General features: G+C 38.5%; 82 protein-coding genes and 1 tRNA gene (1 of these 83 running past the window's edge). 40 read left to right on the top strand and 43 right to left on the bottom strand.

Annotated elements, in window-relative coordinates:
- Positions 1-210: 210 nt before the first annotated feature.
- The 5 genes from Q0983_RS20530 to dnaK all read right to left on the bottom strand — a co-directional run bounded on the left by Q0983_RS20530 (position 211) and on the right by dnaK (position 11407).
- Entirely contained in the window at positions 211-723 is a 513-nt protein-coding gene (locus tag Q0983_RS20530) for a hypothetical protein (RefSeq protein ID WP_299557142.1), read from the bottom strand.
- On the bottom strand, positions 720-1007 hold the full coding sequence (locus Q0983_RS20535) for a hypothetical protein (RefSeq protein ID WP_299557143.1): 288 nt from the start codon (positions 1005-1007) through the stop codon (positions 720-722). The genes Q0983_RS20530 and Q0983_RS20535 overlap by 4 nt, the downstream gene beginning before the upstream one ends.
- A gap of 10 nt (positions 1008-1017) precedes the next feature.
- Positions 1018-5427, bottom strand: a complete 4410-nt coding sequence (locus Q0983_RS20540; protein ID WP_299557144.1) for a DUF6443 domain-containing protein — start codon at positions 5425-5427, stop codon at positions 1018-1020.
- A gap of 15 nt (positions 5428-5442) precedes the next feature.
- The gene (locus tag Q0983_RS20545) at positions 5443-8838 is read right to left on the bottom strand and encodes an RHS repeat domain-containing protein (protein ID WP_299557145.1); all 3396 of its coding nucleotides are present in this window, start codon (positions 8836-8838) and stop codon (positions 5443-5445) included.
- Positions 8839-9445: 607 nt separating this feature from the next.
- Positions 9446-11407: a molecular chaperone DnaK gene (gene dnaK / locus Q0983_RS20550; RefSeq protein WP_299557490.1), complete on the bottom strand. Its 1962-nt coding sequence runs from the start codon at positions 11405-11407 to the stop codon at positions 9446-9448.
- Positions 11408-12151: 744 nt separating this feature from the next.
- Here dnaK and Q0983_RS20555 point away from each other — a divergent pair.
- From Q0983_RS20555 to Q0983_RS20575, 5 genes are all read left to right on the top strand, one after another.
- A complete protein-coding gene (locus Q0983_RS20555; protein WP_299557147.1) occupies positions 12152-13573 on the top strand; it encodes an L-serine ammonia-lyase in 1422 nt (473 codons plus the stop codon).
- Between the two features lie 252 nt (positions 13574-13825).
- Positions 13826-14392: a Crp/Fnr family transcriptional regulator gene (locus Q0983_RS20560; RefSeq protein ID WP_299557149.1), complete on the top strand. Its 567-nt coding sequence runs from the start codon at positions 13826-13828 to the stop codon at positions 14390-14392.
- Between the two features lie 292 nt (positions 14393-14684).
- Positions 14685-14999 carry a multidrug efflux SMR transporter gene (locus tag Q0983_RS20565; RefSeq protein WP_299557155.1) on the top strand — a complete coding sequence of 105 codons (315 nt, stop codon included), beginning with the start codon at positions 14685-14687 and terminating at the stop codon, positions 14997-14999.
- Positions 15000-15022: 23 nt separating this feature from the next.
- Positions 15023-15898 carry an NAD(P)H-binding protein gene (locus Q0983_RS20570; RefSeq protein ID WP_299557156.1) on the top strand — a complete coding sequence of 292 codons (876 nt, stop codon included), beginning with the start codon at positions 15023-15025 and terminating at the stop codon, positions 15896-15898.
- A 184-nt stretch (positions 15899-16082) separates the two neighbouring features.
- On the top strand, positions 16083-16472 hold the full coding sequence (locus Q0983_RS20575) for a DUF4345 domain-containing protein (RefSeq protein WP_299557157.1): 390 nt from the start codon (positions 16083-16085) through the stop codon (positions 16470-16472).
- Here the strand turns inward: Q0983_RS20575 and Q0983_RS20580 are convergent.
- The gene (locus tag Q0983_RS20580) at positions 16469-16930 is read right to left on the bottom strand and encodes a nuclear transport factor 2 family protein (protein WP_299557158.1); all 462 of its coding nucleotides are present in this window, start codon (positions 16928-16930) and stop codon (positions 16469-16471) included. The two genes, Q0983_RS20575 and Q0983_RS20580, sit on opposite strands and share 4 nt — an antisense overlap.
- Before the next feature lie 113 nt (positions 16931-17043).
- Here Q0983_RS20580 and panB point away from each other — a divergent pair, with 113 nt between their 5' ends.
- The 3 genes from panB (at position 17044) to Q0983_RS20595 (ending at position 20313) form a co-directional block, all read left to right on the top strand.
- A complete protein-coding gene (gene panB / locus Q0983_RS20585; protein WP_299557159.1) occupies positions 17044-17862 on the top strand; it encodes a 3-methyl-2-oxobutanoate hydroxymethyltransferase in 819 nt (272 codons plus the stop codon).
- Between the two features lie 81 nt (positions 17863-17943).
- Entirely contained in the window at positions 17944-18642 is a 699-nt protein-coding gene (locus tag Q0983_RS20590; protein ID WP_299557160.1) for an RluA family pseudouridine synthase, read from the top strand.
- A gap of 246 nt (positions 18643-18888) precedes the next feature.
- Positions 18889-20313: an aldehyde dehydrogenase gene (locus tag Q0983_RS20595; RefSeq protein ID WP_366141039.1), complete on the top strand. Its 1425-nt coding sequence runs from the start codon at positions 18889-18891 to the stop codon at positions 20311-20313.
- A 431-nt stretch (positions 20314-20744) separates the two neighbouring features.
- Here Q0983_RS20595 and Q0983_RS20600 read toward each other — a convergent pair whose 3' ends face one another.
- The 5 genes from Q0983_RS20600 to Q0983_RS20620 all read right to left on the bottom strand — a co-directional run bounded on the left by Q0983_RS20600 (position 20745) and on the right by Q0983_RS20620 (position 23926).
- Complete coding sequence (locus Q0983_RS20600) at positions 20745-21545, bottom strand: histidine kinase (protein WP_299557161.1); 801 nt, start codon at positions 21543-21545, stop codon at positions 20745-20747.
- Positions 21521-22222, bottom strand: coding sequence for a hypothetical protein (locus tag Q0983_RS20605; RefSeq protein ID WP_299557163.1), 702 nt, complete (start codon positions 22220-22222; stop codon positions 21521-21523). The genes Q0983_RS20600 and Q0983_RS20605 overlap by 25 nt, the downstream gene beginning before the upstream one ends.
- A gap of 5 nt (positions 22223-22227) precedes the next feature.
- On the bottom strand, positions 22228-22755 hold the full coding sequence (locus tag Q0983_RS20610; RefSeq protein ID WP_299557165.1) for a hypothetical protein: 528 nt from the start codon (positions 22753-22755) through the stop codon (positions 22228-22230).
- 83 nt (positions 22756-22838) lie between these two features.
- Positions 22839-23465, bottom strand: a complete 627-nt coding sequence (locus Q0983_RS20615) for a CPBP family intramembrane glutamic endopeptidase (RefSeq protein WP_299557167.1) — start codon at positions 23463-23465, stop codon at positions 22839-22841.
- Positions 23466-23467: 2 nt separating this feature from the next.
- Positions 23468-23926, bottom strand: coding sequence for an Lrp/AsnC family transcriptional regulator (locus Q0983_RS20620; RefSeq protein ID WP_299557169.1), 459 nt, complete (start codon positions 23924-23926; stop codon positions 23468-23470).
- A gap of 156 nt (positions 23927-24082) precedes the next feature.
- Between Q0983_RS20620 and Q0983_RS20625 the strand changes: the two genes are divergently transcribed.
- Positions 24083-25309: an aminotransferase class I/II-fold pyridoxal phosphate-dependent enzyme gene (locus tag Q0983_RS20625; protein WP_299557171.1), complete on the top strand. Its 1227-nt coding sequence runs from the start codon at positions 24083-24085 to the stop codon at positions 25307-25309.
- A 245-nt stretch (positions 25310-25554) separates the two neighbouring features.
- Here Q0983_RS20625 and Q0983_RS20630 read toward each other — a convergent pair whose 3' ends face one another.
- The gene (locus Q0983_RS20630; RefSeq protein ID WP_299557173.1) at positions 25555-26577 is read right to left on the bottom strand and encodes a metal-dependent hydrolase; all 1023 of its coding nucleotides are present in this window, start codon (positions 26575-26577) and stop codon (positions 25555-25557) included.
- A 97-nt stretch (positions 26578-26674) separates the two neighbouring features.
- On the opposite strand from Q0983_RS20630, the gene nhaC reads away from it, so the two are divergent.
- The 15 genes from nhaC (at position 26675) to Q0983_RS20705 (ending at position 40925) form a co-directional block, all read left to right on the top strand.
- Positions 26675-28162, top strand: a complete 1488-nt coding sequence (gene nhaC / locus Q0983_RS20635; protein ID WP_299557175.1) for a Na+/H+ antiporter NhaC — start codon at positions 26675-26677, stop codon at positions 28160-28162.
- A gap of 145 nt (positions 28163-28307) precedes the next feature.
- Complete coding sequence (locus tag Q0983_RS20640) at positions 28308-28952, top strand: peroxiredoxin (protein WP_299557177.1); 645 nt, start codon at positions 28308-28310, stop codon at positions 28950-28952.
- A gap of 95 nt (positions 28953-29047) precedes the next feature.
- Positions 29048-29356, top strand: coding sequence for a thioredoxin family protein (locus Q0983_RS20645; protein WP_299557179.1), 309 nt, complete (start codon positions 29048-29050; stop codon positions 29354-29356).
- 126 nt (positions 29357-29482) lie between these two features.
- Entirely contained in the window at positions 29483-29740 is a 258-nt protein-coding gene (locus Q0983_RS20650; protein WP_299557181.1) for a hypothetical protein, read from the top strand.
- A gap of 384 nt (positions 29741-30124) precedes the next feature.
- Positions 30125-31093, top strand: coding sequence for a hypothetical protein (locus Q0983_RS20655; RefSeq protein ID WP_299557183.1), 969 nt, complete (start codon positions 30125-30127; stop codon positions 31091-31093).
- A 138-nt stretch (positions 31094-31231) separates the two neighbouring features.
- Positions 31232-31933: a hypothetical protein gene (locus Q0983_RS20660; protein ID WP_299557185.1), complete on the top strand. Its 702-nt coding sequence runs from the start codon at positions 31232-31234 to the stop codon at positions 31931-31933.
- A gap of 73 nt (positions 31934-32006) precedes the next feature.
- Positions 32007-32414 carry a hypothetical protein gene (locus Q0983_RS20665; protein WP_299557187.1) on the top strand — a complete coding sequence of 136 codons (408 nt, stop codon included), beginning with the start codon at positions 32007-32009 and terminating at the stop codon, positions 32412-32414.
- A 5-nt stretch (positions 32415-32419) separates the two neighbouring features.
- Positions 32420-32998, top strand: a complete 579-nt coding sequence (locus Q0983_RS20670; protein WP_299557189.1) for a hypothetical protein — start codon at positions 32420-32422, stop codon at positions 32996-32998.
- A gap of 183 nt (positions 32999-33181) precedes the next feature.
- Complete coding sequence (locus tag Q0983_RS20675; protein WP_299557191.1) at positions 33182-33847, top strand: hypothetical protein; 666 nt, start codon at positions 33182-33184, stop codon at positions 33845-33847.
- A gap of 421 nt (positions 33848-34268) precedes the next feature.
- On the top strand, positions 34269-36221 hold the full coding sequence (locus Q0983_RS20680; RefSeq protein ID WP_299557193.1) for a hypothetical protein: 1953 nt from the start codon (positions 34269-34271) through the stop codon (positions 36219-36221).
- Positions 36222-36392: 171 nt separating this feature from the next.
- A complete protein-coding gene (locus Q0983_RS20685) occupies positions 36393-38219 on the top strand; it encodes a pyruvate kinase (RefSeq protein ID WP_299557195.1) in 1827 nt (608 codons plus the stop codon).
- A gap of 221 nt (positions 38220-38440) precedes the next feature.
- Positions 38441-38797: a hypothetical protein gene (locus Q0983_RS20690; RefSeq protein WP_299557197.1), complete on the top strand. Its 357-nt coding sequence runs from the start codon at positions 38441-38443 to the stop codon at positions 38795-38797.
- 610 nt (positions 38798-39407) lie between these two features.
- Positions 39408-39851 carry a hypothetical protein gene (locus Q0983_RS20695; protein ID WP_299557199.1) on the top strand — a complete coding sequence of 148 codons (444 nt, stop codon included), beginning with the start codon at positions 39408-39410 and terminating at the stop codon, positions 39849-39851.
- Positions 39852-40272: 421 nt separating this feature from the next.
- Positions 40273-40566, top strand: coding sequence for a type II toxin-antitoxin system HigB family toxin (locus Q0983_RS20700; protein ID WP_299557201.1), 294 nt, complete (start codon positions 40273-40275; stop codon positions 40564-40566).
- Positions 40567-40568: 2 nt separating this feature from the next.
- Positions 40569-40925: a helix-turn-helix domain-containing protein gene (locus Q0983_RS20705; protein WP_299557203.1), complete on the top strand. Its 357-nt coding sequence runs from the start codon at positions 40569-40571 to the stop codon at positions 40923-40925.
- Between the two features lie 136 nt (positions 40926-41061).
- Here Q0983_RS20705 and Q0983_RS20710 read toward each other — a convergent pair whose 3' ends face one another.
- The gene (locus Q0983_RS20710; RefSeq protein ID WP_299557204.1) at positions 41062-41421 is read right to left on the bottom strand and encodes a hypothetical protein; all 360 of its coding nucleotides are present in this window, start codon (positions 41419-41421) and stop codon (positions 41062-41064) included.
- A gap of 345 nt (positions 41422-41766) precedes the next feature.
- Here Q0983_RS20710 and Q0983_RS20715 point away from each other — a divergent pair, with 345 nt between their 5' ends.
- From Q0983_RS20715 to Q0983_RS20740, 6 genes are all read left to right on the top strand, one after another.
- The gene (locus Q0983_RS20715; RefSeq protein ID WP_299557206.1) at positions 41767-42285 is read left to right on the top strand and encodes a hypothetical protein; all 519 of its coding nucleotides are present in this window, start codon (positions 41767-41769) and stop codon (positions 42283-42285) included.
- A 139-nt stretch (positions 42286-42424) separates the two neighbouring features.
- Positions 42425-42904, top strand: a complete 480-nt coding sequence (locus Q0983_RS20720) for a hypothetical protein (protein ID WP_299557208.1) — start codon at positions 42425-42427, stop codon at positions 42902-42904.
- A 2-nt stretch (positions 42905-42906) separates the two neighbouring features.
- Positions 42907-43284 (top strand): DUF2200 domain-containing protein, encoded by a 378-nt coding sequence (locus Q0983_RS20725; RefSeq protein WP_299557210.1) that lies wholly within the window; start codon positions 42907-42909, stop codon positions 43282-43284.
- Between the two features lie 87 nt (positions 43285-43371).
- Complete coding sequence (locus tag Q0983_RS20730; protein ID WP_299557212.1) at positions 43372-43965, top strand: hypothetical protein; 594 nt, start codon at positions 43372-43374, stop codon at positions 43963-43965.
- A 107-nt stretch (positions 43966-44072) separates the two neighbouring features.
- Positions 44073-44618, top strand: a complete 546-nt coding sequence (locus Q0983_RS20735; protein ID WP_299557214.1) for a hypothetical protein — start codon at positions 44073-44075, stop codon at positions 44616-44618.
- A complete protein-coding gene (locus tag Q0983_RS20740; RefSeq protein WP_299557216.1) occupies positions 44611-45387 on the top strand; it encodes a tetratricopeptide repeat protein in 777 nt (258 codons plus the stop codon). Before Q0983_RS20735 ends, Q0983_RS20740 begins: the two co-directional genes overlap by 8 nt.
- Before the next feature lie 242 nt (positions 45388-45629).
- Here the strand turns inward: Q0983_RS20740 and Q0983_RS20745 are convergent, their stop codons facing one another.
- The gene (locus tag Q0983_RS20745; protein WP_299557218.1) at positions 45630-46076 is read right to left on the bottom strand and encodes an ankyrin repeat domain-containing protein; all 447 of its coding nucleotides are present in this window, start codon (positions 46074-46076) and stop codon (positions 45630-45632) included.
- Between the two features lie 399 nt (positions 46077-46475).
- Entirely contained in the window at positions 46476-48668 is a 2193-nt protein-coding gene (katG, locus tag Q0983_RS20750) for a catalase/peroxidase HPI (protein ID WP_299557220.1), read from the bottom strand.
- Positions 48669-49224: 556 nt separating this feature from the next.
- On the opposite strand from katG, the gene tpx reads away from it, so the two are divergent.
- The 6 genes from tpx (at position 49225) to ribB (ending at position 56437) form a co-directional block, all read left to right on the top strand.
- Positions 49225-49725 carry a thiol peroxidase gene (gene tpx, locus Q0983_RS20755; RefSeq protein ID WP_299557222.1) on the top strand — a complete coding sequence of 167 codons (501 nt, stop codon included), beginning with the start codon at positions 49225-49227 and terminating at the stop codon, positions 49723-49725.
- Between the two features lie 6 nt (positions 49726-49731).
- Positions 49732-50100, top strand: a complete 369-nt coding sequence (locus Q0983_RS20760; protein ID WP_299557224.1) for a diacylglycerol kinase family protein — start codon at positions 49732-49734, stop codon at positions 50098-50100.
- A gap of 144 nt (positions 50101-50244) precedes the next feature.
- Positions 50245-52614 (top strand): DNA translocase FtsK, encoded by a 2370-nt coding sequence (locus Q0983_RS20765; RefSeq protein ID WP_299557226.1) that lies wholly within the window; start codon positions 50245-50247, stop codon positions 52612-52614.
- Positions 52615-52619: 5 nt separating this feature from the next.
- Positions 52620-53267: an outer membrane lipoprotein carrier protein LolA gene (locus Q0983_RS20770; protein ID WP_299557228.1), complete on the top strand. Its 648-nt coding sequence runs from the start codon at positions 52620-52622 to the stop codon at positions 53265-53267.
- A gap of 9 nt (positions 53268-53276) precedes the next feature.
- Positions 53277-55256 (top strand): LptF/LptG family permease, encoded by a 1980-nt coding sequence (locus Q0983_RS20775; RefSeq protein ID WP_299557230.1) that lies wholly within the window; start codon positions 53277-53279, stop codon positions 55254-55256.
- Positions 55257-55288: 32 nt separating this feature from the next.
- Entirely contained in the window at positions 55289-56437 is a 1149-nt protein-coding gene (gene ribB / locus Q0983_RS20780) for a 3,4-dihydroxy-2-butanone-4-phosphate synthase (protein ID WP_299557233.1), read from the top strand.
- Between the two features lie 61 nt (positions 56438-56498).
- On the opposite strand, the gene Q0983_RS20785 is transcribed toward ribB, so the two are convergent.
- The 3 genes from Q0983_RS20785 to Q0983_RS20795 form a co-directional block, all read right to left on the bottom strand.
- Complete coding sequence (locus tag Q0983_RS20785; protein WP_299557235.1) at positions 56499-57599, bottom strand: T9SS type A sorting domain-containing protein; 1101 nt, start codon at positions 57597-57599, stop codon at positions 56499-56501.
- A 291-nt stretch (positions 57600-57890) separates the two neighbouring features.
- On the bottom strand, positions 57891-59090 hold the full coding sequence (locus Q0983_RS20790) for a DegT/DnrJ/EryC1/StrS family aminotransferase (protein WP_299557236.1): 1200 nt from the start codon (positions 59088-59090) through the stop codon (positions 57891-57893).
- Between the two features lie 187 nt (positions 59091-59277).
- Positions 59278-59907 (bottom strand): NAD(P)H-dependent oxidoreductase, encoded by a 630-nt coding sequence (locus Q0983_RS20795; protein ID WP_299557238.1) that lies wholly within the window; start codon positions 59905-59907, stop codon positions 59278-59280.
- A gap of 159 nt (positions 59908-60066) precedes the next feature.
- On the opposite strand from Q0983_RS20795, the gene Q0983_RS20800 reads away from it, so the two are divergent.
- A tRNA-Ser gene (locus tag Q0983_RS20800) sits at positions 60067-60151 on the top strand.
- A gap of 279 nt (positions 60152-60430) precedes the next feature.
- Here the strand turns inward: Q0983_RS20800 and Q0983_RS20805 are convergent.
- Together Q0983_RS20805 and Q0983_RS20810 are read right to left on the bottom strand one after the other, a co-directional pair.
- Entirely contained in the window at positions 60431-70042 is a 9612-nt protein-coding gene (locus Q0983_RS20805) for a BspA family leucine-rich repeat surface protein (protein WP_299557240.1), read from the bottom strand.
- A 48-nt stretch (positions 70043-70090) separates the two neighbouring features.
- Complete coding sequence (locus Q0983_RS20810; RefSeq protein WP_299557242.1) at positions 70091-70357, bottom strand: hypothetical protein; 267 nt, start codon at positions 70355-70357, stop codon at positions 70091-70093.
- A 121-nt stretch (positions 70358-70478) separates the two neighbouring features.
- Here Q0983_RS20810 and Q0983_RS20815 point away from each other — a divergent pair, with 121 nt between their 5' ends.
- From Q0983_RS20815 to Q0983_RS20825, 3 genes are all read left to right on the top strand, one after another.
- Positions 70479-72524 carry a tetratricopeptide repeat protein gene (locus Q0983_RS20815; RefSeq protein WP_299557244.1) on the top strand — a complete coding sequence of 682 codons (2046 nt, stop codon included), beginning with the start codon at positions 70479-70481 and terminating at the stop codon, positions 72522-72524.
- Positions 72521-73186, top strand: coding sequence for a response regulator transcription factor (locus Q0983_RS20820; protein ID WP_299557246.1), 666 nt, complete (start codon positions 72521-72523; stop codon positions 73184-73186). Before Q0983_RS20815 ends, Q0983_RS20820 begins: the two co-directional genes overlap by 4 nt.
- Positions 73187-73643: 457 nt before the next feature.
- Positions 73644-74432 (top strand): hypothetical protein, encoded by a 789-nt coding sequence (locus Q0983_RS20825; RefSeq protein ID WP_299557248.1) that lies wholly within the window; start codon positions 73644-73646, stop codon positions 74430-74432.
- 21 nt (positions 74433-74453) lie between these two features.
- Here the strand turns inward: Q0983_RS20825 and Q0983_RS20830 are convergent, their stop codons facing one another.
- The 23 genes from Q0983_RS20830 to Q0983_RS20940 form a co-directional block, all read right to left on the bottom strand.
- The gene (locus tag Q0983_RS20830; RefSeq protein WP_299557250.1) at positions 74454-75326 is read right to left on the bottom strand and encodes a hypothetical protein; all 873 of its coding nucleotides are present in this window, start codon (positions 75324-75326) and stop codon (positions 74454-74456) included.
- Positions 75319-76398 (bottom strand): hypothetical protein, encoded by a 1080-nt coding sequence (locus Q0983_RS20835; RefSeq protein ID WP_299557252.1) that lies wholly within the window; start codon positions 76396-76398, stop codon positions 75319-75321. The genes Q0983_RS20830 and Q0983_RS20835 overlap by 8 nt, the downstream gene beginning before the upstream one ends.
- Positions 76399-76525: 127 nt before the next feature.
- Entirely contained in the window at positions 76526-77485 is a 960-nt protein-coding gene (locus Q0983_RS20840) for a ThuA domain-containing protein (protein WP_299557254.1), read from the bottom strand.
- Positions 77486-77713: 228 nt separating this feature from the next.
- Complete coding sequence (locus tag Q0983_RS20845) at positions 77714-80302, bottom strand: alpha/beta hydrolase-fold protein (protein WP_299557255.1); 2589 nt, start codon at positions 80300-80302, stop codon at positions 77714-77716.
- A gap of 98 nt (positions 80303-80400) precedes the next feature.
- Positions 80401-81744 (bottom strand): L-fucose:H+ symporter permease, encoded by a 1344-nt coding sequence (gene fucP / locus Q0983_RS20850; RefSeq protein WP_299557257.1) that lies wholly within the window; start codon positions 81742-81744, stop codon positions 80401-80403.
- A gap of 239 nt (positions 81745-81983) precedes the next feature.
- A complete protein-coding gene (locus Q0983_RS20855; protein ID WP_299557259.1) occupies positions 81984-85295 on the bottom strand; it encodes a VCBS repeat-containing protein in 3312 nt (1103 codons plus the stop codon).
- Positions 85296-85382: 87 nt separating this feature from the next.
- Complete coding sequence (locus tag Q0983_RS20860; RefSeq protein WP_299557261.1) at positions 85383-86873, bottom strand: SusD/RagB family nutrient-binding outer membrane lipoprotein; 1491 nt, start codon at positions 86871-86873, stop codon at positions 85383-85385.
- A gap of 11 nt (positions 86874-86884) precedes the next feature.
- A complete protein-coding gene (locus tag Q0983_RS20865; protein ID WP_299557263.1) occupies positions 86885-89998 on the bottom strand; it encodes a SusC/RagA family TonB-linked outer membrane protein in 3114 nt (1037 codons plus the stop codon).
- 276 nt (positions 89999-90274) lie between these two features.
- Positions 90275-92044: an arylsulfatase gene (locus Q0983_RS20870; protein ID WP_299557265.1), complete on the bottom strand. Its 1770-nt coding sequence runs from the start codon at positions 92042-92044 to the stop codon at positions 90275-90277.
- Between the two features lie 63 nt (positions 92045-92107).
- On the bottom strand, positions 92108-93973 hold the full coding sequence (locus tag Q0983_RS20875) for a sulfatase-like hydrolase/transferase (protein ID WP_299557267.1): 1866 nt from the start codon (positions 93971-93973) through the stop codon (positions 92108-92110).
- 49 nt (positions 93974-94022) lie between these two features.
- The gene (locus Q0983_RS20880) at positions 94023-96179 is read right to left on the bottom strand and encodes a TIM-barrel domain-containing protein (RefSeq protein WP_299557269.1); all 2157 of its coding nucleotides are present in this window, start codon (positions 96177-96179) and stop codon (positions 94023-94025) included.
- Positions 96180-96231: 52 nt separating this feature from the next.
- The gene (locus Q0983_RS20885) at positions 96232-98487 is read right to left on the bottom strand and encodes a GH92 family glycosyl hydrolase (RefSeq protein WP_299557271.1); all 2256 of its coding nucleotides are present in this window, start codon (positions 98485-98487) and stop codon (positions 96232-96234) included.
- Positions 98488-98593: 106 nt separating this feature from the next.
- Positions 98594-100783 carry a GH92 family glycosyl hydrolase gene (locus Q0983_RS20890; RefSeq protein ID WP_299557496.1) on the bottom strand — a complete coding sequence of 730 codons (2190 nt, stop codon included), beginning with the start codon at positions 100781-100783 and terminating at the stop codon, positions 98594-98596.
- A 70-nt stretch (positions 100784-100853) separates the two neighbouring features.
- Entirely contained in the window at positions 100854-102344 is a 1491-nt protein-coding gene (locus Q0983_RS20895) for an alpha-L-fucosidase (protein WP_299557273.1), read from the bottom strand.
- A gap of 2 nt (positions 102345-102346) precedes the next feature.
- Positions 102347-103522, bottom strand: a complete 1176-nt coding sequence (locus Q0983_RS20900; RefSeq protein ID WP_299557275.1) for a DUF5009 domain-containing protein — start codon at positions 103520-103522, stop codon at positions 102347-102349.
- 28 nt (positions 103523-103550) lie between these two features.
- Positions 103551-104600: a Gfo/Idh/MocA family oxidoreductase gene (locus Q0983_RS20905; protein ID WP_299557277.1), complete on the bottom strand. Its 1050-nt coding sequence runs from the start codon at positions 104598-104600 to the stop codon at positions 103551-103553.
- A gap of 85 nt (positions 104601-104685) precedes the next feature.
- Entirely contained in the window at positions 104686-107037 is a 2352-nt protein-coding gene (locus tag Q0983_RS20910) for a GH92 family glycosyl hydrolase (RefSeq protein ID WP_299557279.1), read from the bottom strand.
- A 138-nt stretch (positions 107038-107175) separates the two neighbouring features.
- The gene (locus Q0983_RS20915; RefSeq protein ID WP_299557281.1) at positions 107176-108198 is read right to left on the bottom strand and encodes a N(4)-(beta-N-acetylglucosaminyl)-L-asparaginase; all 1023 of its coding nucleotides are present in this window, start codon (positions 108196-108198) and stop codon (positions 107176-107178) included.
- Between the two features lie 11 nt (positions 108199-108209).
- The gene (locus tag Q0983_RS20920) at positions 108210-110447 is read right to left on the bottom strand and encodes a GH92 family glycosyl hydrolase (RefSeq protein ID WP_299557283.1); all 2238 of its coding nucleotides are present in this window, start codon (positions 110445-110447) and stop codon (positions 108210-108212) included.
- An 8-nt stretch (positions 110448-110455) separates the two neighbouring features.
- Complete coding sequence (locus Q0983_RS20925) at positions 110456-111565, bottom strand: hypothetical protein (protein WP_299557285.1); 1110 nt, start codon at positions 111563-111565, stop codon at positions 110456-110458.
- A gap of 10 nt (positions 111566-111575) precedes the next feature.
- Complete coding sequence (locus Q0983_RS20930; protein ID WP_299557287.1) at positions 111576-112646, bottom strand: carbohydrate-binding family 9-like protein; 1071 nt, start codon at positions 112644-112646, stop codon at positions 111576-111578.
- Positions 112647-112656: 10 nt separating this feature from the next.
- Positions 112657-113613, bottom strand: a complete 957-nt coding sequence (locus Q0983_RS20935) for a glycoside hydrolase family 130 protein (protein ID WP_299557289.1) — start codon at positions 113611-113613, stop codon at positions 112657-112659.
- A gap of 47 nt (positions 113614-113660) precedes the next feature.
- Positions 113661-115343: the 3' portion of a sodium:solute symporter family protein gene (locus Q0983_RS20940; protein WP_299557291.1), read on the bottom strand. It continues 195 nt past the right edge of the window; the window shows 1683 of its 1878 coding nt (coding positions 196-1878); the start codon falls outside the window, past its right edge; its stop codon occupies positions 113661-113663.

Raw genomic sequence — 115343 nt, forward strand, 5'->3', positions numbered from 1 at the left:
TTACAATTCATGACCACAAATATAACCAAGCACCAATTTGACCTACGTAGGGATAAGAAAACTTTATTTAATAGGTTTTAATAGATGTTTCATCTTTCATGGAACTATAATGAGCCCCTTAATCGAGGCTCATTTTCTATTTAAATTCCTGATAATCAATAACAAAATGATACTTTCTTTCAAAAGCGCCATTTTGACCCATTACCAATTTTAACTATCCCAATTATCTTTTAAAAATCTGGTATTAGTACATATTGAGTCTATTTCCTTTTTAAAATTCATAAAAAACTTATCTGGAACCATAATAAGTACTCTATACAAAACATCGTTTATACTTGTCAAGTATACAATACCCGTGATTTCTTTATCTAATGATAATTTTAATTTAAAAACCTCTTTATTTTTAAGGAGCAGTTTATCAATATTAAGTATTTCTGATTTCCCTATATCTTTTAAATATTCATTTATATTTTTTTCAGAAATCGTTTTTGCATTATAGTTTAATTTATTAGACATTAAATAAACTAGATATTTTATCTTTTCTTTTTTAGTATCAATTATCTTATAAACATCTGTGTTGGATAAATCCTCTTTATCAGATTTAAATTTTTCATATGTTAATGGTTCAGGGATTTCAATACTATAAAAATCAGTTTGCAAAACACTCTGAGATATAAGGTTTAATGGAAAAATTATAATATATGTATACAATAAGAATTTCATAAAAAAAGTTTTTTAAACATATTTAAGAAAAAATTGCCGATAACAAAATACAACCAAGTAAAAAAGCTTAAAATAAATGCAACAAAAGGAATAAACAACATAATTATAATAAATCCTTTTATACCATAAACTTTTTCATCATTAAAGTTGACAGGCACTAATTCAAATAATGATAGAACTCCTATTAATAAAGCAAAAGGTGCGTATGCAAATAAGAAGTTTATAAACAACAACTTAAATAAACCTTTTGGTTTCTTACTATACTTTTCTAATATTTTCTTCATTTTAATATACTTAAAAATCCCAAGTAACTAGGTCACTAACATATTCACTAAAATAATTTAGCCCTCCTTCAACAGTTTTGGCTAAACCTTTGCCTAAATTATATAAATTTACACTTCCTGAAACTTTAGCAGGCCCTATTTTCCCTGTTGCACCAAATTCTAACACATCTTCCGGTTTTAAATTAAATGAGTCTCCTACTCCCAAGTTTACATCACCATCAAATCCTCCATTTTCTATTGAACCATCTATATTTAAATCTGTATCGGCAGATACATTGATATCAGCAACATTAAAGCTTCCCCATATATTTGCAGCAGCATCACTATCTTTAGGGCCAACCTTAATACTTCCTCTTATATCTACTACTCGTAATTTTCCGTTTACAGTTGTTTTGTCAGCACCAGGCACAACTTCTCCTGTGACCGAGATAATATTTGCTTCTCCTTTGATATCTGTACCAAAAGCCTTAATACCTCCTCCAACACCAATCTTTCCTTTTACACTTGCTTTTAATTCAAATGCGTTAGCTAAAAGGTCCATTCCTTCAGAAAGTAAATTGGCTGTTTCTTCAGATGGTGTAAAATCTCCATTACTATAAAGCTCTTGTAGTGGGGTTTCATAGTCATCTTCATCACCAGGGGGGTCATTATCATTACAACATCCAGAAGGAGACATCCCATCGTAATCAATCCAGTAGATTGGGTTGTCAAAAGCATAAGCATAAGGAGAATACCTCCTCATTTTTTCCGCTAATGGGTCAATGTTCATCCACCTGCCAAGATACGGGTCGTAGTTACGTGCCGTGACATCGTACCAGTTCAGGTCCAGTTCATCCTGGTACTCCTTGCCACCGAACTTTCTCTTAAGTGCAATGTTGGTACTTGTAACGTTGGTGTTGTATCCTTTGTGTTTCCCGCCAAAAGGATAGTAGTTATTCTCTTCCAGTATTTCTATTTTAGAATTAACTACTAATACATTGTCCAAATAAAAATAAGTAGAAGTACCGTTATCACCGGCTAACCCTTTTTCTACTTTTATCCTGATCTTAGAACCGGTAGTAACATCATAAGAACCACTAATAAACCCATTGGCATCTGATTCAATAACAGTAGTTTTAAGCTTTACATAGCTATTATCATGCTCATAAATAACCAATACCAGTTTTTCTGTAGTGGCTTTATCCAATAACAGTTGATAATTGATCTTATCTCCAACAGTTACATCATAATATTTCTCTACACCATTCCATTGGTTGGAAGCTGTTACTTTTAACTTTTGGTTCTCATTAACTAAAGTTGCCGATTGCCCCTGCCAACCACCTGTTCCGGAGTCAAAAGTATCATTGTCTAATGTAACAGAATTATTATCCTTATAACTCAACCGTATATTCCCTAAATGGTCTTTATATTGGTATACATACTCATACCCGCTGGAAGTATCAACATAACCCTCAGCGTGGTTAAAGAATTTCAAAGAACTGCCAGTACCTGTATCTTCATAAACATAGTTACCAGCATACTCGGTAGTTGTACCGGTACTAACTATTTTTTTAAGTTTAATACCATTGGCATCGTAAATATAGTGAATTGTTGCACCGGTTGCAAGATCATAAACAAATGATGGTAAATTTAAATGATTATGCATTACATAGATATTCTTATTGTAATCAAACTCCATATTACCATTAGCGTCATAGGTATAATCATCGGCACTATCGGTGGCAGCATTCACTGCATCATCCTTAAACCCGTATTGGTCCAGTGTGGCGGCATCAGCTACCTTTAACAGTTTGTTACTATTAGCCTGGTAGGAATAGGTTAAATTATCCATTTCACCATAGCTGGTAACCGTACTACCACTCATAGCCCTTACACCCTGTCTTACTAAACTGGTAATGTTGCCATTTTTATCATAAGCCACAGCACTCAGGTTATAATTACTTGAAATGTTGGTCCCACTGGTAATTCTGTTAAGGGCATCATAACTATATTTATACCATTTTAAACCGTTATCGGTATTGGCTGTTTTCCATTCGGTCTCGGAGATATTGCCATTGTACAGGGCCGTACCACTATGGTCCGTGGTGTTGTAGTTTATCTTAAAGCCAAACAGATCACTGCCCAGGTTAGATACGTCGTTTATCTGCTTTAACCAGCCTCTTACATTATAGGCATAGTTTACGGTTTGCAAGCCCTTGCTGTTATCTACTATGTTCAGGTCTTTGATTTTATCGGATGTATTGTGAATGGAGACATCCCCTAAAAGTATTCCTGAGGATGCTACGGCAGAAGTGTAAAACACCTCGCCGTTCTGTTTGTAATACACGGTTGACCCTATACGCTCTACCCTAAAGATATCACCGGCCTGGTAAGTGCCAAACTGCCCTTTGCTGGTACCGGATTCATAAACATAGATGTAGCCGTTCTCATAGTTATAAAGCGCATAATCAATGGTATTGTAACTAGCACTGGAATTATCTGAAGAAAGGCCAACCATCAACCGGCCTATCTGGGGCATCTCGTATTCCACATAACCGTCACCGGTAAAGCTTCCTTTGGTAGCCAGCCCACTGTTCCAGGTGTTGACCCCGGTTTTTGTGATCTCGTCACCTGAGACCACTATACCGGCGCTGATGTCTTTATACCCGGCTTCGGTACCATTACCCGTAAACTTGGATTCCAATTGTCCCAGCGCATCATAATTATTATGTACCACCCTTTCGGAAACCACACCGTCCACATTATTTGTCTGGGAGATCAGCCTGCCCATAGGGTCATAAGTAAAGTAGTCTATAGTTGTTATAGTACTTTGACCGGCTTTGGTATGTGTAGTAGTGGTTTTTTCTATGTTACCTGTAAAGTCAAATTCATTCTTTATTTTATTCGTAGTACTTAAGTGCTCATTAAAACTATACACATAAATAGGGTTGGATTCATCATCATAATAATTTACGGTAGTTATGATATCATCAATATATGTAGGTGCAAAACCTCCCATGTTTAAAACCTTTGTTTTAGTTCCTGTTAGCAATCCTTTTGCGTTGGTTATAGGTGTAATGCCTCCAGAGCTTTCAGGAGTACCGGAGCCTATATCAAAATCATAATCATCATAATAATTAATGATATGTATTTTTATCCGATTGCCATGACCCCCGTTAGGATAGCCTTCAAAATCGTAATAAATTGAAATTCCTTCTAAAGTTGTATTGGGAGATGATACCCTGGTCACATGATTAATATTGGTATTATTAGCGGCATCTTGAAAAGAAGTTCTAGCTGTACCAATCCCAACAGTGTAATGAGGTAAAATACCTGTATAAGCCACACGCCCCAAAGCATCATATTTAGTACAAAACCACCCTACTTCTATTAGGTGAGTAATATAGTCCTGGGTCATTATAGGCCTGTCCAGGTTATCATATACAATATATTCCCAGCCCTTTCCGGGTATTTTCTTTTCCACCAAACGGTTTCTGTCATCGTATACATATTGATAGCACAGTTCAGAGAGTTCCGTAGCATCCGGTAGGGCCGTACTTGGTTCAGCCTTTGGCGGCAATACATAGCTAAGGTTACCAAATTTGTCATAAACATAATAGGTGTCATGTGTGGCATTGGCTTCTCCCGGGTCTAAAGTGTCCCCGTCCATATTGATATCACTGGCCCCATACGTACGCTTTAAGACCACACGGCCCTGTTTGTCCTTAAACTCCTCGGTGGTATGGTTGGTACCACTGGTCCAGTTCTCGTCTTTGGTAATGCTTTTATAAAGGGCATTGGCTGCGTAGTAGCCATTATTATTAGCAGGGCTTGTATCTAAAACCAGGGTAGGGATATAGGTAATGACATTATTCTCTACATCCCTGGTTAAGCTAACCTCATAATATCGTACTTCGGTTCCCGTATTGGTCTGGTAATCGAATGCGATCTCGTTGCCGTTGCCCAATTTCCAATCCTTCCCCGGCGCGGCCTGTTTCATGACCCGGTTCAAGGGAGAGGCTTCAAATTCCTTCTGTGAAAAGGCATTAATGTCATTGAGTGCTACACCCGGGAAATCGGCCTCGTACTTAGGCGCATCATAATAAGTATTTGTGGCATTTAGGGCATCTATTCTATAACTGCCCCCGGTTGTTGTGGCACTATAAGGTAAATACTCCTTATCCTGCCTGCCGTAGGCATCATAACCTATATGGGTAATAATATCTTCATTACTACCACCGGCTCTTAAACTAACATTTTGCATTGGCCTGCCTAGTCCGTCAAAATAGGTAACGGTTTCTATTTTTTGATCGTTGGTTACGCTACCGGTGGTTGTTTCCGTCCTATAGATCGTGTTCTTAACGTAATTCTCGGTTGCGGTCTGTCCAAACATTAAAGATATGGAACAAATAGCTATAAGGGTTATTAGTATTTTTTTCATGATGATATCTTTAATTTATGGTTTGTAATTATACGCGCTCTCACTTACAATGTGACCATCCGGATCTATGACCTTTATGAGCCTGTTGAATTCATCATATTCATAACAAGTGATATAGCCCCTGGGGTCTGTAACACTTGTAACCCCAACTAACGGATTGTAAGTATAGGTAGTTACCAAAGCATCAGGCAGAGAGTTTCTTAAAGCATTTAAGTCTGTTCGAAGATTTTTTTCATCACAATTGCCGGCGTCCAGACAGGTATCATCATCCAAATCAGATTTTGATTGTAAATTAGATACCTGGCCAGATACCTGGGCATAGGTAGCATTTTCGATTTTGGCAATAGGGTACTGTTCATTATAGCCCCAAATGTAGACTATAGTGGTCCCATCGGTCTTTTTTAACTCTTTTATATGACCGTTATCGTAATAGCTCACAAATTGCACCCTATCCTTCAGGGTATTATCTTCTAAGGCCGTTTGAATATATTCGGGCAATAAGATATCCGTATCGGACGGAAGGCCTAAGTCTGAATCCCAATCCTTGTAATTGGTACGTTGTCTGTTTAAAAGTTCATTGGCATCTGCAATCTCATCCTGGTTGGCATCTTCATAGGTTTCTGTTTGTACGACCTCTGCCTTATGATGTAATGATTTAAGCTTATCAATAGCACCTTTTTCCGCGGTGGTTAAATCATCGGCACCTAAGGCGCTGACGGTATCCACATCATCAGGGTAATAGTTTTTTGTAATTATTGGTTTGGAATTGCTGGTAATTGTTTTAGAACTATTAAGCTGATAATGATTTGTATAATCATAAAAGTATTGTGTTTCTGAAATAACAGGCTGTGCATTATAATACGATGTTTCTTTTGAGGAATATAAATGTTGGGTGCCTCCTGTAAGGTTATAAACTTTATAATCGTTGTGATCCCAGGATGTAGGGTCTAAAAGATCTTCACCTCTGGTAAAAATTATTAGGGGCCTGTGAAATTTTAAATTATTTTTTAAATAGTGCAAGGCTCCAATTTGAGGGGGTAAAGGTGGATCGGTAAGATTGAAAACCCCCAGAACATTAGCATATTTATAAATATTCTCGGTTTTACTTATAAGCTCATAGCCGCTTGGGGTTTTTTTATAACTTTTAGATGTTAGGAGCTTACCGCGCATCCACTCATTATCCATAGGTATGGTATATGGAAATTCATAAAACGTGCCGTAATCGGGTATTGCCGTAAATGTATATTCTGTTTTCCCTCCTTCTCCTGAGGTATTACCATCAATATATTCGGTAACATGACCATAGCCTACATGATTCCCTTGTTCATAGGTTAGTGGGCTTCCCGGGCGTGAACCATAGGGGTCTATGACCCATGGCCCGCCAGTACCTAAGGGTTCCTGTACAAAGTAAAAACTAGGTAGCGAATAAAGCAACCCACTTGTGGCGCCCAAATCATCCAAATATTCATAGGAACGTTCTATAGTACCATTGTCATTACTGTTTAAAATAGCCTTTTTTATGCGATTCCCTCCACTATAAACAGCTACAGATTCGTCTAAAGATTCCCTCCATGACAGGTTAACGGCAAAACTATTTACAAAATCGTTAGGATCATCAATGCCTCCTTTTTGCTTCACTACAATTTTATAATCTCCGGGGGGAGGTGCTATTATCTTTGTATCTCCCATAAAGATTAACGTAGAGTAACTGGCACTCACGCCTTGTATAGTAACACTATACCTACAACTGGTTAACTGCTCTGTGGCGCTGCAGGTACCAAAATCTCCCATGAATTGAACAACGGCCCGCATGTAGCCGGCTATTGTATTATCAATAGTAAAAGGTAATTCATAGGTTCTGTTACCCACATAATGTGCCGGGCCCTTGATCATACCTGCACTTTTTGAAGTGGTAGGGTTTATGCCTTTATAGTATAAATCTTTAAAATAACTGGGAACTGTTGCCTTATTCGCTTCAAATTCAAATTCCCTGACACCTCCTGTTGGTAAGTTAATCTTATTTAATAAACCTGTCTGTGCCTTTAAAGTATCTACACGACGGTCTACAATATTGCCATTTTCATGGTCAAAAAATGTCAAAAAATCGCCGTTAGCAGCTCCATTGTAATAGCCCCATGTATCCTGGCTATTGGAAAACCTGTGTGGCAAACTTGCCTTGTTAATATATTCAAAACTGTAAAATGGCTCGGTACCACCGCCTGATCCAATTTTTTCTATATTATCCAGAAACAATCTTTTTGTAGCTTTAGGATCATCGGATAATATAAACGGATTTACATTAGTAGGGCTTAGGTCATTACTGTAACTATAGTTAAAACGATATTTGGAAATCAAAAGATTGTTTAGGTCTCTTACCTCTATTTCTTTAAGGCTATATCCATTATCGATATCTTCACGTTCTACGGTATCCTTTGTGAAGACAATTTTACCTTTATTAAAAGTGATCTCTTTTATTTTGTATTCCTTAGATCTAATATCGGAAAAGAAGGATGTTGTAATATCTTCCGTAGGATCCATAGGGTTGCTGGTAAGTTCCCTTTTGTCATATGACCGCCTGTAAAAATCTGTAGTTTCCAGTTCATAGCTAAAGGTCACACTGTTTCCGTTGGGGCTTTCTATGGCCAACAATTGCCAGCTATTATATGTAGAGGGCACTACCGGGCTACCTAAATCCTGCAAGCCATTATCAACATTATAGGCATATGATCGTGTGGTTTCGTCTTTATTGGCAATGACTAAACCTCCATTATATTGGCCAAAATGAAATTTAAAACCTTCTGCATTTGTAATCACCCATGATAATATTCTTTGATAGTTAATGGGGTTATCATATAGGGGTTCTATCTTTAAATCTTCAAATTCCTGAACAACTGGCTGTTTTGTTTTCTGATCAAAAATAAATTTCCCTGAATATCCGGGAAAACTAAACATAAACTGGTCCGGAACTAAATCGGCAATACGGTTTATATCATCCTGATAAACGCTAATTCTAGTAGATTCATTGGTTTCAAAAGTATCATAATAATTTTGAGTTAAATAGCCTTTGGAGTCACCTCCCAATAAATCATCATTTTTCCCTCTGGCTTGTCTCGAGATCACCCCTCCATAATTTAAGGTCCATCCTATCCCGACTCTGGAGGCAATTTCTTCCACTTTTATACCTCTGGCATGGTAGGAAAGACCGATAGGTATTTTTAATCCATCCAGATCTATAGTATAAAAGGGTACATTGATAGTAGGTAAGCCTGAATAATGCGATACAGGGATTTCAATAAATTTTGAAAGCGATGTAGCCTCAGGGCTTGGTGGAACTATTTCAGGTAATTCTTGCCCCCATAGTGTTTGCAGGGCAAAAACCATAAAAACGAGCGGTAACAAACGTGATTTCATAATATAGCTTTTACAGAATTTTTAACTGTGTAAAGCTATCACTTAGCAATGAATTACCGTGAGGGATTTCCATTAGAAAAAGTAAGGGAAAAAATAGGTAGTACGAAATTTTTACTTACAAAAACTAAGGACTTTCCCTCACGATTATTGATTTTATTTTAATATATTAAGCCGGTTTATAAATAAACCAATAAGGACACCGGTTATAGAGGCTATCCGTTTAGGGTAGTCTCTTTTTATTTTGACAAAACCAATATATGTAGTATTTGTCCCTTATAAGGGTTCATAATGCCTTTTATATTCCTTCCTATAGGTTCGCTAGTGCTCGTTTGTAATGAGTACCACAATGTCTTATCAATTTAACTAAGCCTTACGAACAAAAGCTACCCTATTTTAAAGTGGTTTTTGTTTATAAATAGCACCCGATACGGTCGGGCACTGGCGGGATATTTGAATCCCATATGAGAACAAAAAAAAAGCGCAACTAAATTTAGTTGCGCTTTTTATACTTCTAGCTTCTGTCTTCGAACTTTAGATCCTTCGACTTCGCTCAGGATAAGTGATTCACACAATAAATACTGAAATTAGTTCAGTATTGGTTCTCTACTTACTTTACTTCTTCAAAGTCCACGTCTTCAACGTCGCTTCCTTCACTCGCATCACCTGCCGCACCGGCATCCGGTCCCGGTTGGGCACCACCGGCTTGTTGTGCTTCGGCTTGTGCTTTGTACATTTCCTCGCTGGCTACTTTCCACGCTTCGTTGATTTTCTCTAAAGCAGGCTCAATAACAGCTATATCTTTCGTTTCATAAGCTTTTTTCAATTCATCTAAAGCATCCTGAATCGGTTGTTTCTTGTCATCAGATAACTTATCACCAAATTCCTCTAATTGTTTTTCGGTCTGGAAGATCATAGAATCCGCTTCGTTCAATTTCTTAGCTTCCTCAGCAGCTTTAGCATCCGCTTCCGCATTGGCTTCCGCATCTGCTTTCATTTTTTCAATTTCCTCCTCTGTTAATCCTGAAGAAGCTTCAATTCTAATATCCTGGGATTTTCCGGTAGCTTTATCTTCAGCAGATACTTTAATGATACCATTGGCATCAATATCAAAGGTTACTTCAATTTGAGGCGTTCCACGTCTTGCCGGAGGAATACCGTCTAAGTGGAAACGTCCAATGGTTTTATTATCTGCAGCCATGGGTCTTTCACCCTGTAATACATGAATTTCCACTGAAGGCTGATTATCAGCCGCTGTAGAGAATATCTGCGATTTCTTAGAAGGAATGGTAGTATTCGCTTCAATTAACTTGGTGAATACGTTACCCATAGTTTCAATTCCTAATGATAACGGCGTTACGTCAAGTAACAGGACATCTTTTACATCTCCTGTTAATACACCACCCTGGATACCGGCACCTAAGGATACTACTTCATCCGGATTCACACCTTTACTCGGCGCTTTTCCAAAGAATTTTTCAACAGCTTCCTGTACGGCCGGGATACGTGTGGAACCTCCTACTAAAATCACTTCATCAATATCACTTTTGCTTAAGCCGGCAGCTTTTAAAGCAGCCGCACAAGGTTCAATGGTACGTTTTACCAAATCGTCAATTAACTGCTCAAATTTAGAACGTGTTAATGTACGAACTAAGTGTTTTGGACCACTGGCCGTAGCCGTGATATAAGGTAAATTGATCTCTGTTTGTGTAGAAGATGACAACTCGATCTTAGCTTTTTCAGCAGCTTCTTTTAAACGTTGAAGCGACATTGGATCTTCTCTAAGATCCATACCTTCTTCAGACTTAAACTCGTCTGCTAACCAGTTAATGATCTTTTCATCTACGTCGTCACCACCTAAGTGTGTATCACCATCGGTAGATAATACTTCAAATACACCATCACCTAATTCCAGGATAGATACATCATGTGTACCACCACCAAAATCAAATACCACTATTTTTTGGTCTTGTCCTTTTTTATCTAAACCATAAGCCAATGCCGCAGCCGTAGGCTCATTAATAATACGCTCTACTTTTAAACCTGCAATTTCACCGGCTTCTTTAGTAGCCTGACGTTGCGAATCGTTAAAGTAAGCAGGCACTGTAATTACAGCTCTGCTAACATCCTGTCCCAAGTAATCCTCGGCAGTTTTCTTCATTTTTTGAAGGATCATGGCCGATAATTCCTGTGGTGTGTATAATCTACCGTCAATGTCAACTCTGGGGGTGTCATTATCACCCTTTACTACTTTATATGGTACACGTTCTGCTTCGTTCTTAGACTCAGAATATTTATTCCCCATAAAACGTTTAATAGAATAAACGGTTTTAGTAGGATTTGTTACCGCTTGTCTTTTTGCAGGATCACCAACTTTAATCTCACCGCCTTCAACAAATGCGATCACCGAAGGCGTGGTACGCTTTCCTTCAGCATTTGGGATTACAACAGGATCGTTACCCTCCATCACTGAAACGCAAGAGTTGGTTGTTCCTAAATCTATTCCAATAATTTTACTCATAATATGTTTTCTTAATTGTGTTGAATGTTCTTTTTTAAACTCGGTTTGTATTAGTCAATCTTTATGCCAATACAAAAATGCTGACACAGTGTCATATTCCAGTCTCAGTACACAGTAGCAGTAGACAGTATCTCATGAATTCGATAAGAATTGATATACTTCCTGTCACTTCAAGTGTCACGCTAAAGGCGTGATGTACTTCGATACTTCGACTAAGCTCAACAAAACTATTGAGAAGTTGGGCGTTCCCCAACATTTCGACTCCGCTCAATGACTACGGGTCGGGCTTGGAGTTTATCCTGAGCGCAGCCGAAGGGCTATATCTTTTTTGGGTGTCATTGCGAAGGTAATTTCTAATTACCTGTGGCAATCTCCTAACTGGAGAGAGATTACTTCGTCCTGCCTCCTCGTAATGACGCACTTTTGTTATTTCAAAAAAGGATACCACTGCAATCCCTAACGCACCGGTTCGCAGCACTAATCCTATCACCCTATTTATTCACTAAAACCTTGTGTCTTTGTGCCTTTGCGAGGGAATTCAGTAGGCAGTCGCAGTATTCAGTAGGCAGTCAGGATTCCTCATTTTGTAATTTGAAATCAAGACGGAGGACCAATGACCGAAGACGGAAGTCCGGATTTGTTTTTTGGAATTTGAGATTTAAGATACTCTAGTGTCTTTGCACCTTCATGAGAAATAAAAGTCAAACTCGAAACTTCAAACTATAAACTTTGAATTTTGGACTTTGAACTCAAAGAAGAACCATCTATATTTGCGAAACTATAACGTTTTCGTAAATGGAATGTATCTCGGTTTTCGACATGCTTAAAATTGGCATCGGCCCTTCAAGTTCACATACCCTTGGGCCATGGCGCGCAGCTGAATGTTTTATAAAAGAATTAAAAGATTCCAATGATTTTAACAACGTTCAAAAGGTCACTGTGGGCCTCTATGGCTCCCTGTCTTTAACCGGTAAAGGGCATGCTACAGATTATGCCATTATTTTAGGGCTGTCAGGGGCTGATCCGGAAACAATTCCTGTAGAAACCATTTCAAAGAAGATTGAAGCTGTAAAATCAACCGGCACATTGTATTTTAATAATGAAAAGGCTGTTGATTTTGACTTCGAAACCGCAATCACATTCCATAAGAACTTCCTGCCCTTTCATGCCAACGGGTTAACCTTTACGGCGTTTACCCAATCTGATAAGATAACTTCCACCTTTTATTCTATTGGCGGCGGATTTGTTATAAAAGAAGACTCAGATAATGCTCAAAAGAATTTTGAAATAAAATGCACCTTCCCCTATCCTATTGAAAAAGGCACTGAACTTTTACAATATTGTCAAACTTTGGATAAATCCATTTCAGAAGTGGTTTTGGAAAATGAAAAATCTATCCGTTCTGAAACGGACATTGATACCGAATTAAAACGTATCTGGGATGTCATGCTGGAATGCATGTACACAGGTTGTCATACCGAAGGCACACTCCCAGGCGGGTTAAATGTAAGACGACGTGCTTTTGACATGCATCAAAAACTAAAAGGTACTTCGCCTTATTCTAATCCTGTGGAATGGATCTACGCCATTAGAGATACCGAAGTTAAATTCAGGCAGATCATTAAATGGGTCAGCTGTTTTGCCTTAGCCGTTAATGAAGTGAATGCCTCCTTAGGACGTGTAGTTACTGCACCTACTAATGGTAGTGCCGGGGTTATTCCAGCTGTACTTATGTACTACCTGGTGATTGAAAACCACGATGGTAACTTTGAAGACATCAAACAATTTTTACTGGTAGCCGGAGAAATAGGCAGCATCTTTAAAAAAGGAGCTACAATAAGTGCTGCTATGGGTGGTTGTCAGGCAGAAATCGGCGTATCATCCGCTATGGCGGCAGGCGCCCTATGTGAACTTTTGGGAGGCACACCGGAGCAAGTATTGATCGCCGCAGAAATTGCTATGGAACACCATTTAGGTTTAACCTGTGATCCTATTGGGGGTTTGGTACAGGTCCCCTGTATAGAACGCAATGCCATGGGTGCCATAAAAGCTATTAATGCAGCTGAATTAGCTTTAGACACCGATCCTGAAAACACCCAGGTACCCTTAGACAAGGTAGTGGCCACCATGTGGGAAACCGCTAAAGACATGAACACCAAATACAAAGAAACCAGCGAAGGGGGCTTAGCGGTGGGCGTTAACCTGACGGATTGCTAAATTTAAAATTATTCCTAAATGAAATTTTTCGATTCGAATGGTCTTCTGTCATTCCTGTGAAAACAGGAATCCATAAAATAGTTCTCGATACAATCTTCTGTGGAAAATCACTCGAACTGACCCTAGTTTTCTATTTATTCATTATTTGACTTTGCACGAAAAATTAGCGAACTTCGTCTAACGTTGGATATAAACAATCTATATTCATAAGATCATTATGCAACATTTCAATTATCGAATAATTAAAACTTCATGAACGCTTTTAAGACCTTGTTTAAAACCAAATATGCATTAAGCGAGCCGGCCTTTAATATACTTCATTCAGAGATGACTGAAGTAAACAGGAAGAAGGGTGATTTTTTAATTAAAGAAGGAGAAGCCCATGATTTTGTATACTTTATAAAAGAAGGCGCTTTAAGAAGTTATTACATTAACAAGGACGGAAAGGATGTAACACTTTGGTTTGGTTTTGAGTGCGATATAGCAGCTTCTTTGAGCAATTTCATAGAATCAAAACCATCCCTTGAGAATTTGGTGTTTTTAGAAGATTCAACACTCTTAAAAATTAAACGGTCGACACTTTTGAATCTTTTCAATTCAAACTTAGAGCTATCCATTTTTGGTAGAAAGCTTGCGGAAATAGCGCTTTTAGAGATGGAACAACAGATTTTGTCCATTCATTTTACAGATGCGAAAAGCAGGTATTTAACACTAATTGAAAAATTTCCACATATCTTACAAAGGGTCAACCTGGGGCATATAGCGTCTTATTTGGGTATCACACAAGTAACTTTAAGCCGTATCAGGGCTAATAATTGATGTGAGTTTGATTTAAATTTCAACAGAAGAACTATTGACTATAAAATTGAAAACAACGATTTGTCATATCGACAGAGCTCTTTTGAGAGCGACGAGATATCTCATCATGATGAGATTCCTCCTCGTACCTCGTTCGGAATGACATAGCTACTATTAAAAAAACCCACATAAACAATTAACTGTCAATACATAACATATCGAACTCGCACTAATTAATTTTTTAACATAGGTAAAAAGAAAGCTTCCTATACCTCTATAATTTTGCCATGAAAAACAAAAATGAGGATGCATTATGAAATGGCTTTACCTAATACTGGCAGGTTTATTCGAAATCGGGTTTACCACCTCAATGAAATTTTCAGAGGGTTTTACTAAATGGCAGGGAATCGTAGGGTTCTTCATATTCGGAGGATTAAGTTTCTGGCTACTTTTAAAATCCATGCAAAGTATTGAAATGGGTACTGCTTATGCAGTGTGGGCCGGTATTGGCGCTAGCGGAACTGTACTAATGGGAGCTATATTATTTAATGACTCTATAAGCTGGACAAAACTCCTGTTTTTATTCCTCATCATTGTCGGTATAATCGGCATCAAATTAAGTGCATAAGTAAACAATTAAAATATATAAAAATGAAAAGCATAACAATCATTGGAGCAACCGGCCAACTAGGGTTGCCAGTTACAAAAGAACTTAATAAAAAAGGCGTAAAAGTTAAAGCTGTAGTAAGGGATGTCGATAATGCCAAGACACTTTTGCCAGAGGGAGTAGAAATTGTCTATGGTGATGTGGCTGATAAAAATAGCTTAAAAGAAGCATTAATTGATACAGATACTATTTATTTAAGCTTGAACACTACAAATTGGGATGAAGAAGCACCTTTTCACACGGAAAGAGAAGGTATCATTAATATCATTGAGGTAAGTAGAGAACTAGGCGTCAACCATATTATTCAAATATTAGGTATTGATTCATCAAATCCTGAATTTGCTGTAAAGGGGCTGGAGTACAAAACAAACCGAATTAGGAAGCCTGCCATGGACTACATGAAAGCATCAGGTATCAATTACACCTATCTGCATTGCTCATTCTTTTTAGATTCCTTCCCTGTATTTATACAAGGAAATGAGTTTAGCATCATTGGAAACCACCAATATCCAATGTACTACACAAATACCATTGATTTAGCGGAAAACATCTACAATACCATTGGTAATAGTGATACCTACAACAAATCTTTTACTATTCAAGGGAAAGAAGGCATGAGCTTTCCGGATGCTGCCAGAATATTCTTAAGCGAATTCAACGCAGAGGTTCAGGTAAAAGAATATCCAATAGAAATAATTCATCAATTAGGACTACCAAGTGTTGAAGAAGAGCAGTTTATGGAACAACTGCTAACCTATGTAGAACAGTTAAAAGAAGAACAAATATCAGAAAGCACCTGGAAGGTATTAGGCGAACCACAATTGTCAATAAAACAGTTTGCAAAAACTTTGGTCTCTTAAATAAAATAAATGATGGTCAGCAATTATAGATAATAGATGGATTTGTCACTCTGAACTAGTTTCAGAGTCTCTTCTTTATATCTGTTTTATAGTTTATTGAGATGCTGAAACAAGTTCAGCATGACAAGAATTTTATTTTTATGTCACTTTACGAATATTCAATAAAATAATTAAAACTTAGCATATGAACAATAATAAAATAGTAACAGCATTTTTGATTTTAGCAGGCCTCACAGGACTTTTTGTCGGTGGCGGCTTGCTCTTTTTCCCTGCTCAATTGCAGGCAGACAACGGGATTATACTTTCCTGCGCAAGTCATTTTAGTGAAGCAAGAGCGCCTGGAGCAGCTATTCTTTCTGCGTCTGTTTTTATCTTTTTTTCAGTATTTCGAACAAATTGGAGAAAAAGTGCTATTGGACTGGCTGCACTGTTTTTTCTTTCGTATGGAACAGGACGATTACTAAGTCTGATCTTAGATGGAAAACCGGCAGATGGATTATTCTATGCCATGATAGGAGAATTAATTATAGGTATTATAGCACTTATATTTCTTAAAAAAGTAAAAAACAGTTAATTTACTTTACAAGAGGCCCGCCTCCTGGTATCAATCATATAAATAATTTCCCAGGCATCACCATTTTTAAATAGCTGAAACGAGTTTACACCACAATGGTGAAATTCATCATTATACCAGAACTCATAAGGCGTCCAGACGTTAGCCATGTTACCATCAATCTGAATGTTATACGATAACAGGCGTTCTTCCCATTTTTGATCTACAGTCCTGGTAGCGATAGCCTTTAAAACGTTTCCGGGCGAATCATCTACCAATATATCTTTTCCTTCCTTATTTCTGAAAGCGGTTTGCATGATGACCTTATCACTCATAACAGATCGCATCAGCACCGTATCGCCTTTATGAAAGCCTTCAAAGAACGTATCAATAGTGGCTTTAGCCTTTTGTTCTTCCTCACTTTGACCAAATACTGCCGACGTGATCAACACAATTAAATAGAAAATGACTCGCTGCATAACTTTTAGTTTTAAACTAAAATAGGCCAACATACCCAAAAAGGGTTATCAATAAACAAAAGTTTAACTTTTTATTTTATTACTTTTACATGCTATTTCTAAACTAATAAGAGATGTCTACAGCCAAAAAAGAATATAAGCGCGTAACCGTTAAATCATTGGTGGATATGAAAGCCTCCGATGAAAAAATATCCATGCTAACCGCCTATGATTATACCATGGCAAAAATTGTGGATGGTGCCGGTGTAGATGTGATTTTAGTTGGGGATTCGGCCAGTAATGTGATGGCCGGCCATGAAACCACTTTACCTATCACATTAGATCAGATGATCTATCATGCTTCGTCTGTTATCAGGGCCATTGACAGGGCTTTGGTTGTGGTGGACCTCCCGTTTGGAAGTTACCAAAGTGATCCGAAAGAAGCGCTTCGATCGGCTATCAGGATCATGAAAGAAAGTGGTGCCCACTCCGTAAAGCTTGAAGGCGGGAAGGAAGTGAAAGACTCTATCAAACGGATTTTAAATGCCGGGATTCCGGTGATGGGGCACTTAGGGTTAACTCCGCAATCCATATACAAATTCGGAACCTATACGGTTCGTGCCAGGGAAGAGGAAGAAGCAGAGCGCTTAATTCAGGATGCTAAAATGTTAGAGCGCATTGGTTGTTTTGCCATTGTACTTGAAAAAATTCCTGCGGCTTTAGCTAAAGAAGTAGCCGACAGCGTCAAGATCCCGATCATTGGGATTGGTGCAGGTCCGCATGTTGACGGACAAGTATTGGTATTACATGATATGCTGGGCATGACCCATGAATTCAATCCGCGTTTTTTACGCAGGTACCTCAATTTATATGAAGACATGACCAATGCCATGAGACAATATGTTACCGATGTAAAAAGTGCTGATTTCCCTAATGAAAGCGAACAATACTAAATAGTTGACAGTCGTAGTCACAGTTAACGGTGGCTGAGGTTCTCGAAGCCGAAGTGCCCTCATAGTTACCTTTTATAAGTTTTGACTAAAAAAATATTATCAAATAAAAACAACCTTCAAATCTTACATGAGGATAATCATCTCATCATTGTTAACAAACGGGCCGGAGATATAGTACAGGGAGACAAAACCGGTGACAAACCGCTTAGCGATATTGTAAAAGCCTATATCAAAGACAAATACAACAAGCCCGGCAATGTATTTTTAGGCACCGTTCACAGGCTTGACAGGCCAACAACCGGTATTGTAGTATTTGCCAAAACAAGTAAGGCCCTGACCCGATTGAACAAATTATTTCTTACCAAAGCCATTCAAAAAACCTATTGGGCCGTTGTTAAAAATGCCCCTCCAAAGCAAGAAGATACCCTCATTCACTGGCTTAAAAAGAATCCTAAGAACAACAAGTCTTATGCCCATTTAAAGGAAGTTCAGGGCAGTAAAAAGGCCGTACTTCACTATAAAACCCTAAAAAAACTGGATCATTATGTTTTACTGGAAATCAATCTGGAGACGGGTAGGCACCATCAGATCCGATCGCAATTATCCGTTATAGGTTGCGTGATTAAAGGCGATCTAAAATACGGTGCGGACCGGAGCAATAAAGATGCCGGTATTCACCTGCATGCCAGGCAAATTCAGTTTGTACATCCGGTTTCCAAAGAGCAGATTAACGTTATGGCTCCTCCACCGAAAGACCCGGTTTGGGACGCTTGTATATAGTCCATAAGTTTGATATTTTTAATGGCTCCTCCCTTTTTTTAAAGGGAGGTGAATCCTGATAATAATCGGGATTCGGAGGGTTAAACAAATCTTGGCTTTCTTCCAGTTTCTTTTTGGAAACTGAAATTCATTCTCCTCTTAAACTTAAGAGGAGAGCCAAAAACAGAAATACTATTACGGTGTTTTTAAAATTTATATTAATCATTAGACCGTTTAAAAGACTCTGGTCAAAGTACCAAAGTGACAGTGAAGTACAATCGGGAACTATTTAATATATTTATAAAAAAAACTTTGAACAGCATTCCGGACATACTTTCAGCCCAGCGCACCTTTTTCAAATCTCAAAAAACCAAAGCCATTGCTTACAGGCTGCAATTATTAAAGGCTTTAAAGGCAGAAATTATTTCCAGGGAACAGGCTATTTACGATGCTTTAAAAAAGGACTTCAGAAAACCGGAATTTGAAAGTTATTTAAGTGAGTTCGGGTTGGTGCTTTCAGAGTTGAACCTGGTCATTAAGAACCTTAAAAAATGGGCAAAGCCGAAGCGCGTTAAAGCTTCCATACTTACCTATCCTTCCAAAGATTATATTTATAAAGAACCTTATGGCAATGTATTGATCATTGGCCCCTGGAATTACCCGTTCCTGCTAACCATTGAACCTGTGATCATGGCCATTGCCGCCGGAAACACCGTCGTCCTAAAACCTAGCGAACTAACAGAAAACACCTCGAAACTGGTTTCTGAAATAATAAACACGGTATTCCCAAAAGAGGTGGCGACTTCTGTTCAGGGTGCTGTTGATGTGGCTACGGAATTACTGGCCCAAAAATGGGATTATATCTTTTTTACAGGTAGTGTTCCCGTAGGTAAAATTGTGGCTAAAGCCGCCGCCAAGCATTTAACACCGGTAACTTTGGAGCTTGGGGGTAAATCGCCCTGTATCATTGATGATACGGTTGATCTGAAATTAGCAGCCCGACGCATCGTTTGGGGTAAATTTCTCAACGGCGGACAAACCTGTATTGCTGCAGACTACCTTATAGTCAAAGACACTATAAAAGCCCCCCTTTTGGACATGCTGAAAAAGGAAATTACCCGGGCTTACGGTAACGATCCTAAGGCATCTGTTGATTTCCCTAGGATCATTAATAAACGAAACACGGAACGTTTGGCAAAAGCCCTTGAAGGTGCGGACATTATATTTGGAGGGGACATAGATATGGAAGATCGTTACATAGCCCCTACTTTAGTCAATGAACCGGCTTTGGATAGCGCCTTGATGTCTGATGAGATTTTTGGTCCCATACTGCCTATTCTCAGTTATGATACGGAAGAAGCTATTGAAAATATCATCCGGAACTTTGAAAAGCCTCTGGCGTTTTACGTGTTCTCAAACAATACCTCCTTTGTTGAAAACACCATCAAGAAGTTTGAATTTGGAGGTGGTGTGGTCAACGACCTATTGATCCATTTCGGGAATCACCGTTTACCTTTTGGAGGCGTTGGTGCCAGTGGCATGGGTGCCTATCACGGCAAATTGGGGTTTGACACTTTTTCGCATGACAAAGCCATTGTAAAGCGTGGCAACTGGACCGATCCGCCGGTGCGCTATGCGCCTTATAAGGATAAGCTGAGCCTTATGAAGAAGATGTTTAAATGGTTTGGGTAAACTGTCATTCTGAACGGCATACCATGGCGTGAAGAATCTATTGTAAATTATATCTATGAGATACTTCGCTTTGCTCAGTATGACAACAAATAACACTAAGTATTTTATGTAAGCGGGTAATGTATCACCATTTCAACTTCCGTCCTCCGTCTTCGGTCATCGGTCTTGAATCCTCTCGCTAAGACGCAAAGGCACCAAGGCATCTCAAATACCAAATTTCAAATTTCAAGTCGTGGTGTTGTGACTGCCCACTGAACACTGCGACTGCCTACTGAATTCCCTCGCAAAGACGCCAAGCCATCTCAAAACCCAAATCCCAAAAAACAAATTCCAACCTTAGTTTCCAGCTTCTGTCATCGGTCCTCTGTCACCGGTCTTCTGTCTTCCGTCTTCTGTCTTTTGTCTTTGTTCTTAAATGTATAAAACAAACACTAGCCAAACGGGTAATGTATCACCATTTCAACCCCTTTACCGGCTTCTGTTCTTAGCTGTAGGTCGGCATGAATTAAAGCGGCCCGGCTGTTCATATTTAAAAGCCCTGCGCCTTTTTCTACGGTAGCCATATCAAAGCCTTTACCATCGTCTTTGGCCGTGATCACAATGTGCTCCGGTTGATAATCTAACGTAACACTAAGGTTTTCCGCTTCGGAATATTTTACCGAATTAGATAAAAACTCCTGGATAATTCTAAATAAAATGATCTCGTGCTTTCTATTGGTAAAAGGCCGCTTCTCACCTATCTTCTGAAGGGTTGCCGAGGCAAACTTCATTTTCTTTAAACGCTCCAGCTCGTTGGAAACCGACTTTTCAAAACCAATATTCAATACGACTTCGTTGTTCAAAGTCCTGGAAAGTGACCGTACTTCTTTTAAACTTTCTTGTAAAGCCTCGGAGGTATCCTTGAATTTTTCTTTGATATCATCAGGTGCCCCCATTTTTAAAATGCTTAACTGCATACTGGCAAACGATAGTAACTGCCCCACATTATCGTGCAATTCCCAGCCAATATTTTTTAGGGTTTGTTCCTGGGTTTCGGTTTGGGCCTGGGCAATTTCTTCTTCAAAATCCTGCTCCTGCTTTATTTTGTCAAGTAACAGTTTGTTCTTGCGCTTTAAAAACACCACAAAAAATACAATAACCAGGGTGGTGATAATTACTAAAACAGCAATCATATACACCAACAAATAGCGTTCAGACGCTGTACTGGCTAATCGTTCTCCGGTTTGCACCATATTAAAGCAAAGGTAAAAGTTAAATACATAACAATGTTAGCAAATAAATAGATCTGCCACTTCAAAAAAATAAAATTCCAATCCATTTCAGAATGGTAAATATCATAAAACACCAATGGTGTTATAATCAGCCACCAAATAAAAATAGCAGCACTAATGTAAAAATTAAGAGATTTATAAAATGATAATATTCTATCACTTTGTAAAACTTCAACAAAATAAAAAACAGTACATAAGAAAATGATGATTGCCCCTAAAACATCTAATACTGGAAAAAAACGTATAAAATAGTCATCCCAATTGTAGAGTATATAAATAACAGAAAATGTTAAAAATAAATAACCACTATATAGAATGACTCGCTTAAATTTTTTTTTAGCTAAAACTCTATAGTAATAGAAAGCGAAAAATAGAATAGCTCCGATTTTCCAAAACAATGTGGACCACCAAAAATTTCTAACTAGTCTAGTGCCTTCCAAAAAACTCAGAAAGCTATCCTCTATATAATGTACATAGCTTCCCAAAAAATCACATAAAGCTAAGTATACCAAAAACCAGATAAAAAATTTAGCAGCTGTTAAGCTATACTTTTTATAAAGTATTAAACCGATAATAGCTGCTAAAATTTCTACACTAAACGTGATGTTATTGTAGTATTCTAATAAGAAATCATTCATTAACTTTATTGTGGATAGCCACCTTGTCCGCCTGTACCATTATTCATCGGTAAACAGTCATGACAATTCCCACCACCTTCTTGCACAGCGATATTAAATAAACCCATACTAGCCTTTTGTGTAGAACTAATCGTAGGCACTATAAACATAGTAGTCAAACCCCTTTTATTTTGTTCGGTATTTTCTCCATAGACTCCTAAATACATACGAAGCCCATTCATACTATAACCAAGACTGTCAGTTTGATGTCTTGAAAAGGCAATGTAATCTTCTATATCCTTTATAGACCACCAGGCCCATCTGTAATCTTCTTTTCCTACCCTGCTTTCTGTGATAGAATCAATAATCGATTTTCTTAATTGTGTCCAATTGTCATTTAAAGCCGTAGCTTCTGCCACAGAAATAACGCCTTTTGGTTTAATAACTTTTACTGTTTCGGTTGAGGCATCATCACCTGCTTGCCTTGGGCAAAAGAAGTAAGTTGCCAATGCCCCAATAATAATCCCCAAAATGAGAGGTCGTAAATTTTTCATACTTTAATCTTTGATTGGTTAATAATAGTTTCTTTAAAAATAGTAAAAAGATTTAATTCCCTGTAAGAATTAGTGAAAATTACCTAGCCGGGAAATCCTAACATATTCCCCATGCCAACAGTAAACAACCAGCACCCGTAAACAGCATGTTCTATGGAAACCAATAAGGTAGATTGGGTTTTCTTATACGTGATTGCAAATAATAAACCACCTAAAAACGTCAGTACGATCACCAGGGCATTTTTAAAGAATATATGCCCCAAAGAAAAAATAACGGCATTTAAAAAGAGGAACAGGGTCTCATTCCTTAACAGATCCCGGTAACGTTGAAAAAAGAAGGTACGGTAGATCAACTCTTGCGGATATACTGACAGAAACGTATATATAAACAAAATAATAACCCATAGTTTAGGCTTGTTAAGCAATACATTAAAAAGAGCGGCTTTGTCCGTCACCCATACAAAAAGCGTGGTAATGGCTACTATGATTAGAAGTTTCAACACGGTGGCCTTCCAAAAGCGCTTCCAATCCAGGTTTGGTGCTATTTTAAACTTAAGCTTTTCTACTTTAAGCAAGACGTAAATAACGTAAACAAACCCTATAAGCCCGATCATACCTTTTATCCGAAACGAATAGTTTATAGTAAAGCTAACAGGCACTAAAACAAAAATGATAAAAAACTCAAGGCCTTTATAAATAGTAGTCTTCATGGTTACATAGTTATAGCCGTAGTGTGTTTAACTTCATTAATAACAAACATACTGTGTGTACTGCCAATATGATTGATGGTTGTTAACTTTTTTACCATGAATTCTCTAAATGCTGCCATATCTTTTACCAAAACTTTTAGGAGGTAGTCGTAATCACCACTTAAATGATAACACTCCAGCACCTCATTTAATTTAGCCACTTCCCTTTCAAAACTAAAGACATAGTCCTGGCTATGCTGAATCAGTTTGACATGACAAAATACGATAAAGTTCTTTTGCACTTTATCCTTATTGACCAGGGCTATATAACCGTCAATAAAACCTTCTTTTTCCAGTTTTTTTATGCGTTCGTAAACCGCTGTAACTGACAAGTTTAACTTATTGGAAAGTTCTTTATTGGTCTGTTTACTGTCCTGTTGCAAATACCCTAAAAGCTTTTTATCGGTGGCATCAAAAACCATAATTGAAAAATTTTCATAAATATACAGATAATTGATTGAGTTTTATATTTTTTTTCTAATATATTCCATTTTAATAGTTTTATTTTCTATATTTTTTTATTATCATTGATTTTTTGCCTGTTTATCCCGAAATTTGATTTAGCAAAATCAAATGTTATGTCTTTCAAACCCGCAAACAATATTCAGGATCTGCAATATTTTGGAGAATTCGGAGGGGTGAACCCTTCCATTTCAGATTCGTCAACCTATACCTTTTTATCAGCTAAAACCATGTTCGATACCTTTGAAGGTAACGCCGATGGTTGCTACCTGTATTCGCGCCACTCCTCGCCTTCTAACCTGTATTTGGGAGAAGCTTTAGCCGCTATGGAAGGTACGGAAACCGCTAATGTAACATCCTCAGGCATGGGCGCTATTACTTCGGTTATATTACAATTGTGCAACGCCGGAGATCATGTGGTGTCTAGCAGAACCATTTACGGAGGTACTTATGCGTTTTTAAAGAATTTTACACCGAAATTAAATATCAATACCTCGTTTGTCGATATCACAAACTTAGAGGCTGTTGAAGCTGCCATTACTGAGAACACGAAAATGATCTATTGTGAATCGGTTAGTAATCCGCTTTTGGAAATAGCTGATATTAAAGGGCTCGCAGCTATTGCCAAACGCCATGATTTAAAGCTTGTGGTAGATAATACCTTTTCACCCTTATCCATTTCTCCTGCCAAACTAGGTGCCGATGTGGTGATCCATAGTTTAACAAAATTCATCAACGGCTCCAGTGATACGGTTGGTGGTGTAGTTTGCGGTACCCAGGACTTTATAAACGAATTGCGAAACGTTAATGACGGCGCTTCCATGTTATTGGGTGTGACTATGGATAGCTTAAGAGCCTCGTCTGTTCTAAAGAACTTAAGGACCTTACACATCCGAATGCAACAACATAGCAAAAACGGGCTTTATCTTGCTGAAAAATTTGAAGCTGACGGGCTTAAAACCGTTTATCCCGGATTAGCGTCTCACTCATCACATACATTGTTTAAGGACATGATGAATACCGAATATGGTTTCGGAGGCATGCTTACTATTGACGTGGGGTCTTTAGACAAGGCCAACGAACTCATGGAAATGATGCAGGAGAAGAATTTAGGCTATTTAGCCGTTAGTTTAGGCTTTTATAAAACCCTGTTCAGTGCGCCGGGAACGTCTACATCCTCTGAAATTCCTTTGGAAGAACAGGAACAAATGGGATTGACCGACGGCCTGATACGCTTCTCCATAGGATTGGATGCCGACATCAAACGCACCTATAACATGATGCGAAGCTGTATGGAAGAATTAGGCATTTTATCAACAGAAGAAGTAACGAAAGTAGCTTAGCTTAGGTGAACTTGATTTAACTAAAACTGCAAAACCGTATTTCACAAGATTATCGGTTAACAAAACGTTTTGCTTTATAAACACCCTCCTTAACAAAAGCTTCGCTCTCTAACTTCAATCAAAGGTGTACTTTGATTTCGTTAATCTCAAGGGAGGAATGTTACTCGCAAAATTGTCCCCTTGAGGATTATTGAAGTGAAAATATATTTTCATTGAAGATACCGAGCGTAGCTCTATAGGGGTGTTTACTTACCTTTTAGTCGTACCCACAGGGCATTCAGGGCATCAGAGACATTATCTTCGGTGCCCTCAAAGGGCTTCATGTTCAATTCGCCGTTATCGTCGTACAACACAAACCTGAAGACCGAGGAGTTCGAGTTTTCCTCACTGGTGATCGGATAGCGTAAATCGTTATACAGGTATTCGTTTGCCCCTGTTTTATAGATGCTGTAGTAGTGATTGCTAAACCAGGCCAGGTCTCCAACACGTTTATAGGTATCCGGTGAGAGTGCCCGCTCTTTTTTCAGCTCCCTGAAATCTGAAAACAGGTTGTCTTTGTCCAGTAACGAGTAATAGCCTACCCAATAAGTGGAATCGGTTTCAGCAATGCCATACCAAAGAATGTTGTTAAAAATAGTGGGCTGCGTATAGTTTCTTTTAAAATCTATCTTATTGGTGATCAAGGACTTTTTAAACACCGTATCCATATACAGTTTATTCCCGAACGTGAACAGCAAATACAGCGAACTTATACCAATGCCCAGCTTTAAAACAAACCGCCTTTTAACTGAAGTTCTTCTGAAAAACATCAGGACGATCAGGCATAATAAAAACGGTAAGGTGTAAATGGGGTCCACTACGGCAATATTGTTGAAAGCCACCCTGTAATTGCTTATCGGAGCAAATAACTGCGTGCCATACGGTGTAAAACAATCCAGGATAGGATGTGTAAACAGCGACCAAAAGAATAGGTTTTTCCAATCCTTTTGAGTGGTTGTATGTAGTCGTTTTCCGGTGTTATATAATTTATGTGTGATCCAGCCTAAAATAATGGCAGCCACCACAGAAAACAAAATGGAATGCATAAACCCGCGGTGGAACAACATGGCATCAATTTCATTGCCATGGATCCAGCTTCCAACAAAAACATCCAGGTCCGGAATGGTCCCGCCAATAGCTCCGAAAAGCAGGGCCTTGTTCCCTATTTTCCTGCCTAAGACCGCTTCGCCGCAGGCAGCACCTAAAACAATTTGCGTTAATGAATCCATAGATGATCTAAAACCGAAGCAAATGTACAGAACTATTTCTATTTGCAAACATGGCTCTAAAGTCGTAACATTACGTTGAAAATTTCAAAAACGCTTCATGGATAGCCAAAATATAAAACCCAGAGACCCCCAGGACGAAAATATCATTACCAATAAAGAACTTAATATCTGGGAGGCGCTCATTCCGGTTTTTGCTTTGGTTGGCATGCTTTTTTACAATGTGTTCTTTGTATTTAAAGATGATGCTTTAAGCGGCAGTAACCAGTTTATTTTATTATTAGGCGCAGCTGTGGCTGCCATTGTTGGGTTTTTCAACAAAGTATCTTACCGGCAAATGCTGGATGAAGTGGCCGAAAATGTCAAATCCACCACCGGAGCCCTTTTGATCTTGCTTATGGTTGGGGCTTTGGCCGGTACCTGGTTGATAAGCGGTATCATTCCGTCCATGATCTATTACGGTTTGCAAATTTTGAATCCGACTATATTTTTGGCTGCCTGTGTGATCATTTGTGCCATTATTTCCATTGCCACCGGAAGCTCCTGGACCACTTCTGCTACCGTAGGCATCGCCTTAGTGGGTATTGCCAAAACACTGGATGTTTCCGTAGGCATGACTGCCGGTGCTGTATTGTCAGGCGCCTATTTTGGTGATAAAATGTCGCCCTTAAGTGATACTACGAACCTTGCTCCTGCCATGGCCGGTGGTGAACTGTTTTCCCATATTCGCTATATGGCTTTAACTACGGTTCCCACCATTACCGTGACGCTCCTTGTGTTTGTTATTATCGGATTTAATATTGATACTACAGGCTCCCCGGATATTTCGGATAAACTCACCGCTATTAATGGGGCTTTTAATATTTCGCCCTGGTTATTTATAGTACCCGTTATAGTAATCTATATGATCATCAAAAAAACACCGCCTTTGGTAGCGCTTTTGGTGGGCACCTTATTGGGCGGTATTGCGGCCATCATTGCTCAACCGGGTATTGTGGCAACTGTTGCCGGAACGGATTCCCTGACCTTTCATTCGGCTTACAAAGGGGTTATGAATGCCATGACCGTGGATGCGTCTGTGGAAACCTCAGACCCTGTTTTAAACGACCTGTTTTCTTCGGGTGGTATGAGCGGGATGTTAGGCACTATCTGGTTAATTATCTGCGCTATGGTCTTTGGTGGCGTTATGGATGCTATCGGTGCCCTATCCAGGATCAGTCAGGCCCTGTTAGGTCTGGCATCTTCAACCTTTGGCCTGTTCGCCAGTACGGTGGCCAGTTGTTTGGCTTTGAATGTGACGGCCTCCGACCAATACTTGGCCATCGTAGTTCCTGGGAAAATGTTTAAAAAAGCTTATGAAGATAAAGGTTTGGCACCTGAAAATTTAAGCAGGACTTTAGAGGATTCCGGTACCGTAACCTCCGTTTTAATTCCGTGGAATACCTGCGGGGCTTACCAATCGGGTGTGTTGGGGGTTCCCGTGATAGATTATCTCTTCTTTGCCATTTTTAACTGGTTGAGTCCGTTTACAACCTTGCTCTTTGCAGCCTTCTCAATTAAAATAAAGCAATTGACCGCTAAAGCATAGCTAACCTACTCATTTTCAGATAGCATAAATAAATACTATGAATACATAAGTATTTAAAATCTTACAGCTGTTTGTTTTTGTTGCGTAACTGTATATTTTTGCCACTTCGAAAACAAAATCATTAATTATAAAATTTTAAAAACAAATGGCTTTAGTAGGGAAAAAATTTCCGGATTTAAACGTAGACGCAATGAACGATATGGGCGATACTTTTAAATTAAACGTATTAGAGGAAGCAGTTAACAACAAGAAAAAGGTAGTATTGTTCTGGTATCCAAAAGATTTCACTTTTGTGTGTCCAACAGAATTACATGCATTTCAATCCGCTTTAGGGGAGTTTGAAAAAAGAAATACTATTGTAATCGGAGCTTCTTGCGACACGCCTGAAGTACACTTTGCCTGGTTAAATACGGAAAAAGATAACGGTGGTATTGAAGGCGTTACTTATCCGCTTTTAGCTGATTCTAACAGAAACTTAGCCTCTACCTTAGGGATCTTAGATATTACGAACGAAACATACAATGAAGAGACCGGTGTGGTAACTGTTGACGGTGATAACGTGACTTACAGAGCCACCTACATCATTGATGAAGACGGTATTGTACAACACGAAAGTATCAACAACATGCCATTAGGCCGAAACGTACAGGAATACATTCGTTTGGTGGATGCTTTAACGCATGTACAGGAAAAAGGTGAAGTTTGCCCGGCTAACTGGGAAGAAGGTAAAGATGCTATGAACGCTGACAGAGCCGGTGTAGCTGAGTATTTAGCGGCGCACGTGAACTAAAGAAATCCCAAACGTCATTGCGAGCGAAGTGAAGCAATCTGTTTAATGATAGTAGATTGCTTCGTTCCACTCGCAAAGACGGTAATATTACAGTTATGGTAAAAGAATTAGAACAAGACAACCTGCAAAATCTGGTAACGGAAAACGACACGGTGGTGGTTCAATACTCTGCTTCGTGGTGTGGCAATTGCCGCATTATGAAACCTAAAGTAAAGAAGTTGGCTTCTGAACTGGAAGACGTTACCTTTATCATTGCCGATGCTGAAAAGTTTCCAGAGTCCAGAAAATTAGCCACGGTGGATAATTTACCGACATTCGCAGCTTTTAAAAATGGTGCCTTTGTAAACCAGGTACAGACCAACAAGTTTGATGTTTTAAAAGCACTTGTTGAAGAAGTAGCATAACAATAACTCATGTCAGTTCGAGTGTCACGCCATTAAGCGTGATGTATCGAGAACCAAAAAAAAGAGATTTCCGCTTTCCTGTCCGTTCTCCAGGCGGGCGCGGAAATGATAAATAAAATATCATTTATGAAATTACCCGTAATAAAACATTTAACCACTTTCATCGAGGAAAACGACGAAGATTTTGTGGTAGAAACCATTGAAACTTTAGAGTCCTTAACTGAAGTGTCCTCTTTAAAGGATGAAGAACTGGATGTGATTGGCGAGTTATTGTCTAACCTTTACGGTGCTTTGGAGGTTAACAAGATGACCAAAGACGGTACGCCTAAAAAGGAGGCTTTAAATAGCTTTATGGGGCGTGTGATGGGGTCTATTGATACCTGACCACTTCAGCAGAACTGTCCTTCTGAACGCACTGTCATTCTGAGCGAAGCGAAGAATCTTATTTATTTGACCAAAAGTTCTTTAAGGTTCCGGAGATTCTTGTTTTATTGATACCTAACTGAAACAAAAAAATGTGTATAGAAAACCACTTCATTTGAAGTGGTTTTTTTATTGCAAAGAATTGAATTTGTAGAAATTTTCAGCTATATTCGTGAGTATAGTGAATTATTATAAAAGCGTTACTTATTGTTGTAAAAAACATTTTTGGTACTTGCAGCTAACAAACAAAATACTTATAATCAGATAATTGAAAACAAAAACATATAAAAGAAATATACATAATTGCTGCTTATATAACCGTTCTATGCAATCTGACAAAACTATATGAGAAATGATATACGGAAATGGGTTTTAAAAAATTTCGGAAACATATTTAGTGTTTTCGGAGTTTTCGCAACCCTGTATTTTGGTATTTTCTACATTCCAGATTATATAGAGGAATCTCAAAACGCAAAACTGAACAACGCTTCGAAAGAAGTAATTCAATCAATTAAAGAGTTAGTCTATTCAGATTCTATAGCTTCTGTAAAAGAAATAAAAGCACTAATAAGAAGTAAAGAAGTTGGAGCTAATCTAAAATTTGAAAATTCAGACAAATGGTTTCTTTTAAGAGCAGAGGAATCATTTATGGAAGATAAATTCATTCCTCTAACCGAAAGAAGAAAATTAATTGCGGAAATTGAAAATCTAACTTCTAACTTACCTCAAACTAATGATAAGGAACCTGAGAAACTACAACAGAGCAAATCTAAATGGATTTCTTCTGCTTTGTCAATTTTAGGGACTTTACTCGCATTACTTGGAGGGTATTTTTCATTTAGAGCAAATTATTTAACTCGAAAAAGTAAGGATGAGGAAATAGAAAATGAATTAAAAGAGGCTCAAACAGAAATTGGTGCAACAATTATGTCTGTTGGTTATCAGAAAATTGAAAAAGATATTTTGAGCATTTTAGAAAAATCCAAGTATGATATAAATCCAAATTCATTTAATAAAACTGATAGAGAATTTGACTTTGAATTTAGAAAGGGGAAACGAAAGTACTTTGTTGAAGTAAAAGTTTTAAGAGCAAGTAAAGTTGGTTTAAAATCTATAGAATCTTTTTTATTACAACTTCGCGGAACAAGAGGAATCGGGATATTTATTTATAATACCGAACTCACGACTTTAAGTGCAAGTAGAATTCGGGATTTTAACAAAATAGATAAGTTTAGCAAAGTTTATACGATTCAGTTTACGAATAAATCCGAAGTTGAAAAGAAAATTAAAGAAATTGTAGAAAAGACTGCATAGAACAATGGCTATAAGTAATTGCTTATTCTTGCCTATTTTGGAAATTCCGCAGAAATTTACAACTTAGTGCGTACTTGCAAAGTTAAGTGTCAACCCGAGCAACTACACATAGCTGAAACCGTTAGAGACAATCACAAAATGACCAAAAATAGTACAACATATGATAAGATAATTTTGAAATTTAAGCAGAATAAGTTGCTTAGCATAATACTTGTAGCTGGAACCGTAATTATCGCGATTGGAAGCTTTACGGACTCAATAGATAAAATTTCTAAAGTATTTAATCTTGAACCAAAGGACAATGCAGAAGTAGAAATATTTTACAAAGCCATAGAAAAACATCTTGAATCTAGGGGTAGAAAAAGTACTCATCAAGAAGTTGTAGACTACGCTGAATACATGGCTAAAGAATCTGAATTGCTGGCTTCAGCTTGGGATGAAATAGTTAATTCTCTCATAAATGGGGCGGTTAATAATGATACGCTAAAAATCAAGGAAATCAGAACTAAGTATAAATCTGGTTTGAGAATAAACGGCATGCTCTTTACTAGAATAACTGAGTTATACTCAATCTATCAGAATGATCCAAACCATAAATCACATGAATGGGTTGAGAAAATTTCACTTTCTGTTGCTGAAATTATTCATTGGAGAGAAATTTCTGTAGAAGGATTAGAAGAAGTGCTGAATAGCCTTGATAATCCAGAGTTTTTTGATGCACAGAATACTTTTGACCAGCTCAAGAGTTTATCGCAATCTGTTGAAGTACTAAAAAAAGAATCAGCAAAGATTCATGCATTATCTCTGGCAATAAAAATGAAAGTGCCTAATAATAAGTAAGCGGCATTAAAACGACCGTTTACTAAAACCGTTGTGTGCAACCAAAGAGAATTCATACTTAGGATTAAAATTTATGGAGAATTTGTTAACATCAACATTAAAAGATTTTGATTTAATTGAATCGCTAAATAAATACAATTATGACAAGGAATTAAGAAGAATAAAAAAAGGGAAATATGATAATATTATTAATAAAAAAAATGAAGAACTTCTGTATAAATCGAACAAAGAATTCTTCAAATTGTGTAGGTTTTTTTATAATACTTCAATAAAGTCAGGCAAAGGAAATCTATGTTATAGAAGTAGGGAAAATGAGACTAACCCCGATATTACTGCTCATAATTTACGCATTTTTTTTAATAGCAATCTTTTATTACAAATGGGGCTTATAGGGGGTACTGCAAGCCCAATAGCTCCTTTCCCAATTCCAAGTCCAGCACCATTCATTAGTAACTTCTTTGGGGCATCAACAAATTGTTAAAAATTATGTATATTATTAAAATTAATTTAACAATATTTTTTATTTTGATTTCATGTGGTATGGATAATATTAAGTTTGAAAACTTATTAGGAAAACACATTTCTGTTGCGGAAGCAACTATAGAAAATGATTTTAGTGAAACTAATTACAAAATACATAACACAGAAGTTAAATTTTATAGTAATGCTGAGTATTTACTTAAGCTACTAGATTATGAAATAAAAGATTATTTCAGCATGCCATATATTAATCTTTTTATCGAAACAGATAAAAATGATACAATAATATCTATTAACGTTCATTTCCAAAAGTTAATAAATCGTCAATTTTACAATGCTTTTAATAAAACCTATGGAGAACCAAGTAGTATATTGGTTATTAAAAAAAGAAATGTTATTAGCGAAGGTGTTGAAAATGATGATATTCATGGTTTTAATCAGTATTTGAGAAAAAGTGAATTAGAGTTAAGAGAAGGAACGTTTGAAGAAGGCCCATTATATATTATTTGGGAAAAGGAAAATTATCAAATAAAAGCATTGTTAAGGCAACAAAATATGAGTGAAATAACTTTTAAATCAAAATAAATTACTACCTACAACGCAGTACATAAAAAATAACAGATAAAGAGCTAAACCAAAGGTTTGGTTCTTTCTGCTAGCTTTATTTTTAACCGAAAAACCATTGTGTTTTAAGCCTACTACTTTTCATATACAAAATCGTTACCTGCAAGCTGTAAAATGATAATCCGATACAACATATTGACAATAATGGTTTTGCTTCTCTGCTCTTGCAATGAAAAAGCTAAAAAACAAAAAACTGAACATTATTCGGAGCCAATTAAAGAATCTAAAACTGAATTAAAAACCGAATCGGAACTAGATACTGACTACTTCATATCTGCTGAACTTTTTGTGAAAGAGGTGCTAAAAGATCATTTGAGAATGCACTCTTTTGATGCTTCTGATTTGAATAAACCAAAGCATACCGAAATTTTTGACAACGTTGGACTTAAAAATATAGTAGCCTACTCGAATAAGAATTATCCAAAAAATAGTGAACCTAATAGTTATGAGCATTTCATTCTTTTTGTTGCCAACTATCATAGCGAATTGAATGCCTTCAAAACGTTTGCTTCAATAAAAATGACCTCTAAAGAAAAGCCAGCTGAATACCAATTAGCTCAAAAGAAATTTGTTGAACGTATTAAAGCATTGAATATCGGAACCAAACCAGGTGGAATGATAATGCAGAGAGGTAAACAAATATTTAGTTTAGTGGAGACTTGTCGAGAAACACCTATTGGCGGAACTTGGCAAGATTATGAAGATAAATTCATTGGATTTATAGTAGAAAACGGAGAAGAAGTTGAAATACTAAATTCCGATTGTGGTATGGACAAATATAGAATTGAAAAGAGAAAAGCCAGCAGGTAACAAAGAACTGAGTTAAAAAACAAGTGTTCTTGGTTTAATCTCGATCCCTAGCTGATGCAAGTTTGTAACTCCTACCATTAATACAAAACCAAAGATTCAATCCAGTTCTTCGAAGTTTTCAACTTCGAAACTTTTTGGGCGTGTCACGGGGTCTATTGATACCTGACTGAAGCAAAAAAACACGTATAGAAAACCACTTCTTTTGAAGTGGTTTTTTTATAACCATATATTGAATTTGTCGGAAATTTAGTTAAATTAGTATGCCTAATAAAAATACATGGTAAGCCTCTTTAAAGTATTGCAAAACAAGCCTTGGTAACAAAAAACAAATTGACAAACAAGTGGTTACAAAAAGTAGTAGAAAGAAGAAATATGCGTAATTAGCGTATACTTAACCGTTAGCAGCAATTTGACGAAAAATGTGAAATCAAGAAAAGAAATAGAAAGAATAGTCTTTTATTCAAAAGAGGATGGAGCCACAAGTCATAACCTGATTAAAGCAGAGAAATTATTAAACAATTTTAGTTCTGAACATAAATTTACACTTAATGATTTACTTGAATTCTACAACATAAAACTATATTTTGATAACGACCTATTTTTAACCAAATGGAGTGAATCAGACAAAGAAAAGTACAATCAAATTGTAGAGGAAAATTGGTTATCGTTAAAAAACAGGTTTTTAAAAATTAACAACCTAAATATTGAGGAAATTATAAACGATTTAGAATATCGATATAAAAATAACTTTTGGGAGTTAATCAATAAACTAAGCATTTATAAAAACATATCTCAACCAACATTTAGTTGTATCCTCGAAAATTTTTCATCCCAAATAAATTACATACTGCCACAAAAGAATATTGTTCAAAAATTCAATAAAGTAATCAGAGATTTTTTGCTGACATATAAAAATTCCGCTGAAATTTTACTGTCTCAATTTGAAGAAAAGAAAACTGACAAAAAAACACCTAAATTTTATTTCCCAAAAAGCCTTAGTTTATCAGATAAAGAAAATATTATAAGTGCTTACTTAGACCGTGAAGATTCCAACTTAAATTATGTAAGGCTAGCCCAAAAATCAAAAGATTCAAATGAATTAAAGCTTTCTGACAAGACTAGATACAAAGCAAAGAAAAAAGCTGAAGAACAAAACAATGAAATACTAGAAAAAGGACATACTTGGAGTATCAGAGTTCAAGGTGGCTTGAGTAAAGACCAAGATGAGCCTGTAATATTTAAAAATGAAAAAGGATTAATTGAAGCTATTTACAGCGAAAAATACTTAGATGGAATTGAAAACCAAGTTGATTTATTTAAAGTGTTTAGTTACCTATTTAGTTATACTGATGAAACCTCATTAATCTACTTAGTGAGCAAAGCAAGTGAATTAGACGTTATGGAGCGTGTAATGGGTTTAAAATCAAAAAATGAGTATGATATAGGAGAAGTCTTTACTAGAAAGGAAATGCTTTCTATTTTACAGTTACATCTCATTGAAAATTATTTGAAAAGAAAAGATAGCGGAATTGAGCAAATAATTAATTCATTTATTTCATATTTAAACGAATTTCTTGAACCAAATAATTTAATATTTCAAGTTAGAGTTTCAGACTCACCTGCGTTAGACAAAATTCGTACTCTTTTACCCGATTTTGATTTTTTACTAAAACAATATAAAAATTTGGCTGATGAAGGTACTATTGATATTGAGCTTCTTCAAGTAAGTTCTAAACCAATTGGATTTAGTCAAATTACCAGTCAAAATAACATAAAGTATGTTTATTCTAATGACAGACTAATTCTACAGGTCAAACACATATTTTTTTCAGACCAAAGTCATATGTACTATACAGAAACTTTTGGAACAAAACATACTAATCTGTTTGATTTACTAACACAGGAAACGGTTAGTATCGAGGATTTTGCAAACTATCAAAAAGATACAATTCAAAGTTTAGTTAAAGACGGTTATCTAAGAATCAATAAGGAAAATAATGTAGAAATAGATAAAATCACTTTTATATACATCATTAGAGAAATTCATAGAAATGAATTATTGAGTTATTGGCATTATCCAAAATTCGTAAGAGACGAAATTGACTTGTTAATAGAGGAAAAAAAGTTGTTTGTCGAAAACACTTTGTTTTCTAAAGAAGAAGTAAAATATCTTAATTTCTATCTAAACCAAAAGATATATACAAATGGTTATGATTTAAGAAACAAGTATTCACATGGAACAAATACTCAATCTGAACAAAAACACAAAAATGATTATTATTTAATACTCAAAATAATTATTCTTACTTTGTTAAAGATTGAGGATGATATAATTATAAATAAAAAAACTGCTGCTAACAATGGATATAAGTAATTGCTGGTTCTCGCCTACTTCTGAAAATCCGCGAGGATTTTCAGCTTGGTGTGTACTTGCAAAGTTGAGTGTTAAACCACGCAACTACTCATAGTCTAGACCGTTAGCGGTCAGTATTCCAAACTAAGAATCTGAATACGGTAATAATCAATGTATAAAGCAAATTTAGGAATGTTGAATAAAGAAATTCAAATTATCGCAACTCTTGGTCCGGCTATAAGCTCATTCGAACAAATTAATGAACTTATAAAAGCAGGTGTCAATATTTTTAAAATTAATTTTTCTTATGCTAACTACCAAGATGTAATTAGTAGATTAGAGATTATTAAGGACATTAATGAAAAATATGGAGCTTCTGTTACAATTTTAGGTGCGTTACAAGGTCCAAAACTAAGAATTGGAATTGTAGGTAATGATTGTACCGTAAAAGCTGGAGCTAATTTTATATTCACAAATCAGGATATAATTGGAAACTCTGAAAAAGTTTCCATTAATTATATAAACTTTGCAAAAGATGTAAAAGTTGGCGAACTAATACTAATCGATGATGGGAGACTTATTTTTAGGGTAGAAGAAACAAACTACAAAAATACAGTAAAAACAAGAGTAATTCAAGGAGGGCCATTGAGATCCAAAAAAGGCGTATATCTCCCCAATACAATATCCTCACTCCCTTCTATTACAAAAAAAGATTGGAAAGATTTAGAGTTCGCTTTAAAAAATGAATTCGATTGGCTTTCGATTCCATTGATTAATAATAATAAAAATATAGATGAAGTAAATGAATTGAGAAGCTTTATTAAATTAAATAGTCCAAATACTAAGTTGGTTGTTAAAATAGAGCATCTTAATTTATTAGAAAATGTTGACTCGATTATTGAAGTTATAGATACTCTTATAATTTCTTCAGTTGATTTAAGTATAAATGGATCATTTTCTGAAATCCCTATTCTTGAAAGGACATTAATCGAAAAATGCAACAATGCTGATAAAACAGTTTTTTTTAGTGGAGGTATAGTTGAGAATATGATAGTATCAAAAAAACCATCTCGTCTTGAAGCTAGCTATATATCTAACTTAATTTTAGGTGGGGTGAATGGTATTGTTTTATCTGGGGAAACTTCTGTTGGACAATTTCCACTTGAAACTGTCAAGGCACTAAAAGAAATAATTTTTAGAAGTAAAAACTACGAAAAAAAGTTTGGTGTAAATATTAAATTAAGAGCACCAAAATCAATACGAACTTTTTTAATTCAATATTTAAACTTATTTAATGATTTTATTGAAATTTCAAAAAACTCTGAAGTTCAATTAAATGCAACACAATTTGAGAATGGAATACTTTTGAATTTCATTAAAACTGATGAAAATAATAAATGGGAAAACTACTTTAATGAATACATATCCTTCACTCAAAAAAACATAGAAAATATTTCGATAGAATTTGAAAAGAAAAATGTATCCCAATTTGAGCGAGAATTATTCATTTCTATTCTAAAGAATGAATTGAGTAATCTAAGGTTTAAATTAGAAACAAAGGAAATTGAGTTAAAATATTTAAAAAAAGAAATTATTCCTCCATTACAAAAGGCAATATCTAATTTTTCAACACCTCGGAAGCTTAAATTCAACAATAAAATAAATCTCGAAAAAAAAGTTAAACGAAAAAAAATCACCATTCACGAAATCAACACAACATATAGGGATAACACTGAATTCAATGAATTAAAGACTTTATTGAGTGAAATACAAAAATTGACTGGTAAAAACAAAGAATGGCAGAATAATTTCAAAAATTCTTTAATTGCAATTAAGAATTTAGAAAAAGCTGAGAGAGATGGTAATGATAATAAAAAGAAAAAATCAATATCTAAAATCAAATCATTTTTTGATAAAGCCAAAAATATTAAAGACTGGTATGATGTTCTAAATTTACCAACTGAAATAGTAGAAAAAATTATTAGAATAATAGATATCGGCAATAATCTTTTCTTTTGATTTTTTGAACAATAATACTGAACCGCTAACAACGCATATAAAAAATAGCGATTTAAATCTCCCCGCTAACGCGAGTTTGTAACTAGCACCATAATATAAACGCTAGCAAGCGCAACTTAACCTTTTAGCTCATTAAGAAAATGAAAGAAATACCGATAAAAAAATATATTAGATACCTGTTCGTAATAACAATTTTGGTTTTCTTTCTAAACAAGTTTTATTTGAGGCCGTGGGTTTTAGAAAAGGATCTACCCAATGTTTTCAAAATATTCGTCTTATCGGTTCCGAATTTAGCTGAAGCCATAATAGGAACGCTATTGTTGACAGGACTATTATTTCAATTGAGACCATATTTTAACCAACGACTGAGAGCCCTTAAAGACACTTATATCCATTTAGCAGCAGTTGGAATAGCCGGCGTTTATGGTATTTCTCAAGAATACAAATGGCACAATATAGGTGGGAATAACGTATTCGATATTTATGATGTCATGGCCTCCATCATTGGTTTAGTGATTGCTTTTGGATTACTTCAAAAATTTGGTTTTATAGACAAGACAGAACTATATAAGGAATAAAACGTGCTACAATAAGGTGTATAAACCCCCGCCTGGGCGAGTTTATAATCCATACTATTAACACAAAGAGCAAACACTCAATTAAACCGTCATGCTGAGGGAGGGACGACCGTGAGAATCTGTAGCTATTAAGGATGAGATTGTTACGTCGCAAGCTCCTCACAATGACGTCCTTTTAAGATATCCTCTGCTTGTGCGAGTTTGTAACTCGTACCATTCATACAAAAACCAAAGATTCAACTCAGCTTCCTCTAAGTTTCTACCAAAGACAGACAAATGCAACTTCGAAACTATCAAATCTCAAACTAATCCAAACCCAGAGGGAGCAGGAGATTAAGAATAAAAACTGTAGCCAACAATGGTTATAAATCATTGTGGTTTAGTGCCACACCAAAATAAAAGTATCAATCAGCGGATGATTTCTACAGCGGAATAATCCTGCCCTTCGACAAGCTCAGGAACCACGGATTTATCCACAACGAAATCATACACAGAACGTTGTAAACATTATAAACCCAACTATGAAATAATACATAAATACTCCATATGGGCGATTGATTTAACCATCTTATCGCCAGATATTTAAAGTGAACAATAAAACTTCATTATCATGAAAATTAAAATAGTCTTACTGGCCTTTCTCTTACTAGGAACTATAGTTCCTTCCAAACTTATTGCACAAAGCTATGCTAACCCCGACGCAGCCCGTATGCGACTGCTCTTAGCCAGAATAGCCGACTGTAATAACGATATAAAAAAAGCGGAAGCAGAGATAGAGGCATACATAAATTTAGATTCCGAAATTTCCCTGGAATTGTATCATCAACTCAAAGAGAACTTGGCTATAGCCACCAAATGTAAAGAAGCCTCTCAACGAGAATATGATGATCTTAGAGCCGATTATGAAGGCTGGTTTAATGAATCTACTTCGGCCATGACAATAGACAGGCAGCGTGTTACCCCTTATTGGCTTGGTGAGTACATAGGACAAATGGTTATCATCTATAGCGCGGTATTTGTAGTGTTCAAGAAGATACCTGTTCCTGAACATTAATTGAGACCGAAATGCAAAGCTGCTAGCAACGCATATAAAAATAGCTGGATAAGCATAAACCCCCGGCTGGTGCGAGTTTGTAACTCATTTTATTAACACAAAGAGCAAACACTTAATTAAGCCATCATGCTGAGGGAGGTACGACCGTGAGAATCTGTAACTATTAAGGATGAGATTGTTTCGTCGCAAGCTCCTCACAATGACGTCCTTTTAAAATATCCGCTGGTGCGAGTTTGTAACTCGTACCATAACATTTAATATAAGGCTCAAAATCACCTAAATGCCCCAATAACCTCCTTAAACTACAAACGTCGCTGCCACTAGTTTGTAACTCTTTCCTAACCGTTGGCAACAAGCTGAAAAAAAAGAAAATTACCAATTTGGTAACTTTTTTATTATATTTGCGACAAACAAGTATAATGTGAGAGTAATTGCTAAACGAACTTTGCGAGATTTTTGGGAAAAACATGCTGACTGTGAAGAGCAATTAAAATCATGGTACAGAGAAACCGAAAAATCTGAATGGAAAAATATAAATAAATTAAAGAATGATTATCCAAGTGCAAGCATTCTAAAAGACAACCGAATTGTTTACAATATAAAAGGCAATACGTATCGCCTTATTGTAAAATTCAACCTTGAATATCAAATTTGCTGGATAAGGTTTATTGGGACTCACGCAGAATATGACAAAATTGACGCAAATAATATCTGATTATGAAAATAACACCTATTAGAAATGAAAAAGATTATCAAAATGCCCTCAACCGACTTGAGGTAATTTTTGATGCAAAAAAAGGAACTGAACAAGGAGACGAATTGGAAATCCTATCGATCTTGATTGATAGATACGAAAACGAGAACTTTCCAATTGGAATGCCAGACCCAATTGAGGCCATAAAATTCCGAATGGAACAGATGGGAATGAAACAAAAGGATTTAGCAGAAATTGTCGGATTTAAAAGTAGAGTAAGTGAAATTTTGAACAAAAAGCGCAAACTGACTTTGGATATGATTAGAAAGTTGAACACAACACTTCACATTCCGACTGAAGTTTTGGTCCAGGATTATTAAGAAAAGTCAGTGGCTATCAAAGCCCGCCGCTGGTGCGAGTTTGTAACTCGTACCATACCCCTAGCTCTTCGAAACTATCAAATCCAAATACTAAAATTACAGAGGACTACCAACACCAGGTAGTCCTCTATAAATTTTAAGAGGTTGCCACCTGCTCCAACCCTTCCCACAGGAGCTTTAAATTAAAAAGGGCCTGTTTCTCATCGGTATTAAAACACACGTTTGTGTTATACAAAGCGAGGTCATGAATTTTCTTTAAAGAGGTAATGACCTCCTCAATACCATGAAGTTTGAGGTTATCTACAAATTCTTTTTCAGGAGCGGTGGTGAAATAAAGCCGTTTTGACCTGTCAAATACATAGCTAATGTGCTCTAAAAATCGGATTTGTTTTGGAGAAAGTGGTTCTCCCTTTTTTACTTCGGTTATAAATAAACCGTAAGGGGTCTGCACCAGATTATCGGCGATGCATACCAATGGACCATTTGAAGTTCGCATAATGAAATGGATTAAGTTAATAAAAAGAGGAGAGGTCACTGCGAACTTCATCAAAGCGGTGCTTTAAATTGGTCTCGGGACTTGCACCCGTATGCCTCTCCAAAATTTTTCTTTTAAACCGAATAAATGCTAATAGCACCATTAGTAGTAATTTTAATAAAGTTCGCGTCACAAATGTAAGAAAATAAACCATGCTTAACAAAAACTTAATGCATTCCTTCCGGTTTTCCTATCGGAAAATCCTTGCAACTTTGTTATATTTGGTTATTGTTGAAAATCAATTAAGTGTACTGCGCAACAAACCATAGCTAACCGTTGTGTATCAACTGTAGAAACCAAAAACGAATGGCCATTTATCAATATTATTTAGCAGTCGTTCCTGAAGAAGGAATTCTAAAAAAACACGATTCGATTCCAAACGAAATCGGAATTAGTATAGAAACTGGTTTTTTTGAATCAGATGCTGAATTATATTGGAAAGAAATTGACAAAAAAGCAAATGACATAATACCAAAAATTGATTCAATTGTTGAGAGAGCCGATTGGGGAAATAGTGAAACAAGTTATAATTGGAAAACATATACGGAAACGTTGGACAATGATGCTTTTATGTCATTGGATAAAAAATCTAAGGCAATAACCCATTTTTCCTTTAGAGCGGATTTAAGAGAAAAAGGATTTACCTTCCTAAAAAATATAATCGAATTGGGAAAAGAAAATGACTGGATGTTTATGGACAGAAAAGGAAAATTAATGAAAGCTGATTTTGAGGAAATTAAAAACAGCATTCGTAATTCAGACGCCCATAGTTTTTTGAAAGACCCTATTAAGTTTTTAGAAAGCCTTGACAATAAAAATGAATAAAGCCATACTCACAACAATGCATAACCACGATTCTAAACCGACAAACATTAAATTTTAACTCTTAACTGGCGGTTATACGAGGCCGATGGTAAACATTTAAGAAGAACATTCTATGAACCGAATTTTAATATTGATAATTATGTTTTCATTTTTTGGATGCGGAAAAAATAAATCGGAAAAAAACGATAAGGACCTCATAAATAATTACGAATCAACAACTATTGAACTGAATATTGATAACGAACCTTCCTTAGTGATTTTACTTCATAAAGACGGAACAATAAACCGAAAAGGCAGTGGGACAGAAGAAATTGATAACAGCTTTTATATAGGAATTCAAAACGATAGTTTGTTGCCGAAGTTGACAAGCACCGTAACATCCGATTTCCAAGCTTTGCTAAACCGGGTTTATGATTATCCTGATAAGAAAGGAAAAACCTGTATGTTGGAAATTACACTTTCAGATGGAAAAGAAACAAAAGGAGTTCGATATATTTATGGTTCTGAATCAATGGGACCACCTGTACCGATTGCAAACTATGTGAATAAAGCAATTGAGTTGACAAATCCTTGGTTCAATGAACAAGTTAAGATGATCGAAAACAGTAAAACTGAATAAAAATGAAAGTTACAGCCGAAAAAAATGAAAAAGTTGCGAATATGATCTTTGCATCTATCTACCCGCTTTACTGGAACAGACTGGAGAAGCACGGTAGGACTAAGGAAGAATTCCACCAGGTAATTGAATGGTTCACCGGTTTTGATGAAGAAAAATTACAAGCACTGATTGATGAAAAAGCAACGTTTAGAACATTTTTTCAAAAAGCAAAAATACATCCCAATGCACACATGATTAAAGGAGTCGTGTGTGGTTATCGCATTGAAGACATAGAAGATGAATTTGAAGTGTATAAACAGTGCAGGCGTATGGAAAAGCTGATTGATGAATTGGCAAAAGGTCGTAAAATGGAGAAAATTTTGCGTGAGGAAAGCAAGTAGCAACGGGTGCTGACAAAACCTAAACTGCATTGAAACGCAGTTTGGCCAAATCGTTGTAATACATTTAAAAACTTACTGCATAACCAAATGATCACAAATAATAAACTGTCCAATTTAATACCGAAAATATTATTTGGATTTGCTGTAATTGGGTTTATAATTCTGTGGTTAATGTTTGGTGGAAATGGCAGGTTTCAGAATACATCTGTATATCATGATTTAAGCAGATTATACCCAGTAGCAATTGGAATTGCTTTAATTCTTCCATATTGCATCTATTTGTTTACATCAAAATCAAAACAGAAAAAAATACTTAAAAGTAACCCTATCGATCTGAACAAAATCGGACTTACTACGATGGAATATTTTGAGAAGAAATCTAAGGAAAATATTTTCGAGATTTATGTAAAAAATGAGACTTCTGACACGTTAATTGTAAATAGGAAATCTTTATTGGAGTCTAATAGTTGGTATATTTTTACAACAGATAAATACAAACCTATTTATTTTAGTAATGGAATTGAATTCCATATTGACAAAGAACTGAATCTGGAAATAATTGATTTCAGAAATCAAATAATTGGATTGGGAGAGGACTATTTTAAGCAACACAATGTGCCTGAATATGTGAATTGGGCATTTGTTATAGCCGAACCGAATCAAGGAGATATAATTGAATAAAAAACGTTTTACTATAATGTATAACCGCAATTCCAGCAATAATAAATAAAAAGAATATAAAAACATGTAACGGACGGTTATATGAACCGATGTAACCACATTAACTCATGAAGGAAGTACAAAAGACTAACATAGAATTCCTGATTTCTGCATTTGCCTATTCTTTTGCCTTATTGAATGAGACGTTTTATTTAAGAAAAAGGGATTTAAAAGTAATTGGTGTCCATATTTTTGACTATCACTTGATATCCGAATGTAAGTCTGAATATGAAACAGGCTTAGGCAAAGAGGCGGAAAGGGATATAAAAGAAGCCATAATTGCAAGTGAAAAAGGCTATGATACTCATATCCTTATTCCTAGACTTACCAAAGAACAAAGGTTCGAAATTATGAATATGTTTATTGACTCAAATCCTAAATTCAAAGAAAGGCTTATTGAAAATCTCAACAGCCTGATCGATTCAACTGAAACTAAAGGGTTTGATCACTATACAAAAGAATTAAAGCCTGGTGTGGAAATGGGGTATCTGACCCATGGAATTAAAAACAAAAAATTAAAATCAAACTGGACAAAGTTTTATAGAGATAAAACCAGAACTATTGCCCTTTCCTGGTTAGAAGAACAAAAAAAGGCGCTACAGCAAAATGCCTAAGGAACCGAAAAACGCAACGTACAAAAGTCTCAATTTAAGTATTAATGAGTTAATTTCGGAAGCTGACTCAGGGAATCAAATGGCTCAAGCTGAACTGAGCTTAGCATACTTTGTTGGAGAAAAGGTGGAAAGAAATTTAGGAAAGGCATTGGAATATCTGGAATTAGCTTCCAGTGATTTTGTTTCCGTAAACAGATGTTTTAAAGCAGCAAGAGATACTAGGAAACCTGAAGCATATTTTGGTATTGCAATGATGTGGAAACATGGCTGGGGTGTACCGGAAAGTCCGGAACAATATTCTAAAAACCTAATGAAAGCTGCCGAACTTGGATATCCAAGAGCCCAATTGCTATTGGGACTTGATTATAAAATGAATATTTTTGGACTTAAAAAAGACCTTACCAAAAGTGAATTTTGGCTTTCTAGGGCTGTTGAATCCGGCGTAAATGATGCTCATTTACATTTATTCCATTTATATACTGATGAGGCTAAATTAGATAACCAAAAAGCTTTTTCCCACTTATTAAAAGCAGGTGACTCAAATGATGGAATGGCACAAATCTATTTAGGAAGACATTATTTGGATGGAAGTCTCGCAGCACTTGATAAAATTGAAGCAGCCAAGTGGTTTTTATTAGCAAAAGAGCATAATCATTGGGATGTAAACGAAGTTGACACTTTGAGGAAGTCATTCTCACAATACGAATGGAATGAAGCTGTATCAAGAGTTCAGGAATGGAAAAAAGGCCATAACCAAAATAAACTCTAAATTCATCTCAATAGCCCTGTTGGTAAAAGTTTGTAACTCATACCATTACAAAAGCCAAAGATCCAACCAGGCTGTCATTCTGAGGGAGGTACGACCATGAGAATCTGTAGCTATTAAGGATGAGATTGTTACGTCGCAAGCTCCTCACAATGACGTCCTTTTAAGATATCACCACGCTGGTGCGAGTTTGCAACTCGTACCACAGATAACAACTAAATCACTTCAACAGCTCTAATATCTCTTTAAACCCTTTTTCCTGAGCATAATCCAAAGCCATTTTTACCATCATGGTCTTTAATAGCTGTATCTGCCTTATGCTTTAGCAGGAGTTCCACCATTTTAATCTGGTTATACATGGTGGCAAAAATTAAGGGTGTTACACCCTGGTTATTTCGGGCATTGACATCAGCACCATGTTTTAACAATAACCCTGCTAATCCCGTATTACCCTTAAAAGCTACGCCAATAAGGGCGGTATTCCCAGAAGCATCGGTAGCATCTACTTCGGCATTATATTTTAAAAGTAGTTCAACAATATGCTGTTTATCAAAATAGGCCGCAAAGATCAAGGGTGTAAATCCGCGCTGGTCCTTACCGTTTACCAGTTCCGGGTGTAATTTTAAAAGGGTTTCAACACGGTCCGGGTCACCGGACTGTACGGCGCCCAGGAAAAAATTTATGTCGTTCATATACTTTAATTTATTATCTATGTCAGTTCGAGTGATTCCGCCCCGATAGTTATCGGGATTCAGCGGAATTGTATCGAGAACCTTTTAAAATATCGTCTTTAGAGGCTTCTCGATACATCACGCTTAAAGGCGTGACACTCGAAGTGACATGAGTTATTCTTTAGTAAATTCCGTATAACACATCTTAAGCACTTCGATACTTCAACCGGGCTCAGCACAGGTTGGCTCAGTATAACAGTAGGAACTCCAGATCCCGATTTTTATCGGGATTAGTTCAACTTACTATTTTAAATGTATTTATTATACAGTATAAAACAGAGTTTCACTAATAAAATTGGGGTAAACTTACTATTCGTGTCTACCCCAATTTCACAACTAAAACTAATAAAAAACTAAACTTTATCTTAAATCAAACCGGTCTGCGTCCATCACTTTGGCCCAGGCCGCTACAAAATCTTCTATAAACTGTGACTCACCATCATCGGCGCCATAGACTTCTGCCACCGCTCTTAACTCGGTATTAGACCCAAAGATTAGATCGGCACGTGTTCCTGTAAATTTCACAATGCCTGTTCGTCTGTCACGCCCTTCAAAAATGGTATCATCATCAGACGTGGCACTCCAGGTGTATGCAAAATCTAAAATGTTGGTAAAGAAATCACTGGTTAAATGCCCTACATTATCCGTAAACACCCCATGGTTAGAACCATCATAATTGGCTCCCAACACACGCATCCCTCCTACCAAAGCCGTCATTTCGGGTATGGACAGGTTCATTAAATTGGCACGGTCTACCAACAGGTCCTCTGCTGCAACTTTTAGATCGGCTTTTATATAATTTCTAAACCCATCTGCCAAAGGCTCTAAATAAGCGAAGGATTCCAGGTCGGTTTGCTCCTGTGACGCATCCCCTCTGCCTTGTGAAAATGGTACTTCCACATTGTGCCCTGCATTTTTAGCAGCTTCTTCAACCCCGGCATTACCTGCCAGCACAATCAGGTCGGCCATGGATATATCGCCCTGAAAAGCATTTTGAATGCCTTCCAACACGCTTAAAACGTTTTCTAAATCGGCCGGATTATTAGCTTCCCAGCTTCTTTGAGGTTCCAAACGCAACCGTCCGCCATTGGCACCGCCACGCTTATCTGAATCTCTATAAGTTGAAGCCGACGCCCATGCTGTCCTTACCAATTGGGAAATGGTCAAGCCTGAAGCCAGGACCATCTTTTTCAATAGTGCTATATCATCGTCGCTCAACGTATAGTCCACTTTAGGGATCGGGTCCTGCCAGATCAATTCTTCCTGAGGCACTTCAGGCCCTAAATAACGGTCTATAGGCCCCATATCACGATGCGTTAATTTATACCAGGCCCGTGCAAAAGCATCTTCAAAGGCTTCGTGATCTTTATGAAACCGTTGCGAGATCTCTAAATACTTGGGATCGGTCTTTAAGGCGATATCCGCAGTAGACATCATTAAAGCTTGTGTTCCGTCACCACCGGCCGCCGGGGCCTTTCTGGCATCCGGATCTTTAGGGGTCCATTGGTGCGCCCCTGCCGGACTTTGGGTCAGTTCCCAATCGTAATTCAACAACACGTCAAAATAATCGTGGTCCCACTGCGTCGGGTTCGGCGTCCAGGGGCCTTCCAGACCACTGGTAATGGCATCGTCCAAAACCCCTGTATTATAGGTGTTCTTCCAACCTGTACTCATTTCTTCAATGGAAGCGCCATGAGGCTCCGGCCCGACATACTTATCGGGATCTGCAGCACCATGAGCCTTACCAAAAGTATGGCCTCCGGCAACTAAGGCTACCGTTTCTTCATCATCCATAGCCATACGCCCAAAAGTAATTCTGATATCATGGGCCGATTTCATGGGATCCGGCACACCGTTAGGCCCCTCAGGATTCACATAGATCAATCCCATATGTACGGCACCCAAGTGGCCTTCCAAATCACCATCACTCGTATCGTAACGGTCATCATTATCTAACCAGCCTGTTTCCGACCCCCAATACACATCTTCTTCAGGCTGCCAGACATCTTCGCGTCCGCCGGCAAATCCAAAGGTTTTAAAACCCATAGACTCCAGGGCACAATTTCCGGCCAGGATCATTAGATCTGCCCAGGATAATTTTTTACCGTATTTCTTTTTAACCGGCCATAACAATAAGCGTGCTTTATCTAAGTTGCCATTATCCGGCCAGCTGTTCAACGGTGCAAACCGTTGGGTTCCCGATGCACCGCCACCTCTGCCATCCCCTACACGATAGGTTCCGGCACTATGCCACGCCATACGGATCATAAACGGTCCGTAATGCCCGTAATCTGCCGGCCACCAGTCCTGGGAATCCGTCATCAGATCAATCACTTCCTGCTTTAAGGTGGGGAAATCTATACTGTTGAACGCTTCGGCATAGTTAAAATCCGCATGTAACGGATTGGGGCTTTTGCCATGTTGGCGTAAAATATTAAGCTTTAATTCATTGGGCCACCAATCGCGATTTTTGGTACCACCGCCTGCTGGTTGTTTTTGTGCGCCGCTCATGAATGGGCACTTACTAATGTCGTTGCTGTCTGTGCTGTGCATGATATTTATTTTTAGTTGTTTAAAGTGTCTTGTGAATAGTCTAAAGTTAGTAAATGTTTGAATATAAAACCATAAAAAACATTTTTATAAATTATATTGAGATTGATAAAACTTATGGATATTTACCCATTATGCCTTTTGATTAAAATGAGTAAAATCTGTATTTCGATAAGCAATACTCAGTATTTAGACATGACCTACGATATTAAATTTATTTACTAAGTCATTTCGACCTTTCGACTTTGCCTGTCATGAGCCAAGACGAAGGGCTCAAGATAAACCTTAGGAGAAATCTCATTATAAGGATCAAGTATTCCAAGCAAAACATATTATGCGATGTCTCACCTGTGTTCGACATGACTTACGTATTCCAAATTAAATTGATTTAGCCATTTCACTGACACAACATATTATTTTGATTCAAAATGCATAATAGGATCGACCTGTAAATAATCTTTCGGGATACTCAAAAATATTTTCGTAAAGATTATTTGTAATTATAACATAACGTATTAATTATTCTTATTTTAGTTTCAGAAATTAAAACATAAAAAAAATGGCAACATTATCATTAAAAGGAACAGCAATACATTCAAAAGGTGACTTACCCGAGGTTGGAAGTCAGGCACCTGATTTTGAGTTGGCAGCGGCCGACTTATCAAACAAAACATTAAGTGATTATAAAGGCTCCAGAGTCATTATGAATATCTTTCACAGTATTGATACCGGTACCTGTGCCGCTTCTGTCAGACAGTTTAACCAGGAAGCCAGTGAACTGGAAAATACCAAAGTGCTGAATATTTCTAAAGATCTACCTTTTGCCATGAGCAGATTCTGTGCTGCAGAAGGTATTGAAAACGTTGAAAACCTTTCGGACTTCAGAGATGGCAATTTTGGAGATACTTATAACCTGACTTATGTGGATGGCCCTATTCGAGGACTTTTAGCCCGTGCTATTGTGGTTCTTGACGAAAACGGTAAAATTTTACATACCGAACAAGTTCAGGAAGTGGTGGAAGAGCCTAATTATAAAGCTGCATTAGAGGCTTTATATTAAGATACTATGACTAAAAAAGAATCCTTCCTGGTCAACAGGCTAAAGAGTGTCGGGTACGCTTTTAAAGGGGCCCTATACCTCATTAAAACCGAAGCCAGTATTAAGATCCAGGTGGTGATAGCCATTTTGGTGACCATAGCAGGATTCTTTTTTAATATATCAGCCACTGAATGGGTACTTCAATGTTTGGCCATCGCTTTGGTGATGTCTGTGGAAGGTATTAATACGGCCATTGAAGCTGTGGCCGATTTTATTCACCCGGAACATCATAATAAAATCGGTATCATAAAAGATATTTCTGCAGGTGCCGTTTTTATAGCTGCCTTTTTTGCCGTAATCATCGGACTCATTATATACTTACCCAAGATTTTTTAAAATATTAACTGCTATTAAAAAGATCCCGATTTTCATCAGGATTAACGCGACTACGCATTTTGGACATATGGCTCTGCAATTTTTCAAAATAAAGTTTCGTTAATGTTAGTAATTTGTATTTTTGCTTAAATCATGAGCGCATTAATGGCGAAGAGAAAAACCAGAACTAAAAAATCAACTAAAAAAAGACTTAAAGCTCCAAGTTTTAAACTATCCAGCCAGCAAAAACTGGTGTTTGGTAGTTTTTTGGTGATCTTCGGTGTTATTCTGTGTATTGCCTTTATTTCTTTCTTTTTTACCGGTGAGACCGACCAAAGTACGCTTTCAAATTTTTCATCCAGAGAAGCTAAGGCTGAAAACTGGTTAAGTAAATCAGGCGCCTGGTTAAGCGACTTTTTTATTCAAAGAGGGTTTGGAGTGGCCTCGTTCATTTTTTCCGGACTCATTTTTCTTTCCGGTGTTTATGTTTTAATGAACCTTCCTAAGGCCCGGTTACGCAAACATTGGTTTTGGGGTTCTTTGACCGTGATCTGGTTATCCGTATTTTTTGGTTTTTTTGCTGAAACCAATGATATCCTTGGTGGTACTATTGGATTTGAGATCAATACCTTTCTTCAGGATTACCTGGGCAAAATAGGTACCTCGCTCCTATTACTATTTGGACTGATCACCTATTTGGCCATTCGTTTTAAAGTTACTTTTGATAATATTTTAAAACTCTTTAAATCGGCGAAAAAAGATATTAAAGATGAGTTCTCTGATCTAAAGGACGATACTGTTGTTATAGTAGACAATAACTTATCGGATGAAGCCGAAGCCATTAAAACGGCTTTTGAAATTCCTCTGGAGAACAATACTGAAACTGCTCCCGAAGTAAAAGACATTAAAAAGGACGTAGCTCCTGAACCGAAAAAGGTTGAAGAAGAGCCTGATATTGAAATGGAAGTTGAAAAGTTTGCCGAAGAACTTTCGGAAACCGATAACCTGGCCGATAAACTGGTTGAGGATTTTGGGCAGTTCGATCCCACCCTAGAACTAAGCAATTATAAATTTCCGCCTTTAGAACTTCTTAAAAAATATGAGACCGAGGGGATCACTATCAACCAGGAGGAATTAGAAGAGAATAAAAACCGCATTGTTGAAACGCTAAACAATTATAAAATTGGCATTGCCAGTATTAAGGCTACTATTGGCCCAACGGTAACCCTTTATGAGATCGTTCCTGATGCCGGGATCCGTATTTCAAAGATCAAAAACCTGGAGGATGATATTGCCTTGTCGCTTTCGGCCTTAGGGATCCGGATTATTGCCCCAATTCCGGGGAAAGGGACTATTGGTATTGAAGTACCCAATAAAAATGCCACCATCGTATCGATGCGTTCTGTAATTGCGGCTAAGAAATTTCAAGGTGCCGAAATGCAATTACCTATTGCTTTGGGAAAAACCATTAGTAATGAAACGTTTGTGGTAGACCTTGCCAAAATGCCACACCTGCTTATGGCCGGTGCAACAGGGCAAGGTAAATCGGTTGGACTGAATGCCGTTTTAACGTCGTTACTCTATAAAAAGCATCCGGCTGAGGTCAAGTTTATTCTGGTGGACCCCAAAAAGGTTGAGTTGACGTTATACAATAAAATTGAACGTCATTATTTAGCCAAATTACCGGATAGCGAGGAAGCTATTATCACGGATAACACCAAGGTTATCAACACGTTGAATTCGCTTTGTATTGAAATGGACAACCGTTATGAGTTGTTAAAGAATGCCATGTGCAGGAACATAGCCGAATACAATGCCAAGTTTAAAGCCAGAAAATTAAATCCGAATGACGGCCACCAGTTTTTACCATACATTGTTTTAGTGGTGGATGAGTTTGCGGATCTGATCATGACCGCTGGTAAAGAGGTGGAAACCCCAATTGCCCGTTTGGCTCAGTTAGCCCGTGCCATTGGTATTCATTTGATCATTGCTACCCAGCGTCCGTCCGTGAATGTGATTACCGGTATCATTAAAGCTAACTTCCCTGCCAGAATTGCGTTCAGGGTGACCTCTAAAATTGATTCCAGGACCATTTTAGATGGCTCCGGAGCTGACCAGTTAATTGGTCGTGGTGACATGCTGTTCACGCAAGGCAATGATATGATCAGGATCCAATGTGCTTTTGTTGATACGCCCGAGGTTGAAAAGATCACAGACTATATAGGTGCCCAAAAGGCCTATCCGGACGCTTATCTTTTACCGGAATATGTTGGAGAAGAAAGTGGCACAGGTCTTGATATAGACATTGAGGACAGAGATAAACTGTTTAAAGAAGCTGCCGTGGTTATTGTGACAGCACAACAAGGATCAGCTTCTCTGTTACAAAGAAAATTGAAATTAGGATACAACAGAGCCGGACGATTGATAGATCAGTTGGAAGCAGCCGGAATTGTTGGTCCGTTTGAAGGCAGTAAGGCCAGACAGGTTTTAATCCCGGACCTGGTAGCTTTAGAGGCCCATTTAGAAAATGAATAATTATTATGACGATGACAATAAAACATATTGTAACCCTGTTTATATTAACCGTTTCGGTTCCTGTATTTGCCCAAAATCAGGGAAAAGCCTTATTGGATGAGGTGTCTCAAAAAGTGAAGGCTTATGAAAATATTTCAATAGATTTTAAATATACTCTTGAGAACATTTCAGAAAACATCAAACAGGAAACCCGGGGCGACGTGATAATGCAGGGCGAAAAATACAAATTGAACATTCTTGGTGTCACACGCCTTTTTGATGGTACTAAACTTTATACTATAAGCCCCGAGGATGAGGAGGTTACCATTTCCACAGAAGGGGAAGACGAAGAAGATGCGATCACTCCAAGTAAAATGTTATCCTTCTATGAAGACGGTTATACCTATGAATTGGATATTCAGCAAAATATTAAAGGGAGAAAAATACAGTATGTCAAGCTAATTCCTATAGATTCCAACTCCGAATTAAAAAGTATCCTGTTGGGCATTGATGCTCAGACCAAGCATATTTACAACTTAATTCAAATTGGAAAAAACGGGGCCAAGACTACCTTAACTGTTAATTCTTTTAAAACAGATCAGCCCATATCAAAAACCTTATTTACCTTTGATGCTAATAAATACCAGGATTATTACATCAACAAACTAGACTAAGGTGCTTTCGTGAAAATTTTAGACCGTTACATACTAACTGCATACCTTAAAACTTTTATCAGTGTGTTTTTAATACTCATACTGATATTTATTTTACAGACCCTTTGGCTATATATTAAAGAATTGGCAGGTAAAGACTTAGACCTTATAATAATAGGTAAGTTCCTGTTGTATTTCCTTCCAAAACTTATACCATTGGTATTACCGCTTACCATCTTACTCGCTTCCATTATGGTTTTTGGGAATTTTGCCGAAAACTATGAGTTTGCCGCCATGAAATCTACCGGTATTTCATTGCAACGGGCTATGTCAGGGCTTAGTGTTTTTATTGTGGGGCTTGCCATTACCACCTTTTTCTTTTCAAACAATGTGATTCCTTGGGCGGAACTTAATTCCTTTAATTTAAGGCGAAACATAGCCAAACTAAAACCGGCCATGGCTATTGCCGAAGGGCAGTTCAATGAAATCATGAATTATAACATCAAGGTTGAGAACAAAAGCGGAGACCGGGGGCAATACCTTGAAGATGTGATCATTCATATAAAAGGGTCTGACGGCAGAACAAACGCCACAACCATTAAATCGAAAACAGGTGAATTGGCAAGTGCGGAAGATTCCAATGTTTTAAAATTGATCTTATACGACGGTAATTATTACAGCGACGTATCGCCTTCCAAGGCAAAGGAAAAATTAAGAAAGCCGTTCGCTAAAAGTACGTTTGAAAAATATATTATCAACATTGATCTGTCTAAAATGAATAATGTTGACCTGGATGAGCAATCTGATACGAACAAATACAGCATGCTCAGTGTAAACGGTTTGAATAAAGCCATTGATTCCCTGGAAAAAAGAAAAAGTGAAGAGCATAAATCTTTATCCAAGATCTTATTACAGCGCTCCTCGGTGCTTGCAAAGCCAAAACCATTAAATAAAACACAAAAAGCTAAAGAAAAGAAGGTTGATTCTGTTTATACCGGCGCTATTTTAGACCTGTTTAACACACGAAGAAAAAACGAATTGACCGATGCCGCTGCAAGAGGCATTACCAGTGCCAAACAAATACTGGCCTCTAAAAAGACAACTCAGAAGAAATCCAAGGAATGGTTAAACAAGCATTACATTTCATTGCATGAAAAATTTGCTCTGGGCTTTGCCTGTGTCATTTTATTCTTTGTGGGCGCACCTCTTGGGGCTTTGATCCGGAAAGGTGGTATAGGCTTACCTATGGTCATTGCTATTCTCTTGTTTTTAACCTACCACTTCATTGGGATCTTTGCCACCAATAGTGCCAAAAACGGCAGTTTCAGCCCTATTTTGGCAAGCTGGTTTTCTACCCTGATCATGCTACCCTTAAGTGTTTATTTAACCAGAAGAGCTACAGCCGACAGAGGGCTATTTGAGATTGGAAATATTAGCGAGCCCCTCAGAAAGATCTTCAAAATAAAAGAAAAAGACAGCGTTGATTACAAGTTCCTGAATTCACTACAAAATGAAGCACTGTTCGATATCATAAAAAACTATGACACACTGGGTTATGAAGAAAACGTGCGTTTTGAAGCTATAAAAGTCCTTAAAAGCAGGGATATTGATACAGAAGCGTTGAGAGCAAACGGTATTGCTATTGATGAAAGGTTTGATACTTCGGAGTCTATAGCTGATCATTATCACGATCACTCAAAATTCGCCATTATTCTTTACAGTGTTGGCGTGGTCTTATTGGTGCTGTTCTTTGTTTTCAGGAATAACAAATTACCACATTTGGCTTCGGCCTCCATACAGTTAAGCATTACTTCGCTTGTCCTCTTTGTAGTGTATTATATAAAATCCTCTATAAACTTACACCGGTTGTACAAGCACATCGGAAAACAAAAGAAACTTGCCATACTGCTCTCAATCCTTGGAATTCCGTTTTACATGATCGCTTACCCGTTCTTAAGAGTGAAAATTAAGGAAGAGTTAAGACTTAATTGTTTAGAATCTTTAAAATAAGCAATATCTTTGCAGCCATGATAGCCGAAACTATGACAAAAGATACAGCAACCAAACCGTTTAAATTAAATACGATTCACGAAGCTATTGATGATATTAGAAATGGTAAAGTGATCATTGTGGTTGATGACGAAAACAGGGAAAATGAAGGGGATTTTGTTGCTGCTGCAGATAAAGTAACGCCACAAATGATAAACTTTATGGCCACACATGGCAGGGGCCTTATTTGTGCGCCTCTTACCGAAAATCGTTGTAAAGAACTGGAGCTCGATATGATGGTTAGAAACAACACCGACCCGATGGAAACGGCTTTTACTGTTTCGGTTGACCTGAGAGGTGGCGGCGTTACTACAGGGATTTCGGCAAACGACCGGGCCAAAACCATAAAAGCACTAATTGATCCGGGCACTAAACCTTTTGAATTAGCGCGTCCCGGGCATATTTTTCCTTTGGTAGCTAAAGAAGGTGGTGTTTTAAGAAGAACCGGACATACCGAAGCTGCTATAGATTTTGCCAGGTTAGCCGGCTTACAACCTGCCGGTGTTATTGTGGAGATCATGAATGAAGATGGTAGCATGGCCAGATTACCGGAACTGTTTGAGGTTGCAAAAAAGCTGGATCTGAAAATTGTTTCCATTGAAGACCTGGTGGCCTACCGCATGCAACACGACTCTTTAATTGAGAAAAAAGAGGATTTTCAGCTTGAAACCCGTTTTGGAAGTTTTAGATTAAGAGCTTACAAACAAACTACTAACAATCAGGTACATATAGCCTTAACAAAAGGACAATGGAAAGCTAATGAAAAGATCGCCACCAGAATAAATTCTACTTTGGTTAACAACGATATTTTAGGAACGCTTACCAATAATGCTGACAGGAAATTAGACAATATGTTCAAGGTTATAGAAAAAGAAGGCAAAGGGGCCATCATTTTTATAAACCAGGAATCCCAATCGATGAACATCTTAAAACGATTGTCTTTTTTAAAAGAACATCAGGCGGATCATAAAGTAGTAAAAGCCCCAAGAATTAATATGGATGCCAGGGATTTTGGTATTGGCGCCCAAATTCTGCACGATCTGAACATCCACAAATTAAGACTGATCTCTAACTCAACCCAAACCAAACGTGTTGGCTTAATTGGCTATGGTTTGGAAATTGTTGAATACATTGAATATTAAAAAAGGAAGCAAATACTTTTGTATTTAACTTCCTTTTGCTCTATTAATAGCTTCTTTAAAATTATTTTACTAGAATTTTCTTAATTATACTTCTATTATTGCTAAATACTTTTAATAAATAAATACCAGATTTTAAATTGTATAAATTGAGTTGTTTTGCATCAGATGTTTGCATAACTTTTTCACCCATAACATTATACATTTCCACATTATCTACAACCGAAGTAGATGATATATTTAAAACATTTGTAACGGGATTAGGGTAAACTTTAATGTTTTTACTGTTGAAAGACTCAGTACTTAAAGGTCCTGCAACTGAAAAATCATTTTCCTCTTTATAGTAGGGGACCCATGCTCCCATACTCCAGTTTTCAAAAATGTATACTGTTTTATTATCATTTCCGTCGTAAGTACTTAGCTCTCTATCAGAATTATCATAACTTGATCCATTCCAACTTTGTTGAAGATACTCCGTTTCAAGCGAACCAGAATAACTAGATAGATATCTTTCAAATAAATCATACGAGCTTCCGTTATAACTTTCAACAAGAAGTTCCGTGCGTAAACCACCTACATAAGTTGCTGTAGATCTCTCTACTATATCCCACAAATTAATTGAAGTATTCCATGTACTTTTAAGTTCCTGGTTTGGCTGTCCCGGGGAGTTATACGTGTATTCAAACTTTTCATAATTAATTAAAGTTCCAGAGCTCCCGTCCTGAAAGGTTATTTTAGTGATATCTGTTCCAGAATATTCATATAATACTTTAGAAACATCAAATCCTTGATGAAAACTAAAAGTAGTAATATCTTTTATATTGCTAGTGCCTGCATAATAGGTATAAGTATCTTGCGAATCATTAACCCATTGAGATCCATCCCAAGTTTGCTTTAAATCTAAGATGATATCATTATTTGAATTATAGCTTTTAATGTGTTGGTATACTTGTAGCATGGTTGAAATTGATGTTGCTACTATTTTAGTCGCTTTATTTCCTCCATTTACATAAGTATATTGTTCGGTAATATCGTGTTTCCAATCAGGCGTACCATTCCAAGAATAAATTCTTCTTTCATCAACCCGGTAAGTAGTTTGAGAAAAACTTGAAAAGAAGGTTAAAAAAATTATGATAATTGCTGAAAAACGAAGATGCAGTTTCATTATTTATATCTTTAGGTGGTTTATATAAATAATAACGTAGCAAATTAAAAATGTCATAAGTTAAACTCAGACCTTTTAAATCTCAATGGACAGTTTTGGCGAGAGTTATGATAATAATATTTTAATAAAATCACATTTAAATTAAATGATAAAATATAGTTTTACCTTTATTTAAGGCTTTTTTACCTATAAGCCAAAAGAAACAAAAATAGCATCCAAAAATAGATGCTTATGATGACCAAACATATTTAATTTGTTTGGAACCTACGCTTATAGGCATTAGAGTCTTACCTAGCTTTTTAGTGATTTTTCAATGATTTTCATCATTTTTAAAGCTCTTTCTTTAACTTCTTTTTCTGTCCAAGAAAGTTTTATTAAACAAGATATATTTCTGCCTATATAGTGGTCTGAAGCTTCAAAAGTCTTAGTCTCCAGGTATTTTAATCCTTCTTTGACTTCTTTGGTTATTGGAAATAAGGACTTCAGTTCTTTTAAATGTTCCCATTTACGAACATAATGCCAGTTGTTATCGTAATAATTCCAACAAGCATCTACGCCGCCTTTTTTAAAACCTTCTATTACGTTCCTGGCTGTTTCCAGATCCGGTAAAAAGAAATTTAAAAAGGCACCACTCTCCTCGCCTCCTTCCGGTACGGTTCTGAATGTGACTTCGGGAATTTCAGATAAAGCGTCTCTAAGGGTATTGAAATTTTTCCTTTGGATATCAATGAATTCCGGTAAACGTTTCACTTGGGCCAAACCTACGGCCGCATGCAGTTCTGAAATTCTAAAATTATAGCCTAAAAACGGATGCGTCTCTGCTCCCCTATCCTTTCCAATATGATCGTGTCCGTGGTCACTAAAATGGTCCGCATTAATATAATATTCCTTATTGTTGGTGATTACCGCACCCCCTTCTCCACAGGTAATGGTTTTTACAAAATCAAAGGAAAAACATCCTAAATCACCAATACTCCCTAAAGGTTTTCCGTTGTAAGTTCCCCCAATGGCCTGACAGGCATCTTCTACCAATAACAGCTCATGCTTTTTGCAAATAGCCTGTAAGACACTCATATCGCCCATACTACCACACATTTGCACTACCATAACCGCTTTGGTCTTAGGTGTAATTGCAGCTTCTACAGCTTCAGGACTAAGCGCTAACGTATCATCAATATCTACCAAAACCGGGATAGCTCCTAAGGCCATAATGGCCTCAAAACTGGCAACAAACGTAAAGGTTGGCATGATAACCTCATCTCCTGCTCCTACGCCGGCCACAGCCAAGGCCACCGATACTGCTGCTGTACCGCTGGACACTAATTGTACATATTTCGTCTGAAAGGTATCTTCTAAAGCAGCTTCCAGTTCTTTGGCTTTCCAATGGCCCTTGCGTATACTGTCAAAGCCATAGCGCATTAACACACCGTTATCTAAAACATCATTGACTTGTTCTCTTTCTAAATCACCAAATAATTCAAATCCTGGCATAATTTGCTTTTTTTGTTTTGCGTTAGGGATTGAGGCGTACTTCGACACTGCTCAGCACAAGTTTGTTGAAACTCTCCCGATGTAAAAATCGGGAAGTGACTGCTGTAATATTTATATTCACGAATACCTTAGTATAAGATATTAAAACATGAGTAAAGCCCGACCCGAAGGGTAACGCCCAAATAATTTATAGTTCTATAACCGTTTCTTCAACTTTCATCCTGACCTTTTCGAAATCGGCAAACATATCGTCCTCCGCCCTGTATCCCACCGGTAATAATAAGACTGATCTCAAGCCTTTTTCATGAAGTTTAAGAATGTCATCATATGCTTTTGGATCAAACCCCTCCATGGGGCAGGCGTCTATATCTTCAACCGCACAAACCGTCATTAAATTCCCCAGGGCTATATAGGCTTGGTTTTTGGACCATTGTTGCTGCTCTTTGACCGTCATATCACCTAAGGTCTTAATAAGGTTCAGACGGTAAGGTTCCAATATTTCTTCGGAGGTGTTACGAATATCTACAATGTTCTTAAAAAAATCATTCACATCATTTTCCAGCACATGTTCCTGTATACAGATTACCAACAAATGGGACGCTTCGAGTACCTGATTCTGATTAAACGTATGCTCAACCAATGATGCTTTTAAATCTCTATTTTCAATTACAACTAGTTTAATGGTTTGCAATCCGTAGGAAGTAGCTGTTAAATTAAAGGCTTCTTTTAAAACATCCAGTTGTTTGGTGGAAAGCTTTTTAGTAATATCAAATTTTTTGGTAGCATAACGCCACTTCAACTTATCAATAATGTCCATTTAAATTTAGATTTCTGCAAATGTACTATTTGAAATTCCAATATGGCACAATTATAAAATAAATTGAATTAATAACGGCATAGGGCAAAATTATTTTTCAAAAAGTTAAGGTTTTATTTGAAAGAAAAGAAAAAGGATTTTATATTTGCACCCGCAATCGGAGAAATGGCAGAGTGGTCGAATGCGGCAGTCTTGAAAACTGTTGAGGGTCACACCTCCGGGGGTTCGAATCCCTCTTTCTCCGCTTAGAGCAAAGCTCAATATCCTTTGGATATTGGGCTTTTTTGTTTTATACTGTCCCGAACTGCGTTCGGGTAAATGTTTTGAAATAAAGAAGTCTAAAATTGCTCAGGCAATTTTGAGCTTTATTGTAAGGTGTGGAGTTAGTAGGGATCATTTAAAATAATCCCTCTTTCTCCGCAAAAGGAAACCTACAACAAACGTTGTAGGTTTTTTGTTTTCAGATTATCGCTAAGTTGGAAAAACTTACTTAAATCAAGATATCTTATTAATAAAGACATCACTATTTTCGAACAATGAAACGTTTTTGCTCAATTAATTTTGTTCCCTGATAAATGTTGAGCCAGTACGTTCCTGATTGCAGTCTATCCACTAATAGTTCATGAGCCTCCTCTCCACTGTTTAACTTAACACTTAATAGATTTCTCCCTAAAATATCAATCACCTTAATAGATGTGAATAATATATCCAGATCCCTGGTAGATAATGTTATTCTTGAGTCAGTTGGATTCGGATATAGGGTAAACTGCGGTTGAACCTTTTTAGTGTTATTGACCTTAGAAGGCGTTTGACTACAACCGCCCTCTTGCCCACCATCTGAAATATTCCAAAAATAAGTACTCACCAAAGTAGCTCTTGCCGTTGTTCCGTTACAATACTGACTATTGCCTGCATTAAAAAGAACCGAGGATTGCAGATTTAAACTATTCCAGCCAATCAATAAATTATCGTAATTGGCGGTTGATAGTGTCACGCCATTAAACATGTCCCTCATTTCCGTAACATTGCTGACATCCCAGTTACCTATGTCCTGATCAAAAGCGACGGCATTGTCGAACATCGCTCTCATATTAGTTACATTAGACACATTCCAATTTGCCAGATTTTGATTAAATGCAGTAGCGTTGTGAAACATATTTCTCGTATCGGTAACATTGCTCATATCCCAATTCCCAATATCCTGATTAAAGCTTGAATTGTCTCTGAACATGGAACTCATACTGGTGACATTACCAACATTCCAAGTACCGATATCTTGATTAAAGGCACTAGATTCAAACATTAAGACCATACCCGTTACAGAACTGACATCCCATAAACCTATATCCTGGTTAAATGAAACCGCACCTTCAAACATGGAGTTCATTCCCAAAACAGCACTGACATCCCAACTCCCAATAGGTTGATTAAAATTTGAGGCATTTCTAAACATTCTACTCATATGCGTCACATTGCTTACATTCCATGCACTTATATCCTGGTTAAATGCTGTAGCATCAAACATGCCATCCATACCAAGAACATTGCTTACGTCCCAATTGCCAAGAGGCTGATCAAAGAGCGTAGCACTCTGAAACATATTCGACATAAAAATAATACTACTGGTATCCCAACTATTGAAACTTGCATTTCCGACCAGAGAGGTGCATCCCATAAATGCTTCATGTAATGTTATTACCTGACTAAGATCAGGAGCGTCTTGAGCTATCACATCTAAATTTGGAAACCCTTTAAAAGATCCTTGAAACGATTCCCAACTAATATCTCCCCATTGGTCAATCGAAATAAGCTTAAATTTATCTGTTGAAGACCCAACGAAAAAATACGGATATTCTCCGGAGACCTTAATGGTATAAGTCCCTGGTGAGGCATAAGTATGTGTAACGCTGGTTTGTAACCCAAATTCTGATGTCCCATCTCCCCAATCAATGTTATAGTTGTATACATAAGTCCCTCCATTGGGTGCAGGAAATCTGACCTGGTTATTATTCGTTGATCCCGGATTATCAGTTTTCCATTTGGTTATAAATGGACGTTGCTGAATACACGCACTGTCCTTTCCGCCATCACTAATAGTCCATCCAAAGTTATTAATCATGTTTTGCCTTGCTGTTTCTCCAAGACAATATTGACTATTCCCGGCACTAAAAGAGACATTACCCTGTAAAAGTTGTGTAGTCCAGCCTAACAACAAGCCATCATAATTTTCGGTCGACAAAGTGACATTGTTGAACATCTTATTCATGTTATTAACCTGACTTACATCCCAGTCACCTAAATTTTGGTCAAAAGAAGTTGCTCTGTCAAACATTTTCCCCATATCTGTCACCGAACCTACATCCCATACACTAATATCCTGATTGAAGTCTTTAGCCTTTCTAAACATGGCAGACATATCATTCACACTACTGACATCCCAGCTACTGATATCCTGATTAAAGTTATTAGCCTGGTCAAATATAAACGACATGTCCTGAACAGAACTAACATTCCAACCACCTATATCCTGATTAAAATCAGTTGCCCTGCGAAACATTCTATGCATACTTACAACACCGGAAACATCCCAGGTACCAATAGGTTGATTAAAAGAATTAGCAGCACTGAACATAGAGTTCATATCTGTTACATTGCCAACATTCCAACTACCGATATCTTGATTAAAATCCCTGGCCTTTCTAAACAGCGCTTTCATATCGACTACTAAACTGACATCCCAATTACTAAGATCCTGGTTAAAAAGTGTTGCTTCTTTAAAAGCAGAATTCAGGGATATTATAGAACTCGTATCCCATGTGTTAAAAGACGTAGTTCCAATTAATGAATTACAACCAAAAAACATCCCTTCTAATGAATTAACTTCCGTTAAATTAGGTGCATCTGTAGCGACAACATCTAAATTAGAACAGCCTTTGAAAGCATTTTTCATAGAAGACCATGCCGTACTACCCCATTGATCTACAGTTACTATTTTTTTCTTATCACCGTTATTGTTAAAATAAATTCTTGGAAATTCTCCGGATATGGAAACCGTGTAAGTTCCGGAAGCAGCGTAAGTATGTGTTATACTTCCCGTAACATTGGAATTGGAGTTCCCATCGCCCCAGTCAACAGAATAATTATAATTTTCTGATGAAAACGTAGGAATACTGATTTGATTTGACCCTGACACACCGGGATTATCTGTTTTAAAGGTCATCACAAAAGGCTGGTCAACAACGCAACCTGCTTCCTTACCGCCATCTGTAATAGTCCAATTAAACGCATCTACCAAAGTTTGCCTGGAAGCTTCACCTAAACAATATTCACTATTACCTCCACTAAAAATAATATTTCCGGGTATTGCCGTTTCTCCTGTATCTAAGGTAGCCCAACCTATTAACAACGCATCATAGTTTTCGGTATCTAAAGTAACCCCTGCGAACATATCTTCTGCGTTCGTTAAACTGGAAATATCCCATCCTCCTAAGTCCTGTTCAAAATGACTGGCGTTTTGAAACATGGCGCGCATGTTTGTGACCTTAGAAGTATTCCATCCGCCTATATTCTGATTAAAATTCGATGTACCAAACATGACTTCCATGTTAGTTACATTGGATGTATCCCAAGCACTAATGTCCTGATTGAAATCTAATGCCCCCCGAAACATGTTTGCCATAACGGTTACCGAACCGGTATTCCAGTTACCTATATCCTGATCGAATACACGGGCATTCCGAAACATATTTCTCATACCGGTTACCGCTCCAATATCCCAACTTGCTACATTTTGGTTGAAAGACACTGCATCTAAAAACATGTTATCCATACTAATAACTGTTGCTGTATTCCAATTCCCTATATCTTGATTAAATGCCCTGGCATTAGAGAACATATTAGCCATTGTAGTAACTGATGACGTATCCCAATTACCAATATCCTGGTTAAAAACGGTTGCCTGGGCAAACATAGTAGACATATTAGTAACTAAAGCCGTATTCCAATTACCTATATCCTGATTGAAGATACTCGCGTTGAAGAATGTGCATTGCATTCTAAGTACTGATGAAGTATCCCAGGCCCCAATATCTTGATTGAAGTTTGATGCGCCGCTAAACATAGAACTCAAAGATGTTACCTTACTAATGTCCCAATTGTTAAAATTCGAATTTCCTACTAAAGATACACAACCGTTAAACATGGATTGTAATGAAACAGCATTAGGGAAATTTGGTATATCTGCAGCTACTACATCTAAATTAGAACACCCGTGAAAGGCTCCTGCCATAGATTGCCATTCTATATCTCCCCATTGGTCAATAGTCAATAATTTGTCTTTGTCTCCTTGATTAGCAAATTGAATCTGTGGAAAATCTCCTGTTATTGATACCGTATAAGTTCCCGGTGCTACATAAGAATGTGTAGCTTCCCCTGTTTCACTGGTAGTGGTGCCATCTCCCCAATCTACAGTATAATTATAAGTCAAGAATTGATTTGTTGGAATAGTAATTTGATTATCTGACGAAACTCCGGTGTTATCAGTTTTCCATGTTGTTACGAAAGCGCTCTGCGGACAATTAAGTCCGCCATCAATAATGGTCCAGTTATAATTATCTATAATACTTTGTCTGGCATTTTCACTCAAACAATACAAACTATTACCTCCATTAAACGCCAAATTAGGTTGCAATGTCAATGAGCTCCATCCTTGTAAAATGCTATCATAATTTGCCGTAGATAGTGTAATATCTTTAAACATATCCTCAATGTTGGTGACACTACTAATATCCCAACCACCTAAATCCTGATCAAAAGAGATCGCATTCGAAAACATACTATTCATATTCCTCACCAAACTAACATTCCAGCCACTTAGATCTTGATTGAAATCTTGAGTATCTCTAAACATATTGCTCATGCTAAGAACAGAACTCACATCCCAGCTACCAATGTTTTGATTGAAGACTCCGGAAGCAAACATGGCTGTCATATCCGTAACGCTGCTCACATCCCAATTACCAATATCCTGATTAAAAGCGTCTGCATTATTAAATACGGCTACCATTCTGGTAACCTGACTGGTATTCCAAGCACTTATATCCTGGTTGAACGTGCTAGCCGCTGCGAACATACTTCCGATATCTGTCACATTGCCAATATTCCAATTACCTATATCCTGATTGAAAGCTGTAGCAAGCTGAAACATCCCTCGCATGGTTAAAACCGAACCAACATCCCAATGTCCTATACCCTGATTGAAAAGTTCTGCACTTCTAAACATCAAGCTCATATCTGTTACGTTGCTGACATTCCAATCACTTATATTTTGATTAAAGACAGTTGCGGCTGAAAACATTCCGTTCATATTTGTTATAGTGCTCACATCCCAATCGTTTATAACATTATTTCCAACCAAACTAGTGCATCCTGTAAACATCTGTTCCAAATCGGTTACATTAGAAAGATTAGGAACATCTCCAGCTATAACATCAAGATTAGTACAGGCTCTAAAAGCGTTATTCATGGAAGACCAGATGATATCTCCCCAGCTATCAACTGTTACTATTTTTTCTCTATCGCCGCCGCCATCGAAAAATATTCTTGGAAAATCTCCGGTTATTGAAACAGTATATGTTCCCGGTGCTGCATAATTATGAGTAATATCTCCTGTAACTCCGTTATCAGAGGTTCCATCTCCCCAATCCACTGTGTAATTGTACAGTTCTCCCGAAAAGGTAGGAATGGTAATTTGATCAGCCCCTGATACACCAGCATTGTCAGTTTTCCAGGTTGTTACAAAAGGTCTAGAAGGGCAGTTTAAACCGCCGTCAGTGATAGTCCAACTATAATTATCTATTATATTTTGCCGGGCAGTTTCTCCAAGACAATATTGACTATTACCTGCACTAAATATGACATTAGGCTGCAAGCTCGAAAGATTATTCCATCCGATCAAAATAGCGTCGTAATTTTCCTGAGATAGCGTAACATTGGTAAACATTTCAAACATGGTTGTAACACCACTCACATTCCATGACCCCAGATTTTGATCAAAATTTATGGCATCTTTAAACATTCGTTGCATGTTTGTAACAGCACTTACATCCCAAGAGCCTATATCCTGATTAAATGCCGTTGCTGAATTGAACATAAACCTCATATCCCGTACATTGGAAACGTCCCAGGAACCAATGTCCTGGTTAAAAGCCGTGGCTCCGTTAAACATGGATCCCATATCTGTTGCATTGGATACATTCCAACTTCCGATATCCTGGTTAAAATTTGTAGCATTTCCAAACATACTTTCCATAGTGGTTACAGAACTCACATCCCAAGAACCTATATCCTGATTAAAAACACCTGCACTTTTAAATAATAAATCCATATTGGTTACCGAACTCACATCCCAATTACCAATGGGTTGATTAAAAGCTAAAGCCTTGTTAAACATCACAGCCATATTCCTTACAGAACTTACATCCCATGAGCTTATATCCTGATTAAATTCAAACGCGTCTGAGAACATACTTCTCATGTTAGTAACATTACTCACGTCCCAGGAGCTTATATCCTGATTAAACACCCAAGTGCTATTTAAGGCTGACTCCATGTTAGTTACAGAGCTTACATCCCAGGAACCTATATCTTGATTAAAACTTCTCGCCAGAAAAAATAATAAACTCATATCAGTAACCGAACTCACATCCCAGGCACCAATGTTTTGGTTAAAGTTTAGACATTCTCTGAATAGGGCACTCATTGAAGTGACATTACTTACGTTCCAACCACTAATATCCTGATCAAAAATATCACAGTCCCAAAACGTCCCATTCATAGATGTTACGTTACTTACATCCCAATTACCTATCGGCTGATTGAAAGACCTGGCCAACAAGAACATTTCATCTAGGTTTATGACATTACTAAGGCCCCATGAATTAAACGAATCATTTCCGATAAGGTTTTGGCAATTAAAAAACATTCTTTCCATTGAGGTAACCTGAGATAAATCCGGTGAATCTATAGCCAGCATATCCAGGTTGTTACATCCGGAAAAAGCGTTTTCCATTGATAACCAACCAATTGTACCCCAGTTGTTAACACTTAACAATTTTGACTTGTCCCCCTGATTATTAAAGAAGAGCCTTGGAAAATCTCCCGATATAGAAACGGTATACGTTCCAGGCGATGTATACGTATGTGTTATACCTGTAGTTACGCCCGAATCTGAAGCACCATCTCCCCAATCTACAGAATAATTATAGGTTTCTCCAGAAAATACTGGTATGGTAATCTGATTGCTGGAAGAATCACCTGGGTTATCCGTTTTCCAGGTAGTTACAAAAGGTTGCTCAATAACACAATCTACGGTCTTGCCTCCATCCGTGATGATCCACCCATCATTATCAATCATATTTTGTCTTGCCGCTTCACCTAAACAAAATTGCGTTTCTCCCGCGCTAAAAGTCACATTAGGCTGTAGATTTAAACTGTTCCAACCCATCAGAATATTGTCATAATTTACAACAGAAAGGCTTGTTAGGTTAAACATTTGTACCATATCAGTAACATTACTGACATCCCAACTTCCCAAATCCTGGTCAAAAAGAGTAGCCCGTTGAAACATAGATCGCATCGTAGTCACCGAACTGACATTCCAATTACTTATATCCTGATTGAAAGCAATAGCATTAGAAAACATACCATCCATATTAGTGGCACTGCTGACATTCCAACTTCCAATATTTTGATTAAAACTCTCGGCTCTAATAAACATTTGAGTCATAACAGCGACATTGCTGACATCCCAATTTCCTATATTTCCATTAAAAGCAGTGGCCCTGTCAAACATGTGTTGCATGTTAGTAACAGCACTAACATTCCAGGCGTTCAGGTTTTGATTAAAATTGGGTGCCTGATCAAACATAAAGTCCATTCTGGTGACATTAGAAACGTCCCAATTACCGATGTCCTGATTAAAAGGTGTTTGCAAAAACATGGAGTTCATATTAGTAACAGCTCCTACATTCCAATTTCCGATATTTTGATCAAACGGGCTTATGGAAAACATGGAGTTCATATTAGTCACCGCACTAACATCCCAGCCTCCAATATCCTGATTGAATGTGCTTCGATTAAACATGCGTAACATGGTAGTGACGTTACTTACATCCCAACTTCCTATATCACGATTAAAATTACTACTGTCGAACATAGCGCTCATACTGGTAACATTGCCAACGTTCCAACTACCAATATCCTGATTAAAACTTGTCGCACTTGCGAACATAGACCCCATGTTGGTAACATTACTAACATCCCAACTGCTAATATCCTGATTGAATTGAGTTGCATTATTAAACATAGCGGAGGTCGTTGTCACAGAAGACATATCCCAACTACCAATATCAATATTGAATAAGGTTCCCTGAAACATATTATTCATAAAAAGGACATTGTTCACATCCCAATTACTAAAAGAGCTATTCCCAACCAGAGAGGTGCAATTGGAGAACATCCCGCGCATGTTAAAGACATTACTTAAATCCGGAATATCGGTGGCTAAAACATCCATATTGCTACACCCTAAAAAAGACTCATCGAAAGACACCCATTGCGAATCCCCCCAATTATCAATAGAGATCAATTTTTGATTATCCAATCCATTCTGCCTAAAACCAATGTAAGGAAATTGACCTGTTATTGTTACCTGATATGTTCCGGGAGTTCCGTAAGTATGTGTAATGCTTCCGGTTACATTTGAATTGCTGGTTCCATCTCCCCAGTCAACGGTATAATTGTAAGTTGACGTTACAGCTGTAGGAATGGTAATTTGATTATCATTTGAAATCCCCTGGTTATCTGTTTCCCATGTGGTTACAAAAGCATTGGATGGTATGGGTGCTGATATTTCAAATATCTCTACACTACCCGCATTGGTGGCTGTACCATCATTCAAATACGCACTAATGGCTACCCTATTACCTGACCCATCTAAACTTACGGACCATCCGGATTGGTTGTCTACGGAGGCCTCGCCATCAATATCACCTCCCAATTGTGTCCAATCACCTCCACTAAATTCATAAATTCGGGTATGCCCAGAGTTTACTGCACTACCATCATTCAAATAAGCTCCAATAGCCACTACATCTCCAGTATCATTCAGACTTACCGACCAACCTGATCGATCTATGGCTGCTTCTCCATCAATATCACTTCCTAACTGAATCCAATTGCTTCCATTAAATTCAAAAATACGAGTATGTCCCGATGCAGCTCCATTACCATCGTTTTCATAACCTCCAATGGCAACTATACTACCATTAGCATTTAGACTAACTGAATGCCCAAATAAATCCTCAGCGGCCTCGCCATCAATATCGTTACCCAACTGTATCCAATCGGTAGAATTGAACTCAAAAACTCTAATATGTCCAGCATTAGGCCCTCCGTCATCATTTAATCGGGAGCCTACTGCTACCCTATTTCCATCATCACTTATACTTATGGACCAACCGGCCTGATCTATTGCGCGTTCCCCGGTAATTTCATTTCCCAATAGTGACCAATCCCCATTAACATACTCGAAGACTTTAGCACCTCCGGAATTCACACCATTTCCGTCACTCAAATAAGCCCCGACGACAACACGATTTCCATCGGCACTAAGTCCGACGGAATATCCGGATTGTTCTTCTACCGAGGTACCATCAATATCAGCCCCTAATTGCACCCAACTACCATTAGTAAACTCATAAATTCTAACATGACCTGAATTAAAAATGCCTCCTCCGTCATTTAGATAAGCACCTATTGCCACTCTATTACCATCAGCATCTAAACTAACTGACCATCCGGATAAATCCAATGCGTCTTCACCATCGATATCTGCCCCTACCTGGGTCCAACTACCACTGTTCATTTCATATACCCTGACATGCCCGGAATCAATGCCGTTACCATCATTTAATTGTGCTCCAATGGCAACACGATTTCCATCGGAGCTAAGACTGACCGAATACCCGGATTGGTCACCAAAAGCTTCTCCATCTATGTCCTGACCCAATTGTGAAATCTGAGAAAAAACCAGTACTGGAAGCATACTAAAAACTAATAGATAAATTTTTTTCATTTTTATTGTTATTTAGAATTTATTATTTGTGTTATATGGAGTTTTTTATCATTCGCCAAGAAAAGACAAGAACCGGTAGACTCTGAATATTATTATCAATGCGGATATAATGGCGAGGATAACCTTCAAAGTCCAGGTTAAAAACTCGCCAACAATCCATCCGCCTATATACCCGATAAAGCCTCCAACCAGGAAACCAACGAATGCATTTAATTCCGGATCTTCATTAGCTACACCTGCACCTAATATAGCCCCGGCAAAACCTGCTATAAATCCTAATCCTTTTGAAAAACTATTACCTTCTTTATTACCCATATCCAATAATTTATTGTTTAAAATTTGAGAATAAATCTCTCAATTATGAGTAACGATGTCAATAGGGATATTCCCGTAATCTTTTTACTATTAGTTAATTAATAATGTCTATTTTAGATGTATGAAAAGTACTATCTCAAGTAAAAGAAGGCTAAGATTCGTTGACCATCTATTAATTTTTTGCTTTGGGATATTGCTAAACTCCAGTTCTTTAGCTCAAAATACTTATAAGGTTCGCGAAATTATTAATAAAGCTGATAGTCTGATTAAAGTTGATAATTTTAACCAAGCGAATACATATTATGAGGAAGCATTATTATGGTCTATTGATAAAGGTTATCAGGATACCATTCCTTTATTGTATAAAAAAATAGCGACTTTATTAAGAAAAACTGAAAACTACGCTAAAGCCAAAATATACTATAAGAAAAGTATTGCTGAAGACTCCACAACTATAACTGCTGCCTATTGCTATTATAGTTTGGCTATTCTTAAACGAAAAGAACACAGCAAAGACAGTGCCGTTTACTATCTTGAAAAATCCCTGAAAATCTACGATGGATATAATAATAAAGAGGCTCTAAATGTCTTTTTAAGTGCCGGAATTATATTTAAAACTAGGCAACAGTATAATAAAGCATTGAAGTACTTACTGAAAGCTTATGACGGCTTCGCTAAAATGAAAAACCTGGAAAAGCTAGCCAAAGCCTCCAATGAAATAGCTCAAATACAAACTGACATTGGAAGCAGTAAGAAAGCATTTTACTATTATTTTAAGGCCTTATCATATAGAAAACAGCTTAAAGATACCTCGGAAATACTTTTAAGTTATAATAATATTGCCAATGCTCATAAAGCTGAAAAAGCTTATGATTCTTCTCATATATATTATCAATCGTCCTTAAAATTAAGTAAAGAAAACAGCAGTCAGAGGGCTTCAATTCTATACAATATTGGAACCATCCACTATTTAAAAAGTAATCTGAGCCTGGCCAGAGACTATTACAAAAAGGCACTGGCTATAAACATAAAAAGGAATAACTTCAGGTCTACGGTATTCAATTGCAATGAATTAGCATTAATCCATCTTGAAACCAATGATGTATCTCAAGCCGAATATTATTTAGGCATTGCTAATGATTTAATATCAAAAGTGGAAAGCAACGAGTTAGTAGCCAGGAATTTTGAAATAAATGCCTTGTTAAATGTTCGGCTCAAGAAATACTTAAAAGCTTACGATTATCAAAAACAATATACTCATCTCTACAAAACTATTTTTAATGAAAAAAGAGCTGAAGTCGTTCAAACCCTACAGGAGAAGTTTGAAAATGAAAAAGCACTAAATGAAAACTTAAAGTTATCTCTTAAAAACAAACAAAATAACCTTCTAATTAAAGAACAAAAAACTAAAATTAAAATTAACAGATTATTACTTGTAGTTTCCTTCTTGATAATATTCTTATTATCAGCTGCTTTCTTATATATAAAACAAAGGAATAGGATTATAAAACAAGAACAATCTATTAATTACTTAAAAGCCATATTTAAAGGCCAAGAAGAGATTAAAAGGCACATTAGTAAAAATCTTCATGATATTATAACCAATAATCTTGATGGTATTCGATTAAAAATTGAAGCTTTGTCTTTACAGGAAAATAAGTATGAAAAATCGTCGATTAATGACATCACTAAAAACTTAAAAAACATTAATCATGAAATGCGATTAATATCCCATCGCCTTTCACCCCTCCATGATAGAATTAAATACAACAAATTGTCTGAAATCATTATTAACCAATTATCCGAATTTCAATCGTACAGAAAAATCATGGTATCTGTCGAAAATGATATCCCGGATGTTATCGATAATTTAAGGTTAGACTCACAAACTAACCTATACGGCATCCTTTTAGAGGCCTTAAATAACATTGAGAAACATGCAAAAGCCAGCAACATCCGAATCGCATTCCAAGCCGACGAAAAACAAAATAATTTGCATGTCGAAATTGAAGACAACGGAATTGGTCTGGAAGATAATAGTGTTGGCATTGGTATCATTAATATGGAGCATCGGACCAAATTATTAAAAGGCAAGTGTAGTCTATCAAGAACAAAAGAAGGTACAGTCTTCAATTTAGACTTTCCCATTAATCAAAACTTAAAATGACAAAAAAAGCAACCGTATTAATTGTAGAAGATTCGATTATTTTTGCTGAAGGTTTAGAAAAATTATTAAAGCACAATGCTTTAATCTCAAGGATACTCATAAGTCACAATTACGACACTGCATTCAATTTTATAAAAAAGGAAAAAATAGATGTCGTTATATTGGATCTAAATTTTCACACTTCAAATTACGACGGTTTTACCATAGCAAAAAGATTAAGAAAGGATGCCCCAAAAATTAAAATTATAGTCCTCACTCAATATGCCAAAGTTGACCATTATGATAATTTAATAAATGAATTTAAGGTTAATGGATATTTAGACAAACAGTTACCCGCGAAGCATTTATTCAATGCTATTGATGAAGTAATTAAAGGCAATACCTATATTGACCCCAGTTTAAAAAAAATGATCAAAATAGGTAGGCTATTAAAGCTATCGAAGCGAGAAAAGCAAGTCGTTGAAGAACTTAGTAAAGGGCTAACTCAAAAAGAAGTGGCCTCAAAACTATATATAGGACAAAAGACTGTAGAATCTCATGTAAGAAATATGTGTGAGCGTTTAAATGCAAAAAATAGCGCAGAACTTATTAGAATTTATATAAATTATAAAAACGCGCATAAAGAAAATTATGAATTCTCAATTCCTCCTTTTAAAAAATAAAAAAAGTAATATCTTAGCTACAAAAAAAGATGTTTGCTTTGATGCAAACATCTTTAAAAGTATACTTTATTTAAACAACTAGTTAACTATGCGGGATGTGACTACTAGCAGTCTTCCGGGTCCTCACAAGGATCAGGAGGTATCGGATCTGACGGTGGATCTGATTCTTGAAAAACCTCTGGATTTGGAGAATTCTCATTCTCATTTTCCAGACTTGTTCGGGTGCATGATTGTACAATTACATTTAGCATTGTTACAACGATCATTAATTTTAAAAAAATTTTCATAATGCATGATTTTTAATTAATACTTATTTTAAAATCATGCTCGAGCACATAGATTTGAGATTAGAAACTCCGGATTAATCAACAAATCATGTTGCAATAATACTGACGAAATAAGAGTAATAAACGGTAGAGTTTATACTAGTAGAAACTAGTTCAAAAATTTTTGAATTATGAAAAGGGATGGCCTTATAAATACAGAGACAGAAATAAAAGCATTACTTTATCTTATTGATTGTTTGAATGATAAAAAGGTTATTGATATTCATGAGGCCATCGTTAAAATGAATGATAGTTTATCTAAAAAAACTATAAAAGAGATCAAAAATTTTGAGTATTCTCCTAAAAATTTCAACATCAATTCTATAGACAAGGTGACTAAAGTTCATAACAGAAACACTCTCAATTTCAAAAAGTTCTATGACGATAATGAGACACAGATCGAGGAATTTTATAAAAAAGAATTTAACATAAAAGGTGAGAAAAAAGATAAGGCGAAAAAAGAAGATTTTTTTGAAGCTCACAGACGTTATAAAACCGGAAATGGAACATATAAATTCCTTTCAACAACTAAAAACCACACCCCTCCCAAATGCGCTTTTAAGTCTCAAATTAAAAAGACGAAAATCACTGTTAGAATTCCACAAATTAACCATCTTAAAGGAGTTTCATCCATTTGGGAAATGTTATTAAAAATACTCCAAAACGGTCTCAATATAGAAATCGAAACAGAAATTCGCAATGGAGATGAAAGAGGTATGATTACAACCGGAGCTTCAATTATAGGTACCTTCAGCACGGATATTCCAAATATCATTGAGGACCTGACCGTAAAAATCATCCATCAAATTGAATTGTCAGACCTAAATACCGGCAAAGGTATTAAGCACAAACTATGTGATGGTAATGCGACTATTTTAGAAAACAATACTGGAACCACCATATTGATTAAAAAGAGTTGATTTTTGTAGGTGGAAATTATGCTACAGTAAATGTGAATGTAAACTATTCAGTCCTTTTTCGAGTAGATCCAACAAGTATATACTATCATGGGCACTTACTTCATTAAAGAGTAATCTTATGTTCCTCTCTCTTTCGACAGGACTGGGATAACCTTTTCTTTCAGGCTTGGATTTTATTTTATTCGAATAGTAATCTTCCTCCAGACCCAGGTATTTAAAAAACAACACCGGTGCGCACAAAAACATGCCCTGGAGTGCTATGTAAGACGATTTATCGGGATGTTGAATGACCCTTGTAAAATAATTATAGCCTAATGTATCTGCTTCAAACTCCCTCTCTGCAACACTCATATCAGGTCTTAAGTAATCGGAGACCGTATGGGCTATTTCATGGCACATAATAAATGCGATCATCGCTTTACTTAAATCATGAGAAAACTTCAGTAAGTCATCATACTTTTTATTTAATACAAGCATGTCATCCCTGTTAAATTCATGCAGGTCGGCTATTCTGAACACATCCAAAGTAGCTCTTAAAGCGTCTAACAACTTCGTACCGGTAGATGCTGAAAATGGCTTGAATGTAGCTATGGAATTCAAAAAACAAATTTCAAATAGCCAGAAATCAAATTGTTCATCAAAAAAAACATGTTCTCTAACACCTCCAATGTTTGTCACATGAGAAGTAACCTTTCTAATTGCACCATGGTCGAACAAAATATGACTATCTATGCCCAATTTCTCAATGATCTCTTCAAAATAGACCTGATGAAGTATCTCTGCTAAACGCTTAACATCTTCTTCATCATAAGGAATTCCTAGTTTTTTTGCTATGTTTTTCGCAATTCTTAGTGATTCCTTGTTCGCTCTGTAGCCACCATATTCTTTACTCATAGCAATCCTTGTTCTGTACCAGCCATGTATCAGACCACATAGAAATATTATTAATAACCCGTTCGGCATCCTGAGGCATTTCACTTGTTTGCTTCATAATACGTAATAGATTATTTGCCCGATCCATTGGTGGTGGATGAAACCTGGATATCGGTTTTTTGATTTTTGTTTCTACATCATCCAGCCATTTGAAAAAATAATAAATAGACAGAAAATTAGCCCAGGCAGCTTCATTACAGGCTGCTCTGCTTGAAAGGGCTTTGATAGCAAACTCATCGGCAGAATATTCAAGGGCCCATGTTTTTTTATGATCATAATCACCTTCAGTTGCTTCATGACCTGTAATGGCGCCTAAATGACTTTTATAATGAGTCACCTCTGTTAAATCATCATTAACAATATGACCAAATTCGTGTAAGCCAATAAATTGCATGATCATCATCGCCATGGATGATTGAAAAGCTGATAAATGACCATAGTTTTGAGGTTGTAATTTTTCAGGTTCAAAAAAGAGGTTTTTGATAGCCTCTTTTTTAGGCTCAAGAAATAAACCAATGGCATCATTATATAACTCCGGGGCATTATTTTTATACTGTTTTAAATCCTCACTTACGGTTTCAACAACAAAGGCTTTACTGATCAGATTGAGGCAGTAATAAATACCTTGATTAATACAAATTATATATCCGTCCAGTGGCTCTAAAAAATCATCTACATTAGAACAAAATGCGGTACAATCGTTATATGGTATGAAAGATAAATAGGTATTATTCCACTTATCAGAGTACTTATTTTGAGTACAATCTTTAATATCCTCCATCAGAGAATAAGCTAACTTGGAAATTAATAGATCCAGACGCTTATCACCTGAATTTTCTTTAATAAAATGATCTAGTTTACCGCTCTCAAAATCCTGTAAAATATCTTTGTAATTAATACTGGCTAAGGTATTCCTGAATTGAATATCATCATAGTCCTCTTCAAATACACTTTCAACTGTGACCATCCACCCTTTAGAAGAATTATAAGCCATCTCTCTTATTTCGCAAAGGTATTTTTCGGCTGATTTCATACGTGTTTTTGTACGTTTAAATTTTCTTTAAATGTAAAATTAGTATGAAAATAGAAAAACTTCTCCTAAAACACTCTATGATATTTAAATAACAAACTTTATCATTGACTATTTGAATTGATTTAGGTTATTTCAATTCAAACGCCCTTTGTGAAACCTTATCTGTTCCCGGAAAGTCTTCCGGTATCTCTATAGTAACTTTACTTGTGGCTGCCCATTCAACCCCTCTGAGGAATGTTGTAATAAACCCAACACAGCTGAATGCCTCCGTATCATGGCCAAGGGTGGTATGGAATACTCTGCCTTTGTAATAATCAATGGCCATTAACATAGGCTCTGCCCTATTGGATTTGGTACTAATAGCGGTTCCCAAAATAGTTACATTTTCAGCCGGCCCTCTGAGTTTAGCGTAACATTCATCAAAAGCATGTAACCATGTTTTTGGAATGCCTTTACTTATCGGGTGTTCCTGATCATACATAGTAACTATAAAATCTTCTTTTTTGCCATGGGCACCACCATACCCTTCAGAAATGGAATCCTTAACTACATAGCCTTTATCATCAACATACAAGTAGGGTCCGTGCTTTTTATTTCTGTCCCAACCACCTATACCTATCATTTTATTATAAGCTTTCCACTCGGGAAAACAATTATCTGCAGCGTGTACCGTCACAAAACCACCACCATTTCTGATGTACTTTTCAAAAGCTTTTTGAGTGTCCTCCGGCCATGGTGCCGTACGCCACCCAAAATTTGAGATGACTACATCATATTTTGAAAAATCAGGATTAAAATCAGGATCGGTTTTAGCTGGTTTGGTTTCTATACCCTCACCTGCATCTGCCAATGGCAAATACTTGGCCTCCCGCTGGCTGTTCAATAAAAACTTAGTCCGTATGATATCCACCCTAAACATACCGGTCTCTTCAAGGTACTGACGCATCATAATAGTTGACTTAGGCCACACGGCATGGTTATTCTGACCATCAATTATTAATACTTTAATCTTTTTCTTAGCTGTTGCTTCACATGCGCCACTTATAAGCACAACTATGAAGCATATAAAAAGGTATTTGAATTTCATCTGTCCCATTTAGTTTGAGGCCTAAAAATATTCAATATAGGCTTAATATTAATCATAAATGGAAAACTTTTTTATCAGTGAAGTAAAAATTTAAATGATAGATAAAAATTAAGACAGGTTTTTTCAATAGTAACACACTCTGAGATTTTTAGAACTTTTCTTTACTACAGCTGATATCACCGTTAACCTAAAAAACCTGAAAACATGGCATTAAGTACATAAGTGTTTCTATTTCCATTCAAACTCACCATTGGCCACAGACCAGTCATTTCCAAAAAAGCCTGCACATTTAATACCGGACACTCCATGGCTTAGAATGGTATCGTCAAACAGGACCACATCCGGAAATGTCGTGCCATTTACCAGGTAGTGATTCATGTAAGCAGCCTTCATCCCTTTTGCTCCGGTAGCCGTTACAACGCCAATACTGGCAGTATCACTATCCTTACGAGCCGTTATAAAGTACATGCCCCACATCTCCCCATATAACTTTTTGCCATCAAAATTCACCTCATTGTTTTTTACTTGTATAGGGCTCTTATTTAAAAGTTTGTTCCAGGCAGCATTATTATCGCTATTGCCGTAAAGAATAACGTTGCGATCCGGGTATTTATCCAAAGAAAACTCTATATCCCTAACCAATTCAACGCTTCCATTTGCCCGATACCAAAATTTTTCGGCATCAAAACGTGCCCGGTTATAGTACCAGTCATTTTCGGTTTTGGTACCTCGTGTGGCATAAACAAACACCATGTGATTCCTGAAAGCGTCCTTAAATCCGCCAGACCTGTGAGGCCCTTTTTCGCTTAATTCCGGTTCATCAGCTAATTGCCACGCACCATCAATATTTTTAAACACCACCGTGTCGGCCTTAGGTAAAGGCAATTTACCGCCGTCAATAACTATTTCCGATACGGAATCGTTTATAGTCTGACGATCCAATTTCAGAGTAGCCACATTTTGAGTTTGCAATTCCAGGGGATCCCTGTTAAATGTAAAGGAGCTAACCTGAAAGGGACGCTTCTGCTGGAGTATTTTAACAAAATGAGAGCCACTGGATACACCGGGAGAGCCGGTAGAAAATTCAATTGTTTTGACTGCTTTATCCTCAGGTATCTCACGCTGTTTAAAAAAATCGAAAATGGGATTCCAATCCACACTGTGATCGCCATACCAATGAGTACCGTCCGGATATTCATAATAGGTAAAATCGGGATGAAACTCCCCAAGATGCTGTCTCATGTCCCTGGCAATAGAGGTAGGTACAATATCGTCTTTTTCCCCATGCAGGACATAAATCCCCAGATGCAAATAATTCCTGATAAGTTTTAATGTTCTGCTGGGTGTCCCAGCACGTTTTATAATGCGCTCCACTGCTGAGGGTTCCGATTTACGCATAAAAGCAGCAACCATCTGAGGGCTTATTCCCATAGCAGAAAGTTCCCTCTGTGACATACTTAGTCGCTTGCTTACAAAATAATCCCGGTAGGCCAACAAATCGGGATAGCCGGCGCATGGTGCTATTGCAGCAAAATGATCTGGATACGTAGCTCCAAGATACCAGGAGCCATGACCGCCCATAGAATGTCCTGTCAGATAGATTTTTTTCGGATCGGGTTTAAACATAGTTTTGGCATTACCCAGGACCTCCAGGGCATCCAAACGTCCCCAATCTTCCCATGCAAAACCAAAAGGACGTCTGTTCGTGGGTGCCACAAGGGTGCCCCAATCTTTCTGCTTATAGGCATTAGCCTGATTAACCGCTTCAACCGAAGCGCCATGTACGGAAAGAAAGAGTGCAGCATTTTTACTTTCCTCATTGCTATTAGGGGCCACACTGTAATACTGTACACTACCATCAATATCACTGATGAATGTTCGTTTGTGGTGTTTGAACCTAGATCTTAATTGTAAGTTTATAGCTATCTGTTTACCAACGGGCCTGTTTTTGTTCTTTAGCTGTAAAGTTAAGGCCTTAGCCCCCAAATCCTCTTCTGCCGGAGCATCTGCAACATCAAACCGTATCTTTCGGACACTCATGGGTGGTACCGCCGGCACCTCTGTAATACGGCTTCCACCGGCCCATTGCGTATGAATCCTATGCCCCTTTACCCAACTATCGGTACTATTAATAAGCCTTACCGCACCCATATAATCTTGTCGGGTTTCAGCCAGTATATCGGGCGTGGTCATATCTCTCTCAGTGAGTTGTACTCTTGCATCAGGGATTATAAGTCGTGCCCTTATCCTTGGAAAACGGCCTACCTTCAATAAAAAGGTATTGTTCCCTTTTTGTAACCGTACCGGGATCAGGTTCCAGCCGTAATCATAATAGTCCCCTTCATGTGGTTGCCCGTTAATAAGGGCCACACTATGCCCGGATGCTTCAAAAAGCACGGTCCTGGATACCGCAGACCTGTAATTCAAATAGACATAACTGGATCGCAGATGTGGTTCATTAAAACTGTTTGTTGTATCGGTACTAATGGTTTTCCACCTAAGTTCAGTTCCTGAAATATCAATATCAAAAACCGCCTCAGAAACCGGTCGATATGAGGGAACGGTCAAAAACTTATTGAAGACCGGGTCCTTGGGAAACGAAGAAAAATTAAGACTGGGGACTTTAAGTGCCAATCCGGTCTTAAAGATATGCAGCAACTTCCCCTCTTTGATATCATCTATTTTTTCTTTTCCGAAATACTCAACAATATTGCCGGTTCTTTGCTGTGCAAAAACAGTCGGCTGCATTAGTAGAAAAGCACCGACGATAAGGAAACACAAACGCCTTGATATATGTTTTAAGATTCTATATTTCATCTGTTTAAATTTATTGTTTTCATAAGTCATGCTTCGACGGAACCTGTCTTGAGCTAGCCAAAAGGCTCAGTACAGGGCTGTAATTTGCCATTAAGTTATTATGACTCATTTCGTGATTCTGTAGTTGAATGAGCCCTCAATTCATAGCGCTTGAATACTCTAAACCCGTACCAGGCTATATATACAAAGCACAGGAATGGTAATATAAAAGAAAAATTAACTTCAGAAGTTCCCAATATGGTAATATCGGTCACACCGGATCCTCCGGCATCTATGATCATACCTTGTAATTTTGGCATGAGTGCTCCTCCTACAATGGCCATCACCAAACCTGCCGAAGCTACTTTAGATTGTTCTTCGGAAAGCCCTTTTAAGGCAATGCCATAGATCGTTGGGAACATGAGCGACATAAAGAACGAGACTCCTACGAGACTATACAGCCCCACCATGCCTTTTATAAAGATCGTTGCAACTATAAGTACCATGGCAGAGATAGAAAACAGCATCAATAGCCTGCCTGAACTCATAAATGACAGCAGGTAGGTTCCGATGGCGCGCCCCATGATAAACAAACCGAAAGCACCCATCTGATAATAACCTGCCGTAACACTGTCCATACCAATACCTTCGGCATATTGATAAATATAGGTCCAGCACATGATCTGAGCCCCTACGTAAAGGATTTGTGCCAGAACGCCCAATACATACTTTTTGTTTCCAGCCAGGACGGAGAAAGTGTCTTTGATGTCAGGCATACCGTTCTCATCATTGGATTGTGGCATCTTGCTAATCAGAAATATTACAAAAATCCCAACAAGCACTAAGCCTAAAGCAACATACGGATCACGAATTACCATTAAATCTGCCGTTTTAATGGCGATTTTAGAAGCTTCATCAAGTGTATTAAAATCTGCAATATCATCTGATTGTAAATTCTTTAAAACAAGTTGCTGCGCCACAATTAAACCGGCAATTAACCCTACGGGATTAAAAGCTTGAGCCAGATTTAAGCGCTGTGTAGCCGTTTCTTTAGCTCCCATAGCCAGTATATATGGATTTGCTGCGGTTTCTAAAAAAGCCAATCCAAAGGTTAAAATGTATAACCCTATACAGAAGAATATAAAGCTTTCGGTCTGTGCTGCAGGATAAAATAAAAGCGCACCCGTAGCATATAGTGCCAAACCAATTAAAATACCCACTTTATACGAGTACTTTCTCATAAACATGGCCGCCGGTAATGCCATACAAAAATAACCTCCGTAAAATGCCATTTGTACCCAGGCGGCTTGTGAGTTAGATAGTTCAAGTACTTTTTTAAAGGCCTGGACCATAGGGTCTGTAACCGCATTGGCAAAACCCCACAGGGCAAATAGAGAGGTTACCAGTATAAAAGGGACCAGTACTTTTTTAGATACAACAGGGGTCTTTTCAGTGTTTCTCATCTTTATTTTGTTTATTATTTTTTCGCTTTAAAAAAAAGAAGAACCAGAATCTTATTCCAGCTCTCCTTCTTAAACTAACTAAAACAAACTTACTTATGAATAAATAAACTTCTCACAAACTAAAAAACTATTTAGTGACAGTATAAAGAAACTTAATTAGCCAGTATAAAAAGTAATTATTTCGACCAATAACAATTCTCAAAAGGCGAAGAGTGAAAATTTGATTCATCTGTATTTATCTACCGGTTCATCTTAAAAATCTGAAGCCAATAATCATTATTAGCTACCAGCACCAATTTATGATTTTGAGTTCCCAAGAACTTCACTTTCCTGGCATCATTATTCGCAAAAAAACCGCTTTTGGAATTATGTATAGCCTCAAAGTTATTCTTACCGTCACCTAACAGTATGGCTCCAATACCGCCGTCATTACGCGTGGTCTCAATCTCGGATACGAATAAATTTCCAACCATGAGTATATCCGGATTTCCATCCTTATTAAAATCGTCTACCAGCATATCGTTCACATTAGATACCTGTGCTTCCACCGGCAAATTGGTTATGTTAAAGCGTCCATTGCCAAGATTCTCCATATAGGATGTGGCAAAAGTTTCAGCTTTATAGTACAAGGCTTCTTCCAGTTGCTGACCATAGACTTCCTGGATTTCCAAAGACGCAAATAAATCATATGATTTTACCTTGGACTTTAAGTCCGGAACCTGTTGTGCAGAACAGGAAAATCCACGTAAAGGATAATGCTTTCCAAAATTATAATAGCCCAATACAATATCTTTACTCCCATTATCGTCAAAATCGTCATAATAAACATCGAAGGGTGCTTCCGGCAAGGCCTTATATTTATAATTCAAACCAAGATTTCCCAAAACATAATCCATATCACCGTCATTATCAAAATCACCCTGCTCAATACTGAACCACCAACCGGTGGTGTGTGACAGATCCGGGAGAATATGCTTTGAAAAATGGCCTTTAGTATTTTCAAAAACAGTAACGGGCATCCAATCGCCTAGTAATAATAAATCTTGATCGCCATCATTATCATAGTCAGAACTTATAGCATCTGCTACCATCCCAACACCGAATAATTCCGGAGCTTTATCTTTGGTAACGTCAACCAGTTTTCCGTTTTGGTTTTCCAGAAGTTTACTATCTGCCGGCATGGGGTAATCTTGAGGTATGTGACGTCCACCTACAAAAAGGTCTAAATCACCATCCTTGTCAAAATCAAACGGAATCGCCACACTTCCGCTAAAAGCAGGCATCTTCAGGTCAGCCCTTGAGAACATGCCTGTTCCATCGTTTAAATAGAGACGGTCACTATAAAGGTCATGCCCTGCCAAATGTGCATTGCCTCCGCTAACAACATACAGGTCTTTGTCTGCGTCACCATCTACATCAAAAAAGACAGCATCCACGTCTTCGGCAAGTCTGTCGTTTCTCAAAACATCCTGCCGTGTGGAACGAAAGGAACCGTCAGGTGATTGTATGAATAATTTTGAAGGATAGCCTGCGGCGGCCCCAATATATACATCGTCCAGGCCGTCATTATTGACATCATCTGTAGCCAGGGCCGGTCCAAACTGTGACATTTTATGTGGCAACAGAATTTGGGCCTCGTAATCATCGAAATTATTTTCCTGATGCTGATATACTAGTGTCCCTTCAGAACCGATATCCTCAAATAGGGGCACTTGCTTTTCCGCCTCACCATCAACGAAAGATTTACCATCTTCCATGAACAATTCTAATACCTTATTAGCCTTAATATTACTTAATCGGGTTTCTTTCCCATTGGGCCACTGTATTGTAAGAGATGGCACTGTTCCAGCTTTTCCCAATCCAAAATGAACTGTTTGTTCACTGGTGGAATAAATGCCACGTACATTAGTAGTTTCTACCATTTGAGACGCGTTGTTTGATTCCAACATGACCCGCGTTCCAAAAACCGGTTTATTCGCTTTGCTTTTCAAGTTGACGCGCAAATAGTTTTGGTCGGTATTATTCCTGTATATGAAGGCTTCTTCATTAATATTATTCACCACTATATCCAGATCGCCATCATTATCAAAATCCGCATAAGCCGCTCCATTTGAAAACGACTTTTGATCCAATCCCCAATCTGAAGCTACCTTTGTAAAAATAAGGTCACCGGTATTCTTATACATAAAGTTTGACAATGGTTGAGAAGGTAAAAGGTCAAGTGTTTTGTCCAGGTCCAGAATATCCCAGATACTCACCTCGCCTCCATTGGGATTTTTTGTTGTCCAATCCGTAGCAGTTTGCATGACATAATCACTTACAGCCTGCGATGCATCCGTATTACGTATATCACGTAATAACCCATTGGTTATGTAAATATCCTTCAGGCCGTCATTGTCAAAATCGGCTATTAAATTGGCCCAGCTCCAGTCAGTAGCAGCTACATTGGCTAATTGGGCAATATCACTAAATGTACCGTTCCCATTATTGAGGTGTAAATTATTAAACATGTATTGATAATGGCCACCATTCTTAACCACTTTCCAGAATAATGAGGGCTTCATACCACTCATATTGGATTTTAACCGAAAATTATCTTCAGCAACCATGTCTACAACAAAAATGTCCAAAAAACCATCGTTATTAATATCAGACACATCAACGCCCATACTGTAATATGGCATATGGTTTAAAGCTGAGTTGGCCACATTGGTAAAAGTTCCGTCCTTGTTATTCATATAAATGACATCTGGTGCATAGAAATCATTTGCCACGTACAAATCTGTCCAGCCATCATGGTTCAGGTCACTTGCAGAAACGGCATTGGGAAACCCTGCTCTGAACAACCCTGCTGATTCGGTTACATCCTCGAAAGCTGTTCCATTTACATTTTTATAAAGCCTGGAAGTATATTTTGGTTGTAATAATTTGGTTCCGAAGTATTCCGAATAACTCCCCGGGTTGGGAGGTTGGTTCAATACAAACAAATCCAGATAGCCATCTTTATTGTAATCCAGAAAAGTAGCGTGTCTGGTGCGTTCCGTATTGGCTACCCCATAGGCTTCAGCCCTTTCTGTGAAACGCCCGTCTCCCCTGTTAATATACAGCTTGTTTTTTCTAAGTTCAGGTTGATGATCATAAAGTTCACAGGTCACATAAATATCCAGGTGTCCGTCATTGTTAACATCGGCCACGGTCACACCCGTGGACCAACTGCCATCATTAATAATACCTGCTGCCAGAGTTACCTCTTCAAATTTAAAATCACCCCGATTTAAATAAAGCTTATCTTCTACAAGATTACCTGCGAAATATATATCCGTTAAATCATCACCATTAAAGTCTCCCACACCAACTCCGGCACCACCATAATAATTTGCATATAACAAGATATTATGTTTAACCTTATCGACAATTGTGTTTTCAAATTGAACTCCTGTATCTTCTGGTTTTAAGAGGCTAAACAATGTTGTATTCTGGGCAAATGACCATTGAACAGCCATCAGAATCACGGCATAAAGGCCCCTATTTATTCTATTGCGACTTATCATTACTAATGGTTTCAAAAAAATAAAGGAGAGTATAACCACCCTCCTTTATCCACTTTATTACTTAATTATAATACATAAATTTAAACATTAATTGGCATCCCACCAAACGCGTGTGGTAAGCACATCCGGCCCTTGAGCCGCAATGGCTGCCGCATAATTTTCAGGATTGGCGGTTTCCTCACTACCGGAATAAGTTAACCTTCTTGGGATGGTTCCATTGGTCTCATTTCCGGGGAAGTTAACAGGTGTCAATACCGGGAAGCCTGTACGTCTCCAGTTGGCAAACGTTTCATATTCATTTAAGAACGTGGCTATCCAATATTGATTTCCAATCATTTCTAGCGCATTGTTACTGTCAAATGGGTTTGCAACCAAATAATCTGCTATGTCAGTATCACTAATAACTGCTGCTTCTCCGTATAATGAAAGCATCTTCATTGCAGCCGTAACGCCGGCATTATAGTGAGCTTCCGCATCACCTCCGGCAAGTCCCCAGCGCTCAGCACATTCGGCCAGCATAAACTCAACTTCCGCATAGGTTTGGAAGAACATTGGTGCATCTTCACCGGTAATGATACTTCTATTGGGCTCTGCATAAGCATCAGTATTCTCCTCTCCAGTCAAGTCTAATAATCCGGCAGAATCCAATCCGTTAGGCAGTCCCTTCAGGTCGGCAGGATTCGTACTACCGTCACTGCGGCGAGCTGCTAAGATCGGTAAACGCGGATCTCCTTGTAAAAAGCCCATAAAAGTTTCACTGATTCGCGGGCTTCCATCTGCGGAAAATACTTCACCATTACCATTTTTATTTATGCCGTCAGGCCCATTGGTATGTGCAAGATAGGCTATGTCATCGTTAGATGTCATCAGGCCACCGTTAATGGCCTTAGTTGCCCAGGCCTGAGCCCCTGCGGCATCAACTTTGATAAGGCGTAAACTTAAGCGCAACATCATAGAATTTGCAAATTTTTTCCACTTTGAAAGATCGCCGTTAAACATAACATCTGCAGCACCGAATTCAGAGGTACCGGTTCCCAAAGCGGCAGCAGCTTCTTCCAATTCTTTTAGCATATCTGCGTAAATAGCTTCCTGTGAATCATATCTGGGCATGGTAATACCTTCAATCACACCTTTTCCGGCTTCACTGTAAGGTACATCGCCATACAAATCGGTTAGCCTATGATATACGAAAACCCGTAAAATTCTGGTAACTGCGATCATTTCTTCCGGATGCCCCTCTTCATTTAACTGAAACAATAAGTCCTCAACCGTTTTAACGGTGTCCGGATAGTAACGATCAAACAGGGATGAGGCATAACCTCTGTTCCAGCTATATTTATCACCGGTCCAATACCCCGGAATTGTAGCAAAATGCTGCATCATGGTGGAACAATAGATCAAATTGGCTCGCCAATTCTCATAGCGCCCTCCTGATGTTTGCAGGATGGCTTTTGTCAGTTTATTACCCGGTGCTATTTGTGCTGCTTTAGTAGGGTTTACATTCAGTTCATCAAACCCCTCATCACAAGAAACGAATACAAGTAATACTGCTAATATTGTAAATACTATTTTTTTCATAACTTCTTTTTCTAAAATTTAACATTTAAACTTACACCATACCTTCTGGCTGAAGGCAATCCGAAATATTCCAGACCCTGGCCGTTACCTACCTGGTATGAAGATTCAGGATCAATGTTCTCAGCATCTCTTAACAAATAGAACAGGTTTGAACCTATCACGGAAACTGACGCGCTTGATATTGAGAACTTTTCCAAAAATGTGCTGGGAATTGTATACCCTAGACTTATTTGTCTTAGTTTAATATAATCAGCATCCTGAATAAACGCTTCGGATATGTCTCCGATATTACTCCAATACTCAGCCAGATCCTCAGGTGCCACAGTTGCTGTAAACTGCTGGCCTGTGTCTACATCTGTTCCGGTTACCGTTAAGCCGTTTTCACGACCTTCCAGGGTTTGTTTATGCAACCCTCCCAAAGTAGTAATTCTGTTGGTGGAAGAAAATATCTGACCGCCAAACTTGGCATCGATCAGGAACGATAAATTAAAGTTTTTATATCTGAATTCATTGGTCCAACCCATAGTTGTTGGAGGTACTCCTTCACCTAAAATCTTATACTCTCCGCGAACTGCATGAGGAACACCATTAGCAACGTTTTCGTATACAATGTTACCATTGTCATCTCTTACATAAGACGTCCCATATATGGTCCCGTAAGGTTGTCCGACAAAATGTCTTATTTGTGTTAAATTACTAGTGGTTCTACCTAATTGAATATCGCCGTTGGCTGCATCGGTAGCAACCACTTCACTATTGTTTATGGATAAATTATAGGTTGTTTGCCAGCTAAAGTCATCCGTTGAAACCGGTCTTGCAGAAATTAACATTTCAAACCCTTTATTACTGATTTTACCAATATTCGCCAGGGCACTGCTATAACCTGATGTGCTTGACGTTCCTACAGGTACAATATCATTAGTTGTTTCTTTAGAATAATATGCAAGATCCAGGGATAATTTCCCGTCAAGCAATCGTGTATCCAATCCTACTTCAAACTCGTCTACGTTATAAGCAACTAAATCACCCAATGGAATCTGATTTGGGTCTGATCCTCCAACACCTCCAAAAGGTTGTCCCAGGTGAGATCCGTCAATTCCGTAAACTAATGCAAGTTCATAGGGATTATCGGCGCCACCGGCCACTTTAGAGTAACCTGTTCTGAACTTGGCAAATCTTATAACCTCAGGTAATTCTAAAGCATCTGAAAGAATAAAACTTAGGTTTCCTGAATAATATAAATCATTATTCGGTGTTGTTTTTCCAGGGAAAGACAAGGTTGAGAACCAGTCATTTCTCACTGTTCCTGTTAAATAAAGGTAGTCATTATAAGACACCTCCAATGACCCATATAATGAGTTTATTTTTTTCTTAAAATACTGATGCTCTAATGTTTGATTGGATGTATTCTGAACATGCTCCAAACCTGCCACAACAAAATCTTCTCCTCTTAATTTTAAATTTTCTCTTTCCTGAGTATTTTGAGCGCCTCCCACAAAAGCACTTACTGCAAACTGATCATTAATATCTCTGTCAATACCGATCATAAGGTCGGAGTCCGTTTGAGAATAGCGTCTCTCCCATTCTTCCATGGCTCCAAGCGGTTTGTAAGCGGTTCCCCAAGGCTCCGTAGCCGTTGATTTTCGAGCGTAAGTATCTGTTCCCACTCTGGCATTAATATACAACCAATCTAACACATCATACCTGACGGAAAAAGACCCTATAAACCTGTTCCTTGCATCCATGTTATTGAAGTGGAATGCTGCCCAATAAGGGTTCTGATTAAAGATATTGGAGTTTATTCTAAATTCGGTCCCATCTTCATTTATTCCGGGTCTATAATCCAATACATTAATATTAGGAGCTGCGTTCATCACTGAAAAGTTTCCGTTTCCGGGGGCATCAGACAAACGCGGCCTGTTCTTGGCACCCTCTCTTATATACTTGGCATTTACAGTTAAGGTTAACTTTTCACCTAGTTGGGATCCCAAATTTAAAGAGAAGGATTTTCTGTTTAAACTGGCATTAGGCATAATATCCTGATTTGACAGATCGGTGGCAGAAAACCTGAAATTAGACTTGTCATTAGATCCTGACAACGCTACCGTATTGGTAAAGGTTGTTCCAGTTCTGTAAAATTTCTTGAGGTTATTTCCGGTATAGGAATAAGGTCTTGATACACCGTCAAATTGCACCACACTGGAGCCATCTAATCGTGACCCCCAGGAGCTGGAATTATTTAAGGCATCCTCCTGGGTTAAAGGAGCAGCTCCAAAGCTTCCCTGACCATAGCTTGTTTGAAAATCCTGAAGGCTGGTATCCACAACATCAAAAACCGTTGTAGAATTAATCTCAACTCCAATACCTTTCTGACCTTTTCCTGTTTTAGTAGTGATCATGATAACACCGTTTGATGCTCTTGACCCATATAATGCAGCTGCCGCCCCACCTTTAAGAACAGACATCGATTCAATATCATCCGGGTTCAAACTGGAAACACCGTCACCACCATCATTACCTCCCCATAAGGAAGCCGATCCACTAACATCATTACCCATAGGAATACCATCTATAACATATAGTGGTTGATTCTCTCCTGTTAAAGAGGTATTACCCCTTATGATTACCCTACTGGAACCAGCGGCACCGGTGGAGTTTTGTGTAATATTAACACCGGCAATCTTACCCTGAAGTCCATTAATAGCATTAGTCTCTTTAACCAAAGAAACCTGCTCACCTTCCACCTTGGTAATAGAATAACCCAGGGCTTTAGTTTCCTTTCTGATACCAAGAGCCGTTACCACTACTTCATCTAATTGACTGGCGTCTTCCTGAAGTGCTACATTAATAGTAGTTTGTCCGTTAACCGCAATTTCCTGGGAGGAAAACCCGACATACGAAAACTGCAATATGGCATTAGCATCGGAAACCTCAATGCTATAGTTACCATCAAAATCGGTTGACACCCCTTGCGAAGTGCCCTTGATAACTACGTTGGCACCCGGAAGTCCCATGTTATCAGCAGCGTTCGTAACAGTTCCTTTTACTGTTATCTGAGCCTGCATGCCATATGTAACGAGCAACAAGCCAAAAGCTAACAGTAGTTTTAGTACTTTTTTTGTCATAATTTTTGAAATTAGTTTTATTGTTATTTATAATGTATAAATTAAGAGAAAATCCGTCTGGCCTTTAAAAAAATTCGACCAATGACAATTCTCCAAAGGAGTTGGTTGTTAAAATGTTTATTTATAGATGGGGTATATTTATGGTATGGGCCTAAAACAATCTAAAAAAAATTTGATCCTCATTTTTTTCAACAGATTCCCGTAATATTATTGATATTACAATTGCTAAAGTATTTAACCACCGGCACACAAACCGGAAAGTTAAAAGCAAAACATTTATAGTTGTACGATTTCGATATAAAATGGCGTATAATGGGTAATATCCTTTGCCAGGAACCAACCGTCAAGGCTGCAATCCCCTTCATTGAGAAACACCTTATCAAAGACGATAGTTTGAAGGTCTTTTTCATTAATGTCCCTGGTAAAATTTTGGATTCCGAATCTAATAAACATCTGTCCCGTTTTTGGTACCGGATTTCTAAAATGACAAACAACCTTATAATTACCAGCCTTTACAATAGACAGGTCCCAACTTACATGCATCTGATCGTCATCCCATATTAATTGCATCCCGCGGGCATCATTTCTATTAAGAACGGTACGGACTTCCTCATCGGATCCGATAATGATTCTGGGTAAGTTATTGATATGCGGACTTTTCATAATATCATCATACCATGCATCCAGCTCATCTTTCAATTGTTTTAGGATACCAGGATTTTCTTTACTGATGTCCCGGGTTTCAAAGGGATCTTCAACGAGATGATATAACTCAAATTGATCCAAGCCGGATTCTTTGTTTACATTTCCAATTAATTTATATCCATCTCGAATCACAGCCATGTTACGATATTTTTCCGGAAAACTGCGCTGCCACTCAAAAAACAACGGTCGACTCAGTGATTGTGCTTCGGAGCCAATAAACTTACCAAGATCCAGGCCATCCAGATCTGTTCCTTTATTAAGACCAATGCCGCATAAACCGGCAAGTGTTGGTAAAACATCAATATGGGCTGCTGCTACCGAAACAACTTTATTGTGCTGAATATTTTGCGGGAGCTTCATGAAAAACGGTACATGAATACCTCCTTCTCTTACCTGACCTTTACGTCCCCGGAAGCCTCCTGTATACCGATGCTGTTCAGGGCCATTGTCTGTCATAAAAATGATAATGGTATTATCATATAAGTTTTGAGCTTTTAACATTTTGATTAGCCTACCTATATTATCATCAATATTTGAGACCATGGCATATACTTTTCTGGCCGCCTTTATATCTTCACCTGACATAATATGCGAGTATACTCCACGATTGTTAAAATATTCCGATGATATTTTGGTATTGGTATATATTTTTTCATATCTCTCCGGCACTTGTAATGGTGTATGAGGAGCGTTAAATGACAAATAAGCGAGGAAGGGTTGCCCATTTTGCTGTTCTATAAATTTTATTGCCTCATTGGTAAAAACATCAGAACAATAACCTTCACTCTGAAATATTTCACCATTTTTATAAAGCATTGGGTCAAAATAAGAGCGATCATATTTGTAATAATTAAAAACATCTCCAATCTGCCCGATACCACCACTTAAATGCCAAACAGAAGTATCGAATCCCTGATCCTGTGGCCTTGATGGATACGAGTCTCCCAAATGCCACTTGCCAAACATACCTGTATTATAGCCCTGTGATTTGAAAATCTCGGCAATAGTGGTTTCCTCAGTTGCCATAATGGCTCCTCCTGAATAAGTGTCAAATACCCCCGTCCTAATATTATAGCGTCCGGTCAACAAACTAGCCCTGGTGGGAGCGCATACCGGACTCACATAAAAATTGCTAAACACTGCACTTTGCACTGCCAGTGCATCCAATTCCGGTGTTTCTATAAATGGGTTGTCGTGATATCCTATATCGCCATAGCCCATATCATCAGCCATGATAATGATCACATTTGGTGTAGACCTTTCACCTGAGACCGTTTGAGCCGAAACCAGACCGATACCACTCAATACATGTAACATTAAAAATAACTTAAGCATTCTCATAGCCTTATTTTTTTTATACGGTCATAGAAAAGAATAATTTCATAATTCAAAGATGCCCTTTTATCACTCTATCAGAATCTCATCAATAAAAACCCAGGCCGGGCTTCCTGCCCCACTATGCCATGACGGACAGGCACCAACATTACGTATCTTTATTTTTATGAATTGCGTTGTTTGGTGAACCTTCTGTATTAGTCTATCAATGCCTTCGGTTCTAAGGTTGATGCTATTTGTATTTTCGGAAGCTATGGGCTCACTGTAATGAACACCGTCATCTGAAAAGCTCAGCTCAAAATATCTGGGGCCAAAGATCCAATAGTGAGGCTGATGAAGATATTGCAGGCTTATGGTTCTTATTGATTCTTGTTCGCCAAGGTCAACAATAAATTCCAGGTCCCCGGATTCCTGACCAATCCATTGTCCGGTACTATAGTCCCTAAACCCCATTTTGCCATCCAGGAGTACACCTATGTTATTGTACTTTGGATGCAATTCATCTGTTGATTCAATCTTAGCCCTAAACCCCTTGTGTTTTATAATTTTTGACACTTTTGGAATATCTTCAACATCGGCGTGTTCCCATTTGCTATAAGTATCTATTAAATCCTGTACTTTTTCAGGATACTGCAATGCCTGGTTATGCATTTCGGATACGTCTTCATCCAGGTTAGATAAAAACAAAATATCATTCTCAGGATGCAGTGCTCCTTTTTTAGAAGTATCTTTTGGAAACCCAATAAGCTTCCATGGTCCCTTGCGCACTACCCATTGGTTCCCATATTTCCAGAAGGCCAAATCACGGAGCGACTGTTTTCCCGGATAGCGTAACATTTCCGAAAGATCCAGGCCGTCAATATTATCAGGTACCTTTTCCAAACCACATAAAGCAGCCAGCGTAGGCAGCCAATCAATATTCAAGAGCATCTCATCATTTACAATACTTTCCGGAAGATTTGCTTTCCAACTTATTATGGCAGGTAAACGGATGCCTCCTTCAAAAAGGCTACTTTTCGCACCCCTGTAGGGGCCCGCACTTCCGCCACCTTTAAATGCCCGTAACTCTGTTGAATGCCCATTATCAGATTGGTATATAATGATGGTATTATCCCGGATCTTTAGTGCTTCCAATTTATCCAGTAAAAACCCAATGCGTTCGTCTATGGTCGATACAAACGCTGCATAGTCCGCTCGGGGTGCCGGGATAGCTTTATCCTTATAATGCTTTCGCCATTTTTCTGTGGGTTGATATGGGTAATGTGGCATGTTAATAGCATAATACATAAAAAAGGGCTGGTACTTATGATCTTCTATAAAGGTCAGGGCCTTGTCCGAAATCAAATCGGGAAAATATTTACCCGGATAAAAAACCTCTTTACCATTTTCATAGAGATCATGAATGTTAGGCCCACTCCAATAAAAGTAATGGGAATAATTATCAATACAACCTCTCAAATGACCAAAAGAATAATCAAAACCCTGCGCGTTGGGTCCGGTCTCTACGCTCATACCCAGGTGCCACTTGCCAATATGTCCGGTGGCATAACCATTATCCTTAAATAATTCTGCCATGGTATATTGGTCTGTCGGCATACCATGACTCCCGGGCCTTGCAGATGTATTATTTGTTAGCCCTGCATTTTGCGGGTATTTTCCGGTAAGCAATCCGGCCCTGGAAGGCGCACATACTGGGGCCGTTACATAGGCCTGTGTAAAACGTGTTCCTTCTGCCGCAAGTCGGTCCATATTAGGCGTGAACATATCGGACGCCCCATAACATCCCATATCGACCGCTCCCTGATCATCTGTGTATATGATAATGACATTTGGCTTTTCAACGGATACTCCTGTCTGGGCCAATACGGACATCATACCGCAAAGTATCGCCATCAACAGTATCATCCATGTCTTATGTCTGTATACCTTACTCATTATGATTAGATTTACCCGAGGAACCATTCCGGGTAGAGATTAAGCCTCCTTAAGGCCCCATAAATGTCCATCGAACAGTTTTATAGTTAAACAGGTCTCCCGATATCCGCTGCTCGTTCCCCATCAACCTTCCATTGGCATCCCGTTTTGTCTTTAATCTGGTCCATGAAAAAGCGCCCTGTTCATAGTCAAAGGTCTCTCCATCATCATCATACAATAAAAACTCGCCGTCTGCCTCTCCGTAATGACGCACTTCCAACTCCTGTAACTCATCCCTTTCCGGAGCATGCAAACGCGGTTGGATCATGGGTATGATACCGCCATCCTTTACATACAAAGGAATTTCTTCCAATTTCGAATCTACATGAATGATCTTGTTCTCGCCCACATAGTCACCGGTGTAAAAGTCATACCACTTTCCTGCGGGTAATATAACCTTGCGGGACTTCTGTCCTGCAAATATAGGAGCCACCAAAATGTTATCCCCAAACATATATTGATCTTTAATATCCTCCTGTGTGGCCATTTTATAAGGATTCTTCGTGTCATCCAAAACACCCTGAACCGTTATGTCTTTTTGAACAAAATTATCCAACAGTTGCATCGGGCGAACAGGAGGTGTTCCGTTAAAATGATAGTCGGCAAAAGTTGAATATATATAGGGTAATAGTTGCATCCGTAACAGGGCTACGTTTTTAACATCTTCGTAAACCTCAGGGTAAGACCAGGGTTTCGTTCCGCTATACCAGGCATTGATCATAGCCATGGGAGAAAAACACACGGCCTGCATACGTCGTAACCACTCCTCTCCTGTGGGAGAGCTGCGTACTTCCGGTGTCCATAGCAATCCGGAAAATCCGGAATTAACCAATGCGGTTATAAAGTCCTCGTGTTTATAATAATCGTTATAAATCACGAACGGAAACCGGGATGCACCGGCATTGGATGCTCTCACCAAACCATAGGTCCTTACATTCTTTTGGTGATATAGATCGGTGATCATGTCCTGTAAAAGAAGCCCATAGGTTTGGCGCATCTGTTCCGCATCTATGCCAGAAGGAAACGAAGCTACATTGGGCCATAACCAATTATCATAGCCGTCAACCTCATCGATCTTCAATCCGGACACACCAATATCAAGTTGGTGCTTTGTGTAAAAATCGGTAAACACCTTGCGGGTCTCTTCCATCGAATAATCAGGTACGATCCCGTTCCAAACCGTATGTGAACCTGACAAAGGAAGCATGGGTTCATATAATGTGGCCTTAGGTGCTATATAAGGATTGATCCATAGATTTGTTCGGACCCGTTTGTCCAGAAGGGTCTTCACAAATTTCCCTGGTTCCGGAAAACGCCCTTCGTCCCATTCGTAAGAACACGGATAGGACCTGTTCATCCATCCCGGCTCCAGGCCAATAAAATCCAACGGAAAGCCTTGTCTTTCAAATTCGTTCACTTCATTTATGACATCTTCGGCAGAGAATAAGGTATGGGTTCTATAAGTAAAGCCCAGTCCCCATTTAGGAGGTAAACAGCCTCCTCCGGAATACAGGTTATATTTCCGCACTACATCAAGTAGAGTGTCTCCTCTAAAAATAATGATTTCGGCCTTATCATCAGGGATCAGTATTTCCACTATGTCCGATTTTGGCTGTGGATCCCAGTCAGGGTCAGTATTCCGATCATATACAACCGGTTTGTTTGGACTATCAACGCGTACCCCTGTTCCCACATAAACATCAAGATAGCGTGCCGTATTGATGAGTACCCCGTAGCCCTTACTGGATACATAAAACGGTACCGGGGCATGAGTACGCCCGTTATCCTTTCCATCATAATGATCTACCTGTAAATGATACAACTTACCTCGCCTGTTAACACTTTTAAAATGAAGCCCCAGGCCATAGATATCTTCGTCTTCATCAAGAGGGAATCTCAGATACAATTTATTGTTTTGATGCTCAATATGTATTTGTTCCCGGTCCAGCGGAAAATCGGCTTCTTCAAACTGATTTAGCCTTTCCAGATCAGGGATTGCTCCGGCAGCATCCAGAAGTGTTACGGCATCTTTATTGCCAACCGTTTGTTTCCAAACACCATTTGCCACCTGTTGCCATGACGCTACATTGCCTTCTTCCGTACTCTTATTGCAAGCACTTGCAATTATAAACAGGCAGATTATTGCTGAAATATGTTTTAGTTTCATGGGTGTTGTCTTTTATATTGTTTAGTAAATGCTTTCTAAAATCCTAAAGATATTATTTCCAATTCATATGGGGAATACTGTCCATTTCAAATATTAAATGTTCGCCGTTAACGATATCGGAATGCTTAATGAACGGATGTTTTAATACCCTGCCATCCAATGTAGCCGATTTGATATATTTGTTTTTATCAGATACATTATTTGCCAATATGGTAAACGTTTTCTGTTTATAGGGTTCACCAAGCTTAATCGTCGTTTTTTCGAATAGCGGTGTGCCAATGGCATAGCTATCACTTCCCGGTGTAACCGGGTAAAACCCCATACTACTAAAAATATACCAGGCGGACATTTGTCCACAATCATCGTTACCACTTAAGCCATCGGGTTGATTCTTATAGTTATCATGCAAAATCGCCCTGATCTTTTCCTGTGTTTTCCAAGCTTGATCGCAGTAATTATATAAATAGGCATAATGATGGCCGGGCTCATTATCATGCCTGTAATGGCCCAGATCAAAATTCTCATCCAGTTTTTTTGCAAAGGCTTCTTTGCCTCCCATGGTATTTATCAGGCCATCCACATCCTGCATGGCACAAAACAAATAGGTCCAGGGGCTGCCTTCTGTAAAGGCCTTAAAATCTTTGGGGTCTCCCGGATAAAATGTTCCGTTGGCCAGCCTGGCCTGCATAAAACCACTTTGTGGATTATAAAGGTTTTTGTAATTCTTGCTCCGAAGCATAAACATGTTCTGATCTTCATATTTTCCCAGGGCCTGTGCCATTTGAGCTACGCAAAAATCATCATAGGCAAATTCCAGAGTCCTGGATACGGACTCCTTGGTTCTATCTGCCGGAACATACCCCAATTGCTTATACCATGATAATCCTCCCCGGGCTTCATAGGATGTCCAGTCGGCTCTGTCCGCCCATAGTTTGTTCCGGTCGCCATCGGGAGGGGTCATGGCATTCTTATACATGGCCTCGTAGGCTTTGTTCACATCAAAATCACGGAATCCTTTTACATAGGCATCCGCAATCACGGCATCGGCATGTGTACCGATCATGATATTCGTATAGGACGGGTTTGGCCATTTGGGCATCCATCCCCCTTCATCATACATTTGTAAAAGAGAACGGATCATTGGATCTACATGCTCCGGAGCCGTAAACAACAGTAGCGGGTGCAACGCTCTAAAGGTATCCCATAAGGAATAATCGTTATAGGATATACCCTGATGAATCGTATCATCAAAGGCACTGTAATACGAACCGTATTCCGAGAATATTCTTGGGTAAAGCAGGGCATGGTACATAGCGGTATAAAAATTCACCTGCTGATCATGTGTCCCGCCTTCAATAGCGATCCGGCCCAGATAATCTTCCCAGGTTCTTTTGTTATGTTCCTTAACAGCATCAAAGTCCCAATCCGGAATTTCTTGTTCCAGGTTTTGTCTTGCCTGTTCGATACTAATGAACGAACTTGCTATTTTTACTTTTACGGTAGTCTCCGGTTTGGCTAAAAATTTGACGTAGGCACCAATCTTAGCTCCTGACTGTTCTTTTTTGGAATTGAAAGTTTCAACGCCTTCAGCACTATCCATCCAGGTACCGAATGTATCGAAACCGACATCAAATTTTAACACAAAATAGCCTTTAAAATGCTCCAGGTCAGGACCCATTTTATCCTCATAGACCAAATTGTGGCGGTCCGGGTTATATCCAATAATCTCATTATTGTCCGTATCTATTTTTACAAAACCATCCGATGCTTCCAACCGGGACATTTCTATCATCAAGCCCGGGGATTCAGTACGGTCGTACTTAAATTTAAAGAACCCACACCTGGTGGAAGCAGTGATTTCTGTTTCAATAGCTGCCTGCTTATCTTCCATTTTAACCGAATAAAAATAGGGTGTAGCTATTTCATCTTCATGCTTAAACGGTAAGCCTCTTTGATTAGGGGTTACTTTTAAATCACCCGTTTGCGGCATCAAGGAGATGAAGCCATAATCGCCCATCCAAATGGCAGGCTGATGAGTTCCGGTAAACCCAATGATGGTATCGTGATCATAGCGGTAACAGGCCTGGCTGATACGATTCTCCTGGGTCATCGGAGACCATTGGGTCATTCCAAACGGCATGGTCACTCCGGGAATCATACCGCCATACTCACTTATATGTTCTCCCGTTGTGCCTATATATACATTCACCAGATCTACCAACAAACCAGTTTCTTCTTTCTCCGGTGAAATCCCCTGGTTACAGCAGAGTACCAGAGCACATAGCATCAAGGTATAAAATCGTTTCATTTCTATATATCCGGAAGTATTTAATCTTTCCCAAATAAGTTATTTCAATATCGACCCGGAAAAGTATTCGACGGACAACATGTGGGCTTAGACAAATAACCCGGCTTTACTCTAAAACCATTTTTAGAGTTTGGCTATCAACCAAATCGGCATGATCAACAAAATAACTTTTGTAGGGTTTACCGCCAAGATACATCTTACGAATATGCCCATCCGGTTGTCCGGTCCGTTCTATGACCAGTTCTTTATGTTTATAATATGTTGTATCCAACTGAATGGTAACTTTATCAAACATGGGAGCCGAAAGGGTATATATTGGTGCTCCGGGTGTTATGGGATAAAATCCCATCATGCTGTACACCAACCAGGCCGACATAGTTCCGGTATCATCATTCCCCGGGAGACCGGCGGGTTTGTTCTGAAAATATTTTGCCACCAAAGCCCTTACCGTTTGTTGTGTCCTCCAGGCTTCTCCCTTCACATAATTAAAGAGATAAGGGTAAGCAATGTCCGGTTCATTGGCCATATCGAACTGATCCGTATCAAATACCTTTTGCAACTGCAGGCTAAATGCGTTACGTCCGCCCATGAGCTTCATAAGTCCCTTAATGTCATGGGGGACCATAAAGGCGTATTGCCAGGCATTGCCTTCTATAAACCCTACATTTTCTTCAAAATTGGCTCCTGAGAACGGATCAAACGGTTCGTACCATGAACCATCTGCATTTTTAGGCCTTAAAAGATCCAGGTCTGCATCAAAAAGATGTCGGTAAGACAATGCCCGTTTTTCGAATCGCTTTTGATCTCCGGTCTTACCCAATGCTCCAGCCAAAAGTGCAATAGCATGATCGGCAGCATTATACTCCTGTGTAGTTGAGACCGGCCCTTTATGATTAGTTGTGACATAGCCTTTTTCTATATAGTCCTTAAGGCCCGGACGAAGCGGATTATCCTCTAATTGTTCTGCACTCTTGAGCATGCCTTTATAGGCCTTATCAACATCAAAATCCCGAAGTCCTTTTAAATAGGTATCGGTAATGACAATGGCCGCAGGGTCACCTACCATGGTAAAGGTCTCTGTAGAGTTCAATTCCCACTTGGGTAACCAGCCGTTTTCATCGTACATGGCTATCATACTTTGTACCATTTGTATTTGCTGTTCCGGATATACCAGTGACATCAATTGGTGGTAATTGCGGTAGGTATCCCAAAGCGAAAATACGGTGTATCGCGTCCCTGTAGTTTTCCCGATCTTTCCAGTTTTGATCTCGGGAAACTCTCCGTTGACATCATTTAAAATATTGGGATGGATCAATGTATGGTAAAGCCCTGTATAAAAAATGGTCTTGTCATCCTGGGATCCACCCTCCACACGTATTCTTGATAGCAAGCGATTCCACGATTCAAAAGTGTCCCGGTAAATGTTGTCAAAGGATTTATCCTGAGCTTCTGCTTCAAGATTTTTTCGAGCGTTCTCTATACTCACATAAGAAATGGCTACTTTAACCTCTACGGTTTCCCGTTTATCAAACTTATAGGTCATGTAGGCACCAATACTATCTCCAACAATCGTTCTTGTGGCGTTCTCCATGATACGTGTTTTACCATTATACCCCATCCATTGGGCTTCCACCCCGTCATATTTAGCAGGTTTTTTCCAGGCTCCAAAAGTATTGGCCGACTTGGAAAACCTGGCTACAAAATATACCGGGTAAGCATCTTCAGGGCTGTTGTAACAAAACGATCCTATCGAGCGAAGCCCTTCAATTTCCGTATCCGAGACCACCCGTAAACTGGCTCCCTGTTCATTTGTTAATCCCAATCCGAGATTCAACAGGATATTTGACTCTCCTTTGGGAAACGTAAAACGACTTACGCCAACACGCTCAGAGGCAGTACATTCTGCCTTAATATCATACTTATCTATATGGCAGGAGTAATATGCTGTTTTAGCCTCCTCTTTGGAATAGGAAGATCCATATTTAAGGTGATCGGTTTCAAGATCTCCTGTTGTAGGCATGAGCAATAAAACACCCAGATCCGGGCATCCTACACCACTTAAGTTCACTTGACTAAATCCGGTTAAAAAACTATTTTCAAAGACATAGGGATTGGATAGCCATCTACTATCTTTTTCCAGGGTATTTTGTGGCCCTGACACATTAAACGGACTGATACTGGCCATTCCTCTTGGAGCCACCGGACCGGGATAGGTAGCTCCAAAGTTGGAAGTCCCTATAAACGGATTGACATAATCTACCGGTTCCTGACTATGAACTCCCAGACATACAAGCATTGTAACCCCTACAACCAAATGATTTATACAGTCGTTTAACATGAACTTTAAATATCTTTGGGAGCCTTTATTATTCATCTATAGCATCAATTTTGAAAACCCAGGCATATTTTGATCCCGGGTTTGCCTGCAAGCCTTCCGGTATTTCTATTTTAAACCCTTCATCAAGCTTCTTCCATTTAAGTCGTTTATTGGTTCCCAGCATAAGGACCTTTGAACCGCGTTTTGGTAGTAACGACTTTACAATGATCTCTTTGGGCATACTATTCTCATGCTCTGCTGCCAAATATAGAAGGTAAACACTACCTGCTTTGTCCCGGGTAAAACAGATATTATTTTCTTTATACGGCGCTATCGGTTTCGTTCCGTAAATGGCCTTATCATTAACTTTCATCCAGTCACCATAAGCCTCCAGCAGGTCATAAGCTCCTTGTTGCCAAGCGCCATCAGGTCCCGGTGCCACATTCAACAACAAATTACCACCTTTGGCCACGATGTCTATAAGCATATGTATGGCTTCCCGATGCCCCATATACACAGCATCCCTGGTATGTGACCACCCGCCTCCGGAAATGATATTGGACTCCCAAGGATAGGGCAACATTTTTTCAGGAACCCTGTTCTCTGGGGTTAAATAGTTTTGGTTCTTTCCATGTACAGCTCTGTCGACCACAATTAATCCGGGTTGCTTTTTACGAGCCTTGACCACCAGGTCATCCATTTTTATATCCTGATTTACAATTCTGTTCTTTAGAAATCCGTTAGCTCCGGCTTCTTTGTGTTTCCCTATATACTCGGCCTTTATTTCTTCGGGTGTCTTTTTGGCTACCCAGCCACCATCCAGCCATAGAATATCAACCTTTCCATAATCGGTCATTAGTTCCAGGATCTGATTATGGGTAAAATCAACAAACTTTTGCCATTTCTCCGGATAGATCGCGGGATCGTAATTTACATTACGGTCCTGTGGTGGAAAATAAGGATCCCAGTAACTTGGGTGATGCCAGTCCGGTTTTGAAAAATAGGCCCCTACCCAAAAGCCCTCTGCTCTGAAGGTGTCAAACAATTCTTTGGTTATATTAGACCTGGGATTGGAACCAAAGGCACAGTCATCACTGGTTACCTTATAATCTGTATATTTTGAATCGAACATGGAAAAGCCATCATGGTGCTTAGTGGTAAAAACCATATACTTCATACCGGCGTCTTTTGCTGCTTTCGACCATTTTTCAGGATTGAATTTAACGGGATTAAAGGTCTTTTTTAACCCTTCGTATTCCCGTTTGTAATCATAATAATTCCCTGCATTTGACCCAGCCTTACGCTGACTCCAGTCATAATCCTCAGGGCAAAGCGACCAGGACTCTACAATACCCCATTGGCTGTAGGTTCCCCAGTGCATCAACAACCCGAATTTCAGATCCTGCCATGCCTCAAGTTTCTCCAAAACCAGAGGGTCGGTTTCGGGGACATAACGTTCGTCTTCATAAATGGCCTGTGAAAAGGCATTTACCGAAATTATTACCATTAATAGTAACCATGTTTTTTTTGCTGTGATCATATCTATATCTTTAATTTATAATTTTTACGTTCCATCCAACCTGTAAATAGTACAACTCCTAGTGCAAACCCCAGCGACACCAGAAGCCCTACAAAGCCCCGATTGAGCTCCTGCGGCAACCTGAAAGGAATCATCTCTCGTAACGGATACACGAAATAGGGGATCATATAACAGGTTAAGGTCGCTGTCCCCGCGGGCATTATTATTTTGGCCCAGTTTGTTTGCCTCATCATATCCGAAATAATGTAAAGTATGGCGGTCATAAGGAATCCAATCCCCGTACAGATCCCTACCCAGGCCGGTGTTGCCTGAATTTTCGATATCCCCCAAATGGGTTTAAATGCTATGCCATAGACCAGGCAACCAAGACCCAGTAATACCAGTATTAAAACGGTGGCTAAGTGAGGCCTGTTCGATTGTTGATCCATAATCATTCCCGCTAAAACACCAGCAGCCGTAAAAGCCGGAATACTTCCCTGGTAAATGACTGAAAAATAACTAAGCATGCCCGTAGGTTGCTGTAATATTCCGGAATGGCTTAAAACAGCCAGTCCGTTAAAAATTACAAACATGAGAATTACCAGGATCCAATTTCCTTTTGACCAAAGATGCACCAGGGCATTTACAAGATAGGCCCAACCTATAAGACCAAGTATGCCCCACCAATGAGTTCTCATACCCATGGAACCGTCATCACCGCCACGATACAGGAATACGAGAATGATCAGTAACAAAAGCCCCGTCAGCCTGGCCAGGACGTATTGTTTTTTTGTAAGCGGACTTTTTTTCCAGTTCATCCAGAGGAGCATCACAGCTGTAGCCATAAGGAGTCCCCACAAATATTTACCTCCGGCTATACTTTCATGATGTGCGGTTTCATAGTTTACCATAAACACACCTATAAGAAGCAGGGATAAAGACCTGATCACAATATGCCTGCCAATGATATAATCCGAACTTCCGGATGCCTTCCGGTTTCGGATCGCAAAGGGAATACTTAATCCAACAATAAATAAGAACAGTGGAAATATGACATCAGAAAACCCTAAGTAGTCCTCTGTAGCCGACGCATGTTCCAACCACTTTGGCACCTCTGTAAGAGTGAAGAAATCGTTTACCCAGATCATTAAGAACATGGTTAAAGCCCTAAGGATGTCTATTGCTATTATTCTTGTCATTATGAAACGTTTGGTAACAGAAGGCCTACTATTTGAGTTTTATCGTTTTTCCTGTTGCGGCACTTTCTTTTGCAGCTTCCAAAACCTCCATGACGATCATATTGTTTTCCAAAGATGACAGATCATAGGGCGCGAGTGTTATTTCACCATTTACAACTGCTGCAAAAAAAGCAAAAGGGTCGTTATAAGGATATTGTCGCTCTTTCAAGGACTCCTGTGCTTCCAAAGTACGCTCACTTAATCTGTACTTTATATCCGTCCTATTTTCACAGATAACATATCCGGACACCCCATAAACCTCCATATCTTTTCTTGATATGGGCCAATTCCATGAGGCCTGCACTATACCCTGCAATTTGGGATACCTTAGGATAATGGTGGCTTCATCGTCAACTTTTGGATATACATCCGGTTTCATAGTTTGTGTTATCGCTGTAACCGATTCCGGCCTTTCCCCTCCATTTAACCATGTGATCAGATTGACTCCATAGCAGCCAAAATCCGTCAGGGCTCCGCCTCCGTTTCTATCGGGATCTGTTAGCCAACTCAGGAACTCTTTACTAACCCCAATCTCAGAGGGCCCTTTATGCCCATCATGAACAACCACTTTGCGTAGATCTCCGACAACTCCGTTTTGGATCATCTTATGAGCTTTATGGTTAGAAGCATACCAGGTGGTCTCGTAATTGGTAATCAAATGAATCTTATGGGTTTTTGCCAGGGCTTCCATTTTTTTAGCATGCTCTAGGCTTACAGCCAGCGGTTTTTCAACCATAACGTGAATCCCTAAGGGTGCAAAGGTCTCAACTACCTCTAAATGTTCATCTATTGGCCCAAATGCAGCAACGGCTTCGGGTTTGGCGGCTGCTATCAGGGCTTCCATGCTATCATATACCATAGCCATCGGATAGCCATATTGATCGGAATAGCGCTTCGCCAGGGCCTTGTTTGCCTCAACGATCCCTATTACCTTTATTTCCTGGCTTTCAAGTTTTCCCAAAATCCAATGTACATGATCATGGGACAGGCCAATTACTGCCATACGTACCTGATCCTGATTTGTCTGGCTGTGCAACATAAGTGTATGAAAAGTAATTATTATGAAATATAGTATATGTAACCCTCGCTTTCCCATACTTAAAAAATTATTTATAATACTAATGTCAATTTTTATTGATTGTCTGACTCAGTGAATATGGGGCTTCTGCTTCTTTTTCGGCATTGATATTGGGTTTATCATCCATTTTAAAATACAACTTTCCGCCTTTTTGAATGGCATCAAAATCAAGATATCGTTTGTTGTATGCCTTACTGTTTAGCTGCATGGCATCAATATAGTAATTCTTCCGGTTGTTATCGGGTGCCAGTATTTCAAAAGTATTGCCATTTTCCAAATGGATCGTCGCCTTCTTAAAAAGCGGACTTCCTATTACGTACTGATCGACACCAGGGGTTACGGGATAAAAGCCCAGTGAACTAAACACATACCAGGCCGAGGTCTGCCCGTTATCCTCATCACCACAATAACCATCCGGTGTAGGTGCATATAATTTGGTAAGTACTTTACGAATCTTCTCCTGAGCTTTATAGGAGGCATTTGCATAATTATAAAGGTAGATCATATGCTGAATGGGCTGATTGCCATGTGCATAATTCCCCATGTTCATAATTTGCATTTCTCTTATTTCATGTATGGTAAACCCATAGTAGGAATGATCAAAATGTGGTGGCATGGTAAATACGGAATCCAACCTATCTACAAAAGCTTCTTTGCCTCCCATCAAATCTATCAGTCCCTGGATATCATGAAATACGGACCATGTATAGTGAATGCTATTGCCCTCTGTAAAGGCATCTCCCCATTTTAAGGGATTGAACGGACTTTGAAAACTGCCGTCTTTATTCTTACCACGCATCCATTTGGTTGAAGGGTCAAATAAATGCTTGTAATTCATGGAGCGTTTATAGAAGGTCTCTGCCAATTCCGATTTACCCAGTTTTTCAGCCATACGGGCAATAGTAAAATCTGCAAAGGCATATTCCAGGGTCCGGGCGGCATTTTCATGGATGCCCACGTCATAAGGTACGTACCCCAGCGTGTTATAATATTCGACGCCTTCACGCCCTACGGATTTTATCACCTTACCATTGGCTAAAGGGCGTCCTTCAGAAGTGGTAGCATTCTTTACCATAGCTTCCAACAGGAGATCCGTGTCATTCAGATCAATCCCTTTTAAGAAGGCATCCGCAATGATTGGCGACGAATTAGACCCTATCATACAATCGCGATGCCCGGGACTGGCCCATTCCGGTAACCACCCCGATTCTTTGTAGGTGTTCTCCAGGCCTTTCATGATCTGAGCATTCAGCTCGGGATACATCATATTGAAAAAGGGAAAAACAGCCCGAAAGGTATCCCAAAATCCGTTATCGGTAAACATATAACCGGGCAACACTTCACCGTTATAAGGGCTGTAATGAACCATCTCATTGTTCCCGTTGAACTCATATAACTTCCTTGGAAATAATAAGACGCGATACAAACAGGAATAAAAGGTTCTGATATTATCAATATTATCATCTTCAATACGAATCCTGCCAAGTTCTGCTTCCCAGGCATTTTTGGCTTTAGCCCGTGTTTGTTCAAATGAATCTGTTCCTATTTCCCTGGTCAGGTTGATATGAGCTTGTTCATGACTGATAAAGGAAGAGGCCACTTTTACGTGAACAGCTTCTCCTCTTTTTGTCTGAAATCCAATGACGGCCCCCACATGGTCTCCCATACTTTCCAGACTATCCTCCAGAAGTGTCCATTCGTCGGACCAAGTATGGGTGATCTCAAAATCCTTATCAAATTCTGCTACAAAATAATTATGAAAATTATCGGGAACACCACCGTTGTTATTTCGGCAGTATCCTATGATCTTTCTCTCTTCGGGAATAATCTTAACCATGGACCCCTTGAAAAACGCATCCAGCAAAATGTAAGCGCTCCGGGACTCCGGAAAGGTAAACTTGAAATGGGCAGCCCGTTCTGCAGGGCTTACTTCAGCTACCACGTCATAATCAGCCAGGTACACACTGTAGTAATGTGGTTTCACAACCTCCGATTTATGAGAAAACCAGGAGGCACGCTCGTCTTCCTGAAACTTCAGGGCACCCGTTACGGGCATTAGAGAAAAGGCAGCATAGTCATTGATCCAGGGACTGGGCTGATGAGTCTGCTTGATGCCCCGTATTTTATTATCATCGTAATTATAGGTCCACCCGTCCCCCATTTTGGAAGTCATGGGTGTCCAGAAATTCATGCCCCACGGCATTGCAATGGCCGGGTAAGTATTGCCGTTGGAAAGCTCAAACGAAGAATCCGTTCCCATTAAGGGATTGACATAATCTACCAGGGACACTGCCTCATGCTTTGAAATAACTACATCCTGCTTACACGAACAAAAACAAATCACCACTACCAGTATGATGGCTTTGTTTATGACCTTATTTAAAAATTGTCTACTCATGAGAAAACGTGCCTGATTCATATTAGAATTACTTAATAACTTATGCAATTTAGTATCATTCCATAAATTTGGGATATATTATGCTTGCAACGGCATTTTTTCGACGAATAACAATGCTGAACCTGCTAATTTATTTTTTTAGGAACTCCAGGCCATTTTAAACGGGGCATCTTCCAATCTGTTGCCCTTTTCCGTATTGTCGCAAACAGCGTAATTGAATCCGGAGCGCAAACTATATCCGGCATAATCACCCTGTTTATTCACGGCAATAAACCCGGTTTGCAAATACTCCATATCCGGATGCCCAACATGTTTTTTATGGATGCGATCTACAACTTCCTTACAGGCTTCCAAAGGTGATCTCCCGTGACGCATTAATTCAACCACCATAGCCGCTCCTGCTGTCCGAATAATGGCTTCGCCCAGTCCGGTAGCGGCCGCAGCTCCTACCTCATTGTCCAGAAATAATCCGGCACCAATGATAGGGGAATCACCTACACGGCCATGCATCTTCCAGGCCATACCACTGGTTGTACAGGCGCCCCATAGATCGCCGGAACTATCCAGGATCAACATACTGATTGTATCATGATTTTCAATATTGATAACAGGGTTGTATTTGGATTTTTCCAGCCAGGCCTTCCAGTCTTTTTCCGACTCAGGGGTTAGAAGATTCTCTTTCACAAAGCCTTTGGACAAGGCAAAATCCAGAGCGCCTTTACCTGAAAGCATGACATGAGGTGTATCTTCAAGCACTTTCCTGGCTACCGAGATGGGATGTTTTATCCCCTGTATAAAGGATACAGCTCCGCAATCACTGTTCTTGTCCATAATACAGGCATCAAGAGTAACGTTGCCTTCCCGGTCCGGTAATCCGCCATAACCTACACTGCGTTCTTTTGGGTCCCCTTCCGGAACTCTCACCCCGGCTTCTACGGCATCCAGACCGGAACCACCACTCATAAGAACCTCCCAGGCCACTTCATTGGCTGCCAGTCCGAAGTTCCAGGTTGAAATTACTAAAGGCACTTTACCGGTTAAAGAACTAACAGGGACAGGAGTTCCGGACGGCTCATTTGCGGCCTGCTTACAACTATAGACCGTACTTAAACCCAAGGTTCCCAAAGCTGCTGTCTTTATAAAATCTCGTCTGTGTGACATGTTATCTCGTTTTAATTGTAAATTTCTCCACTACGCAACGGCCTATAAACCGTACTTTTATCCGGTGAGTCTCCCATGGTAAAAACAAGCTTGCCACCATTCATAATTTCTTTATGAGTGATAAAATTTCGCAATAAAGGTTTCCCGTTAAGACTTATGGACTGTATATACATATTACCCTTTGTGTTATTCAGGCATTCTATTTCAAAGCTATTTCCATTTTCCAATTGAAGCTTCACATAATCAAACAAAGGCGATCCGAAAGCATAAGCACCCTGAGCGGGATTGACCGGATAGAATCCCATGGCACCAAAAATATACCAGGAAGACATCTGCCCACAGTCTTCGTTACCGCAATGGCCATCGGGTGTGTTTTTATACTGTGTTTCCAGAATACGCCTGATCATCTTCTGAGTTTTCCAGGGTTTGGAAACGTAATTATATAAATACCCTACATGATGGCTGGGCTCATTGCCATGGGCATATTGCCCAATCATTCCTGTACTGAAAATAGGTAGTTTATCCTCTGGAAGCGGATCCAGGGTAAACATGGAATCCAGCTTCTTTTCAAATAGTGCATCGCCTCCCGAAGCTTCAATAAGCCCTTCCATATTTTGCGGTACGTACCAAAAATATTGCCAGGCATTACTCTCACAAAAATATGGCGTATATTCCTTAGGAATAAAGTTGGTTACAAACGTTCCATCCTTCAATTTAGGCCTCATAAATTTGCTTTGGGGATCGTATACGTGTCGCCAGTTTTCCGAACGTCCCAAAAAATAATGATAATCTTCTGTCTTTCCCAGGTCTTTGGCAAATTGTGCCAAACACCAATCGTCATATGCGTATTCCAGTGTTTTTGAAACCGACCAATTTTCGTGATGACCATCTACGGGTACATATCCCAAGGCTTTGTATGTATCTATTTGCCTGGCGTTATCCATGGCACTTGCTCTACAGGCTTCGTAAGCCAGCTCAGTATCAAACCCGCCTATTTTTTTAAAATGCGCATCTACAATGACGGGGATAGCGTGATAGCCTATCATCATATTGGTTTCGTTTCCCTGCATGGACCAAACCGGTAATAATCCGGTTTCCTTATAATGCGCTAATAATGAAGCAATCATCTGTCCGCTTCGTTCCGGATGCAACAAGGTGTACAGGGGATGAGCAGCCCGAAACGTGTCCCAAAGTGAAAATGTATCATAACGCTCATAATTCGTCACATGCATTATGGAATCGTTGGCCCCCTTATAATTACCATTGGGATCACTTAATAAGGTAGGTGCTAACATGGACTGATACATCATGGTATAAAAGATATTCTTTTTGGAAGCATCTGCCGTTTTAATATGTACTTTTCCAAGTTCGGATTCCCAGTCGGCATTTGCCAGATGACGGAACTTATCAAAATCAAACCCGGGTGCTTCGGTATCCAAAGACCTGTATGCACCTTCAATGTTAGCTGTAGACAACCCCACTTTTAAAATGATCTGCTCATTTTCTACCGTGTTATAATCTAATATGAGCCTGGTATCTTCTCCCCTGACCTGACCGGTATTCAGGGAATCCCCATTGTACAAGCGGTAGGACTCAAACGGTTTTGAAAATCGCATTACAAAATACACGCGTTGGTCTCTGGCCCAACCGGTGGATTTCCTGTAGCCTTCCACCGTACTGTCATTAACTACTTTAATATGCGTATCGGTAGGACGGTCCCAATTCAGGGCATAGCCCAAATCAATATGTAGCTGCGAGGCCTTATCTTCAGGAAAGGTGTATCTGTGAATGCCGGTTCTTCGGGTTGCCGTAAGTTCTGCTTTAATCCCGTAATCCAGTAAATCAACAGTATAATAGCCCGGTTTAGCGGCTTCACGGTCATGAGAATACTTTGAAAACGGCTTAAAATTATTGGCTTCAATCCGTTTTGAAAACCGACTATTGGTGGGCATGACCAATATATCATAAAGATCTCCTGCCCCTGTACCTGTGAGATGCATATGAGAAAACCCGGAAATAATGGAATCCTGATAATAATAACCGGCTATCCGGTCCCAGCCGGGAATACCTATATCGGGGCTCAGTTGTACCATCCCAAAAGGTACTGTAGCTCCGGGATAAGTGTTTCCCGGACCATCAGTCCCGATAAATGGGTTTACATATTGGGTAAATGATAACTGTTCTCTTTCCTGTTGGCAGCCAAAAACAAAAATCATGAGGCATATCAAGCTCCAACCGTAAGTTTTCATGGTCTATCTTAGTGTAATTGTGCTTTCGTCTCTTTGATCACATTCAGGTAATCTTCGGTCAGGGCATTACCGTCAAAAAAGGTAACGCCTTTAGCTCCATTGTCTTTAGCCTGAAAGATGGCTTCTTTCAATTCGGCAGCCGATTGGAACGGCGGTAGATACAACCCGGTGTTAAGCCCTATAGACCTACCCTCAACATCACTTACACCTTGCTTTGTTGCGAACCCTATCCAATCGATCTCTTCATTGTAGAACCCGTGGTAGATCATAGGATACACCTCATCAATATCCCATTTATCCCAGCGTTGCCTAACCATATGATCGGCCATTTCGGGGTAAGGAAATACAGCAGCGGTTAAGATCTTCCCATGTTTATGGGCAATATCATAAGCATCATCCACCATACGCTTCACACTGTTCAATCGAAACTGTTTCCATTCCATATCAATGGCTGTATTGGTACTGGCCCGAATATCCTTATGGTGCTTGGCTTCAAATGCACTTACACAAGCATCACAATAGCAAAAATCATATTCCGGGAGTTCTTCATCCTGTACCAGATTATACTTGGGCAACAACCCTATAGGCAGGAAAATATCAACATACCTGATATAATCCAGATGTACACTCTCTATGCCTTCCACTTTGGCCAGCCCTTCTACCAAACCCAGTATATGGTTTCTTGAAGCCTCCCGGTTCGGGCAAAGCCACTGATAGTAATCTACATAGGGCCTTGTATCAAAACAGGATTTACCTTCTTTACTTACTGCGTACCATTCGGGATGTTGTAAGGCAATGGAATCTCCCGGGCGGTTCATGGTCATGATCCAGGCATGAACGCGAAGACCTTCGGCTTTAGCCAGAGGTGTAATTCTGCTTAAGATTACGGGATCGGTATTGGTATTTATTAAAACCTCATCCATCCCCGCTTGTGCATATTTTTTGAATTCGGCCGTATAATCGGCATCCGATTTGTCAGCATCGGCAGTAGTCCAGACTCCAAATTCAAAGGTTGGTTTTTGTTCTTCGGTCTTCTCAAGCTGTTCTTTTTTCACTTTACCTGAACAGGCTACAATACTACAAAGTATTAATAAACATAAAATGCGTTTGATCATCATGATATAATTTTTATTTAGATATAAACTTGCCGTCTTCTTTTACAATCAGGGTACGTTGTGTAAAAGGGCTTTTAACGGTTATGTTCCACCCTGTACTATGGTTTTCTAATGTGGGTTTAATGGTGTGTCCGTCCAGTACCCGGTCTTTAACCTGTAACAAATCCAGGCTTTCAGCCCAGGCCTTATGGGTTTCCTTATGGGCTTTTTGAGCTCGATAGTATTCGTACAGATACCATTTGATCCTTTCATCATTCGGAATATTGAACTGATCGGAATCTCCGGGCTGTTTTGGTGAAAAATACAGATAGCCCCAATGTTCAGGAACATGCATGTTGATCACGCCCTGTGGAGACCATACCCAATTATACTCACTTAAATAATGTCCCGAAGCATCCTTTTTACGCTGGTATTTGCCATTGATAATACTATGTTGCCAATTCACCCGCGAAAAATTAATTCTCCAGAAGGTCCCTGCGGGTTCAATCTTATGATAGTAGCCTGTTTTAAATGCAGTCCATGGCAAAGCAATTTCAAGGGTCCAGCTTTGGTCTTCATCAGCTGGGTTATTCAGAGTGCCATCTACATGTACTGCCGACTTCAATCCTGTGATGTCCCAATCGTGTTTTATCGGGTTACCCTTTTCTCTAAAAGGCTTGGTAATAAACAGGTCCCAGACCGTATTGAGAGCATTTATCTCAATTTCGTAATAATTATGGGTATCACCATCCGGATCAATAAAGAGTTCGAAGTCGTTATTATAGAAAATGATGGTATCACGCTGTTTTAGATTCCCCCACACATGGGGCTCTTCCATTTTTGCCAACACATATAGATAGTCATCATCCCATAACATCTTCATATGGGTAGGATATTTTGGTGTTTTAACACCTTCTATATCTATAAAGCTGGTAGACCAACTAACATTTGACCAGGCCTGTTCATTGTCTATCCCATCAATCTCAAGCGGCTTGACCGTCTTGTAAGCCACATAGGATTTTGGCTCAGGGTTCTCAGACTGGGCACAACTGAGTACGGGTAAACACCCCAAAAGAACGATCCAGAAATTAAGCTTCAATTGCATCTTCTAAAAATTATAAACTGTTTTCTTTTGTAAATACCACGATCTCGTCCAAATAACCAAAGGCCATAGCTACAACCGTATCGGCAGCACCATAGTATACGCATAACCTGTTTTGGTTAATATCATGTAACGCTGCACAGGGAAATACCACATTGGGCACATCCCCCACCTGTTCATAGGCAACCTGTGGTGCCAGTAAATAGGGTTGTGTTCTGTATTTGACCTTTTCCGGCTGATCTTTGTCCAGAATGGCTGCTCCCATGGCATAGCGAAATCCGTTACAGGTATTAATAACACCGTGATAGAGCATCAGCCAGCCTTCATCTGTTAAAATGGGAATGGGCCCCGCTCCTATTTTGGTAGACTGCCACGCACTGTCCTCAAACGGCGTCACCTTCATAACACAGCGGTGTTCACCCCAATATTTCATATCAGGACTATAACTTATATAGATATCTCCGAAAGGCGTATGCCCGTTATCACTGGGCCTGCTCAACATGGCGTATCTGCCGTTTATCTTCTGAGGGAACAACACGCCATTCCTGTTAAACGGAAGAAAGGCATTTTCACACTGGTAAAAGGTTTTAAAATCAAAGGTGTATCCAATACCTATGGTTGGGCCGTGATACCCATTACACCAGGTGATCCAATAGCGGTCTTCTATAAAAACCACACGTGGATCGTACTTGTAATCCGATTGGATCATTTGGGTATTCCCGGGCTGCATGACGATTGGTTCATGGTCAATTTCCCAATCAATACCATTCTTACTGAATCCTGCAAAAATATTCATTTGCACGGCCTTATTATCACACCTGAAAACACCTGCATAGCCATCTTCAAAGGGTACCACTGCACTATTAAAGATACTATTGGACGTTGGTATCTGGTCCCTCCGTATAATTGGGTTTTCAGAATACCGCCACATGATATCCGTACTTCCGGCGGGCCTCTCCTGCCAGGGCATAGTTATTATTTTACTATCAATCATTTAAGTTATTGATTATGGTTTGCCTAATTCGGTATTTTATTAACCTTATCAAGCCATGTAAATTTAAGAATTATCGAAGTGATAATGAATAGTATCAGGGCTATAATAGCTTTATTATAATCCCTTATTACAAAATATATGGGCAACACGATCATACTGGACTGCCAAATAATACCTATGACACAATTCATCATATCCTTCCAAAAAGCGTGGTTCTTTGTAATGGAAGGGTCTTCCTTTTTCAATTCTTTATAGATCGTATGCCACCATCCCCAGGGACGTACATCTTTGTAAAACGATTTAAGCACCGTCATATCAGTAGGTTTACTCAGAAAGGTTCCTAAAAAGGATCCCAGGAGTGATACCCCAAAAATAATAGGGAACAAATAAATAGCATGTAATTGTGATAACTCATGCAAAGCACTGCCTTCAATAAAGTTTCCCTTGTTCTGATCAAGTATGAATTGCAAAGTAGCAATTATAAGACCTGCCAGCATGCCCCAGAAATAGCCCCATCCATTAAAGCGCCACCAGACCCATTTCAGGAAATTGGCAGCCACATAACCACCAAATAGCGCACTGGTGATCCACAGGGTCAGTGAGTTGATAGAGTTGGCAAAAAATCCCATGAACACACCAATACCTACTACCAGAAAAGAAGCCAAATGACTCACTTTTACATAGTGCCTGGGCGTGGCTTCGGGTTTAAAATATTTCTTATAAATATCGTTGACTATATAAGCCGGCCCGGCATTAACAAAGGCTGAAAAGGTAGACATAAAAGCAGCGAGTAATCCCGCCAGCAAAAGTCCTTTAATACCTATAGGTACATGAAAGTTAATCACTTTTGGCAATAAGATTTCTAAATCCTCTCCGCTAAGCAGGGCATCACCGTTCATTTCAGGACTTAAGGTAACCAATGCAATAACAACCACCGCAGCGATTAACAAATAGCGAGGAATATATAGGATCAGGCTCGTAAAGCCACTCATATAAGCAGCTTCTTTTACCGTTTTTGTCGATAGAATTCGCTGTAGATCAAAACTGGGCACCGGTCCTGCAATACTTGCAAAAAAACCTTTAAACAAGGTCATCCCTATAAAGGCACCAAACATCTTATAGCCTTCGGAATCGATCAGATCATTAAAGGCCTGATATTTTTCACTCCAATGTGTTTCAAGTTCCCAGCCAAAGAAGATATTCTTCCATTCTTCCGAAATGACCGATCCGATCTCCACATCACTGATAGAGATAAACACATAGGCCGCAACCAATAAGCCGGCAATACACATGATACCGTACTGCAATACTTCGGTAGCCACCACAGAAAACATACCGCCTTTAATGGTATAAATCGTAGTAAGTAATATGATGATCAATGCGTAGGATTGCTCGGAAGTTAAAAGTTGCTGGGCTCCCAAATGCAGTGCCATGTCCCAGGGTAAAATAATGGCAATAAATTTCCCGACACCTTCAAAAAAGTAAGCGATAAAACCTATAGAGGATACAATGGCAAAAATAGCCACAATTATATGCGAAGCTCTTCCTGCGCGGTCATTGCCGAAACGTGTCAATATCCACTCGGAACCGGTCATTATATTGGACCGACGAATCCAAACGGCCAGAAACATCATAATAAATACCTGGTTCCATACAGGCCAGAGCCACATGAACATAAAACTCTTCACGCCGTATAAGAACAGAAT

The organism is Seonamhaeicola sp. (assembly GCF_028281565.1).
Taxonomy (GTDB): Bacteria; Bacteroidota; Bacteroidia; order Flavobacteriales; family Flavobacteriaceae; genus Seonamhaeicola.

Bases quoted from the DNA above. Each gene is read 5' to 3' on its own strand.
- Q0983_RS20825 (WP_299557248.1), top strand. From the start codon at position 73,644: ATGAAAAGGGATGGCCTTATAAATACAGAGACAGAAATAAAAGCATTA.
- Q0983_RS20870 (WP_299557265.1), bottom strand. From the start codon at position 92,044: ATGAGAATGCTTAAGTTATTTTTAATGTTACATGTATTGAGTGGTATC.
- Q0983_RS20910 (WP_299557279.1), bottom strand. From the start codon at position 107,037: ATGAGTAGACAATTTTTAAATAAGGTCATAAACAAAGCCATCATACTG.
- Q0983_RS20865 (WP_299557263.1), bottom strand. From the start codon at position 89,998: ATGACAAAAAAAGTACTAAAACTACTGTTAGCTTTTGGCTTGTTGCTC.
- Q0983_RS20630 (WP_299557173.1), bottom strand. From the start codon at position 26,577: ATGGATTCATTAACGCAAATTGTTTTAGGTGCTGCCTGCGGCGAAGCG.
- Q0983_RS20555 (WP_299557147.1), top strand. From the start codon at position 12,152: ATGGAATGTATCTCGGTTTTCGACATGCTTAAAATTGGCATCGGCCCT.
- Q0983_RS20565 (WP_299557155.1), top strand. From the start codon at position 14,685: ATGAAATGGCTTTACCTAATACTGGCAGGTTTATTCGAAATCGGGTTT.
- Q0983_RS20545 (WP_299557145.1), bottom strand. From the start codon at position 8,838: ATGAAATCACGTTTGTTACCGCTCGTTTTTATGGTTTTTGCCCTGCAA.
- panB (WP_299557159.1), top strand. From the start codon at position 17,044: ATGTCTACAGCCAAAAAAGAATATAAGCGCGTAACCGTTAAATCATTG.
- Q0983_RS20685 (WP_299557195.1), top strand. From the start codon at position 36,393: ATGTTGAATAAAGAAATTCAAATTATCGCAACTCTTGGTCCGGCTATA.
- Q0983_RS20930 (WP_299557287.1), bottom strand. From the start codon at position 112,646: ATGCAATTGAAGCTTAATTTCTGGATCGTTCTTTTGGGGTGTTTACCC.
- Q0983_RS20830 (WP_299557250.1), bottom strand. From the start codon at position 75,326: ATGAGTAAAGAATATGGTGGCTACAGAGCGAACAAGGAATCACTAAGA.
- fucP (WP_299557257.1), bottom strand. From the start codon at position 81,744: ATGAGAAACACTGAAAAGACCCCTGTTGTATCTAAAAAAGTACTGGTC.
- Q0983_RS20905 (WP_299557277.1), bottom strand. From the start codon at position 104,600: ATGTTGCACAGCCAGACAAATCAGGATCAGGTACGTATGGCAGTAATT.
- Q0983_RS20660 (WP_299557185.1), top strand. From the start codon at position 31,232: ATGACCAAAAATAGTACAACATATGATAAGATAATTTTGAAATTTAAG.
- Q0983_RS20730 (WP_299557212.1), top strand. From the start codon at position 43,372: ATGATCACAAATAATAAACTGTCCAATTTAATACCGAAAATATTATTT.
- Q0983_RS20815 (WP_299557244.1), top strand. From the start codon at position 70,479: ATGAAAAGTACTATCTCAAGTAAAAGAAGGCTAAGATTCGTTGACCAT.
- Q0983_RS20620 (WP_299557169.1), bottom strand. From the start codon at position 23,926: ATGGTTTTTGATGCCACCGATAAAAAGCTTTTAGGGTATTTGCAACAG.
- Q0983_RS20695 (WP_299557199.1), top strand. From the start codon at position 39,408: ATGAAAATTAAAATAGTCTTACTGGCCTTTCTCTTACTAGGAACTATA.
- Q0983_RS20655 (WP_299557183.1), top strand. From the start codon at position 30,125: ATGAGAAATGATATACGGAAATGGGTTTTAAAAAATTTCGGAAACATA.
- Q0983_RS20935 (WP_299557289.1), bottom strand. From the start codon at position 113,613: ATGCCCTGGCAGGAGAGGCCCGCCGGAAGTACGGATATCATGTGGCGG.
- Q0983_RS20760 (WP_299557224.1), top strand. From the start codon at position 49,732: ATGACTAAAAAAGAATCCTTCCTGGTCAACAGGCTAAAGAGTGTCGGG.
- Q0983_RS20790 (WP_299557236.1), bottom strand. From the start codon at position 59,090: ATGCCAGGATTTGAATTATTTGGTGATTTAGAAAGAGAACAAGTCAAT.
- ribB (WP_299557233.1), top strand. From the start codon at position 55,289: ATGACAAAAGATACAGCAACCAAACCGTTTAAATTAAATACGATTCAC.
- Q0983_RS20675 (WP_299557191.1), top strand. From the start codon at position 33,182: ATGGTTTTGCTTCTCTGCTCTTGCAATGAAAAAGCTAAAAAACAAAAA.
- Q0983_RS20530 (WP_299557142.1), bottom strand. From the start codon at position 723: ATGAAATTCTTATTGTATACATATATTATAATTTTTCCATTAAACCTT.
- Q0983_RS20820 (WP_299557246.1), top strand. From the start codon at position 72,521: ATGACAAAAAAAGCAACCGTATTAATTGTAGAAGATTCGATTATTTTT.
- Q0983_RS20570 (WP_299557156.1), top strand. From the start codon at position 15,023: ATGAAAAGCATAACAATCATTGGAGCAACCGGCCAACTAGGGTTGCCA.
- Q0983_RS20845 (WP_299557255.1), bottom strand. From the start codon at position 80,302: ATGAAATATAGAATCTTAAAACATATATCAAGGCGTTTGTGTTTCCTT.
- Q0983_RS20880 (WP_299557269.1), bottom strand. From the start codon at position 96,179: ATGAAACTAAAACATATTTCAGCAATAATCTGCCTGTTTATAATTGCA.
- nhaC (WP_299557175.1), top strand. From the start codon at position 26,675: ATGGATAGCCAAAATATAAAACCCAGAGACCCCCAGGACGAAAATATC.
- Q0983_RS20580 (WP_299557158.1), bottom strand. From the start codon at position 16,930: ATGCAGCGAGTCATTTTCTATTTAATTGTGTTGATCACGTCGGCAGTA.
- Q0983_RS20835 (WP_299557252.1), bottom strand. From the start codon at position 76,398: ATGAAATCAGCCGAAAAATACCTTTGCGAAATAAGAGAGATGGCTTAT.
- Q0983_RS20710 (WP_299557204.1), bottom strand. From the start codon at position 41,421: ATGCGAACTTCAAATGGTCCATTGGTATGCATCGCCGATAATCTGGTG.
- Q0983_RS20670 (WP_299557189.1), top strand. From the start codon at position 32,420: ATGTATATTATTAAAATTAATTTAACAATATTTTTTATTTTGATTTCA.
- Q0983_RS20740 (WP_299557216.1), top strand. From the start codon at position 44,611: ATGCCTAAGGAACCGAAAAACGCAACGTACAAAAGTCTCAATTTAAGT.
- Q0983_RS20735 (WP_299557214.1), top strand. From the start codon at position 44,073: ATGAAGGAAGTACAAAAGACTAACATAGAATTCCTGATTTCTGCATTT.
- Q0983_RS20770 (WP_299557228.1), top strand. From the start codon at position 52,620: ATGACGATGACAATAAAACATATTGTAACCCTGTTTATATTAACCGTT.
- Q0983_RS20900 (WP_299557275.1), bottom strand. From the start codon at position 103,522: ATGACAAGAATAATAGCAATAGACATCCTTAGGGCTTTAACCATGTTC.
- Q0983_RS20765 (WP_299557226.1), top strand. From the start codon at position 50,245: ATGGCGAAGAGAAAAACCAGAACTAAAAAATCAACTAAAAAAAGACTT.
- Q0983_RS20895 (WP_299557273.1), bottom strand. From the start codon at position 102,344: ATGATCACAGCAAAAAAAACATGGTTACTATTAATGGTAATAATTTCG.
- Q0983_RS20560 (WP_299557149.1), top strand. From the start codon at position 13,826: ATGAACGCTTTTAAGACCTTGTTTAAAACCAAATATGCATTAAGCGAG.
- Q0983_RS20840 (WP_299557254.1), bottom strand. From the start codon at position 77,485: ATGAAATTCAAATACCTTTTTATATGCTTCATAGTTGTGCTTATAAGT.
- Q0983_RS20650 (WP_299557181.1), top strand. From the start codon at position 29,483: ATGAAATTACCCGTAATAAAACATTTAACCACTTTCATCGAGGAAAAC.
- Q0983_RS20920 (WP_299557283.1), bottom strand. From the start codon at position 110,447: ATGAAAACTTACGGTTGGAGCTTGATATGCCTCATGATTTTTGTTTTT.
- Q0983_RS20785 (WP_299557235.1), bottom strand. From the start codon at position 57,599: ATGAAACTGCATCTTCGTTTTTCAGCAATTATCATAATTTTTTTAACC.
- Q0983_RS20640 (WP_299557177.1), top strand. From the start codon at position 28,308: ATGGCTTTAGTAGGGAAAAAATTTCCGGATTTAAACGTAGACGCAATG.
- Q0983_RS20915 (WP_299557281.1), bottom strand. From the start codon at position 108,198: ATGTCACACAGACGAGATTTTATAAAGACAGCAGCTTTGGGAACCTTG.
- Q0983_RS20615 (WP_299557167.1), bottom strand. From the start codon at position 23,465: ATGAAGACTACTATTTATAAAGGCCTTGAGTTTTTTATCATTTTTGTT.
- Q0983_RS20575 (WP_299557157.1), top strand. From the start codon at position 16,083: ATGAACAATAATAAAATAGTAACAGCATTTTTGATTTTAGCAGGCCTC.
- Q0983_RS20855 (WP_299557259.1), bottom strand. From the start codon at position 85,295: ATGATAAGTCGCAATAGAATAAATAGGGGCCTTTATGCCGTGATTCTG.
- Q0983_RS20725 (WP_299557210.1), top strand. From the start codon at position 42,907: ATGAAAGTTACAGCCGAAAAAAATGAAAAAGTTGCGAATATGATCTTT.
- Q0983_RS20810 (WP_299557242.1), bottom strand. From the start codon at position 70,357: ATGGGTAATAAAGAAGGTAATAGTTTTTCAAAAGGATTAGGATTTATA.
- Q0983_RS20890 (WP_299557496.1), bottom strand. From the start codon at position 100,783: ATGCTTGTATGTCTGGGAGTTCATAGTCAGGAACCGGTAGATTATGTC.
- Q0983_RS20885 (WP_299557271.1), bottom strand. From the start codon at position 98,487: ATGAAACGATTTTATACCTTGATGCTATGTGCTCTGGTACTCTGCTGT.
- Q0983_RS20720 (WP_299557208.1), top strand. From the start codon at position 42,425: ATGTTTTCATTTTTTGGATGCGGAAAAAATAAATCGGAAAAAAACGAT.
- Q0983_RS20745 (WP_299557218.1), bottom strand. From the start codon at position 46,076: ATGAACGACATAAATTTTTTCCTGGGCGCCGTACAGTCCGGTGACCCG.
- Q0983_RS20605 (WP_299557163.1), bottom strand. From the start codon at position 22,222: ATGAATGATTTCTTATTAGAATACTACAATAACATCACGTTTAGTGTA.
- Q0983_RS20540 (WP_299557144.1), bottom strand. From the start codon at position 5,427: ATGAAAAAAATACTAATAACCCTTATAGCTATTTGTTCCATATCTTTA.
- Q0983_RS20925 (WP_299557285.1), bottom strand. From the start codon at position 111,565: ATGATGATCAAACGCATTTTATGTTTATTAATACTTTGTAGTATTGTA.
- Q0983_RS20610 (WP_299557165.1), bottom strand. From the start codon at position 22,755: ATGAAAAATTTACGACCTCTCATTTTGGGGATTATTATTGGGGCATTG.
- Q0983_RS20600 (WP_299557161.1), bottom strand. From the start codon at position 21,545: ATGGTGCAAACCGGAGAACGATTAGCCAGTACAGCGTCTGAACGCTAT.
- Q0983_RS20860 (WP_299557261.1), bottom strand. From the start codon at position 86,873: ATGAAAAAAATAGTATTTACAATATTAGCAGTATTACTTGTATTCGTT.
- Q0983_RS20805 (WP_299557240.1), bottom strand. From the start codon at position 70,042: ATGAAAAAAATTTATCTATTAGTTTTTAGTATGCTTCCAGTACTGGTT.
- Q0983_RS20705 (WP_299557203.1), top strand. From the start codon at position 40,569: ATGAAAATAACACCTATTAGAAATGAAAAAGATTATCAAAATGCCCTC.
- Q0983_RS20795 (WP_299557238.1), bottom strand. From the start codon at position 59,907: ATGGACATTATTGATAAGTTGAAGTGGCGTTATGCTACCAAAAAATTT.
- Q0983_RS20665 (WP_299557187.1), top strand. From the start codon at position 32,007: ATGGAGAATTTGTTAACATCAACATTAAAAGATTTTGATTTAATTGAA.
- Q0983_RS20715 (WP_299557206.1), top strand. From the start codon at position 41,767: ATGGCCATTTATCAATATTATTTAGCAGTCGTTCCTGAAGAAGGAATT.
- Q0983_RS20625 (WP_299557171.1), top strand. From the start codon at position 24,083: ATGTCTTTCAAACCCGCAAACAATATTCAGGATCTGCAATATTTTGGA.
- Q0983_RS20645 (WP_299557179.1), top strand. From the start codon at position 29,048: ATGGTAAAAGAATTAGAACAAGACAACCTGCAAAATCTGGTAACGGAA.
- Q0983_RS20875 (WP_299557267.1), bottom strand. From the start codon at position 93,973: ATGAGTAAGGTATACAGACATAAGACATGGATGATACTGTTGATGGCG.
- katG (WP_299557220.1), bottom strand. From the start codon at position 48,668: ATGCACAGCACAGACAGCAACGACATTAGTAAGTGCCCATTCATGAGC.
- tpx (WP_299557222.1), top strand. From the start codon at position 49,225: ATGGCAACATTATCATTAAAAGGAACAGCAATACATTCAAAAGGTGAC.
- Q0983_RS20535 (WP_299557143.1), bottom strand. From the start codon at position 1,007: ATGAAGAAAATATTAGAAAAGTATAGTAAGAAACCAAAAGGTTTATTT.